The sequence below is a fragment of the Agaribacter flavus genome (assembly GCF_042646125.1).
GTDB classification, from domain to species: domain Bacteria; phylum Pseudomonadota; class Gammaproteobacteria; order Enterobacterales; family Alteromonadaceae; genus Glaciecola; species Glaciecola flavus.
This window is the reverse complement of sequence record NZ_JBHRSW010000018.1, coordinates 1-115,343: the sequence shown is the minus strand read 5'-3', so window position 1 is coordinate 115,343 and position 115,343 is coordinate 1. Positions and strand designations below refer to the sequence as shown.

Sequence of the window (115,343 nt, the reverse complement as noted above, 5' to 3'; positions counted from 1 at the left end):
GCAACACCGATACACAGAATTAATAGTGAAAGCATGGCGAAAGTTTGTTCTTTGATTATTAAAAGAACAAAAACGGCTGTAAATGCGAGAAAGCCCGGTACCTCTCTCAAACTTTGAAGTAAACCTATCTCCGCCCCTGTAAATTGTGCTTTTTCAACAACAAAATTATTTAAGAGCGCCACCCATACAGAAAATACCAAAGGCATGACAAATGCCATCGCGAGTAATAAAAGTTCTGGTTTTTCTCTGAATTTTGAAAAGTTTGCCATACCGTATTCATCCCATTCTTCCATGTCGCGCAAGCAATGATTATACTGCCTAACAAACTAAAAAGTAGAAATAAAAGAGTGATGTTCCTTTAATTTGGTGCGGTAATACAGTCTGCTCAATAGGAATGAGCAGAATTAAAAGTTTGTGTCTTATGCATGAGAAACGAAAGCGCACATGGACATACTTGCTGCGTTTTTGATTTTAGTTAAGCCTATTGAGCACAGAGTCATTCCGCCCTATCTTTAAGAAGGGAACACCACCTGAAAAAATTGGAAAAAAATTGACAAGCCATCCTGTTATCAAGCAACTATCGACTATCTTAGCGTTTAAAAATATCCTTACTGATGATAAGAAAACAGCGCATTACCGAAGCGGCTGGCGTTCGGGAGAGGGGAGTGCTTTAGCTGTAATTTTTCCGCAGACATTGCTTGAATACTGGCGTGTACTCGAAGTGTGTGTGGCTTCAAATTGCATAATTGTCATGCAAGCAGCTAATACCGGTTTGACAGAAGGTTCTGCGCCAAACGGTCACGACTATGATCGAGACGTAATCGTGATTAATACCTTGGCAATGGATGAGTTGTTTGTGCTAGGGCAGGGCGAGCAAGTTATTAGTTTTCCCGGTGCCAGCCTTCACAAATTAGAAAAAGTACTCAAGCCTCTCAATCGTGCCCCGCACTCCGTAATAGGCTCGTCTTGCCTAGGTGCTTCTATTGTTGGTGGGATTGCCAACAACTCTGGCGGCGCACTGGTAAAGCGTGGACCAGCGTATACAGAGCTGTCACTTTTTGCGCAAGTAAATGCTCAAGGTGAACTGGTGCTCGTCAACCATCTAGGGATTAACTTAGGCGAAGCGCCCGAGGAGATCCTAACAAATCTCATGTCAGGTAAATTTGAACGACAAATAGAGATTGAACAAGATCAGCAAAAAGGTAAACACGCCTCTGCTCGTGACTATGAATCACGGCTACGCGATGTCGATGCAGACAGCCCCAGTCGTTACAATGCTGATAGATCTCGTTTATATGAAGCCAGTGGTTGCGCCGGCAAAATTGCTATCTTTGCCGTGCGACTGGATACCTTTGAAATACCAAAAACAGAACAAACTTTTTATATCGGCACAAATGATCCAGATGTATTGACAAAAATTCGCCGAGACATACTCACGCAATTTGCTCACTTACCTGAAGTAGGTGAATACCTGCATCGTGATGCTTTCGACATTGCAAAAGAATATGGTAAGGATACATTTTTAAGTATCAAGCATTTAGGTACCGACTTTATGCCTTCTATGTTTGCAGCAAAAGGCAGAATAGATGCGGTATTAAACAGGCTGAGCATTATTCCAAACAACTTCAGTGACAAAGTGATGCAATTTGTCGCTAAATTATTTCCTTCTCATCTTAACCAAGGTTTGATGCGCTTTAGAGATAGATATACTCATCATTTGATTTTAAAAATGAGTGATGGTGGCATTGCAGAAGCGCAACAATATCTAGCACAGATGTTTTCCGAACAAGCTAATTCAGGTGAGTTTGTGAAGCTTAACCACGAAGAAGCTTCCCAAGCTTTCTTATTGCGTTTTGCGGCAGCGGGAGCCGCTATCCGTTATCAAGTGATGCATGAACAAAAAGTGGGCGAAATCCTTGCGTTGGATATTGCGTTGCGCCGGAACGACTGCCAATGGGTGGAAGTTTTACCCGATGAGATTGCTGAAGACATCGAAAGGCCTTTGTATTATGGACATTTTTTTTGCCATGTATTTCATCAAGACTATATTTTGAAAAAGGGCAGTGACCCTCAACAAGTCAAAGCAAAGATGTTGGCTTTATTAGATAAGCGAGGAGCAAAATATCCCGCAGAGCACAATGTGGGTCATATGTATGAGGCCGATAAAGCACTTAAGGACTTTTATCGAGATTTAGATCCCACCAACACCTTTAATCCAGGCATTGGGAAAATGGACAAACATCAGCGCAATTGTGCATGCTGTAGCTGAGGTGCACGTGAAAACAGCGTTACCAATAGAAGCTATTTTAGCTGATCTCAGTGCTAGCATTCGCGAATCTGATGTCATTTTAGTTGCCCCACCCGGCGCAGGTAAATCAAGCTGCCTACCTTTGTATTTACTGAAGTCTAGTCAATTTCAGTCAAAAAAAATCGTGATGTTGCAGCCTAGGCGAATAGCCGCTAGACATATCGCTCACTATTTGTCAGCTCAATTACGTGAACCCGTAGGGCAAACTGTTGGCTATCGTATTCGCGGCGAATCAAAAGTATCAGCCTCCACGCGATTAGAAATCGTAACAGAAGGCGTACTCGTCAGAATGTTGCAAGCACAGGCAGATTTAGACGGTGTCGGCCTGGTCATATTTGACGAGTTTCACGAGCGTAGCATTCACGCAGATTTTTCATTGGCTCTGTGTATTGAAGTGCAACAAGCTTTGCGTGACGACCTTCGCCTATTGGTCATGTCTGCAACCTTGGATCAAGGGAATGTTAAAACCCTGCTACCCAAAGCGAAAGAGCTGAGTTCAAAAGGGCGTCAATTTCCTATCGATGTCGTATATTGCGACGATAAGTATTTTTCAGGTAAAGCGAGGACGTCTTTCCTTGAACGAATGAGCTCAGTAATCATTGGTGCACTCAGCAAGCATTGTGGCGATGTGTTGGTGTTTTTACCGGGCATATCCGAAATAAATAAGCTGTATGGTTTATTAACTGAACAGATCCAAGATGATACTGCGGTAGTCTTGCATAAGTTGTATTCAGACCTTTCGGCCAATGCTCAACAACTGGCATTGACTCGCGACACTATGGGCAGGCGCAAAATTGTATTGGCAACCAATATTGCTGAAACAAGCTTAACGATTGAAGGGATTAATGTCGTCGTCGACAGTGGCATTGAAAAAGTCGCGATATATCACCTAAACCGAGGGATCACTCATTTACAGAGCCAAGCTACATCGCAGGCATCAGCCACACAACGAACTGGCAGAGCCGGGCGTTTACAAGCTGGCACTTGCTATCGGATGTGGAGTCAAGACAAGCAGGCACGTTTGCGAAAACACAGTGAACCCGAAATCAAACATACAGATATCAGTGGGTTGATGTTAGAAGCCGCAGTATGGGGAACGGATCTGGAAAGCTTGTGCTTACTCGATTATCCATCCAAAGCGCAAGTTGAGGAATCAAGGCTACGGTTAGAAAAGCTCGGTATTTTTGACTCCTGCACAAAACTGACTCCATTAGGTAAGCAAGTACATGAAATAAATGGACAGGTAAACCTTGCCATTATGTTGCTAAAAGCACGAACCATTGGGCAAGCTCACTTAAGTTTGGCTTGTGCAATTGCGGCTTTAGTGGAAAACAAAGACCCTCTGAGTCGAGATCGCGGGGCGGACATATATTTGCGCTTGTCTTATTGCTTGTCTCAAAAGCATAGCAAGGGTGCCTCTTTGATTTGGCATCATATAAAGCAATGGCATAAAAAAATGTCTTGCAGCCTATGTGATTGGCCGCTCGATGACCTTGGAGTACTTGTTGCTTTTGCTTTTCCACAATGGATTGCTAGGCAACACTCTGAACATCGGTATTTGCTTGCCAATGGCAGCGGTGCTGAGATCGATTTTACAGACAGTTTACTGAGCAATCGCTGGTTGGCTGTGGCCAGTATGCAGTCAAGTGACAAAAAACGAGACAATGCCAGAATTTTGTATGCAGCTTCTTTATCCGAACAACAGATCAAAACACATTTCGAGCATTTAGTGAGTCAAACAGAAATATGTAATTGGTCAGAAAGTAAACAGCGTATTGAGGTGCAATTGCACAAGAAGCTGGGGGAAATCACCTTTGCTACTCAAGCTCTGCAAAAACCGACAGAAGAAAAACTCATTGATGTTTGGCGTAAGCTGATGTTAAGCAAGGGTCTAGAAAGCCTGCCAATGTCTAATCGAGCTTGGCAACTGATTTATCGTATTCAACTAGCAAGAACGGTTGACGCTAAGCTTGCTTTGCCTGATTTTAGTGTAGCGTCACTGATAGCTTCGATTGATACTTGGTTACTGCCGTTTTTAGGCACAATAACACGTTGGTCTGAATTGCATAAAATTGACTTTTATCAATTGCTAAAAAATCAAATAACATGGCAGCAAGAGCAAACTTTAATGACAATTTGTCCAGAAGAATTGTTGCTACCCAGCTCTCGGCTGCACCAACTGGATTACAGGGCTGATGGAAGTGTATTTTTGTCAGTGCGTATGGGAGAGCTTTATGGCTTGGATACTCACCCAAGCGTTGCTTACAACACGAAACCCATCACTATCGAATTGCTGTCACCGGCACAAAGACCGATTCAAGTGACTCAAGATCTTAATGGGTTTTGGAAAGGTAGTTACCAATCCGTACAGAAGGACATGAAAAGCCAGTACCCCAAGCACTACTGGCCTGATAACCCCGCGCTAGCAAAGGCAACAATGACGACCAAAAAGAAAATGGGCATAGTGTGATAGTCACAAATCTTTGAGCATTTGCTCTGCTAGTTTTTTGTCCATTGTTGCTTTCAGCAATTTATACAACAAAATGGACGCGTCAATTTCTTCTTTTCGATTGGTTAAGCTTTCGATGTTCAACCCGAGCGGTATACCTAGAGGTAAGCAGGCTTCCAAAATTTGAATGAGGTTGTTGTAGCAGATCTTGATAGACTCTTTGAGCGGTTTTTCCGCATTGAGTATGCGAAGTGATGTTGCTTCTGGCACAGACACCCCCAACCAATCAATAAACTCTAGCGTTTTCGCACTGCCGCAAGGGGAAAAGGTTAAAATTATGCGTTGCGGTTTTCGACCGTGCTCCATACAAGCATGATAATAACGTGTTAGCATGTCAATCGTTGCTTGTGCGTTGTATACCGCTTGGGTGATAAAATACTCACAGCCTTGATCCGTTTTTTTGAGTAATCGGGCGTGCTCGTCGCCTTTTTTGGCATGGCGCTCTGCGATGGTTACGCCTCCAAGATAAAAAGGATGAGTCTGTTTTTTCATCGCGCTATAGGCATCAGCAAGGCTTAGCTGAATATCTTGCGTGATGGCAGGGCTGCCAACTAACACAAGGTCACGGATGGCAAACTGGTGCCATGCTTCTTTAATCCAAATAAGAAAGTCACTCTCGTCCCGTTGCGCGACACTTTTGTAAGTGATGACAGGGCGGTCACTCTTGTCCATCAGTAGCTTTGCGTACAGTCGAGGGTCGTGCGTGCGCATGTATGGGAACGGCCTAGGCTTATCGATGCGACTGCTCTCATCTTGAATGTCATATACAATAAAGCCGTCGTAGTCTATTTCGTCTAAACGAGCCAGCAATTTGTCAGCGATATTACTGACTTCATCAATATCTGTCTTTTGTTTAGGCGGGGTTGTGCCAATGAAATACACGCCATGATAGGCTCCGCTCGAAATTTCTTTTAGTGTTTTGCGCATCTGCTACAGTCAGGCTATTTGCTTATTCCAATTTAGTCATATTTTCGCATAAATTTACACGATAGGGTATGAGCTATGTTGAACAAACAATAATTCGAGACCCAAGGGGGTGTGAAAGTTGTTTTTGTACTCAGGTGAGCTAGTGTTGTCCTTGTTGGGTTTGACGACGGTGGCTTTCGCACATTTTAAAAATAATCGCTTGCAACACAGCGTTGAAAGGCCGGAAGAATAACGAGCAACACTTGCTCGTATAAGCGATTAGAGAGACTATATCTAAAATAAAGAAGTTCTTAGGCTTCATTGGTTTTTTTTGGAATAAGATGAGTTTAAATAAAATTGCATTTTTACAACGCTACTCGGGTCTATTGTTTACCTTTGCAATCATATTATCGTCGGCAGCCGCGTTATATGCGCCAGAGTACTTTATTAGTGTGGGCGACTTTCAGCTGAAAGAACTGATCGTTCCGCTTTTAATGCTGATTATGTTTGGTATGGGCACGTCAATGAGTGTCAAGGACTTTACCGCGATAGCTAAAATGCCGAAAGGAGTAATAGTTGGTCTTTGTTGCCAGTTTACTATTATGCCAATTGTGGGTTATACACTTGCCGCACTGTCGGGCTTACCTCCTGAAATCGCTGCAGGTATTATTCTTGTTGGTTGTTCGCCAAGTGGGTTGGCATCAAATGTCATGGCATATATTTCAGGCGCGAATTTAGCCTTGTCATTAACATTGACTAGTATTTCAACTGTGCTTGCTCCGTTTATTACCCCTTTTTACATGTCTTGGTTAGCAGGCGAATATATTCCGATAGACAGCACCGCGATGTTTATGAGTATCAGCAAAATTGTGCTGGTTCCTATCGCCGCTGGTTTACTTTTTAATCATTTTTTACATGGAAGATTTACCATTTTGGATAAGGCGCTGCCGAAACTATCAATGTTCGGTATTGCCTTTATTATTACCATTATAGTGGCACTTGGAAGAGACCAGCTTTTGAGTATTGGCTATATTCTTGTTTTACTTGTGTTTTTGCAGTCGACACTGGGCTTCGTTTTGGGTTACTGGGGGGCTAAAGTGTGCAAACTTGATGAATCGTCTTGCCGAACTGTTGCTTTTGAAGTGGGGATGCAAAATTCCGGTCTAGCTTCAGGTATTGCCGTGAGTATGGGTAAAGTTGCAACCATGGGGCTAGCACCTGCTGTATTTAGTCCTGTCATGAATATCTCTGGATCGGCCTTGGCCGCTTGGTGGAGAGATAAACACAAGAATACGCCAGTCTAAGTATAAAAAATGCACAAAAGTTTCTTGCATTAGCGAATTTTTAATGTACCATCTTGATCCATGGTACAACTGATATGCTAAGTGTAATGAATATCACCATAGATTTGGATATACCGACTCCTATATTTACTCAGCTCATTCAACAAATAAAAGAGGCTGTGGCGCAGGGGGGGCTGTCGCCAGGCGACCCGTTGCCGTCTATCCGCCAACTGGCGAATGACTTGGAAGTAAATAATAAAACCATTTCTAAAGCATACAAACTGCTTGAAAGGGACGGGGTTATCCAATCAAGAGGATACAGAGGCACTTTCGTTCATCAAAATGCAAGGGAAAGCTGTTTGGTCAATTTAAATGGATGGGTAGAAGAAAAGTTTACTCAGCTCATTGTTGAGTTAAAACAAGCGGGCATCACGGATGCTGAAATGAGAACCACTTTTAATCGGGTACTCGGCAATCTTTGATTTTGTCGCTAGCCCAAATATACGAAACTTAGGAGAATCAACATCATGTGGAATGAAATATTATTCTTCGCTGTATTTTTGTTACAGGTTTTTATGCTTTCACTGTATTACCCTAATAAGGTATTAGAGCGCATTAGCTATATATTTAAACACTACCCTATGGAAACTCACGAAAAACTTTATCCCGAAGGCTTTGAAAAGGCCAGCAAGGGTAAGACCATTTTTGAATTTTTAGCTCGCGTTATTTTAGTAATTTCTCTCATTGTTTATGCTGTGATGGCATTGGAGATATTTGTTCATGGGAAAGGTGTCGAACAGCTAGACCATGTGCCCTTACTTCTTGGTCTTGTGCAGGTTGTGCCGTTTTTCGTTTTAGAACTTTTTGGCTTTAAGCACTTAAAAAAAATGCGTGCAAAGAGTGACGCCAAAAAGCGTTCAGCATCGCTACAAGTGAGAAGTATTTTGAGGTACGTGGGATCAATAGAATTGAGTGTGGCCGCTTTCGTGCTCTTGCTGTGTATTTGCCTCATTGTCTCAATAAATGAATTTACACTAAATTTTGAAGTGAGTACGTTGTTGGCTACTCTCGCTTTGAGCAATGGCCTATTTCTCGCACTTGCTTATAAGCTTGTGTACGGTAAAAAAATCGATCCGTATCAAGCTGAAGAAGACCGAGAGCTGATGACATCATCGGCTTTGCGATCATTTCTGTTAGTCAGTATTTTGATTAGCGTCTATTTTATATTCGATCAACTGGCTAATATTTATCCATTATCAAGCTGGGCGGGCACAATAAACAGTCTATACTGGCTAACCATTGCTTTTTACAGTTTTGGACTGGGAATGAAAACAATAAACATAAAAGACGTAAATTACGACGTCTACAAGACATCCGCTTCAAGCTAGACGCTTGCTATAGTTACGGCGTTTTGGTCTTTTCGTCCCCAGCCCAAACTTTTCCAAGCAATTGCATTGCGGCGGCAACACGGTTTATCGGGCGAATTAAATCCCCAGTATCTGATTGTTGGATATCTTCCCTTATTGCGTCCAGTGCACTAGCCATGTGAGACAATTGTTTAACGGCTTGGAGCTGGGGATCGCCTTCAATATTTTGGCTTTGCTTGCTCTTGTAAGCACTACAAATATGTTGCCATCTAGCTTGCTGAGCGTCGGTGACCACGCCCCGCAGTATGGCTAATTTGAGCAGGTTTTCTTCCGCTCCTGAGGTAAGTGTTTGTGCTTCTCCAGTGTAGTGGTCTGCTATGAGTTGCATGAGTTCTTCATGATTCATTACTGCCGATACTTTTTCCGCCATTTTGTTCATGTTTCGATAACTGCCTTGCAGCTTAAATGGCGGCTCTTCTCTATAGTTTTCAGCGGTGGCGGCAGACTCGATATATTGCAAATTGACTTTGAGTATAACCTCTTGAATACGCAGGAGGTGTTTGAGTACGGACACGATTTCGTTTATTTCGGCACCACTGTATTGATGACTTAGCTCACTCGTGGCAACTTCTTCTCCATTTGCCATCGCTACAAACTTGTATACATCCTGCATGTCTCTTAGCGCCAAAGGGGCAAGAACAGGATTAGAGGTCAGCGCGTTCTCGATATAACTCAAGGCAAATTGTTCTTCTTTGCCCCCAAGTACATCACCCAGGTTGTATATGTCTGCTCGGTTGGCGAGCATATCTGGAACTTTAAATACATCACCCGATTCGGTATAAGGATTGCCGGCCATGACCACACAAAACTTCTTCCCTCTCATGTCATACGTTTTGCTTTGACCTTTCCATACACCTTCTATTCGCCGTGTACCATCACAAAGGGCAATGAATTTTTGTAAAAACTCGGGATGAGTGTGCTGAATATCATCAAGGTACAACATGACATTGTTGCCCATTTCTAAGCCGAGATTGAGTTTTTCTAATTCTTGCTTTGCTGTTGCGTTGGGGGCGTTCTCTGGGTCGATAGAACTTACGTCATGCCCTAGAGAAGGGCAATTTATTTTCATGAATACAAGCCCAAGTCTGGCAGCTACGTATTCCATTAGCGTTGTTTTTCCGTATCCGGGAGGGGAAATAAGTAACAACAAGCCCATGAGATCAGTGCGCTTATTGTCGCCAATGGTGCCCATTTGTTTTGCAAGGTTGTCACCAATAATTGGCAAATATACTTCGTTGATTAGCTTGTTTCTTACAAATGAGCTGAGCGGACGAGCGGTATAGGCGTCCAGTTGAAGGACTTGTTTACTGGCAAGCATGTGCTTGCTGCGTAGCTGGTGGTACTCGGTAAATTTTTTCGCGTGCACAGCGTGATAATGTGATAAACGCTGATTGAACTCGTCTAGCGTGAGGACAAGTTTACCCTCTTTTACCCTTGCGTGATCGCTCAACAAATCATTTATCTCAACGCTAAGCTCAAACTCAGTTTGTTTAAACGCCAGTACTTTGTCTGTAATTACTTGAGCCGCAACTTCATCAATGTAGTGCTCGTAATTGTTTGTTTCTTTCTGCTTACCAATAGTTGCCGCTACCCACGCGCGAGTGAGTTGCCATTGTTCATTCAAACCACATAAAGCTTGGTCTTCACCTATTGCGTGTTCGAGTAAGACATCAAATTGCTGCATAGCATCAACAAAATCTTGTTTGTGTTTGAGTTTATTGAGTGCTTGATCAAACGACAATTTTATCGTTTCGGCCGACTTACTTGACACAAAGGCTAGTTTGTCTTGCACGAGTTCTGCACTCAAATACTTTGCAGCACTATGTTGAATTTGGTCATCAAACTGCATTTGAGAGCGCTTAACGAAAATGGAAATAGATTGACTTATTTTTTTCTGTAACTCACTAAATCCCTGATTCGAATCGAAACTTGCTTGCAAGAGAGCAGCGCTTTGCGCTTGGCTATGCCAAATCCGTTTTTGCTGATCGGGTATTTGTCCCTTAGCCCAAAACAGCATTGCCAGTGCGCGCACAGATGGGGAATATCGCAACAGCCCTGCTTTTTCATGAATAGGTAGTAAGGCTTGTAAAATCTTTAAGGTATCGGCGTCGTGAATGCCTTTTTCATAGCCTTCTTGAAAACGCTCTGTCATATATTTGCGAATAATTTGCGATAGCTCTCGTTCCTCTTTTTGTATGCTATAGAGCTGTTGTAATGTCAGCTTATTTTTTTGTTGCTCAGCATCAAACAAAATTAACGAAGTGAGGTATTCGGCACGCGTAACGTCGGCGTTTTCAGAGATAAGGTTTTGTTGCCAATAAGGTTGTAAAGCATTGAGTTCGGGATCATCTATTGCTTCATAATAGTCAGTCCCCACTAAGTGCCGAACAAGTTTACCGTCTTTGGGTAACAAGCTGAGGTCTAAGGCTTGTTTATTAACTGAAAACTTGTGTTTTCCAAGTTTTATTATTGTACCGCCATCTTCAAAAATATCTTGTTTGTCTCGTAAGGCGCGAATGCCTTGCTCTTTTACACTTTTTAGCTGTGCTTCGAGGTCGTCGGCTTTTATCGGATCATTTAAGGCGCGCAGTTGGGCACTCAAGTCCTTGATTTTGAGGATCATCGGATCTGATGCAAAATAAGTATTTAGCTCAGTTGCATCGGTAAATGCGAGTGAGCGACGGTTAACGCCTTTTAAAATACGTTCTGCAGCACCAAAAATGTTTTGAGATCGCCTTTGTTGCTCTTCCATTAAATTTTGTTTGCGCGACTCAAATGCAGTGTGTAGTTCCTCGCGTTTTTCGACAATGTCTGAGAGGAACTGGTCATGTTCGCTAAACTTTGATTCAAGTTCTTCAAGCAAAATGAGTAGTCGCGAGAGCTGCTCTTCGGTTTTTTCAGGAGTATCCGCCATGGCCAGTGCGCTATTGATACTTTGTGAGAACAACCTAAATTGCGCGGCAAACTCAGCGCTGGCCTCATTCGAACCAAGTTGTTTCCTTCGATTTCTTCCTTGCGCTTTAACTTTGTTGAGCTTGCTGTAGATTTCTGAAATATCATCTAGGATTTTTGTGCGTTTTGTCGCATCTTCAATTTTCAAACCATTCAGAACTTCAGTTAGTAAGTCTAAACCCAACGACAAATCCTCGAGTTCTTCGTTGACTTCTTTTATCACGACAACTAAATCTGCATTTTGTATTCGTTGTTCAAGGGTTTGGATACTTTTTACGTAAGGTGTTAGAGCAGTGTCTGATGATAAAAATTCTACGGTGGCCTTACTGACTTCGTCGAAGGCTTCCATCGCCGCGTTGTCTAGCTCATTGAGTCTCTCTATATTAATGTAACGTTGATCTTTAAGCGTAGCGAGTCTGCCTCGTTGCTGCCTGAGTTCACTCAAACAAGAGACGAATTCTTGAGGGATTTTCCAACTTGTTACCCTAATACTTGATATGACTTCTTTTTGTTTTTCCTCAACGCCATTTAATGCGCTTGTTGCTTGCAGCTGTATTTGCTCAACTTTTTCAAATTCATCAATGACAAGCTCTGCTGTCAGCGAAATGTCTTTCACTACTTTTGCCAACTCACTCAGACTGTTGTCGCTTAGCCAGTAATAGGTATCGAATACTGTTGACGCATTTTTTATTAAGTCTTCATATGAAGTTCTGCTGGGGGTGCTGTGATTAATATTGCGATAAATAGAAACTAGCTCAGATATGCCTCTCACTAATTCTTTGTTGCCAATACGGTGATAAAAATTGTCTTTACTCGGCTGTTTTGCGGCAAATTCGCTGCTGAAATATGGTGTTTCCCAAACTTGCATTGGGTGCACTCTAGTGGGCTCGTCTTGGGTGCTAAAGATAACCATATTGCCATCGTCAAAAATGCTAAAACCATGTGCATAAATTGGGTTTTGCAATTCTTTGCGAATGAGATTGTAAGAATATAAGCCAGCTAAACCGGATTCGGGTTCATAGAATATAAATAGTACGTCTTCACCATTCGGGGACTGAATACTACGTTTAAAGGTTAGACCCTCTATTTGATCGGGGAAATGCTTGGTTTCACCGCTTTGAAGATAATATCCTCCTGGAAATATAATGCCATGATCTTCTGGCAATGAAATACACGCATGACCAATGGCATCGATCCGATTTACTTGTTTAGTACGTGTATTGAAAACAAAGTAGCGATACGTTTTTTCGCGGTAAGGTAAGACTTTTAAGAGAATAAGCGAACCGACTTGAGCATATTGAATATCAGCATCAGCTAGACTTTGGGTATTATCTTCTACTTCTTCTCGATAAATGCCCAAGCCATCTTCTGTGTTATTCTCGATTTTAATAGTTAAATCGCCACCGATCGTCTCGACAAAAACTTCGTCAAGAATGTTTATGTGCGGGTGGCTGCCTGATTCGTGAAGATCTCTGCCTGCACTGAGCCATTCAAAATCATGTGAAGGTGATTTTTTAATAGCTCGTTCACCGCGGTTATCAATGTAATGTGCATTTCCCTGCTTATCTATTTGCCATTGAAATACACGTATGTCTTCGAGTTTGCGCCCAATTTGAAAAACAGCAAACAAGACTTGATTTTGAATTTTGAGTTGGATTAAGCGTGCTTCTTTGTAATAGACATAGAGTTCATTAAACTCTTTGACAAATTTCGCGTCGTCTAAAAATGTGCCAGTTGTAGCGACTTCCGATAGCTCGTAGCCTTCACTACTTGTCTGTAATTTGTGTAAGCTAAAAACATCCTTAACACGTGTTTCTTTTTTGAGTCCGATAAACACATTGTAGCCAAACAAGATATGCTCACCTACAGGCACTATATCGCGTGCTACGCAGTTGTTTTCTGTACGCACACGCACTCGACCGACCACACCTAAATTGGCATTACCAAATTCTTCTATGCGTTGTTTGTTAAGTGTGTCTACACTCGTTTTTAATTTCGAGGCTTGTTCGACCAACCTAGCGCGTATAACCTCATACGCGCCACCATCAGCCACTGCTTTGTCGAGTTGTTCTTGTTCGCTTGACATAATGTCACTCCATGCCTGAATAGCTCAATAGTAAAAGATTAAAGGAAGACTCGCTTTACAAGCAGCACGCTTAGCTGAGCCCTCTTACTATCAGGATGAAGTATCTTTGTTTTGCATTGTGCTTTGACTCAATGCATTAACAATTGTTTCCATGACTTGAGGGTTGTCCCCATTGTTTTTTAAAAATTTAGTCACTAATGCTGTAATCGCTGTGTCTTTGGCATTGCCACTCGCATTGCCAAAACCTGCAATGAGTTCTTTTGCGTCTTCCACGAAACTGGCATCACCAGCCATGTGATCTTTAAATGCGGTACTTAGCGTGTTGGATTTGTTGATAGTACCGTCAATAGACTTACCGACGGATAAGGACTTCACAAAACTATCGAAATAGGCTGTGTCGCCTCCAACAATATCGATATTAGCTTGTTTAAGCGCTTCTGCCAGAACCTTTGCTTGGTGAGCGGCTATGTCTACATTTGTCTCAATTGATTTTATGATTTGATCGTGTTGTTTATTTAGGCGCATTCTAAATTCTTCATGCGCTTTTTGCTCTTCTGACATCGTTGCCATTGCAGCAAATTTTTTGGTCATGCCTTCAGCTTCAGCTTCGGCTTTTCTTGCCATTACCTCTGCTTCGGCTACACCGCCCTTTTCGATGGCCTCTGCCATAGCTTCTTTGACTCTTACTTCTGCCATACCTTCTGCTTCTTGCGCGCTTGCTTTTGCTTCCAGTACTTTTGCTTCTGCTAAGCCGTCTGCAGCACTGATCGCCTCTAGCCCTTCCGCCTCTTTGCGTTTGGCGAGTGATTGCTTTTCGGCTACTTCTAAATCAGCATCCGCAATAACAGATTTTTCTTTGGCAAGAAACTCAGCCGCTTTTTCAGCTGCTTCGGCCGCTTTTATGTCCTTCACTAAAGATTGTTCAGCCTCTGCTTCGGCTTGAATGACTTTAGCTTTCTTTTGCCGCTCGGCTTCAGATACAACCCTTAACTCATTGATTTCTTCTTCTCGCTCTGCAACGGTTTTATCTACTTCAACTCTTGTTCTGATGACTTCGGCTATTTCTCGTTTTTCATGTTCGATGAGCTTTTCATTGGCAATACGTTGAAGAGAGGCTTCTTTTTCGCGTTCAATTTGTTCTAATTCCCTGGCTTTGAGTACACGTTCTTCTTCAATTGCCACCGCGCGTAATCGATTGTTTTCTGCGACTTCTACTTCACGCTGTTTGTTTTGTTCCTGAACTTGTATTTCTTGTTCAGCTAACACGCGAGCTTGTTCCGCTTTCAGGTGTTCTTCATGTTGTACTCGCTCCATCTCGGCTTTTTCTCGCGAGCGCACGGTTTCCACTTCTCGTTGCTGTTTTGCTTCGGCGTCTGCTTCCTGTCTTTCAAGTTCTAAAATCGCTTCACGCGTTTCCACGTCTTTACGCTTGATTTTCATTTCTTCGTCACGTTGAAACACGTTGGTTTGAATATGTTGCTCGGCGGTTAATTCGGTGATTTTTCTGATACCCTGAGAATCGAGTATGTTATTTGGGTCGAGCTTTTCAATGGGCGTTTGTTCGAGGTAGTCAATTGCAACATCTTCAAGAACATATCCATTTAAATCTGTGCCAATATTATCAATGATTAGATCCCTGAAGTTATCGCGTTTGGCGTACAAATCTTCAAACTCAAGTGACTTCCCTACCGTTTTTAGTGCTTCAGAAAACTTTGCGCTAAATAGATCTTCGAGGGTGGCAATATTTGATGCACGCTCACAGCCAATAGCTTGCGCAACCTTTAATACATCGTCTCGATTTTTGTTTACTTTGACAAAAAAGCCTACTTTTATATCTGCTCTTATGTTGTCTTTACAAATCAGTCCATCCGATCCACTTCTGTCAACTTCTATGGTTTTTAGTGAGATATCCATGATTTCGAGTTTGTGGAATACGGGGATCACGACGCCACCGGTGAAGGTGACTTTCGGCTCCGAGCGCATGGTATTCACAATCATCGCGCGACCTTGTTCCACCTTTTTATACAATCGAGCTAACATAAAAATAATAGCTAAAAAAGATATAACAACTGCAATGGCCACAGAGGCCCAGAAAAATAGTGTTTCACTCATGAGTTTACTCCTTAAACCGCTAATTCTATGTGTGACAGGTTTTAATTTATTTGTTGGATGGAATGTGAGCCCATTAACTCGCTTTCAGTCGTGACAATATAAATGTCTTTTTCTTTGTGAAAATCGATTAATACAACGAGTTCACCGCCACTTATTTCTTCGCCAGGCGAGGTTCTCACACTATATATCATGCCGTCTTCAGTTCTCGCTTGACCAAAAGATTCTGTTACTTTTTGTGTGGTCACAGTACAGAGTGTGCCAATAAGGTCTGATTTTTTGACGGCTTCATGCGTGATAAAAAACTGCCTTAAAGGCTTACTTGAAATCGCAGCAAGCGGGATGGCAATGACAAAGGCAGCAACAACAATAATCAATCCACTGGCGGTGGCAGAAATAAGATTATCAAAAAGTGGTGAGATATATTTTTTTGCTAAGTAAGCAAAAACAAAACCGTAAAGCTCAATTAAGCTAATGGCGACAGTTAAAGGCACACCATCTAAGCCTAAAGACTCTAAGAAAGAAGAGCCTGTCGAGTCACTCGAGTCAACTTCCCCTGAACCATCGAGTATTTCTATGTCGACAGCACCCATGAGCGCAATGATCCAGAAAACGACCATTATCATTAGAGGGATGGTAAAGAATATTACTGGGAAACTGAAGATATAGCTAAGAAACAAATCCATTTTACGGCTCCTTGAAGTGACGAAGAAACTTCGCGGCAAGCGCTACTTCGTTCTATCAACGCCTAAAATTAACGTGTTAGTTGATAACTGTCAACAGATAAAAAGTACAGTTATTTTTCAGTGTTTTTGATTTCAGTCCCCGCTAGCCAGCACCCTATTACTCCGTCAAACTAAGCGAACACTATCTCACTTTTCAACTGAGAGCGGGCTTATAGCTTAAAGTAACTCACGTTGTCTCTGAGCTTTTTAGAAATTTGATCCAAGCGCTGTGTGGCGGTAATGTTTTCCACAAGGTTATTGATGGATTGCTGGGACATGTCATCTATTTGAGCCATTGAAGTAGTGATTTCTTCGATAGAGGCGACTTGTTTTGATGTTTCAGCCACGACTTGCTGAACGTTTTCCATCGATTTATTGGCTTGTGACTCTATTTCTTGTAATAGATTCGTCGTTTCTTGTGTCAAAGAGCGTCCGTTTTCTACCAGCGGCTGAGTACGTTCCATTGCTTGTACAGAGGCGGCGGTTTCACTTTGTACTTGTTTAATCATGTTTTCTATTTGATCGGTCGCTTCTCCCGTGCGCATCGCTAGTTGGCGGACTTCATCTGCGACAACGGCAAAGCCTCGGCCACTTTCGCCCGCACGTGCGGCCTCAATAGCTGCGTTTAAGGCCAATAAGTTTGTTTGTTCCGAAATGCTGGTGATTACGCCCACAATATTTCCAATTTCCTTTGTGGTGTCTTCTAGGCGTCTTACTTGATCAACCGTAGAGTTAACCGTTTGAGCGATAAGCTCCATTTCGTCCGCACCCTTTTGAATGGTGTCTTTACCCTGTTTGGAGAAGTCGGTAGTGTGTACCGAGTTTTCTTGAGTCATTTGTGCAATATTGGCTACTTCAAGCAATCTCTCTCTCATCACTGCTAGGCTCTGATTGGTTTGTTTCGTCAATTGAGCTTGGCTTTTAGCCGCTTCAGTTACAACTTCTGAACTGTGGGCAAGCGCTGAAGATTGTTCCGTTAGTGTACCTGACTCTTGTACAATATTGGCTACGATATCACGAAGCTTTTTGTTCATGTCAGATATGTGTGAAACCATACTGCCTTTCGTTTTTGACTGAATATTTTGTGTGAGATCGCCATCCGAGATAATCGATATTGTCTTTGCTGCATCAGCGGGTTCTGCACCGAGTGATTGACACAAAGCACGTACTATAACAACGCCGATTACCGCACTTGCGACAATAGCGATAAAGGTCGCTGTCAAAATAAGTGACTGAAAACTATTTGCTAATTTGCGCGCAACAGGTGTCGCCATTGCAATTTCTTTATCTTGGTAATCGATAAAGGCGTTAATCGCCGCTAACCAATCGCTAAAAGCGGGGCGAGCTTCTTCTAACAATAGATCTTTTGCTAGCTCAGCGTCGTCGGCTCTGCGCTGATCGATAATAAGCTCAGAGAGTGGCAATGTTGAAGCTTGTACTTCAGAAATTCTAGTAACCATTTGTCTTTCTTGCTCAGAAAAAACACCTCTATTGAGTAAGCTATTGATTTCTTTTTCGGCTTTAGCATAATCGCTAGCCAAAATATTGATTTCATTTAAAAATTTATTTAGATCATCGTCGTCTTCTGTGAGCACAATGTCTCTTAGTGTGATCGCGCGATCATGCACGCTGCCACGCAGTGCAATGGCGTATTTTTGTTTTACCGAGTCTTGTTCAGCAATTCTATTTAATACGTCTTCTATTTGGTTTACTTTGCTAATACCAAAAATAGACACCAACAACATCATGATAAGAATAAAGCCAAAACCAAGGCCTAAGCGAGCGCCGATACTCAAGGAATTAAATTTAGACAATGTATTTACCCTTTTTTTTGCTGCGTGAAGAAATAAAGATCTTGGCGATGTGGCCTTTTAGGGTGGTTACGCACAAAACAAAGCTTAAAAGGCAGGGATGCCTTTTTGGAGTCCCCATGGATGGGTTAACGACGACTTTGTTTTGTGCGTAACCACCCTAAAAGGCCACATCGCCAAGATCAAACATCTCAACAACCGTTGTGATACTGAGGTTATCGGCGATGTTTACTATTTATTGAGTGTATGATGTTTATTAACCTGAAGTCGGAATAAGCAACTCCGTCCAGCAGTGCCCTAAATCACGAACTCTGTGTTGCTCTAGGAATATTCGATATAGCACAGGTCTGCGGGTTTTAGGTTCAATGGCTTGCCTGAATCGCTGTTAACGCTATGGTAAAAACAATATCGTCCACCAATGCACCGCGACTAAGGTCATTTACTGGCTTATTCAGACCTTGTAGCATGGGACCTATGCTTAATAAGTCGGCGCTGCGTTGCACTGCTTTATAGGTAGTATTGCCTGTGTTTAGGTCGGGAAACACTAATACGGTTGCCTTGCCTGCGACAGGGCTGTTGGGCGCTTTTTTACTTGCGACACTTTCCATGACTGCCGCGTCGTATTGCAATGGGCCATCAATCATTAAATCAGGTCTTTTTGATTGTGCTAATTTGGTCGCAAGTTTAACTTTGTCAACGTCTTGCCCTGTACCTGAGTTTCCAGTGCTATAGCTTATCATCGCAACTTTGGGCTCGATACCAAATGCCGCCGCTGAATCTGCTGATTGGATAGCGATATCAGCGAGTTGTTCTGCATTAGGATCTGGATTGATTGCGCAATCGCCATAGACAAGCACTTGGTCGGGTAAGAGCATGAAAAAAACAGAGGATACAAGAGAGGCATTCGATGCTGTTTTTATCAGTTGAAGTGCTGGTCGGATGGTATTGGCCGTAGTGCTAACTGCGCCGGACACTAATCCGTCGACATCACCATTTTGCAACATCATGGTGCCGAGTACATTGTTATCCATCAGTTGCTGTTCGGCAATCATGGGACTAAGTCCTTTATGCTCGCGGAGCTTCACCATGGGGGATATATATGAGGAGCGCACTTCTTCAGGCGCGACAAGCTGAATTTTTTCATGCGCCAAATTTATACCTTGTAGAGTGGCTACGCGAGTGATTTTAGTCGGGTCGCCCAGCAATACACAATTTGCCAACCCCCTTTCTGCACAAATAGCTGCGGCGGCAATCGTTCTTGGTTCATTCCCCTCCGGTAGTACTATGGTTTTGTTTGCTTTTCGAGAAAGTTGCGTTAATTTGTAGCGAAAGGCGGGTGGTGACATGCGACGTCCATTCGCCGCTGTTTTTGATAAGGATTTTATCCAAGATTCATCGATACATGACGCGGTGTGATCCATGACCCAAGAAATACGCTGTGTATCATCTGTTGGTACTTCTTGATTGAAGTATTGTAGTTTGATTGCAGTATCCCAAGTACTCAAGTTAACTTTTAGTATTGGTAGCCCTGTGGCTAGCGCCTGCGCACAAAATGACATAATGCGAGGATCCGGTTCATATGTGCCGGTTAAGAGTATGGCACCCAAACGCGTCCCATTTAGTGTGGCTAAACAAGCCGCAACGATAACATCGCTGCGATCTGCAGACACCACCAGTAAGGCTCCAGGTTTTATAACCGGTAGCATATTGTGTATTTCTCTGGCACAAAAATGGATGCTTCGAATACGTCTAAACAGGCCTTCATCTTCCTGTCCAGAATTGACAATTTGTGCGTGTAAATGCTGTTGTAAGTCGTGCACACGCGGCGCATTTAAATCAGCATTCCAAGTCACGGCTCCCAATTGATTGAATTGCTTATTAAATATGGGAAGTGACTGCAAAGTTATTAATTTTTCACTAAGCGTATTTTCTGCCACATTTTGGCGTAAATCTAAGCAAATATGGCCATCCTCATCGAGGGGAGCGTTAATTTTATTAAAAATACAGCCCATCAATTTCCGACTTTTATGCCCACCATAATTGTCAGCAGCGATCTCTAACTGGTGATTTATTTGTGCTTTATTTTTTGCACCAGGATTCATTACCATTACTAATTTTGCATCTAAGGCATTTGATATGTCTCTATTCAGACGCACAGTAAAAGGATAGCGAGGATTTGCGACTAGGCCTTCAATCAATACAATGTCTTCGTCCTTGTAGTGCTTCTCGAATAACTCGATGATATCTTCTAGCAGCACATCTGTTTTGTCTTCACTTATCATTGTTTCGACATATTCGAGGGACAAGGGCGTGGCGGTATTCATTTGTCCATACGTAGTGACAATGGCCGTTGATTGTTCCTGCTGTTTGTTGTCAGTTTTTGGTTGCGCGACGGGTTTAAAAAAGTTTACTGCTAAGCCTTGTTGTTGCAAAGCTCTCAACATGCCCAAGCTAACTGTCGTTAAGCCAGCGTTTTCGCCAGCAGGAATAAGCATTATTCTTGAAGCCATGATTACTGCTCTCCTGATGCTAGTGTGAGCTTAGCCGCCTTGTTGGCAATGACCCATTCTTCATTAGTAGGAATAACAATGATCTTATGACTCGCTTCTTGTTGTACAAACCCAGCATGCCCGAAGCGCATTTTTTCATTCAGTTGTTCATTAATTGAAAAATTTAGGGTTGATAGCATTGCTATTGTTCTTTGACGGATGAAAGAGGAGTTTTCGCCGATACCACCGGTGAACACCAGAGCATCTAAAGGACCCGATGCGACCATATAGCTAGCTATATATTTTGCTAAACGATAACAGAAAATCTCTAACGCTAGTTGCGCCAGTTCATTCCCATTTTTTGACTGCTCCTCCAACAATCGGCAGTCATTGCTTAGCTCAGAGATCCCAAGTAATCCGGAAGATTTGTTGAGTAAGTCATTCACTTTACTTGCGGAGTAGCCTAAGGTCTCTTGCATGTAAGTTGGAATACTGGGATCCAAATCGCCGCATCTTGTTCCCATGACCAATCCCTCAAGTGGAGTTAAGCCTAAACTGGTATCTATCGCTTTGCCCTGATTTATAGCCGTAATACTGCAACCATTTCCCAGATGTGCGGTTATTAGGTTGCTTACTTCGAGTGGCTGATTTAATAGCTCAGCAGCTTTAGTACTTACGAACTCGTGACTAGAACCGTGAAAGCCGTAGCGACGGATCCCGTGAGTTTTATACAACTCATAGGGCAGGGCATAAAGATAAGCGTGCTTAGGCATGGTTTGAAAAAAAGCGGTGTCGAATACTGCAACATGCTGGAGTGCTGGAAAAGCAAGTTGTGCAGACTCGATACCTGATAAATTTGCGGGATTATGCAATGGTGCCATGTGCGAAGTGTTTTTAATGGCAGCTTTGACCTCGTCGTCAATAAGTGTTGCTTGGGTAAAAATTTCTCCCCCATGCACCACTCGATGCCCTATTGCTACGACTTTTTGTTTTAAATCTTGGTACTCGTTTAGGATATTATTAATAGATGAAAGAGCCGATTCATGCTTACAGTTCGCAGGGAGAGAATAGGAAGTGCTTGTTTTAGCGTGACTTATTTTTAATGTACTGTTGTCACTTCCCAAGTTTTCGGCCAATCCTGATAATATTGATTCGCCGTTATTAACGGCGACAATGGCAAATTTGATCGAAGAGCTACCACAATTCAAAACCAACACATATGAGGACATATTTTACACCTAAGCACTCTGATTAGACACTACACTTTACGGGATATGTACTTTATACAAAAGAGGTTCATTTTGTATTGTGCAAAATCAACATGACTGAGCATGCTTTATAAAATATGTTTGATTTTTTCTCGATAACTGCGGCTCATTTTTAGTTTGGCGCCATTATGTAGCACCAGATAATATTCGCCATTAATGTGCGAACATACTTTTTCGACTTTGTCGGTATTGACGATAGTGGAGCGGTGTACCCGTTGAAAAATTTTGGGATTAAGCTTCTCTTCCAGTTTCTTCATTGTTGATCTGAGAACATGCACTTGCTCGTTGGCATGAATACACATGTAGTCACCCGCCGCTTCAACCCATTCGATGTCCTTACTGTTTACGAGAGTGGTTTCTTCTCTATCTTTAATTGCTATTTTTTCGGGATATTGATTGTTGAGTGAACTACCCTCAGATAATAACTTAGTGAGTTCAGCGGGCGTCTGCCCAGTAATGTTACCGATAAGGTCAATTAAGCGCTGCTTTTGATTTTCGACACTGGATTGGGAGAGATGTTGTCGAGCTCTGTCAACGGCAATATGCAAGCGCTCTTGCTCTACGGGTTTTAGCACATAGTCTATTGCATGGACTTCAAACGCGTCGATAGCATATTGGTCAAACGCGGTGACAAATACTACCAGCGGCGTATTGTCTGCTTGCATTCTTTTGACAACATCAAATCCATCCAAACCAGGCATTTGAATATCTAAAAAAACGAGATCCGGACTATGTTCATTGATTGCCTGTAACGCTTCTCTGCCGTTGGCGCATTGACCAATAATCTCGACATCATCAAATGACTCAAGTCGGATCTGCAATCCTTGTCTGGCAAGTGATTCATCGTCCACAATAAGAGCTCTGATTTTCTTGTTGGCGATGTTCGCTGGCTGTGAATGGCTATCTGTTGCGATCATTGGGATACCTCATATGGAATTTGAATGGCTATGCGCAGTCCACTTGGCTGAGCGTTAGTAATGGAGAACGTATGCTCTTCCCCATATAGCTCTTTTAATCTACCTTGTGTGTTTTTGATACCCACACCTCTACCAGATGGAAGACTGCCTCCATTCAACTTTACACCTGGCCCGTTGTCTTCAATAAGTAGTAATAAGTATCGCCTTTCGATATTCGCGCATATTTTGATTGTACCGCCCGTTTCCGAATTGGCGATAGCATATTTGATTGAGTTTTCAACCAAAGGTTGCAAAATTAAACTTGGAATAAGTGCTTCCTCGGCGTTTTTTCCGATATCAAATTTTACTTCGAGTCGCTCGTCAAATCGGACTTTTTCAATACCTAAATACAGTTGTAAGGTATTAATTTCTTGCTTGAGTGTGACTTTTTGCATCGGATCATTGTCTAGTGAGTCACGAAGGAAATTAGATAGCCGCGCCACCATTTCATTGGCTCTGTCGTTTTGTTTGATCAAAATTAGTGTAGAAATGGCGTTTAAGGTATTGAATAAAAAATGGGGGTTTAGTTGGTAGCGAAGCATTTTTAGCTGAGCTTCGTGAGCTAAAGAGTTTGCTTTCAGCGCGCTTTGCGTTGCTTTTTGCATTTCTCGGTAAAATTTAATGCCAAAGTACAGGCAACTCCAGCAGAAATACAAATAAAACTTTCCGCCATTGTCACTTATATATCCATACCAACCGCCTGGGCGATAGCCTTGTTTAAATATATCCCAAAAGAGCAGATTCATTGGTACGACCCAGATAATACTCAACAAATAGCAGATGCCCAAAACTAGAATAATTTTTTTGGCAGTATTGGCTTCCCAAGCCCAAATTTTCAGATAAATAGGACGTAAAGAAAAACTCAACAAAAATGCGAAAATGCCACCAAAGGTGATAAACCAATAATAACTTGCGGTTTTGTCCCAATAAATGGTGCCAAGCAAACGACTTGATATGTATCCAGCCCAACCGGCTAGGTTGACGAGATAAAATTGGTACTTACTGCCCACCAACATCTGATATTTCATGGTTTACAATAATGTATGTATATTGAATTTATCGCAGTATAAGTCAAAGGTGTGACTAGATGATTTCGGTTTGTCGCAAGGATGTTTCTATTTGTCTCAAAATGTTTTCAGTTTACCTAAATATGTCGGCGAGATTAAATTCAGAAAAATTTCTGTAGACAGAAGTAAAACCTATTCGCGTATAATCTTGCCACTCCGCTAGTCATACCCAAAAAATCAGCTTAACAATCAAGGTGCATTAAATGAAGTATTCAGATCGAGCTCAGGCCATTTCTCCTTTTTATGCGATGGAGTTTGGTGATGCTGCCAGTGCGCTCGAGTTGCAAGGTAAATCAATTATTCGATTGAATTTGGGAGAACCAGATTTTGGTGCACCACCTCTGGTAAAAAAGGCAATGCTAAATGCCGTAAAAAACAATGAAATGCGCTATACGAGTGCGCTTGGCGATCCAATACTGCGTGAAAAAATTGCCGCATTTTACCAGTCGCAACATGGGATCACGATATCAGCGAGCCGCGTGGTGGTGACAGCCGGTGCCTCTGCTGCACTAATGCTTGCTTGCGCTGCTGTTGTAAACCCAGGCGACGCTGTGATAATGAACGACCCTTCATATCCTTGTAACCGTCAGTTTGTGAATACATTTAATGGGCGCGTAAAACTTGTGCCAACAGATGCCTCTACGCGCTTTCAACTCACTATGTCTCAGATTGAAGAACACTGGGACAGCAGCATAAAAGCCCTAATGCTAGCAACGCCGTCTAACCCAACAGGTACGAGTATTAAGTTAGACGATCTAAACGACATCTGCCATTTTGCCGCCGGCAAAGGTGCTTGGCGTATTGTCGACGAAATTTACTTAAACTTGTGTGATGGTGAGCGCGAAACTGCGCAAAGTGTGTTGGCTGTTGATGATGGCGCTTTAGTTGTAAATAGCTTCTCCAAATTCTTTGGTCTAACAGGTTGGCGATTGGGCTGGCTGATAGTGCCAGAAGATATGGTGCCAGTTATCGAAAAGCTTTCACAAAACTTATATATATGTCCTTCTACACCGGCGCAAATTGCCGCGCGAGCTTGTTTTGAAAAAGACTCTATTGACGAGTGTGAATCGCGAAATCGCACTTTGATTCAACGCAGGAAACTTGTGCTTTGTGAGTTAAGTGGTTGTGCGCTGCAAGTACCCGTGAAGCCAGATGGTGCGTTTTATGTGTATTTGGACATCAGTGCCACAAATTTGGACTCAATGGAATTTTGTCGCCGCCTGTTGAGTGAGAAAGGGGTTGCTATGACCCCTGGTATCGATTTCGGTTTAGCAGAAGGGCATAAATACATAAGGTTGTCCTACGCTACCAACGAAGACGCATTGCTTGAAGGTATGCGTAGGTTACGTGAGTTTGTTAATAATTTGGCTGATGTATAATCAGTCTCTAATTTGTGCCAAATTATTTTACTTGTTCTTTTTGTTTACTCCAATTAATCAGTTTTTGTACATGCGCACCAGAACTCATTATTAAATGGCAAATTTGCAGTATACCGTCTTTGTGAGCTTCTTCTAACTCTGACCCACTCAAAGCCGCTAGGGCATCTTTATTTATACTGTGCAAGCCATTTAAACTTGTTTTCTCACCTGAGATATCATCGAATTGCAGGGTAATGGCTTGAATAAGCCCCAATTCCGCCATTCGTTGTAAGCGTTTGTTAGTATAATCCATTGCTCCCATTAACTGGGTAAAGGTTTGTTTTATGCGCTCGAGATATGGTGTGGCTTGACCCGATTCGTCATACAAGGCTTCTCCCTTCTTGCTTGTAACCTGCGGGCTACTTAAATCTATTGCGATATTACCTTGAGAAAAGTCGTCTTGTTTTGCTAAGACTGCTTGGAAAGGTTTTCTCAGTATGTCAAGGGGTAAATAGCGTGCGTCCCATTGCCCATTTTGTAAATATAAGTTTTCGCCCGGATGTAAGCCGAGTAGTGCGTTTAAGCCGAAAGCCTCAGAATTTGGCTGTTTGGTAATAAATATTGGGTACTCGTGCACTAAGTTCGCTAATTCAGTCATTACAATATATACAGTGTTTACATGGTTGGCCGGAATATCAAACAGATTGTTGTCAACAGTGACATCTTTGTGCCTGATGTTATCAAGCAACTCTACAGATTCTTTTTGCATTAAATTTACTACGCTACTTTGTTATCGATGTTAACAATGGTAACAAATAAGTGAGCTGGTGTTCAAAGCTAGGATATTGTTTTGCGTCAAATCATATTGGGTTCTGCCTAGCCTGACTGTCATCTACTGAAAAGTTTGTCTTCATTTTAACTGGTTGTACCTTTGAAAAGTGATGAAATTGTGAAATTTCATAAAAATGACGGAAATTTTTGTAAATTAACTTCTATTTTTGCTACTTATTGTAAGTGTATGTAATTATTGGTTTTAATTTAATTATGTAAACATTTTCTGCAATTTTACCCAGTTTTGTTAACAATTTACCATTGACATTACCTACTTTCAGAGAGAAACTTCACAGGTGGATTTACAATATTTTACAAAAATGTAACACTTTCGTTTGAATTAAGTGGGATTGACCACTTTAGTTAAATCACTGGGAGAATTTAAAGATGTCCGTCAAGAATCAACGGTTTCATTTAAATGGCGTATGTTTAGCTGTACTTTCAGCACTAAGCTTTAGTGCTTTGGGTCAAGAGGAAGCTTCTACTAATGAAGCGGCGACGGCTGATGAAAGCGTCGAAGTAATTCAGGTCAAGGGACTAAAAGCAAGTCTCAAAAAGTCAATAAACGACAAACGTTTTGCATCAGGTGTCATCGATACGATCAACTCCGAAGATATCGGTAAGACAACGGACCAAAACATTGCAGATGCTTTGGGACGAGTAACTGGGGTTACCGTTGTAAGCCAAGATGGTGAAGGTACGCAGATTACTGTTCGTGGTGCTGATGCAAACCAAAACAACATTACGCTTAATGGTCAGTCATTAACGTCAACCGATTTTTCTCAGGCAGTAGATTTAAGTTCTTTCTCTGCTGATATTCTCTCAAAACTAGAAGTGGTAAAAACGCCAAGTGCTGATCATGACGAAGGTTCTCTGGGTGCATCGGTTAACCTAGTAACAGTTCGTCCCCTTGACCAAGTAGAAAATATTCGCTCTTTTACTTTGCAAGGTAGATATAATGACTTCTCTGAAAAAGAGAATCATAAGATTCAATTCTCTTTGTCAGAAAAGTTTCTTGATGAAACCCTAGGTGTGGCACTTACTGTATACGACGAGTCAAATGCCTACAGAAAAGACCAGTATAACGCCAGTAACTTTGTTGCTTCGCAAGTTTATGATCAGGCCGTTGATCAAAATGGTAATGTGCTCTCTGGCGTTAAGGTTATTGAACCTTCTGTAGCGAGCTATGAATTACACCAAAACGAAAGTAACCGATATGGTGGCTCACTCGGTATTCAGTTTTTACCAAATGATGTTAGTGAGTTAATGCTTGACGTAACTTATAGCAAGCAAGAGCTAGTAAGAACCTTTGATGCTGTTCAGGCGAAGAGTTTTGCTAATATCCCTAACTTTGTTGAAGGGGTTCAACCGACAAACTTTTCTCGTGCGCCAAATCCATTCAGTGACCCCATAGATTGGATTCAAGTTGATACCAGAACTTATGATATGACTAAGCGTATCAATCGTTATGGTAACGGTAACTTAGTGCGTAGTGACGGTGGTCAAGATAATGAAAACTTTAGTTCGACTTTAAACTTTAAAACAGAACTATCGTCGTCCCTAGTGGTTGAGGCTCAGGTTGGACACTCGTTCAGTAAATCAGAAAGTTTACCCAGTGCATTTACCGTAATGGAAAACTTTGTCCAAGTACCAGGCCGCTTGTTATATGATGCTGGCGCAAATATTGAGCCTGTAGGTGTCGACTGTACTGGCGGTGGGGACGTTTGCCGAGCTGTTTACGGCAACAGCCTTGTTGACTTAGGTGAAAACTTAAATGCGTTTACTGATGAAAATGGCTCTAGGGTATCAGGCGCAAGTGATAATGTCGCCTTTACTGGTTTTAACCCACAAGATATTTCATCTTTCCACCTTGGCTTTATTAGTGAAAGTCAGCGTGATGTAGAAGACTCTATCACTAACGCACAAGTTGACTTCGATTGGTTTGTTGATGATTTTTATGGTGTAACAAAAGTTGAATTCGGTGCGAAAGCAACATCACGTAACAAGCTTGTTGATAACCAGAATTTCAGCTTCCAATCCTTACAGGCTTCAGAAGTTATTACTGACCCTGTAACAGGTGAAACCATCGTTGAATTGGGGGGCTCACTTAGCAGTATCCGTGGCGACATCATCGCAGGCGACCCAATTCCTTATGATGATTTCATGGCATCACTCGGTTTCCCAAGAGAAGGTGCTACCGTTGGTTGGACGCCTATTGATGTCAAGCTAGCAAAAGAATTGGTGCTAGGTGACGGTGATGTCGTTCGCAATGTTGATAATACAGCATCTCGCGAAACCGATATCGATACTCAAGCGCTTTATTTCAAAGTTAACTTTGAATTTCTTGACGGTAAGCTAACCGGTGACTTGGGTGTTCGTTATGTTGAAACAGAAATCGAAGCACAAGGTTTCTCTGGTGCACGGTACTTTGAACAAGGTGGTTCAGATTTACAACGTGAATTTGATAGACATACGCTTGCTCAGCTAGCAGACCGCTCGCTTGCAGAGTGTCCAGCTATAAATCCTGGGGATGACGGCATTACTCGCTATGATCAAAAGTATCAGCGTGTTGATGGTTTAGGTTGGGATACCAGTGCGGGTCCCGATCCAGCAACATGGGTAAGAATTCCAGATGTTGGTCCATGTCATGATCCAGCAGTAGCAGATTATGCAGACGCCCTAGCCGCTTTTAGAGCGGGTGATATTCAAGATCAGCCCAATCTCAATGACTTCAACTTACTTTGGAGTTCGTTGTGGAGATATGCTGACGTAGCGACGAGCCGCACATATGGTTGGGATAACCTACCTGAGTGGAATGGTTCAACAGACGGGAATAATACAAACTATACTTGGGGTACATTTGAAAACAGAGAAGTCGCCTCGATTCCTGCATTTAAAACGCACTCCTATGAAAATGTACTGCCTAGTTTAAATTTAAACTATGCCTTCTCTGAAGAGTTCGTAGGCCGTTTTGCTATATCTAAAACTATGACACGCCCTGAGATTGATTTACTGCGTCCAGGTTACCTCGTCAACGAAGGTAGCTATTGGGGTAGTGGCAACTTAAATGTTGGTAATGTTTCTGTATTTAACACGCAGTTAGAGCCGTTAGAATCAAACAACTTAGATTTATCTTTAGAATGGTACTTTAGCGACACTGGTTTGCTGAGTTTAGCATTGTTCAAAAAAGACATGTCTAACTTTACTGACAGAGAAACTAACACTTCATTCATCAACAGTGTAAGAGATCCAGCCAACGCACCTGAAAATGGTGATGATCTCATCTTGCTTGATAGTGGTAATCTTGCAAACTGTCACCCAATTCGTGCAACGACCGAATTTGGTTATCAAGCTTCAGATCCGACAACATTCACTGGAGACCCAGCTGATAATTGTGCTGACTTTACCGTTACACGCGTGGTTAACTCGCTAAATGCTAAGATTCAAGGTTTAGAACTCGGTTACGTACATACCTATGATTTCTTACCCGAAATGTTTGATTGGCCAGCATGGACAGGTGGATTCGGGGTATCTGCGAACTATACCTTCCAAGACAGTGAATACGATTCTGGATTCTCGACGATAAACCCAGAACTGCGTTTGCCTTCTTACCCCGTAGCAGAAACACCGGAGCATAGCTATAACTTAACAACGTTTTGGGAACAAAATGGTCACCAAGTACGTTTGAGTTTACGAGGTACATCTGACTCATTGGTCGGTACAGATTGGACAAACGGACAAAGTGGACGTAACTGGAACCAAGGTTCTATCTGGAATGAAGGCAGAGATACTTTAGACTTGTCAGCTTCTTATCAAGTTAACGAGAATATTTCACTGACTTTCCAAGCAATTAATTTAACAGATGTCGCGCATCGTATTTACTTTACGAGCCGCACACTTGACGTAGTGCGTGTGCCTTCAGACAACGCAGCAGGGTTTGATTTTGTCAACCTTGAAGAAGGTAATCCGCTAGAGGGTGAAGCACCGACCCACCGTACTTACCAAAAATATAAAATTGGGACGACGTACCGTTTAGGTCTTCGCGTGAAATTTTAATTGTAGTTATTAGTCAATTGGTGATGCGGTATTTTTGACAACCCAAAAATACCGCATACGATGAAAACAGAATATTGGTAAAAAGTTATGAAAACATTTAAAAAATCCAGCGCTGTACTAGCGACTTCAACACTTCTCGCGTTAGCAGGTTGTGGTGGAGGAACAGCCGATGATTTCACTCCAGCACCGGTACAAAATGATAGCCCACCGGTTCACGGCGGTGATATCGCTATGGAATTCCAAGAAAAAGACACGATTACTTTTGTAGAGTTATTGGGTACACCAGAGGGACGTTTATCTGGTGAAGGCAACGCTACTGACGCTGATGGTAATTTCTTAACCGTGACTGATGTAACGATTACGACATCTGGTCCTCGTGCGGATGAGATTCAAACTGCTGGCATCGAGTTAAGAGGCAATAAATTAGGCGTTAGACCACTAGATATTGCGCCAAACCTCGACACTGATGAAACACATACCGTCGTGGTTAATTTTAATATCTCTGACGGAGCAAATTTGACGCCTCGTACTGCAACTATCACAATAGTTGGTGAGGATTTTGCGCCTGAAATAGCTAACGATTTAGTTGGTAACTTTACTAGAGACGCAGGAGCGTCTTCTATTGATGGTTTGCTTAACGTAAGTGACGCTGATGGTGAGCCATTAACAATAAGCAACTTAGTCGCTTCAACTGATAATCCATTTGAACTTCCTATTAGCATCAACGGTACTAACATTGACGTTGATATCGCAGCTGTTGAGAGCCAAATACCAGATGGTCAACGCGTCACTTTCAATTACACCTACACGGTCAGTGATCACAGGTTTGACATTGAACGCAACTTGACTGTCAACGTGCTTGGTGTTCAAGATGTGCCTGGTGCTCCTTTGGTTCTAAACTACTTCAAGTCTTTGGAAGTTGACGAAACAGACGCTGTAATGACAATCGATTTGTCAGACGAAATTCAAGAGCGCGAAGGCGATGACATCGTTATCCTTGATGTTATGGCTGATGGGGGCGACCTTCCATACGGTTTAAATTTGGACGGCAACATCCTTGAGTTTAATCCTCATGCATTTTTCAACGCAGTGCCTGCTGGTTCTTTCGTTGAGAAAGTGATTTCTTACAATGTTGAAGATTCAAACGGTAACCGCGCTGATGGTACAGCAGAATTAACCATTAGAATCAACGGTGTACAAACCAACTTGATGGCAACAGCATTAACGGATCCTACATTTGAAGACCCAAGTATTCGTGGACCATTGGTCACAGGTGGAAATTTAGCTGGCTTCAATGAGTTTGGATTCTTTTCTTCGGGTTGTAATTTGATCGAAGTGACAAATGAGGCTGCCATTTTCGGTGACTATGGTCTTAAAATTGAAGGCGCAAACTGTGAACTAAATGGTGGTCCAGTAATCGACGTACTTGAAGCCAACAAAAAATATGCGTTTTCTATGGCACTCAAGAACACGGCTGAAGTAAGTGGTAACCCATGGATTTCCTTCTGGAATACCCCTGGTGCTGACACCTTTTGGGCGGGTGCTCGTTATTTTGACAACACAACTATCAACACACCACTAGAACACGTATTCCTTTTGTCTACTTTCGAAGGTGGTTCACATGCGGTTAACGTTGGCTTGTCTTTGAGCTTCAACTTGGCTAAATTCTTCCAAGGTTTTGATATTCACTTTGTTGATGACTTCCACTTTGTAGAATACGGCTTTATTGATTTAGCTGCGCATGACATCCTGACCAACGATGTTGGCTTGTTTGATGGCGAAGATCCACTCAGCAGTGTAACAAATGTTGGCGGAACGGTCGCAGTGGTTGAATCTGGTGACTCGATGGTTTTGGAAGTTAACACTACCGGTTCTGAATCTGTGACCGTTAGCTTACCTATTGATGCTGGAGCAATTATAGAAGGCGGAAGATACTTATTGTCTGCAGATGTAAATCTTACTAACAAAGAAGAGGGCGCTGACAACGAGACGTTTTCTGCTAGCCTATCAAATGGTACCTCTGCTATAGGTTCTGGTACTTTCGGTACAGCTGTCGCGAGTGCTACCACGACATCTGAAATCTTCTTCTCAGAGAAGTTCGATACTTCAGATATTGATTGGTCTTCTGAAACGGTTACTGTAAACCTCACGTTCAACGGTGTTGATTCAATCTATCACATTGATAACGTGCGTTTAGTATTCATCCCAGAATAAACTATCATACAAAAAAAACCTGATACCGATGGTATCAGGGCTTTTTTTTGCCTCTAAAAACAATAATGATGTGTAAGTTTTTAACTAACCATCACATCCGGCCAACAGACCCTAGGCTCTGCAATATTTATCTAAAAATGCCTTGTGAGAAGGAAGTTTATCAATTTTTTGCTTGTTTTCGTTCTCTATTCTATCGAGTAGGTTTTGCAACTCATGCTCAGAGATTTCATCGACAATTGGGTGGTGTTTTTCTGGGATCAAACCTTGACCTATCATGACCTGTAGCCAAGAATCGGAAAAAACTTCGTCTTTTCCTTGTACAAAACGGCCTGTCTTTTTGAATAAATCAAGGCGAGTTTTTAGACTCTCAGGAATATCCATATTCTTACAAAACCTCCAAAACGGCGAGTCATCGCGTTCGGTTTGACAGTAATGAAGAATAATAAAGTCCTTTATTTCATTGTAATCCTTCACCATATAGTTGTTGTACTGATTGACCTCTAAGTCATTTATACCGTATGTGGGGAAGTACTTGATCAGCTGCATTATCCCTTGTTGGATTATATGAATAGCCGTGGATTCCAAGGGTTCGATAAATCCGCCGGCCAAGCCTATGGCGACACAGTTTTTATTCCACAGTTTTTCACGATGTCCGGTAACAAACTTTATCAAACGAGGCTCAGTCAGTTTTTCACCTTCGATAGTGTCGAGTAAAAGCTTGGATGCTTCGTCATCAGACATATACTGGCTACTGTATACGATGCCATTGCCCATTCTGTGTTGTAAAGGTATCCTCCACTGCCAGCCAGCGTGATTTGCGATAGAGCGGGTGTAGGGCGGCGGATCACCTTGTAGTCTTGTTTGTACTGGGATGGCTCGATCCATTGGAAGCCAATGAGACCAATCAACAAAAGTAGTATTGAGGGTTTCGTTTATCAATAATCCTTTAAACCCTGAGCAGTCAATAAAAAAGTCGCCAGCTATTACTTGACCATTTTGTAATGCGAGCGCGCTAATATTTCCGCTTTGAGGGTCTGTATTGACTTGGGCTACTCTCCCCTCAACACGTTTGACGCCGTTATTTTCTGCCACTTGTTTAAGAAACTTAGCGTAAAGGCTTGCGTCTATATGGTAGGCGAAATTTAAACCATTTTGTTCATGTGCAAATTTGTTCTGCTTGGCAGCCACGCCCTCTGCATTATACGCACCAAATGGTTTGCTGATGCCTAGCTCTACGCCTCGTTGCCAATATTCGTGAAAACCCGCTGCCCACATCCCCAAACCCGTGCTGCCAAAGCCGTGAAAATATTGCTCGCCTTGTGCCTTCCAGTTTTCGAACTGGATGCCAAGTTTGAAGGTGCCTGAGGTCGCTTTAGCAAACTCTGTGGAACGCATACCTAGCATGTCGTTAAAAAAATGAATGCTTGGGATCGTCGCCTCACCCACGCCTATCGTCCCAATTTGATCAGATTCTACTAAAGTGATATTGGTTTTAGAGAAGGCTTTTGATAGCAAGGCGGCTGCCATCCAACCGGCGGTACCGCCACCCAAAATTACGACTTGGTTTACTTTAGTATTCATTGCGATTTGCTAAACTGCTTTTAATTGGAAAATGATACCAATGCGCTGTGTTCCTTACAACGTGACTTGTGTTTTTGTTGCTAATTTGTGTAAGGGAAGCTTTTCACTTTTTACAAAATTGCTTTTAATCTCAGCCTGATATTCAACTAATGAAGTTCGAACTACGTGGAGGTAGTAAATAGTTTGTGATGCCGCCAATTAATGTAATGTGCCTTTGATTTGGATTACATAAACGTAGCGATTTCATCTAAGCTCTTTTTCTTCAAAGCGTGATAAGGAACCGTTGCGTCTTCCGAAGGATAACCAGCAACGAGCAACATGTATGGTCGTTCGTCATCAGGGCGTTGGCATATTTTTGATAAAAAACTCATTGGTTTTGGCGTATGTGTTAGCGTGGCCAGTCCTGCGTTGTGCAAAGCTGCAATTAAAAAGCCGGTGGCTATCCCAACGGATTCATGCACGTAATAGTTTTGCTTCTTTTTTCCACTGTCCTGCTGAGTATTTTTTTGACTGAAAATGGCAATCAACCAAGGCGCAGTTTCCAAATAAGGTTTTTCAGCGTCCGTACCTAGTGGTTTGAGCGCAGTTAACCATTCTTCGCTAGCAGAACCTTCATAAAAGCGCCGTTCATGCGCTTCAGCCTGTTCACGTACTTCGCGTTTAACATTTTGTGAACTGATTGCGACAAAATGCCATGGTTGATGATTGGCGCCATTGGGCGCGGTGCCTGCTGCTTTTATACACGTTTCGATAATGTGTTGTGGAACACTCCTGGAACTAAATTGGCGAATACTGTGCCGACGTTTTATTTGCTCGTACCAGTCATCTGCACGCTGGGCCATAGTGGCCTGTGGATATTCTATGTAATCATCTAGAGCTTTACTTTTATGCGCTTGCATAGAGTTTCCTGTCTTGTATTTTTTAGTTGTAAATTGTCGCTGAAAACGCGGATTTTAACCAGCGCTTAAAACTTGAATCAAAGCATTAAAAGCTTGTATCCCGCATTTTCTTAAGTATAATACGCGTCCCTCCCTTATGATACTGACGTTCCCCAAAATCGACAAACTCACAAGGGTGGTGTAACTATAAGATTTGTATCAGTATTTTAGGGGTGTAGTTCGAATTGGTAGAACAGCGGTCTCCAAAACCGATGGTTGGGGGTTCGAGTCCCTCCACCCCTGCCAACTGATATACTGTTGGTCAATATGGAATGTAGGCGTAGTGCATAAAGCCTTACGCTGCAAAGGTAACACGAATGAGTGATAAGGCAGAAAGTCAGTCCAATCCGTTGGACACAATAAAATGGTTAGTAGTTGTCGCGCTAGTCGGCGGACTTGTATATTTTAACAGTGCATATGGTGAAATTTCCCCGTTATACCGAGCACTTGCCGCTGTAGTAGTAATCGCTGCTTCCCTAGCTGTTGCTGCTACAACTACCAAGGGTTCAGCATTTTTTGCCTTTGCCAAAGACGCAAGAATTGAAGTGCGTAAAGTTGTGTGGCCTGAGCGCCAAGAAGTGGTGAGATTAACTCTTATCATTCTTGCAGCTACTGCGCTAGTAGGTGTGCTGCTTTACTTTATCGATATGCTTATCGTTTGGGCTGTCGGACTTATCACTGGTATCGGAGCCTAAGACTTATGTCAGATAAAAAATGGTACGTAGTGCAGGCGTTTTCTCAGTATGAATCTCGAGTAAAGAAAACGCTAGAAGAATACATAAAAATGCACGGCATGGAAGATTACTTTGGCGAGATACTTGTGCCAACGGAAGAAGTAGTTGAAATGCGCGCTGGCCAAAAACGTAAATCAGAGCGTAAATTTTTCCCCGGTTATGTTTTGGTTGAAATGGAAATGAACGAAGAATCTTGGCACTTGGTCAAGAGTATTCCTAGAGTTCTCGGCTTCATTGGCGGCACATCAGACCGCCCCATGCCAATTTCTAAACGTGAAGCCGATGCAATCTTAAATAGGCTTGAAGAATCTGTCGATAAGCCTAAACCTAAAACTCTGTTTGAACCAGGCGAAGTGGTGCGTGTAAATGACGGCCCATTTGCAGACTTTAACGGTGTTGTTGAAGAAGTGGACTACGAAAAAAGTCGCTTAAAAGTATCGGTGCTTATTTTTGGACGATCTACTCCTGTGGAGTTAGAGTTCAGCCAGGTAGAAAAAGGCTAAGTTCTGCACGGACAAGGCTACTTCTATCGGTGGTCACAAGATTTATCTATAAAGGCTTACAGATAACACTGTAAGCCTTTTTTACGTTTATCAGGTATTAAATATCTAGGGTCTGTTGACCTTTGGTGTGCAATTTTGCAGCGGTTTGTGCTTCATTTATACAATGCAGAGCGACTGTCGTGTAGTTGTTCTACATCAAGGAGCGATAAAGCAGTAGAAATGAAGCACAAACCGCTGCAAAATTGCACACCAAAGGTCAACAGACCCTAGTCTTATTGCATTTTTATAGATTGTAAGACTTAAGTAGTAGTAATTTGGGTGTCAGGTATATATAGTCTAAAATAACCAAAACGGTACTTGCTTAACAGTTGAGCGTAATATCAATATTTTATGCTAAATTTGCACAATAAAATTTATCTTCGCGTTGCTGTGATCATAGCGACAACAAGTATGCTGTTTGCTTTAGTCAGTGCTGCAGGTGTGTATTTTTATAAAGAGCATCAGCAAACCAATGTCAATCGCCAGCTAGTTGAACAATTGGGTGTTGGTGCACAACAGACCGCCGCTATTGCCGCATACTTAAACGACGATGTCCTAGCAACAGAAATTATCAACGGCCTAGCACTCAATGACCTTGTCGCAGGTGTTACCATTGAAAATCAGGATGGTCTGCTAGCCTCTGTCGGAAGCAATGGAAATAAGCGAGCGATATCTATTTTATTGGAAGATCCCTTTACGAAAGGTGAGGTCGTGGGGACTTTTCGAATTTACCCTGATTATGATTTCATTCAAAAAAGCGTAACGCGAAATGCTATAGAGAACGCTAGTGTATTGCTGCTAATAAGCTTGTTTACTAGTCTTATCGTAGGTTGGGTAGTGCAACAGCAGCTAACCACTCCAATCAGCAAATTAACGAACGCCTTTGAAAATCAAAAAGGTCGGTCTCCAGATACCTTTAAACCAATAGAAATTGGCTATAACAAAAAGGATGAGTTTGGCTTGCTTATTGACGGTATAAACTCGTTGACTCTAGCCTTGAAAGACCAATTTACCAGAGAGCAACAACTTCGTTTGCATCACGGTAAGTTACAAGAGCATTTTAAATTAATATTTGAGCAAGCCCGTGCTGGTATTGGCATTATCAATAGTGACAATCAACTGATCACTAAAAATCCCGCATTTAATCATTTGTGTCCTAAGCTTATCGAATCAACAGATTTTGTTGGGGCATTCGTACAAAGAGAACAACTCAAAACACACTTCCAACGTTTGCGACTAGTCAATTCAAGTGACCAAATCGCGGTTGATATAAGTTTTATCGATGGTTCGCAAGAGCGGGTGCTACATTGCTTATTTGCACGTATATGTGACGCTGACTCAAACTTTGAAGCTGGTGAAGAAGTATTAATAGAAGTTATTGCGTATGACATTACCGAACGTACATATCGCGAAAAAAGGACTAAATTTGAAGCTGATCACGATGTGTTAACCGGCCTACTAAATAGGCGTGCCGGTAAACGTGAAATTAAGAAAATGAACAACAAAGAACTTAACGGCACAGTATTAATGATGGTCGATTTGGATAAGTTCAAGCCAGTAAACGACTTATACGGGCACGATGCCGGTGACATCGTATTGCGTCAAGTGGGCCAAGTGATCAAGCGTACCTTCAACGACATGCCTTCAGTTGCGTGTCGGTGGGGGGGGGACGAGTTTTTGATTGCTATACCCGAAGACGAGCGCACAGAGTCTACTATTAAAGAGATGTGTGACAAACTCATTATGAATATCAGTCAGCCGATTACCGTCGAAGAGGGGGTTGATGTTCAAATCAGTGCCAGTATAGGTGTGTCGCGCTCAAGCCATTCAAATGAAGAACTGGAAGAGCTAATTGCGGCTGCAGATGCAACTATGTATGAAGTTAAAAAGTCGCGAAAGGGTGAGCTTACCCACAAAATGACATAGCAGTATTTAAGTTTGTCGCTTTTGAGGCACGGTTCGGGAGTATCAAAAACGCTGCCGAACCGTGCCTCAAAAGCGACAAACTTAAATACTGTCTGATAGTTGCGCTACTGAATAAATTAATTCTTGCTTATTTTTTGTTTAAAGCCTATACTTTGCGCCCTTTTTTATGCAAGGGAAGCCGTTAGAGTAAGTATTCTCTGTACTTACAAGGCGTTATACCCGATTAATAGAGAGATAGAATTATGGCGAAAAAAGTCACTGGCTTAATTAAGCTACAAGTAGGTGCGGGTGCAGCAAACCCAAGTCCTCCGGTTGGTCCGGCATTAGGTCAACACGGTGTTAATATTATGGAGTTCTGTAAGGCTTTTAATGCAAAAACAGAAGCTTTAGAAAAAGGTGCTCCAGTCCCAGTTGTCATTACTGTATACGAAGATCGTTCCTTTACGTTTGAAACTAAAACGCCTCCGGCTTCTTTCTTACTTAAGAAAGCAGCGGGCATAAAGAGTGGTTCTGGTCGTCCCAATACTGAAAAAGTAGGTACGGTTAATCGTGCGCAATTAGAAGAAATTGCGAAAACTAAAGAGCCTGATTTAACGGCTGCTGATCTTGATGCAGCAGTTAGAACGATTGCTGGCTCTGCGCGCAGCATGGGCTTGGTAGTAGAGGACTAATTAAAATGGCAAAATTATCAAAGCGTTTACGCGCAATCCGTGAAAAAGTAGATCCTGTAAAAGAATATCAATTCGACGAAGCAGTCGCTTTGTTGAAAGAGTTTGCTACCGCCAAGTTTCCTGAAAGTGTCGATGTAGCTATCAATCTAGGCATTGATGCACGTAAATCTGACCAAAACGTACGTGGTGCGACTGTCTTACCAAATGGTACAGGTAAAGATGTACGTGTAGCTGTATTTACTCAAGGAGCGAATGCAGAAGCAGCAAAAGAAGCTGGTGCAGATATTGTCGGTATGGAAGATTTAGCCGAGCAAGTCAAAAAAGGTGAAATGAATTTTGACGTTGTTGTAGCAAGTCCAGATGCGATGCGCGTTGTAGGTCAACTCGGTCAAATCCTTGGTCCACGTGGTTTGATGCCAAACCCTAAAACGGGTACGGTTACGCCAGATGTAGCAACGGCAGTCAAGAATGCAAAAGCAGGACAAGTCAGATACCGCAATGACAAGAACGGTATCATTCACGCTAGCATCGGTAAAATCGCGTTTGAGCCTACTCAAATCAAACAAAACCTTGAAGCTTTGGTTGAAGCGCTTAAAAAAGCTAAGCCTTCTTCTGCAAAAGGTACATATATTAAGAAAATTAGCTTAAGCACTACTATGGGTGCAGGTGTTGTGGTTGACCAAGGGTCAGTCGAAGGCCTATAAGCTAACTCTGAAAAGGTTGTGGGTTGGAGTCAAAGCATACAATGCTATGACTCCCGTCCAAGACCGCAGGTGTAAGCCAGTTAGAGCGGTCAGAGAACTCTAACGTTAATGGCAAACTTAATTTTCCTGCGCAGACGGTGGTTTCAACTCAGACTCTCTGGGAAATGAACACCGTAGAGCGGTATCGGAATTATCTGGTATCAATCTGTGAACACTGAAACTACAAGCATCTAGGTGTGAGTAAATTCAGAATTTAAGAGGTGAACTCAGTGGCATTAGGTTTAGCAGCAAAAAAAGAGATCGTAGCAGAAGTATCTGACGTTGCGTCTCGCGCTCTATCCGTTGCCGTCGCTGAATACCGTGGTATGGAAGTAGGTGAGCTAACCGAACTTCGTGTTAAAGCTCGCGAGCAAGGTGTGTACTTAAAAGTAGTACGTAACACCCTAGCAAAGCGCGCTTTAGCTGAAAGTAAGTTTGCTGACCTCGACAGTGCATTAACCGGTCCTCTAATTTATGGCTTTTCCATTGATGCTCCAGGTGGTGCTGCGCGTCTTTTCAAAGACTACGCGAAAAGCAATGATAAATTAAAGGTAACGGCCTTATCTATTGGTAGTGGTCTACTTGGTCCAGAAAAATTGGATGCAGTAGCTTCTTTGCCAACAAGAGACGAAGCACTTGCGAAACTACTTGCTACCTTCAAAGCACCAGTTGGCAAATTCGTTCAAACAATCAACGAAGTGCCTACCAAATTTGTGCGTGTATTGGCAGCGATCAAAGACGAAAAGTAATTTTTGTCTTGGCAATTTATTTAAATTTTTAACATTTTACCCAGGAGTTTAGAGAAATGGCTCTAACTAAAGAAGATATTTTGAATGCAATCGCAGAAATGCCTGTGATGGAACTTGTTGAACTAATCGAAGCAGCTGAAGAAAAATTCGGCGTAGAAGCTACTGCAGCTGTTGCTGTTGCAGCTGGTCCTGCTGCTGCAGCTGAAGCTGCTGAAGAGAAGACTGAATTCGACGTAGTTCTTACTTCATTCGGTGGAAACAAAGTTGCAGTAATCAAAGCTGTTCGCGGCGCAACAGGTCTTGGCTTGAAAGAAGCTAAGGAAGTTGTAGAATCTGCACCTAAAGCAATAAAAGAAGCTGTTTCTAAAGAAGAAGCAGAAGAACTGAAGAAGCAGCTTGAAGAAGCTGGTGCTGAAGTTGAAATCAAGTAATTAGTTGCGACTAGTTACTAGCCTTTATTAGGCTTAGGCTGATGGTTTTTGAACCATCAGCCTTTTTGCGCTATATCTATTACAAAACTTTCACCCTTTATTTGAATAGATAATTTAGCGCTGGGGATAGCGATAAGTTTTTGAATTCATTACAGCAATATCGGCTGGAATAGTTTATGCTTAAGTTAATGCCCAAAAAAAGGGTAAAGGAAGTTTGTTACGCATGGCAGTTGTGTAGCAGGTTGGGTCAAAAATCGGTCGGCTGAGGAACCCATGGTTTACTCTTATAGTGAAAAAAAACGTATCCGTAAGGATTTTGGCAAGCGCCCACAGGTACTGGAAATTCCATACCTCCTATCAATTCAACTAGATTCTTTTAAAAAATTTATTGATCAAGACCCAGATGGCCAATATGGTCTCGAGTCAGCGTTTAGATCAGTATTTCCAATAAAGAGTTATTCTGGTAATTCGGAACTTCAATATGTGTCTTATCGCTTAGGTGAGCCTGCGTTTGATGTGAAAGAATGTCAGATTCGCGGTGTGACCTATTCCGCGCCTCTTAGAGTGAAGTTACGCTTAGTACTTTTCGATAAGGAAGCTGCGCCAGGCACAGTAAAAGATATAAAAGAGCAAGAAGTCTACATGGGTGAAATCCCATTGATGACCGAAAACGGTACTTTTGTAATTAATGGTACTGAGCGTGTTATTGTTTCGCAACTGCATCGCTCTCCAGGTGTGTTCTTTGATCATGACAAAGGTAAAACGCACAGCTCAGGTAAAGTACTGTACAACGCCCGTGTTATTCCTTACCGTGGTTCATGGCTTGATTTTGAGTTTGACCCGAAAGACAACCTCTTTGTTCGTATTGACCGCCGCAGAAAGTTACCTGCAACCATAATCTTACGCGCTTTAGAAATTGGCACAGAAGAAATACTCGACCTATTCTTTGATAAAGTGTCAGTGCGTATTGATGACGACAAATTTATGATGGATGTCATTGCTGACCGTTTACGTGGTGAGACTGCACAATTTGACATTCTCGACAATGATGGAAAAGTTTTGGTTGAAGAGGGTCGTCGTATTTCAGCCAGACATACAAGAGCATTAGCTAAAGCAAATATTACAGAGTTACCGGTGCCTGCTGAGTACTTGATCGGTAAAGTTATTGCGAAAAGCTATGTTAACGAAGATACCGGTGAAATCATTGCCAACGCCAATGACGAGTTGACATTAGAGTTGCTTGAATCACTTAAGGAATCTGGTGTTAAGGCGTTTGACACGCTGTACATAAATGAACTAGACCACGGTTCGTATATTTCTGACACTATCAGAATCGACCCTAGTAGCAACCGACTAGAAGCCTTGGTAGAAATTTATCGTATGATGCGTCCTGGTGAACCACCAACGAAAGATGCTGCGGAGAACTTATTCGACAACCTTTTCTTCTCTGATGAGCGTTATGACTTGTCAGCAGTTGGCCGAATGAAGTTTAACCGACGTTTAGGACGTGAGGAATCAACTGGTGAAGGTACACTTGATAAGAGTGATATTATTGCTGTCATGCAACAGTTAATTACCATTCGTGATGGTAAAGACGAAGTTGATGATATTGACCACTTGGGTAACCGCCGTATCCGTAGTGTTGGTGAAATGGCTGAAAACCAATTCCGTGTCGGCTTGGTTCGTGTTGAACGTGCTGTTAAAGAACGTTTGAGTCTTGGTGATCTAGATAACGTGATGCCACAAGACTTAATTAACGCTAAGCCAATATCAGCGGCAGTTAAAGAGTTCTTTGGTTCCAGTCAGCTATCTCAATTCATGGATCAAAACAATCCATTGTCTGAAGTCACGCACAAGCGCCGTATTTCGGCTCTTGGGCCGGGCGGTCTAACCCGTGAGCGTGCGGGCTTTGAAGTTCGAGACGTGCATCCGACACACTACGGTCGTGTTTGCCCAATCGAAACGCCAGAAGGACCAAACATTGGTCTGATCAATTCCTTGGCGAGCTTTGCTAGAACTAATGACTTTGGTTTCTTAGAAACACCTTATCGTAAAATAGTAGACGGTGTCGTGACCGATGACATCGAATACTTATCTGCAATCGAAGAAGGTCAGTATGCAATCGCTCAGGCAAATGTCGCACTCGATGGCAATAACGCCTTGGTTGACGACCTTATTCCATGTCGTTTACGAGGTGAAACAACCCTAGTTCAGCGTGATGACATTACTTATATGGATGTGTCGTCTCAACAAATCGTGTCTATTGCAGCCAGTATTATTCCATTCCTTGAGCACGATGATGCAAACCGTGCATTGATGGGATCGAACATGCAACGTCAAGCCGTTCCGACACTCAAGGCTGATAAGCCACTCGTTGGTACTGGGATGGAAAAAACCGTTGCCGTTGATTCTGGTGTAACTGTGGTTGCTAAGAGAGGCGGTACAGTTGATTACGTAGACGCTAGCCGCATTGTAGTTAAGGTTAACGAAAATGAAATGGTTCCGGGCGAAGCCGGGATTGATATTTATAACCTGACTAAATACACGCGTTCTAACCAAAACACTTGTATTAACCAGCGTCCGACTTGTAATGTTGGTGAGCCTGTAGTAGCCGGTGACGTATTAGCTGATGGCCCTTCAACTGACTTAGGTGAATTGGCCTTAGGGCAAAATATGCGTATCGCATTTATGCCTTGGAATGGTTATAACTTTGAGGATTCAATCCTAATTTCTGAGCGTGTAGCTCAAGAAGATCGCTTTACTACCATTCATATTCAAGAATTAAGCTGTATTGCGCGTGATACCAAATTAGGGCCAGAAGAAATCAGTGCAGATATTCCTAATGTAGGTGAATCTGCCTTAGGTAAATTGGACGAATCAGGTGTTGTGTTTATTGGTGCCGAAGTCAAAGGTGGCGATATTCTAGTGGGTAAAGTTACGCCCAAAGGTGAAACTCAGCTAACGCCTGAAGAAAAGTTACTGAGAGCAATTTTTGGTGAAAAAGCTTCTGACGTAAAAGACACATCTTTACGTGTACCAAATAGTGTGACGGGAACTGTTATTGACGTGCAAGTGTTCACACGTGATGGCGTCGAAAAAGACCAACGTGCTCTAGAAATTGAAGACATGCAGTTACGACAAGTCAAAAAAGACTTAAGTGACGAATTCAATATACTCGCTGACGGCATTTTTGCGCGTGCTAAGCATTTACTTAATAACGCTGGTATAGCGGAAGATAAGTTGAACGATACACCTCGCGAGAAGTGGTTCGACATAATCCTTAAAGATGAAGATGCACAAGCCGAGCTTGACCAAGCTGCAGAGCAATTTGCTGAAACTAAGAATGATTTTGATAAGAAGTTTGAAATCAAACGTCGCAAGATAACCCAAGGTGATGATTTAGCACCTGGCGTTCTCAAAATTGTTAAAGTGTACCTTGCAGTTAAACGCAGTATCCAGCCCGGTGATAAAATGGCTGGTCGTCACGGGAACAAAGGTGTTATCTCCACTATTCAACCTGTTGAAGATATGCCACACGATGCAGATGGTACGCCGGTTGATATCGTGCTGAACCCACTAGGTGTTCCGTCGCGTATGAACATCGGTCAGATACTTGAGACGCACATGGGAATGGCGGCGCACGGTTTAGGTGTCAAGATTGATCGCATGATCAAAGAGGCACAAGAAGTCGCTAAAATGCGTGAGTTCTTGAAGAAAGTGTATGAACTTGGTGAGTCTCGTCAAGAAGTCGATATCGAGAGCTTCTCAGATGATGAAATCATGCGCTTGGCTGAAAACTTACGTGGCGGTGTGCCCATAGCTACGCCTGTATTTGATGGTGCACGAGAATCAGAAATCAAAGAGATGCTGAAGCTGGCAGACATTCCAGAGTCGGGTCAAATTACCTTGTTCGACGGCCGAACGGGTAGAGAATTTGAACGTCCAGTAACAGTTGGTTATATGTACATGCTCAAACTCAATCACTTGGTCGATGACAAGATGCATGCGCGGTCAACGGGTTCTTACAGCCTTGTTACTCAACAACCACTCGGTGGTAAAGCACAGTTTGGTGGTCAGCGCTTTGGAGAGATGGAAGTATGGGCACTTGAAGCATACGGTGCCGCATATACTCTACAAGAAATGCTTACTGTTAAGTCTGATGATGTCAATGGTCGTACTAAGATGTACAAAAACATCGTTGATGGCGACCACAGAATGGAGCCTGGCATGCCAGAGTCTTTCAACGTGTTGTTGAAAGAAATTCGTTCTTTGGGTATCAACATCGAACTTGAAGAGAACTAAGCTAGCGTTTGCGCTAAAACAAACAGGTTGGCTCGGTGTATTTCTAGTAAGACTTACACCGAGTCGGATTCAAGACTCCGCTGGGAGAAAAGTGTGAAAGACTTATTAAAGTTTATTAAACAGCAAAACAAGACTGAAGAATTCGATAATATAAAAATCGGTCTTGCATCGCCAGATATGATCCGATCGTGGTCATTTGGTGAGGTTAAAAAACCTGAAACTATCAACTACCGTACCTTTAAACCTGAGCGTGACGGCCTTTTCTGTGCACGTATTTTTGGTCCAGTAAAAGATTACGAATGTTTATGCGGTAAGTACAAGCGCCTTAAGCACCGTGGTGTAATTTGTGAAAAATGTGGCGTAGAAGTGACGCTAACTAAAGTCCGTCGTGAGCGTATGGGGCATATCGAATTGGCGAGCCCTGTCGCACATATATGGTTCTTAAAATCATTGCCGTCTCGTATCGGCTTAATGCTAGATATGACATTGCGCGACATCGAACGTGTACTTTATTTTGAAAGCTATGTGGTCACTGAGCCTGGCATGACGGATCTTGTTCAAGGACAATTGCTGAATGAAGAAGAGTACCTTGATTCGTTAGAAGAGCATGGCGATGATTTTGAAGCGAAAATGGGTGCAGAAGCTGTATTCGAATTGCTCAAGCAATTGGATGTTGACTCTGACGTAGCAGCAATGCGTGAAGAGTTACCGAGCGTCACCTCAGAGACAAAACGCAAAAAAATTACCAAGCGCCTAAAACTACTTGAATCTTTCCAGCAATCAGGTAACAAGCCCGAGTGGATGATTTTAACTGTATTACCAGTACTACCACCAGAGTTGCGTCCCTTGGTGCCACTAGACGGCGGGCGTTTTGCGACATCTGACCTAAACGATCTGTATCGCCGTGTGATTAACCGTAACAATCGTCTTAAGCGTCTTCTGGATTTAGCAGCGCCCGATATCATCGTACGTAACGAAAAGCGTATGCTACAAGAAGCTGTTGATGCCTTACTAGATAATGGTCGTCGTGGTCGTGCTATCACAGGCTCGAACAAGCGTCCTTTGAAATCGCTTGCTGATATGATTAAAGGTAAGCAAGGTCGTTTCCGTCAAAACCTACTGGGTAAGCGCGTTGATTATTCTGGTCGTTCAGTTATCACTGTTGGTCCAACGCTTAAATTACATCAGTGCGGTTTACCCAAAAAAATGGCATTGGAGCTGTTCAAGCCTTTCATTTACGGTAAATTAGAAGGCCGTGGATTGGCAACGACAATTAAAGCGGCTAAAAAGCTAGTGGAGCGTGAAGCGCCGGAAGTATGGGATGTACTAGACGAAGTTATTCGCGAACACCCTGTGTTGTTAAACCGTGCCCCTACACTTCACAGATTGGGTATTCAAGCATTTGAACCCACCTTAATTGAAGGTAAAGCGATTCAATTACATCCGTTGGTATGTGCTGCGTATAATGCTGACTTCGACGGTGACCAAATGGCCGTCCACGTACCATTAACCATCGAAGCACAGTTAGAAGCGCGTGCCTTGATGATGTCAACGAACAACATTCTCTCTCCCGCTAACGGTGAGCCGATTATCGTTCCTTCACAAGACGTTGTACTGGGGCTTTATTACTTAACTCGTGATCGTGTAAACGGTAAGGGTGAAGGTATGGTTTTCTCTAACCCAAATGAAGCAGAGAAAGCTTACCGCACCGAACGCGCTGAATTGCATGCACGTGTAAAAGTGCGTTTAACCCAGTATGAAATAAATGAAGAAGGTGAAAAAATTGCCAAGACCTCTATGGTAGATACTACCGTTGGTCGTGCAATATTTTCACTCGTACTGCCAAAGGGTTTGCCCTTTGATTTAATCAATCAACCCATGGGTAAGAAGCAAATTTCTAAGCTTTTGAATGCCTGTTATCGTACCCTGGGTTTGAAAGATACGGTTATTGCAGCTGACCAAATCATGTATACCGGTTTCCACTACGCTATGATTGCAGGTGCGTCAGTCGGTATTGACGACATGGTTATTCCTGCTGCGAAAAAAGACATTATCGAAGCAGCAGAAGCAGAAGTTGTAGAAATTCAAGAGCAGTTCCAGTCTGGTCTTGTCACCGCCGGTGAGCGTTACAACAAAGTTATCGATATTTGGTCTACCGCCAACGACAATGTCGCAAAAGCGATGATGGATAATCTTAAAACGGAGTCTGTTACTAACCGTGACGGTGAAGAAGAGCAGCAGCAAAGCTTTAACTCTGTTTACATGATGGCTGACTCCGGTGCTCGTGGTAGCCCTGCTCAGATTCGTCAGCTTGCGGGTATGCGTGGTTTGATGGCCAAGCCAGACGGCTCTATCATCGAGACACCAATTACCGCAAACTTCCGTGAAGGTCTAAACGTACTCCAGTACTTTATTTCTACTCACGGTGCGCGTAAAGGTCTAGCGGATACCGCTCTGAAAACCGCCAACTCGGGTTACTTAACTCGTCGTCTTGTCGACGTGGCGCAAGACCTAGTTATTATTAATGATGACTGTGGTACCTATGAAGGCGTGGAAATGACGCCTCTAATCGAAGGTGGAGACGTAGTTGAGCCGTTGAGAGAGCGTGTACTTGGTCGCGTTGTTTGTGAAGACGTCTTGAAGCCAGGTACTGACGAGGTGCTTGTTGAGCGTAATGTCATGCTTGATGAAAAGCTCGTTGACATGTTAGAAGAAAATAGTGTCGATAAAGTTAAAGTTCGCTCTGTTATTACTTGTGACAATGATCACGGTGTGTGTGCTAAGTGTTACGGTCGTGACCTAGCGCGTGGACACATGGTGGGATCAGGAGAAGCTGTGGGTGTTATTGCTGCTCAATCAATTGGTGAGCCTGGTACACAGTTAACCATGCGTACCTTCCACATCGGTGGGGCGGCCTCTAGAGCATCTGCAGAAAACAGTGTGCAAGTTAAGACATCAGGTACATTAAAACTTCACAATGAGAAGTTTGTACGTAATTCAGATAACAAGGTCGTGATTGTTTCGCGTTCTACTGAATTGACTGTTATTGACGACCAAGGCCGTGAAAAAGAGCGTTACAAAGTACCTTATGGTGCGATATTGACCGTCGACAACGGCGCAAGTATTAACGCTGGAGACGTTGTGGCGAATTGGGATCCGCATAGTCACCCAATTGTGACCGAACGCGCGTCTAAGATCACCTTCGCGGATGTCGATGACTCAAATACTGAAACACAACAAGATGAGTTAACAGGTTTAACGCGTATTGTTGTTAAGGATCTGAGTAAGTCTAACGTAAAAGAGCCCAAGCTCATTCTTGAAAGTGAAAACGGAACCTTACAGGAAATACGTTTACCTGCGTTTACCACCATTGAAGCTAAAGACGGTGTAGTCGCCAACGAAGGTGATGTACTGGCTCGTATTCCTCAAGAAAGCTCAAAAACACGAGACATTACCGGTGGTTTGCCTCGTGTTGCTGACTTGTTCGAAGCGCGTAAACCTAAAGAGCCTGCGATATTGGCAGAAATATCAGGTACGATCGGTTTCGGTAAAGAGACAAAAGGCAAACGTCGTTTAACGATTACACCTAAAGATGAAAGCGCAGCTAGACATGTGAGCTTGAATGCGAATGGTCAATACGAAGAGATGATCCCTAAATGGCGTCAACTCAATGTATTTGAAGGTGAAAACGTTGAAATTGGTGAAGTTATTTCAGATGGCCCAGAGTCTCCACATGATATTCTTCGCCTTCGTGGTGTGAGTGCCGTCGCCAATTATATTGTTAACGAAGTACAAGAAGTTTACCGTTTACAAGGTGTAAAAATTAACGATAAGCACATAGAAGTAGTGATCCGTCAAATGCTACGTAAATGTGTGATTCTTAACGCGGGCGATACTATGTTCCTTGAAGGGGAGCAGGTTGAAGTATCCAGTGTGAAAATTGCTAATCGTGAATTTGAAAAACAAGGTAAGATCCCAGCTACTTACGAAATTCAATTATTGGGTATTACAAAGGCCTCTTTGTCTACCGAATCGTTCATTTCAGCTGCGTCTTTCCAAGAGACTACGCGCGTACTTACCGAAGCTGCCGTGCAAGGCAAGGAAGACGATTTGCGTGGTCTGAAGGAAAATGTGATAGTGGGTCGCCTAATACCAGCAGGTACCGGTTTCTCTTATCATCAGAAGCGTTCAGAAAGAAAGCTAGCCGCTTTACAAGAGGAGTTGTCTGTTTCTGCTGAAGAAGCACAAGCTCAGCTTGCAGAAGCATTGAATGCCGGCGATAACGAAGAGTAGCTCCTCTTCAAAATCTATTTAAAAAAGCATGGTTTTACACCATGCTTTTTTTTTGATAACTACTTGGAATGGACTAGCACAACAAAAACATGATCAAAATCAAGTTTTACTAAAGGAAGGCCAAAGCTAAACGATAAACTTTGTAGGTGAGTACATTATCTTTATGGATGATGTTTGCTTTAGTATGGATTGCCATGTTCTCCCTTATTTATGGCGTTTGTCGTACTAGTAGCAAAATCCAAACGTGCTTGTCAGACTGTGTACTTAATGATTTGAAGTTTAATCGTTTGACCGAGCTACTAGAAGACAATAAAAATATAGCAAGGTTTAACCTTTAGTATGAACATCAAAACTCGTATTGCACTTGGTGGTGCATTTCTGGCTATTGTACCCGTATTACTCGGCAGTATCTTCATTGGGCAGTCTACAAGTGAGGTAGGGAAGAATGCACTCGAAGAGGATGCAAAGCAATCATTAATTGCGATTAGAGATGCAACAGCATCGCAGATTGCCCGATATATACAAGACATCAATCACAAGTCAGTCACGCTAGCAGAAAACTTGATGGTCGTTGATGCCGTGCAAGCCTTTAGTGAATCGTTTGCTAACTATAGCGCCAATAGGCAAGCACCCGAAGATCAGGCACAAAGTTTAGCAGCATTCTATACTAAACAGTTCAAAGCGAAATTTGATCTGCTTAATACAGTCACAGAGCTTGATATCAGTCCCCTATTGTCGGATTTGAGTGCCAATGCCAAGGCTCTTCAATACGATTTTATTGCAAATAACCCTCATCCTCTGGGAGAAAAACATCAATTAATTAGCCCGAAGAATAACGCCGACTATTCGTATTTACACGCTAAGTATCATCCAATTTTCAAGTCCTATTTAGAGAAATTTGGATTTTATGATCTGTTTTTGGTGGATCATAAAACCGGTGAAATAGTGTATTCAGTGTTTAAAGAACTTGATTATGCAACATCGTTAAAACACGGGCCTTATGCCAATACAGGAATAGCTCAATCCTTCAATATGGCTATACAGGATGGTGAAAAAGGCGTTACTCATATTACTGATTTGGCACCATATTTACCTAGCTACAATGCGCCTGCATCTTTTATTAGTACGCCAATTTTTAGTGGGAGTGAAATTGTCGGTGTGCTTATACTGCAAATGCCAGTTGACCAAATAAACGAAGTAATGACGCACTCTGGTAACTGGCAAGAGCGTGGACTAGGCTTATCTGGAGAAACATACTTGGTTGGCGACGATTACCTAATGCGTAGTAACGGGCGATTTTTGCTCGAAGACAAAAAAGCTTATCTTAGCCTCATGAAAAATGTCGGCTTGGGTGGTAATGTTATCGACACGATGGGCACCCAAGAGACATCAATAGGCCTTCAACCTGTTAAAACCAAGGGGACACAAGCAGCATTGTCAGGGCAGCTTGGTTTCGATATATTCGACGACTATAGAGGTGTTGAGGTGCTATCTGCGTATCGACCACTCGACATACCAGGGTTAAATTGGGTAGTAATGAGTGAAATTGATGCGAGTGAGGCCTTTGCTCCAGTCAAAGATTTGTCTGAAGCAACGGTGAATACAACAATCATTACCCTGCTCATAACTGGCTTTATCGGTCCTTTGGCCGCGTGGTTTTTAGCTAAATCCTTGGCGAAACCGATTGATAACCTGCGAACCGTTGTTGATTCTTTTTCAGAAGGTGACGGCGATCTTACGCAACGGATCAACGTTGAGGGTAAACATGAAATTTCAGAATTAGCAGCAGGCTTTAATGTATTTATCAGTAATTTAGACAACACTTTTTCAGATCTCATAAAGTCTGCCTTGCGTTTAGTCCCAATGTCTAAAGAGCTAGCAGACGGGAACGTAGCAATTGCTGAGTCAGCAAACGAACAGAATAGACAAATCAGTACTATGAGAACGCGTTTGTACGCGGCTGATGAATCCACTGCTTTAGTGAAATCAAGTGCTGAGCAAATTACTGAAAAAAGTGAAGATGCACGAATTAAAGTCAAAGATGGTGTTGTTGCTTTTGAGCACACCAGCAAGAAAGTGACGGAACTGGACACAATTATCGACGATACAGCAGTGTCGATTGATGCGCTCAAAAAAGAAAGCGATAACATTGTCACATTAATTGATGTTATCAGTAACATTGCTGATCAAACGAACCTACTTGCGCTCAATGCCGCCATTGAGGCGGCAAGAGCCGGGGAGGCAGGGCGTGGTTTCGCAGTCGTTGCAGATGAAGTAAGAGCCTTGGCTTCGCGCACTAGAAATTCGACCTTAGAGGTGTCTTCGATGGTGGAAGCGATTCAAAATGGTACGCGTGAAGTAGTGACAAAAATGGAGCAAGGCAGAGAAACTACCAAACAGTGCCAAGAAGAAATTATGATATCAAAGGAACAGCTATCACTCATCAACAGCACAATGGATGATATTAGCGGTAGTGTAGGAAGCATTACAGAAGCCATTGACGAACAAACTGAAAGCTTTAGTTTGGTATCACAAGACTTCGAAAGCCTTGACAGGTGCTTCCACGCATCTCAAGAGGCCAGTCAAATATCAGTTCAGGTCGGTATTGATATGGGCAAAATGAGTATGAAGTTACATGAAATGGTCAATCAATTTACCTTAAGCGACCAGTCATGGAATACGGACAAACGTTCGGGTACTCGCATCGATAAAGATATGATTAATCAAATCTTGCAAAGTTCAGAAAGCCAGACACAAGATGAAGACGATATCTTATTTTAAGGATAGAATTATACTGATTTAGCTCAGTACCATTCCGCCTGACCAAATTCATGCTTTTATTGGTCATTTCTTGACATACTACTTGATGATCTATAGTATTCCGCAACCCAAATTCGGCGTTCTTCTATTCATAGAAACCGCCACTTGGGATATCGAGCATAAAAAACATAAATTAATCAGTTGGTTATGTTTTTTAATAACCTCCCAATAAAAAACATTTATTGGGTATTTTAAGTTTACTCAGGAGCTAGTTAATGGCAACAGTTAACCAGTTAGTGCGTAAGCCTCGTAAAAAGCCGGTCGAGAAATCGAACGTTGCTGCTTTGCAAGCTTGCCCACAACGTCGTGGAGTATGTACTCGTGTATATACTACTACGCCTAAAAAGCCGAACTCTGCGCTACGTAAAGTATGCCGTGTTCGCTTAACAAACGGTTTTGAAGTGTCTTCATACATTGGTGGTGAAGGACACAACTTACAAGAGCACAGTGTAGTACTCATTCGCGGTGGTCGTGTAAAAGATTTACCAGGTGTTCGTTATCACACTGTTCGCGGTACATTGGACTGCGCTGGTGTTAGCGATCGTAAACAAGCCCGTTCTAAGTACGGCGCGAAAAGGCCCAAGTCTTAACGGTTCTCCGTTAGTAAGGCCAAACTATTTAATTTGAGTTTTGGGTTATCCCTGAATTCCACGGAGAATTAAGATGCCAAGAAGAAGAGTCGTAGGTCAACGTAAAATCCTACCCGATCCTAAGTTTGGATCAGAATTACTTGCAAAATTTATGAATGTCGTAATGCTCGACGGCAAGAAATCGACTGCCGAAAAGATCGTTTACGGTGCCCTTGATATTGTTGCTGAAAAATCTAGCAAATCGCACCTAGAAGTATTTGAAGATGCACTAGAGAACATCCGTCCAACCGTTGAGGTTAAATCTCGTCGCGTTGGTGGTTCTACTTACCAAGTTCCTGTAGAAGTTCGCCCTGTACGTCGTAATGCACTAGGCATGCGTTGGTTAGTAGAAGCGGCACGTAAGCGTGGTGAAAAGTCTATGGCACAGAGACTGGCAGCCGAAATGTTAGATGCGCAAGAAAACAAAGGTAGTGCGGTTAAGAAACGTGAAGACGTTCACCGTATGGCTGAAGCTAACAAAGCTTTTGCTCATTATCGTTGGTAATCTGACACTTAGTCATAAAGTTGTAACAGTCTGTCTTTATAAGACAGGCTGTTTTCTTAATTAAGGGATAAGGATTTTTTAGTCTTTAAGCCTTAATTAAGCGTAAGCTTCAATAACGAAAAACTGTATCTGAAAAATAACAATACAAATAAGGTAAACAAAGTTAATGCCGCGCAAAACACCCATTCAACGTTACCGTAACATCGGTATTGTCGCTCATGTCGATGCGGGTAAAACGACCACCACAGAACGTGTATTGTTTTACACGGGTATTTCACACAAAATTGGTGAAGTACATGATGGTGCAGCAACAATGGATTGGATGGAGCAGGAGCAAGAGCGGGGCATTACCATCACATCAGCCGCTACCACTTGCTTTTGGTCTGGCATGCAGCAGCAATTTGAACAGCATCGCATTAATATTATCGACACCCCTGGGCACGTAGACTTTACTATCGAGGTAGAGCGCTCGCTTCGAGTGCTAGATGGCGCAGTGGTCGTGTTTTGTGGCTCATCTGGTGTCGAGCCACAATCTGAAACGGTGTGGCGTCAAGCAGACAAATACGAAGTCCCCAGGATGGTATTCGTAAACAAGATGGATCGTGCCGGCGCAGATTTTGAACGTGTTGTCGAGCAAATACGCAAGCGCTTGGGCGCCACTTGTGTGCCTATTCAAATTAATGTTGGGGCAGAAGAAACCTTCACCGGTGTCATTGATCTTATTAAGATGAAATACATCAACTGGAATGAGGCAGATAAAGGTACATCGTTTACTTATGAAGATATTCCTGCTGAATATCTAGAAAAAGCTGAATTGTACCGAAACGAGATGGTTGAAGCCGCCGCTGAAGCGAATGACGAGCTAATGGACAAATACCTCGGCGGCGATGAGCTCAGTGAGGATGAGATTAAGCAAGGTCTACGTATCCGAACACTAAATAATGAAATTGTCTTGGCGACCTGTGGTTCTGCATTTAAAAACAAAGGTGTGCAAGCTGTGCTTGACGCCGTTGTTGAGTATTTGCCTTCACCGACTGAAGTAAAGGCAATTACAGGTGTGTTAGACGATGGTAAAGAGACTGAAGCGCAGCGTCATTCAGATGATGATGAACCGTTTTCAGCATTGGCGTTTAAGATTGCCACCGACCCCTTTGTAGGGTCGCTCACGTTTTTCCGCGTGTACTCAGGTGTTATCAAAACGGGTGATGCAGTGTTCAATCCTATCAAAGGAAAAAAAGAGCGGATTGGGCGACTTGTGCAAATGCATGCGAATGACCGTGAAGAGTTAAAAGAAGTAAGAGCTGGTGATATCGCTGCTGCGATTGGCCTAAAAGATGTCACCACGGGTGAAACACTTTGTGACCCTAATAGTGTGATTACGCTCGAAAAAATGGATTTTCCGGATCCGGTAATTTCTATTGCAGTTGAGCCAAAGTCTCAAGCCGATCAGGAAAAAATGGGTGTTGCCTTAGGTAAGCTTGCAGCCGAAGACCCCTCTTTCAAAGTGCACACAGATGACGAAACTGGCCAGACAATTATTTCTGGTATGGGCGAGTTGCATTTGGACATTATTGTTGATCGCATGAAACGCGAATTCAATGTTTCGTGTAATGTTGGTAACCCTCAAGTGGCATATCGTGAAACTATTCGCAAAGGCGTCGAAGTAGAAGGAAAATTTGTTCGTCAGTCCGGTGGTAGAGGTCAGTTTGGGCATGTTTGGTTGCGAATGGAGCCGCTTGACGAAGGAGAAGGTTTCCAATTTGAAAACGAAATTGTGGGTGGCGTAGTACCAAAAGAATTTATTCCTGCGGTTGAAAAAGGTTGTGAAGAACAGATGTTAAATGGTGTTCTCGCAGGCTACCCAATGCTGGATGTGAAAGTAACTTTATTTGATGGTTCTTTCCACGATGTTGACTCTTCGGAAATGGCGTTTAAAATTGCTGCTTCCATGGGGTTCAAAGATGGAGCGGCGAAAGCTGATCCGGTGTTACTTGAACCAATGATGAAGGTTGAAGTAACCACTCCTGAAGACTGGATGGGTGATGTAGTTGGTGACCTAAATCGACGTCGAGGGATGATAGAAGGTATGGAAGATGGTGTAGCAGGCATTAAGATTGTGCGTGCAAAAGTACCACTTTCAGAGATGTTTGGATATGCCACCGCTTTACGTTCTGCAACGCAAGGTCGGGCGTCATACTCAATGGAATTTTTTAATTACGCAGAAGCGCCCAATAATGTCGCTAGCGCCATTATTGATTCGCGTGTGTAACTATTTATTTTGATTCGGTCCGGTCTAATGTTGGAACGGGCGTTAAACTTAGGAAATTATAGCAATGGCAAAAGAAAAGTTTGAACGTACGAAACCGCACGTAAACGTAGGTACAATTGGCCACGTTGACCACGGTAAAACGACGTTAACAGCAGCAATCACTACAGTTCTAGCAAAGACTTATGGCGGTTCTGCACAAGCATTCGACCAAATCGATAACGCACCAGAAGAGCGTGAGCGTGGTATCACTATCGCGACGTCACACGTAGAATATGACACGCCTACGCGTCACTACGCACACGTAGACTGCCCAGGACACGCTGACTATGTTAAAAACATGATCACCGGTGCGGCACAAATGGACGGCGCTATCCTAGTAGTTGCGGCGACAGATGGTCCAATGCCACAAACACGTGAGCACATTCTATTGGGTCGTCAGGTAGGCGTACCTTATATCATCGTATTCATGAACAAATGTGACATGGTAGATGATGAAGAGTTGCTAGAATTAGTAGAAATGGAAGTACGTGAATTACTTTCAGAATATGAATTCCCAGGTGATGACTTGCCAGTTATCCAAGGCTCAGCACTTAAAGCACTAGAAGGTGATGAAGCGTGGGAAGCAAAAATCATCGAACTAGGTGAAGCTTTAGACTCTTACATTCCAGAGCCAGAGCGTGATATCGACAAGCCATTCATCTTACCGATTGAAGACGTATTCTCAATCTCAGGTCGTGGTACGGTTGTTACTGGTCGTGTAGAGCAGGGTATCATCAAGGTAGGTGAAGAAGTTGAAATTGTAGGTATTAAAGAAACGACTACAACGACTTGTACTGGTGTAGAGATGTTCCGTAAATTGCTAGACGAAGGTCGCGCAGGTGAGAACGTAGGTGTACTACTTCGTGGTACTAAGCGTGATGAAGTTGAGCGTGGACAAGTATTGTCTAAGCCTGGTTCAATCAACCCACACACTAAGTTTGAAGCAGAAGTCTATGTACTAAGCAAAGACGAAGGTGGTCGTCACACGCCATTCTTTAAAGGCTATCGTCCACAGTTCTACTTCCGTACAACAGACGTAACAGGTGCGGTAGAATTGCCAGAAGGCGTAGAAATGGTTATGCCTGGCGACAACTTGAAGTTTGTTGTTGAACTAATTGCTCCAATCGCGATGGATGAAGGTTTACGCTTCGCTATCCGTGAAGGTGGTCGCACAGTAGGTGCGGGTGTTGTAGCAAAAATCCTAGACTAATCGTTTAGGCGCACAATACATCGAATATGAGGCCAGCATTTGCTGGCCTTTTTCATATCTCGAATTTGAAATACCTCACTCATCTTTTATGTGAAAAGTACTGCTCTACGAGTTGTTCGTGAATATCAGCCAAATCTATCTGTAGTTCATCAATGTATAAGTGCGAAGCCGTCCCTTTCAAAGACTTGATATCTTGAGCGAGTAAATCATCAATACTATGTTGAATACGCGCATTCATTTCCTTGTTGTTGGGTAGATTTTCATTTAGTTTTTGTATGCTCGTTAAACAAAACAATACCGAGCGCGGAAAGCACTTATCATGAAGCATAAATTCCATTACTTGCGTGGGTTTGACTCGCACGGCCATATGCTGTCGATACATTTGATAAGCAGATAGAGATCTCAGCACACTGATCCATTGTATATTTTCATAAGCGATACTCTTTTCAGGATCTGCGTGTAAAGATGCCGAGCGCACGTCAATAATACGTGTTGTCATGTCGGCACGTTCTAGGTATGAACCAAAGCGCCAGAACAGGTACCCCATATCCTGATACATACTGGCTTCGAGAATACCTACAATTTTGACCGTTTGGTTTATGACGGATTTTAAGGCAGCAAATCTCCCTCTTTTACTTACAAATGTCGATTTATGCTCATTCAGCGATAAGTTAAGTTGATTGATGGCCTCCCACATTTCACGAGGGACGACGTCGCGTACGGTTCGGCAGTTATCTCTCGCCATTTTTATTGAATTGATAATCGAAGAGGGGTTATCTTCGCCAATTGTGAGAAACTCAATCACACTTTGTTCGTTAAAGTTGATGTGATCTTTTATGTAGGTTTCTCTGCTACCAATAATGTCTATAAGCGGTTCCCACCCTGGCGATATGCCTTTTGGAAGATCCATTAAGGTATGATTATTCACATTGACTAAGCGGGCAACATTTTCCGCTCGCTCAATGTAACGAGCTGTCCAATATAGTGTCTCTGCTACTCTAGATAACATTTTATACTCCTATTCCACTATCCATGTGTCTTTACTTCCGCCACCTTGAGAAGAGTTGACAACGAGTGAACCTTTTACCATTGCGACTCGGGTTAAGCCCCCTGTGGTTACGTATGTTGAATCCCCAGACGACAAGATAAATGGTCGCAAATCAACGTGACGACCTTCGAGACTATCGTTAACCAATGTTGGGACAGTAGACAGGCTCAATGTAGGTTGAGCAATCCAGTTTCGTGGATCGGCTTTTATTTGTGCTAGGCACTTCTCCCGCTCTTCCACGCTTGCTTTGGGGCCAATGAGCAAACCATAGCCACCTGATTCATTTGCCGGTTTAACTACCAACTTGTCAATGTTTGCTTCTACGTAGCTGAAGTCTTTTTTATCGTAACAGCGATATGTTTCTACATTGGGAAGTAAGATCTCTTCGCCAAGGTAATACTTAATAATATCAGGCACATAGGTGTATACAACTTTGTCATCAGCTACGCCTGCGCCGGGGGCATTGACTAATGCGACGTTGCCTTTTTTCCATGCTCGCACGAGTCCAGGTACACCCAACATTGAATCAGGGTGGAAGGCTTCGGGATCTAAGAAAAGGTCGTCTATTCTGCGGTAAATGACATCCACTCGACGGCGCCCTTCAACCGTTCTCATAAATACGACATCATCGTCATCGACAAATAGATCAGAGCCTTCAACCAATTCACAGCCCATTTCTTGTGCCAAATAACAGTGTTCAAAATATGCGGAGTTGTAGATACCCGGAGTAAGCACCACTACCTCGGGTGTGTCGCCCGGTCTTGGCGACATACTAGATAGCATGTCAAATAGCTGAGATGGATAATCAGATACCGGTTGGATATCCATTTTTTCAAACATCTCAGGGAATACACGTTTAATAACGGAACGATTTTCAAGCATGTAAGACACACCCGAGGGTACACGTAAATTATCTTCCAACACATACATTGTGCCGTCCTTATCTCTGACCAAATCCGAACCACAAATATGTGCCCAAATGTTGTGTGGAGGACTTACCCCGATGCATTGTTCTCGAAAGTTGACGGATTTCGCTATTAGCTCGGCGGGAAACACTTTATCTTTTACTATGGATTGCTTGTGATACAAATCATCAATAAACATATTGAGTGCTTGAACCCTTTGTACCAAACCTTTTTCTACGGCTTGCCATTCATTTTTGCTGATTAACCGTGGCACAATATCAATTGGCCATGACCGGTCAATAGAACTCCCATCGCCATACACGGTGAAAGTGATACCCATTTCTTTCACCGCGAGTTCAGCAGACTCCTGTGCGAGCTTGCGCTCGACACCATGCATCTTAGACAAATAATCGACTAAGGGCTCCGCATATTTTCTGGGAAGGCCTTCACTAGTGATGAGTTCGTCGAAAAAGCGGTCTTCCTTGTAAAAACTCATATTGCTTGCTCCAATCGTTTCATGTCGACGGCGACATCTAAAGTTTGTGTTCCACCACCGTACATCACGCCTTTGATTGGTGTGATGTCGGCAAAATCTCGGCCTGTAGCAAGAGTGACGTGCTGGTCACTCGGTTGTAGGTTATTTGTTGGGTCGTATTCTATCCAGCCTGCACTAGGAACAAATACAGAAATCCACGCATGAGTCGCGTCTGCACCTTCAAGCTTTTCTTGTCCCGGAGGTGGGATAGTTTCTATGTATCCACTTACATACTTTGCCGCTAAACCTAGGCTACGAATACATGCTAATGTGAAATGAGCAAAGTCTTGACATACTCCTCGCTTGTGGGCGAACACAGTCGAAATCGGCGTACTAATTGTGGAAAAGCTGGCATCAAAGGTAAATTCGTCGAAAATGCGATTTATGAGATGTTGGCACCCATCCAAAATAGGCATACCACTTGAAAAAGACTGCATAGCATACTCTCGCATCTCTGGGCTCGGCTGAGTAAGTGGTGTCGGAAGAGCAAACAGAGCTGCTTTGGTCGCATCTGGATCCCTAGGCTTAGCTAAAGAGTCTCTGACTTTTTCCCAAGGAATCTGAAAGCTTAAAGAGCCTTGCTGTGAACTGGGTAATATTTCTACTTCACTTGTTGCGACTACCTTCATTTCTTTGTGGGATGAGAACAATTCAAACACGGTCACTTTATTGTCGAAGTGATCATCGAAACTATCCTGAAAAGCTGGCTTGGGGAAAACTTCTATGCGACTGTTTAGGCAGTTTTGTTGACCAGTATGTTGTGGTGATAGACGCGCATGGTTTTGGGAGAGACTAACCGCTTCCGAGTACCTGTAAGTCGTGATGTGACGAATACTATACTTCACTTTTTTTCTCCTGCGCAGAGGGAAGATCTGACCAAGCGAGTTTACTAGCCGGTTGAGTATGAGAAAAATAGCGTGTTTGCAAGCGCTCTCTGTACTGCGTAAGCGTAGTAGATATCGAGAGCAATAGGCTGGATAAAGCTTCGCGTTTATTGTTTGTTACCTTTGCTAACTCAGCTGGCTCTGCAAGCGCGCAAAGCGTTTTTAACTGCAAGAGTAATTTAGTGGCAGTGGTTAAAAAACCGGGGCGTTTATGGCTGGGCAAATGTTCTGACAGGCATAGCAGTTGCTCCAATTGATAGGCAAGAGAACGCGGGTATTCCGCGTCGACAAGTAACAATTCAATGCCTGTTTCTATGCTGTGTTTTATGCGGTATCGCCTTCGGTGCGTAACAGCGCTGACTTGCGTCAACAGCACAGCATCCAGTGCACCAATTTGCTCTCTTTCTTCTGGCGCATCAGTTAACATGGTATGCATTGTCGCCGTTAGCTGCTTACTGCGCTCTAAACGGCGACCGATATCTAGCATAAAAGCACCACTATTAAGTGCTAAACTATCTATGATTGAGCCATTAAACGCCATTATTTGTGCAATAATGCCGTCCAGTAAGCTCTGAAGTTGATGTAAGGGCGCGTCTTTTTTTAGTTTCTTCATTGCTTGATGCAAGGTTTGTAACATGTCGATAATGCGCAGGGAATCATACGACAACAATTCCTGAATTTGTTTAGCGCTGGACAAAACTAAAGCAATGGTATTGTCCAACACGTTTTGACCATTTTCTCCCGCCATACATTGCCAAACAACGAGTTTATGAGATATTGGAGCGGCTACAGGTTGCTCGCTCGATTGGCGATTGTATGGATAAACCAGAGCTTGTGAGATAATGCCACGCTGGAATAGCGCTAATGAGCGAGAATTGCGCTCGTCTGGATAAAGGGCTTCTTCGGTAAATCTGTCCATATAAACGCGTAATAGACGAACAACACTTTCACAACGCTCTAAACCACAGCCAAGCCAAAAAAGGTTTTCTGCCGCGCGACTGGGTATTAGCCCTTCGATGAGTGCGATGTCCTCACCTGCGTCGGGAAGGTTTAATTTTGGCAATACCGCACTTTCATGAGGACCAACTGCGGGCACCCAAGTATCTTTTATTGCACATGTATCCCCTTGAACAGCATTGATGGTTTTGCAAAGGGCGGCTGGCATGACGGTGACTTGCTGACCATCCCAAAAAGCGAAACATCGAAAATAAAATTTTTGAGGGGCTAAACTGGCTTTATCCCAAAAGGGCGCAACGGAATAGTTGGGGCTGCGTTGCCAAAATAACGTGCTTTCAGGGTGCTCAGTTTGTGGTAGTTGCTCCATTTTCCAACGGGGATCGGTGTAGTGTTTTACCTCGTACTGTTCTTGTTGCGTGAGCGGTATTGAGTTGTATGGCAATATTTCGAGTTGCGGTAATATTAGTGACTCATTTAACCAGTGTTGAGCAATTGCTGGAATCGCTTCGTGCACAGACGGGATTTGCAGCATACTTGTGCCTGGGCCATTGATTAGCATTACCGAGCCCGCGCGCACAGCCATGAATAACCCAGGGACACCAATATCTGAATACTGAGGTTGCTCTAGGGAATCCAACAAATGATCGGGTATCCACCGAATAATGACATCTACTTTGCGTAAACCATCCAAGGCTTTAATCCAAACTGCGCCTTCTCGAACAGTCAAATCGGCACTTCTAGCCAAAATCATGTCCATAAATGTTGCTAAATAGGCCTGTTCGGGGTAGTCGTCACTGTCTGGCCCCTCAGTCAAAATGACGATACGAGGCGCGCGATTTTCGGTCACGACTTGACTGAGGCTTTGCTGAATATGTTTAAAGAAAATAGCAATGCGTTCAATGCCTAATTCAGCAAACTCTTCACTCATTACCCGCCTTGAGACAATTCTATTCTCTAGTTGCACGCCCAAGCCGCGCGGAAACTGGAAGTGGTCTTTTACAATTGTGAATTGACCATTGGCTTCCTTCGCTATGTCAAATGCAGCCAAAAGCATGGGAGACAAATTAAATTGAGAGGCTTCAGGCAAATAAGCTGGGTGCGCCATCAGATGTCTTGGTGCAATTAAGCCATCAGATATTAAACTTTGTTGACCATGCAAATCGGCTAAAATTCGCTGGAGTAACCGCATCCGTTGTCTTACACCAGAGGACAGTGTATGCCACTCTTCAAGACTGGCTAAGTAAGGGATGGGATCCAGCTGCCAACTCATGACATCAGTCGACGTGTTGTATCCACTGGTACGCAGTAAGCGTCTAATTTCTTGTGCGCGATTGGCAATGTCGTCTTTTGATAATTGGCTGAGACGAGAAAAAACGGTGTCCGACTGACCTTCTTGTCCGGAACGTTGGTAGTCCAATACCCATTGTGGAAAATTAGTGGTGTGGGTGTTTGGCATCGGTTTTCCTAGCTGATAGTTCTGCGCATATCCAGAGTATGCGGATAATCAGGATTAGCGGGTTCAGGAGCGGGTATATCAAAATTACTTCGATTATTCTGGTTCGTCATGTATTTTGATATATCCATACTTTCAGTCACTCTAGGCGGTGTATGTCCGTGAGACCAAAAACGCGCAATTCTGCGCCCTTCGGCTTCATAACTGTTGATCGGGAATTGCTCGAAACTGCGTCCTCCAGGGTGGCTAACATGATAGGTGAAGCCACCAATCGATCGTCCTGACCAAGTATCGTAAACATCAAATACAAGCGGTGCATGAACCCCAATTGTCGGGTGTAACGCTGAGGGCGGTTGCCAAGCTCGAAAGCGTATCCCTGCTACCCATTCCCCAGGAGTTTCGCATTCATGCAAAGGCACTCGGCGGCCATTGCAGCTTATGACGTATCTATCAGAACTCAAATTACTTACTTTTAGCTGCACGCGTTCTAAGGAAGAATCTACATAGCGAGAGGTGCCGGACTGAGTGGCTTCTTCGCCCAATACATGCCAAGGTTCGATTGCTGAGAAAAGCTGTAATTGCAAATCACCGACCTTGTGAGAACCGAGAATAGGAAAGCGGAAGGTAAAAAATGGTGCTAACCAATCAAATTTGAAATCAATACCGTGCAAACGCAAATCTTCACATACCTCTTGCATATCTTGTTTTACGAAATACGGTAGCAGGAATTTATCATGTAGCCGCGTCCCCCAACGAACCAGCTTACCACTGTATGGTTGCTTCCAAAAACGCACAACTAAGGCCCGTAACAGCAACATTTGAACCATGCTCATTTGGGCATGAGGAGGCATTTCAAAGCCTCTAAATTCCACCAACCCCAGTCTGCCTGACGCTGAGTCAGGGTTATAAAGCTTATCTATGCAAAATTCTGAACGATGGGTATTCCCTGTTAAATCGGTCAATAGATGACGCAGTAAACGATCGATTAGCCAAGGCTCGGGTACCTCTCCTTCTGGAAATTGAGAAAATGCAATTTCGAGTTCATACAAGCGTTCGTCTCTTGCTTCATCAACTCTGGGCGCTTGGCTCGTTGGGCCAATAAATGTACCCGCAAATAAATACGATAAGCCTGGGTGATGTTGCCAAAACGTTATAAAGCTTCTTAATAGATCAGGCCGACGTAAAAAGGGACTATCAGTAGTATTGGCTGCGCCCAGTGTGACGTGGTTGCCTCCCCCTGTGCCAGTTTGTCTGCCGTCAACCATAAATTTTTGTGTAGCAAGACGGCACTCTCTAGCTAGAGTGTACAAGGTCTGTGTTCTATTAAGTAAGGTAGACCAATCTGATGAGGGATGTATGTTCACTTCGATTACGCCAGGGTCAGGCGTTACAGCAAATTTATCTATTCTACTGTCTTGAGGAGGTGTATATCCTTCAATAATGACGGGTGTATTTAGGCTTTTCGCAGTTTTTTCAATCATACCCAGTAGCAAAGCATAGTGTTCAAAGTAGCTCAAAGGAGGCATGAATACATGCAAATTTCCATCGCGTACTTCGATTGCTAAGGCGGTGAGTATTGTGTTTTCGGATACATAAGCTTTTGTGTTTGGTACTTCGGAGAATGTCGTAGGGATATCACTCGGATCCCTTTCGTAAAGAGGAGCAGGGCTACCAATACTGTCTAAGGGTAATCGATAACCAATGGGTGATTCACCCGGTAGTAAAAAGCAGTATTTACGCTTAAATTGCCACTGGCAGCTTTGCCAGCCTCCAAATACCTGATCAAACGTAATCGGTAGTATATAACCTACCGGCTTCTCTATGCCACGCTCCATTTTTGCCAGAAATCCTTGCCTACTCATGGCATGCAGGAGTTCCGGTGAATCAGGGCTTGGCTCAATGGGGAGCTGTGCTTCTTGCCACATGTGATAAAGAATGTCTTCGTATGCGCAAGTGATAACTTCTTTGGGGAGGCCTAAATTATGTGTGAGTGTTTCAATAAATGTTTTTGCTTGCGACGTATCTGTAATGCCTTGAACAGTTGGCGAGGCAAGTAGATTGTGGGTTTGCCAAAGCGGTTCACCGTCTTTGCGCCAATATGCTGCATATTGCCATCTAGGTAGCGGTTCACCTGGATACCACTTGCCTTGTCCGTAGTGCTTAAACGCGCCTGTTGTAAATGTATCAATCAACTTGTCGAAGAGATTGTGAGCGAGTTTGCGCTTGTCTGCACCGTCGGCGGCGGTATTCCATTGCTCGCTTTCCATATCATCGATAGAGATAAACGTAGGTTCGCCGCCCATGGTTAATTTGATATCTTCTGCACTAAGCACACCATCAAGGTTTTGACCTAAATCATTGATATTTGTCCACTGTTCATCTGTATAGGGTTTGGTGCTGCGCGGTGGTTCATTAATACGAATCACTTGATTGCTAAAACTAAAAGTCGAGTCGCATTTATCTATTGCACCTGAAACAGGTGCGGCGGAGCCTGGTTCTGGCGTACAAGCCAGCGGAATGTGTCCTTCCCCAGCAAACAGGCCAGAAGTAGGATCAAGGCCAATCCATCCTGCACCTGGAATATAGACTTCGCACCATGCATGTAAGTCAGTAAAGTCTTGCTCCGGTCCACTGGGGCCATCAAGGGATTTTTCGTCAGCGGCAAGTTGCACTAAGTAACCTGAGACAAAGCGGGCGGCTAAACCTAGATTCCTGAACAACTGTACGAGTAGCCAAGATGAATCTCGGCAAGAACCCGATTTTTTGCTTAGGGTTTCTGCCACTGTTTGTACGCCTGGCTCCATGCGAATACCATATTCGATCAAATTTGCTACCACTTGATTGACTGAAACCAAGAAATCTACGGTGCCTATTTCCTTGTCAGTGTTGACTTGCTTGATTAATTCTATTAAGTCAGAACAGGCTGGTTCTTTTTCTAAATAAGGTATCAAGTCACTTTGTAGCGATTTGTCGTAAGTAAACGGGAAAGTCTCTGCATATTCTTCAAGAAAGAAGTCAAAAGGATTAATAACGGTAAGATCCGCCACGACATCCACGGTAAAAGAGAATTTATTGGTTGGTTCTGGAAACACCACTCGCGCAAGATAATTCCCAAAGGGATCTTGTTGCCAATTTATGAAGTGGTTTTCGGGATAAATTTTAAGGGAGTAACTGTTTACTGGCGTGCGAGTATGAGGAGCTGGGCGCAGGCGAAAAACGTGAGGCCCCATATTGATGTGTTTGTCGTAATTGTATTCTGTGTGGTGCGTAATACCGACCGTTATCGTCATCGCTGCCTCTCCTTGGGGCATAAGCATGCTGAAGTGTTAGTAGAATAGATTATCACTTTTCTTTAATTCTCATAGCCTTATGTACATAAAACGCAACAAATATTTGTTTTCTTGGGACTAAGTCTACTATTGAGTCGATCATCAGCAAATTTAATACCAGTGGCGCTTAGCGTTGGTTGAATCACTCTAACTACTGCCTTTAGAAAAGATTATCCTCACTTTCTCGGCCAGTGCTTCACCGAGCAATTTGTGAGATTCACGATGCCAATGTATTCCGTCTATTTCAGAAGGTTCAATAAGTGCAGAAGCATTGTAATACTCACATGACAGTTCTTTTGCGTTCTGCTTAAAAAATTTTGGAAGCTTGGCAGACTTATTCTCACCGCCTTCAAGCATGTTTGCATAGTAACCTGTCTCGATAATTCGCGGTGGGCATACCATCAGCACTTGCGTTTTTTTGCCCCCACTACCTCTAAAATTAAGCGCTTCTTCTGCGAGTACTCGCACGCCGTAAGCAATATCGTGGGCATTGAGTGAAAATCTTGCTTTGAGATCATTTGTGCCTAACAAGATTATTAGCAGATCTGGTTGATGTGATTCAAGGCAAGGGACAAGGTAGCGCAAACCGTTCTTGTGTTTCTCGAACGGGTCATCATGAATACTCGTTCGACCAGACTGCCCCTCTGCAATTATTTCATAGTTTTCACCTAGTTGTTTTTGCATGATACCTGTCCAGCGCTCGCCGTTGGGATATCGCTGATCTTTCCCAGGCACCGCCCCCCAAGTATTTGAATCACCAAAACATAAAATTGTCTTCAACTTTACTACTCCACACAACGCGATAATGACTGTTTTATGAACATATCATACTGAAAGCAATATTTATTTACATTACACTAACTAGAACAAACAGCCTCTAAACTCTGGAACAACTTCAGAGAGGTGCGCGGGTTTACATCTTGTACAAGGAAAAACAAGCATGAATAAAGAAATAGAAAAGTGTTTAAAAGGTGAGTTGTTCAATACATCAGATCCAGAAATATTAGATATCATTCACAACGCGCGAGCAATGACTCGTGAGTACAACAGTTTGAGCAGTCGAGATAGCTCAGCAAAGCAAGAAATATTGAAGGCGCTGTTGGGGCGAGTAGGTGAAAATGTCAATATAGATACGCCATTTTATTGTGACTATGGAAAGCATACTTTTGTCGGCAATAATGTCATTATTAACATTAACTGTACCTTTGTTGATTGCAATACGATTACTATTGGCAACGACGTATTAATTGCCTCAAATGTACAGATTTATACTGCAACTCACCCCGTTACTGCGCAGGAGCGACTGGTGGACAATTGGCAGCAAGGCGATAGCCATCCTTACTTTAGAACTTTTGCTCAAGCCGTCTTAATTGCTGACAAAGTTTGGATCGGGGGAGGGGTTATCATTTTGCCAGGTGTTCATATTGGCGAAGGTGCAGTGATTGGTGCGGGAAGTGTGGTTACCAAAGATATTCCTGCATATTCTGTTGCCTATGGCAATCCGGCAAGAGTTGTTCGGCAACTTACACCCTAAAGCTGGATTTTACTCACCAGTAAATTACACACTAGAATCTGCTTATGGAGGCACCTTTGCTGTTTAATTTTTGTCGCAATTCTTCGTTCTCCTACTTGCGCTACGCTTTGCTTTTAAGCTGTATTGCCCAAGCAATTTTTAATACAAAGATAGTGTATGCAGCTCAATTGCGAGTGGATGTTACAAGTGAGGTGAGACCAAAAGTATTGTTCGTTTATCCCGTTGAAAAAGGTTTTCCTTTTTGGGATTCTCAAGTTGATTACGCATCAGCAGTCAGTGAGGCATTGGGCTTTGAACTTGAAGTAGCATACGCACCAAAAGAATACCGCAATCGCTTTGCTGCGCTTTCATTTATAAAGGAGCGCGTAGCCTCGAGCAAAAAAAAGCCTAACTTACTGATTACTTCTTTTTGGCTTGGTTCAGAATTTGACATACTCACTTATTTGGAAGAACAAAAAATTTACGGAATATCGATTAATTCTGATATTTCACAAGAGCAGTATGCGCGCTTAGGTCGCCCAAGAGAACAATTTACGTATTGGTTGGCTAGCCTTTCCCCCAATGACACTTTGGCCGGGAAACAGCTTGCTGAGGCAATTTTGTCTCATGTTAAAACAAAAAACTGCCCGCTTGTAAGCTGCGAAATTAACGTGTTTGCGATTACCGGTCTACGCTACTCTGCTGTTAGTATTCAGCGCGCCACCGGTTTACACGAAGCGCTTGCGAATGAGCCTCAAAGTAAACTTCTCAATTTAGTCTACGGGAAATGGGATCGCCAAGTAGTGCGCGGTATGACTGAGGCTATCATACAAAGACACGATAAGATTGATGCCTTTTGGGTTGCGAGTGACGTTATGGCTTACGGCATTTTCGATCGACTAAATGAATTGGGGATCGAGCTTGACCCCGCCACAGTTGTGGGTGGAATAGATTGGTCGCCGTATAGCGTTGAGCTGATTGAAAACGGTACAATGACGATGAGTCTTGGCGGACACTTTTTAGAAGGCGGCTGGGCAATTACCTTGTTCTTTGATTATTTGAATGGACGAGACTTTGAGCAGGAAACGGGAAGCGTTATTAAAACAAGTATGAGCTTGTTAAATGCTAATAATGTAAAAGAGGTAGGTCAGTTTTTATCGAATCCGCAGTGGTCGCCAGAGCAATTGCGCGCTTATAGCAAATTTTTAAACCCAAAGCGTGTTAAATACAATATGGATCCGCAATTGATAATTAGCGACCAAATAAATGCGCTTAAAAATGCAAAACTGAATTGGGGCCATGAGCCCCAGTAAATAAAGCTACAACATATCACAACAGGTCATCTAGTACCCGCAGAGTGCGCCATGTTAACTTGCAAATCTGTGAGTTCGAGAGTTTCACCATTGCGCCATTCTATCAAAGCTGATTTGACACCAGTTTCTTTACCGAGTCCGAAATGTACTTTGTTTAGTAAGCTTTGAGAAAAAGACTCACCCGCCGAGCCAATGCGTTTTTGATACACCCTGCCTTTGTTTGTTGTTACTTTTACGCTTGCTGAGTAGGGGTCTACCTTGTCCTTGGGGCTATAGTTCACATCGACTAAAATATAGTTGTTGTCATTCTTCGTTGTGTTTTTATACAGGTGCCAACGACCTTCTTCCTCGCTACCATTTAACATATCGAGGCGTCCGTCTTGGTCAAAATCAAAGGCTTGTCCCATATCGCCATGACCTGGATCATCGGTGTGATAGGCACCATGCTGTGTCGTGATTTCAAAGCGGTTTTCGCCAGTATTGATCAGTACTAAATCAGCAATGCGCTGTTTTAAAAAACCATATCGGTACAAAAATATATCTTCGTATCCATCATTGTTTAAGTCACCGTGAGTGACCCCCCAATGATCCCCACCAGGTGGAATATTCCAGTCATCAGATGCATCGACAAAATAGCCCCCCTTATTTAGCAGCAATACGTCTTTTTCATTTCTGTAATTGGGTTGCCAATCATGCTCCACACTTTTTACACCAATTAAAGAAAAGGAAATCGTCCAAAAAACATTTTGCTTTCTCACCCATTCTGCTTTCCATTTGCCATTACCAAGATAACCGATGTACATACCATTTTGCTCGCGCTTATCTGGCCAGCCTTTTGCCATATCTGGTGAAATATTAAGGAAACGCTCAGCCGTTTTCATTTCTTCAGGGCGTTGACGTGGTTGAAAGCCCTTTGCATTGACGACTTTTCGATCTTTGTTTTCACCTAAGAATATTGCCCAACCACCGTCGTATAAGCGGTATACTAATTCCATGTCATTGAGCTCGATGCTGCCGTCAGCCTCAAATTCAATGAGTGTACTGCCCGTTTCTCCATCGTCTCTGATGTCGAGTTTTTGGTTGTTGGGATTAAAATCAATCGACTTTCTAGACAATTGGTAATGTGTTTTACCTCGCGCAAAGTACAAGTCCACTAAACCATCGTTATTTACATCCAAATTCGCCGCATTGATAATACTTTCCTGACCTTGAATATGTTCAGGCAACCAGATACTTGATGCATCCTCAAATTCCCAGTTACCTTTGTTAATCCACACTGCTGCGGGTGAAAAGATTAAAAAATCGTCTTTGCCATCTTGGTTGATATCTGTCACGAGCGTGCGTTCGGCGTATGCGTCTTCAAGACCCTTAATACTGCGGTTTTCGAATTTACCCCCACCGACATTTTCATAGAATACTTGAATAGGACCATCGTAATTTGGACGTTGTGCATTAAACAATGCGATGTCCAAATCGCCATCTAAATCAATATCTACCCATCTTGGACTTCTTCCTCTTGTCGGCACATTGATGCCGGCTTCATTTGAAACATTTACAAATTCGTTATCGTCATTTCGGAATAGCTCGTATGACGTCGGGTTGGTTCCACTGCCTCCACCTAACGCTACCAGTAAATCTAAATCACCATCGCGATCATAATCACCAAAACTAGAACCATGCAAATCACGCGGGCTTGAGAACATATACCTTATATCAAGACTATCAGTGTTATTAGTGACTATTTGTGTGGGAACGTGATTGTGGTTGTTGAGTGCAAAATCGTAGTCTCCATCTTGGTCATAGTCGGCAACAGCTGGACCGCCATATTTGTAGGTAATTTCTGTCTCAAAACCAAGCGATTGGGATATGTCCTCAAACGTGGGCAATGATAATCCACTTACATCTTCAAAGGTGACTTCGTTGATGGTGATGTTATTGCTTCGTCCTGCAAATCTTAGCTTTTGATTTCCGGTCTCGTCGAAAGGCACCAAAACATTCAGTTTTTGTCTACCGGAACGGGGAATGTCAATGTTGTTTACTAGGAGTTTGTCATTGGCGTATAAACTCAAACTGCCATAGTGTTTGTCGACACTAAGGTCGATGGTCATTCTCTTTAAGAGAGAGCCATCGACAGTATAGTCGATTGTATGACTCTGTTGACTGTTAATAAGTACTTGCTTACTTAAAATGGTATGCTCTTTCCTTTCATTGGTGTTCTGTGAAAGAGTAGGGGTATTGCAAGCACTTATGAAAAATAGAGCAGTAAACGCGGGGAGAATAACGGCGTGTCTTCTTGAACACTGTTTCATATAACAACTTCCTAGTTGGGTAATGTATTTAATCTGAAATGGGATATTTAGTTTATTCAGGCACAGAACTATCTTTACTAAAAGACCAAGCTTCAAGGCAAATCGCTTTGAACAGCCTCTATTTTATTGAAGCAAAAATTTAAAGCTATATTAACGTAAGTTAAATATGTTTAACAATGCGGCGAGTTAACTTTCAATAAACAGTGGCGATTTTATCTTGGGACTTTCGCTTGCCGATGAGGCTGTGATGCATATAATCTCTTGCGACTAGAAGCAGAACTATGGAGTGATAAATGGCCGAATGTGTCGGTAACCTCAGCAAAATGCAAGTAAATACCAATGCAGGTGGTGAGGTTGACTATTGTTTGCCAATTGGTGAAACCCTGTTAAACATGAATAAAATAATTGGCAAGACAATCAGCATTGCTTTTTTGAAAGAGATAAATTGTGTGTATTGCGGCCGTAAAACAAAAAAAAGTTTTAGCCAAGGTTATTGTTTTGTTTGTATGCGCTCATTAGCGCAATGTGACACCTGTATCATCAAACCAGAAAAGTGCCACTATGAGGAAGGAACATGTCGAGAGCCTCAATGGGGAGAGGTGAATTGCTTGCAAGACCATTTTGTATATTTAGCTAACACAGGCGCACTTAAGGTGGGTATTACCCGACACGTTTCAGATCAGATTTCATCGCGATGGATAGACCAAGGTGCGACCCAAGCAATGCCAATCTATCGTGTAAAAAACCGAAAAATGAGTGGCCTAGTTGAGACCAGCATTGCTAAACACATTGCTGATAAGACAAATTGGCGGACAATGCTAAAAGGGGCATACCCAAGTCTAGACTTAAAACAAGCGTGGTCAGATTTAAAACCTGTTGTTGAGCTAGAAATAGATGGGCTCAGGGAAACCTATGGTTCAACCAGCGTTGTTGAACTGGACTCACAGCCAGTTGACATTGCTTACCCTGTTATTCAATATCCAACAAAAATTAAATCGATGAACTTAGACAAATTTGATGTGGTTACCGGAACGTTACTCGGAATTAAAGGTCAATACTTGATGTTTGATGATGATCGAGTCTTCAATGTCAGAAACGCATCGGGCTACAAAGTGCAATTGACGCATGCTTAAGTATCCAGAGTTCAGGTTAAGTAATAATAATCTCTTCGAATTAAATGTTTAAATACAGCAAAATCAACAAGTCCTCGACCACTAAGGAAGGTTATATGTTTCCAACCCTACGCCACTCGCTAACAGTATTCACGCTTGGATTGCTTGTCATCTCTTGCACATCAAGTAACACTGATAAGGCTGAGTTAGCAAATGAATCCACTATCGCAGAAGAAGAAGGTAGTCAATTTAGTGGCAATATTCCTCTAGACCCAAAGTTAATAAAAGGGGAGTTAGAAAATGGTATCAAATATATCATTCGTAAAAACGCTAAACCTGAAAACCGAGCTGAAATACGCTTAGTAGTAAATGCGGGTTCGATACTCGAGGACGAAACACAGCTCGGTTTTGCCCATTTTGCTGAGCACATGGCCTTTAACGGCACAAAAGATTTTAAGAAGCAGGAAATAGTCGAATATGTCGAGTCAATCGGCATGCGCTTTGGCGCACATTTAAATGCTTATACTTCTTTTGATGAAACCGTGTATATGCTGCAGTTGCCGACGGATGACAGTGAGACCTTAGAAACAGGCATTCATATTCTTGAAAACTGGGCACATAAAATCAGTTTTGAACCTGAAGAAATCGATAAAGAACGGGGCGTTGTGATCGAAGAAATGCGTACCAGGCAGGGTGCGGATACACGCATAATGCACAAGCAATTGCCCGTTTTATATAAAGATTCTCAATATGCGAAACGATTACCCATTGGTAAGCAAGACATCCTAGCAAATGGTAAGCACGAAGACTTAATTCGTTTCTATAAAGACTGGTACCGCCCTGAGTTAATGTCTTTAATAGCGGTAGGTGATTTTGATACACAACAAGTCAAAGTATTGTTTGAAAAGTACTTTTCCGGAATTGAAGCTAGCAAAGACCCAGAGCCTAGACCGCAATTTACCATTCCGAGCAACGAAAAGCCTCTGATAAGTATCGAAACGGATCCTGAGTTACCTCGAACAGTGGTGAGTATTAGTACTAAACATCCCGCTTTTATACCGACAACTTACGAAGGGCACAGACAAGCGCTCATTCATCAACTATATATCGGAATGTTAAATAACCGATATGCTGAACTAGTGCTGGAACCAGAATCGCCGATGATAGGCGGTGGTGCGAATTTTAGAGCATCATTTGGTGATATCAGTATGTTTACTGCTGGTGCGATTGTAAAACCTAAACAGGTACAAGCTTCATTGGCTATGCTGTTGACTGAAATCAATCGCAGCATTCAATTCGGCTTTAGTGAAGCAGAATTCACACGTCAAAAAGCGGCCATTCAAAACAGATATGAGAAAGCGGCAAAAGAAGCGAATAAGATAGAGTCTAGCCGCTATGCAAACGAATATGTCAGACACTTCACAAGAGGGGAGTCTATTCCAGGCATTGAACTGGAAAACACACTTACCCAGCATTTTCTTCCTACGATCACACTTGAAGAAGTCAATGAGATGGGAAAAAATTGGTTAACCGAAGAAAATAGACTGATTTCAATATCTGCCCCTGATACTGAACTGCCTGGTTTACCCACTGAAGCCGAAGTTTACAGTTTGTGGAAAGCTCTAGATGAACAGAAATTGACCGCTTATCAGGAGACCGCTATCGCAGATAGCTTGTTACCTGAATTGCCCACGCCAGGATCGGTGGTCGCAAAAGACTATGAAGCGTCAATCGACACGCACTTTTGGACCTTGAGCAACGGTGCGAAAGTCGTGTTGAAGCAAACGGATTTTAAAGACGATGTCATTTTGTTTAGCGCACGAGCGCAGGGCGGCTTATCAATACTTGAAGATAAAGACGTAAAAGACACATTTATGGCGGCAACGATTGCAGCAACCATGGGGCTTGCCGATTTTAGCGTGATTGACCTTGGTAAGTTTATGCAGGGTAAATCCTTCAAATTAAATAGTAATATTTCTAATCGTCATCAAACGCTCAATGGAGAAAGCTCTGTTAAGGATTTGGAGCACTTTATGCAGGCACTTCATCTGAACTTTTTGACCCCAAGAAAAGATCAAAGTGCCTTCGATACCTTTGTCGCACGCGCTGCACCGTGGTATGACAATCAACTCGTCAGTCCGCAGAGTGTATTTTCTGAAGAGATGAGAAAATTGTCGTATGGCAATGAACCAAGATCTTTTCAGATGACCGGAGACGTAATTCGAGCTCTGGATTTTGAAAAATCTCTCGAGTTTTTTGAACAACGTTTTTCGAATGCCGCAAACTTCAATTTTATCTTTGTTGGAAATATAGAGTTAAATAAAATGGAGTCGCTTGTTGCGCAGTACATTGCTAGCTTACCGAGTAGCAGTGATACAGAAACTTGGATGAAAAGGCCTGACAGACGAACCAAAGGTGAGCTATCAGTAGTGGTTAACAAAGGCCTTGAAGCAAAAGCGAATGTGTTGATTAAGCTGTTTGGTAAAAAGCAATGGTCTCATCGCGAATCTGCTAAGTTTGAGGCATTAGAAGGTGTACTTTCCACTATTTTGCGAGAACGCATTCGCGAAGAAAAAAGTGGTGTTTACGGGGTGCGAGTCAGCGGCGGACTAGAAAGGCTAGATAATCAATATAGTATGACTATATCGTTTAGCTGCGATCCGAATCGTGTCGATGAACTAAACGGTGAAATAAAGGCAATTTTTGGCGAGCTACAGTCTGCGCCAACTGAAAGCAAGTATGTAGAAAACTATATTACTCAACGACTCAAATCTCGCGAAGTGAGCAAAAAACAGAACCGATTTTGGAGCCATTATTTATTATCCTTGGTTGAACCTGGTTATGAGCCTCTAAGCATAGAAGCGTATGAGACAATGCTACAAGAAATGACGCCACAGTTAGTCCAAGAAACCGCTATGTATGTGTTGAATTTTGATGATAGCGTCACAGCAGTCTTGTTGCCTGAAGAGGATCAGGAAGTCGCGGGTAGCGCAGAGTAAACTCGATGACTATTCGTGTTGTTGTAAAATGAAAATCGCTGCGCTAAACATATATTTTCGGCGCAGCTAAGAAAGCACTTCTGGTTTATGCCGCAAATAGCCCTGACCATAGTCAATCTTTAGTGTTTGTAAAACGGTGAGTTCACGTTCGTTTTCAACAAATTCAGCAACCGTACTTATGCCTAAATCTCTTGCTAAGGCTGCAATTGAACGCACAATAGCTTGGTTTCCAAGCTTTTCATCAATACCACGAATAAATGAGCCGTCAATTTTGATCGTGTCCACTTGGATCTTCGATATATAAGCATACGAAGACATCCCCGTGCCAAAGTCATCGAGTGAAATATGACAGCCATAGCTACGAAGTTTGTCTAATAACTGACTCGCGACTTCAAAGTTTTTGATAACGTCAGATTCAGTTATTTCAAATCCAAGCTGCGCGTGATTCAAATTTGGGTGTTTAAACACCTCGTCAATAAACTTGATAAAATTAAGGTTAGATAGTGTTGAGCCAGCTAAGTTTACTGAGTATCTGTATTGATCCTCTGGATGCTTAGCTAGATAATCTATTAAGGTTGAAATCATATATTTATCGATATCAACCATCAGATGAAAGCGCTCCGCTGCTTTTAGAAAAAGTGCAGGTGGTAAAATTTTTCCATCGCTGCTTTGAATTCTGAACAGTATTTCAAAGTAGTTACTTTGCTGCTCGTCGTTAATAGGCTTAATCAACTGTTTAAACAACAAAATTCGATTTTCTGCTAGTGCTCGTTTGATACTTGCGACATTGCGCATTTCTTCTTGGCGTTTGAGAATACGGTTGTTCTCAGGTGAATAGAAAGTGATGTTGTCAGGGCCAAGGGATTTCGATTCCTGCAGGCTGGCGTACAATTTATTGAGTAAATTGTCTACGTTGGGCTCACGCTCTGATTGCATACAATAAGCACCGGCGTTTGCTGTTAAGCTGAGCGTAATATCATTCTGTTTGTATTCAAACGTACCGATCAACCTTTTTAAATAGTGAACTCGCTTAATAAGATATTTTTTGCTGGAGCTAAATAAAATTAGACCAAATGTGTCACTGCCAATACGACATATTGTCTCAGAATTGTCGATGGATTCTTTGAGAAGCTGGCCGAGTAATTTTAAGTAGTTATCGCCGCCTTCATTACCAAATGCTTCATTTATCAGCTTAAAGTTATTTATATCCACAATGATAATACTTGCGCTAGCTTTTCGCTTGACAAGATCCTTTAGCGAGTTAATGAATAGTTCGCGGTTGCCTAGTTCAGTTGCTTTGTCGAGTAAGTTTGCTTTCAGTAATTTTCCAGTTAAGCGAACTAAAATCCAGCAAAAAAGGACTTGAATGAGAATAAAGGCAGAGCCAAAAGCGAACGAATAGGCATTGAGTTTTTCTTTGAGTAGTTCTTTTTCCGAAAGAATTTCCCTACCTAGAACCTGAGTGATTTTGTCCAGCATCATAGTCGGATTTCTATCAATGCCACGTACAGCACGATCACCCACACTCGGGTCGTAACTGTTGTCCTGGAACAATGCAAGTGCTTTGTAATACTCGCTTAATATTTCGCGGTGTGAAGTTAAAAATGTTTTTGCTAAACCTTTGACTTCACTATTTTCCGAAATACTATAGTAAAGCTTTTCTGCTGCATTCTGCGTATTTTCAAATTCTTGAGCGAAGAGTAGGGCATATTTTTCTAGATCTTTTTCATTGCCACCACGTAGCAAAATATTCTTCCACTCTTGAACTTGTCGTTTAAAAAAATATTGTGTGCTGAGCGCGTTTTGTTCAGTTTTGTTTAACTTTTGTAGGTCGGCAGCATAAGACAGGTGGGTTTTTTCGTACACACTCAAAAAAACCAAGGCAAGGGCTGTTGTGATTGCAATAACAAGGAAGATCAGACCAAAATAAGTGAGTTTACGTTTTTTTACAAAAGTCATGTGAGTACATCAATTAATTACCTCACAAAGATTATCGACTTTTTTGCTGTGATAATTAGTCAATCTGCGCCAATCGAGCGCTTTTTATACTTAAGTTATAGGGAATGGTCTTGTTAAATCTTGGGATGCTAATACTACAACCGCGCAGTATTAGAATTCAAAGATAGGAAGCCTTGTTGAATAAGTACAAGGATATGCCTGCGATACTTCCAGACATACAGTGCATAACGATTCCGAGCGTGTTTCTGGCACTTGCGAGTAAAGCTATATCCATCAACGATTGAAGTATGAGTAGTATTACATAGACAGCTACCGCACCAGATAAAGCCAAAAGCGGAAGCGGCGGCATGGCGAATTTTTTTATTAGTAGAGTAGTGGTAATGAATGCCAAAAGAAAACCTAAAAATAGCACGGTGCCATAGCGAGGTGCTAGTCCTACAAAATCCGAAATATGCGTTTTTACTTGGTCGCGGAGCGTTATTTCAATACCGAGTGAAGAAAGTTCGGACAAAATGATTTGAGTGTGGAAAATACACGAAACTAAATAACCCACAGCGCTCGCTGCAAAAAACTTAAGTGCTGTGTTTAGTAAGATGTTTGGACGCATACTCATTGCTACCCTAATAATTGAATTGAGCTTCACTTGACTAATAGGGGCTTTCGACCTTTACTGGACACTAGAGGCTGTTTGTCGAAGATTGCTTGCTTTTATACCGCGCGGTGAGCACATAAACAACCATAATTTATGGATAAAATACAGAGTATTAGTCAAATGATTACGCTGAACGATAAAATCAGGTAAAATGCTGACCATATTAATTAATGTTACTTCGCACCCACGAGAGGTTTGAATGAGTTTATATTCAGAATACATGGATGAAATCGCTACTAGAAAACAGGAACTAGGATTGCACCCTAAGCCAATTGATAGCGCAGAACTTTTAGCAGAGATCATTGAGCAAATCAAAGATAAGGATAACGCCCATCGTAAAGATTCCCTGCACTTTTTCATCTATAACACTTTACCCGGCACTACCAGCGCTGCAGGTGTAAAAGCGGCGTTTTTGAAAGAAATCATTCTCGGTGAAAGTGTCGTCGAAGAGATTTCTTCAGAATTTGCCTTTGAACTATTATCGCATATGAAAGGTGGTCCATCTGTAGAAGTACTATTGGATCTAGCCTTAGGTGATGATGCTGATATCGCTGCTTCTGCGGCGGAGGTGCTCAAAACACAGGTATTTTTGTATGAAGCGGATACAGATCGCTTAGCCACTGCGTATAAAGATGGAAATAAAATTGCAATTGAAATACTCGAAAGTTATGCGAATGCAGAGTTTTTCACTTCCTTACCTGATATTGAAGAAAAAATAGACGTTGTCACCTATATTGCCGCTGAAGGTGATATTTCAACTGATTTGCTATCTCCGGGTAATCAGGCGCATTCTCGCTCTGACCGTGAATTACACGGGAAGTGTATGATTTCGCCAGAAGCGCAGCAAGAAATCCAAGCCTTGCAACAACAACACCCTGATAAGAAAGTCATGCTCATTGCAGAAAAGGGCACGATGGGTGTGGGCTCGTCTAGAATGTCGGGTGTAAACAACGTGGCTTTGTGGGCAGGTAAGCAGGCCAGCCCTTATGTACCTTTTGTCAACATTGCTCCGGTAGTGGCGGGTACAAATGGCATTTCACCCATTTTCTTAACGACTGTCGGCGTTACCGGTGGTATTGGTCTAGATTTGAAAAACTGGGTCAAAAAAGTTGATGAAAACGGCAATACCGTATTGAATGAAAATGGTGACCCAGTACTAGAAGAAAAATACTCAGTGGCAACGGGTACTGTATTGACTATCAATACAAAAGAAAAAATGCTTTACCAAGGTGACAAAGCGCTCGTTGATGTGTCTTCTGCATTTACACCGCAAAAAGTTGAATTTATGAAAGCTGGCGGTTCTTATGCCATTGTTTTCGGTAAAAAATTACAGAACTTTGCGGCAGAAACATTAGGTATCGAACCGCCTCTTGTGTTTGCTCCGTCAAAAGAAATTTCTCATGAAGGCCAAGGTTTGACTGCTGTTGAAAAAATATTCAACAAAAATGCCGTTGGCGTTTTATCCGACAAAGATCTACATGCGGGCTCGGATGTTCGAGTAAAAGTGAATATTGTTGGCTCACAAGACACAACGGGCTTGATGACTGCTCAAGAGCTGGAGTCTATGGCGGCAACAGTTATCTCTCCTAGTGTTGATGGCGCTTATCAGTCTGGTTGTCACACCGCATCCGTTTGGGACAAAAAGGCTCAGGCGAATATTCCCAAGTTGATGTCATTCATGAATAAATTCGGTTTGATAACCGCCCGTGATCCTAAAGGCGTATATCATGCAATGACCGATGTTATCCATAAAGTACTTAACGATATTACGGTGGATGATTGGGCGATAATCATCGGCGGTGACTCTCATACCAGAATGTCTAAAGGTGTGGCTTTTGGTGCTGACTCAGGCACAGTGGCATTAGCGCTCGCGACTGGTGAAGCGTCAATGCCGATCCCCGAGTCTGTCAAAGTGACCTTTAAAGGTAATATGAAGTCGCACATGGACTTCAGGGATGTTGTTCACGCGACTCAAGCGCAAATGCTTAAAAAGTTTGGTGAAAACGTATTCCAAGGCCGTGTAATTGAAGTACACATTGGTACTTTGATGGCAGACCAAGCTTTTACTTTCACGGACTGGACTGCAGAGATGAAGGCAAAAGCCTCTATTTGTATTTCAGAAGATGAGACCTTAATTAAATCTTTAGAGCTTTCTAAGAGCCGCATCCAAATAATGATTGATAAAGGGATGGACAACGAGGCACAAACACTCCGTGGTTTGATTGAGTTGGCTGACAAGCGTATTCATGAAATTCAGAGCGGCGAAAACCCAGCTCTTGCACCCGACGATAACGCCGAGTACTTTGCTGAATTGGTCGTTGATTTAGACCAAATTGACGAGCCGATGATTGCTGACCCAGATGTCAATAACGAAGACGTATCTAAGCGTTACACGCATGACACAATTCGACCAGTATCATATTACAAAGGTGAGAAAACGGTTGATCTTGGGTTTGTTGGCTCTTGTATGGTGCATAAAGGTGACATGAAAATCATTTCACAAATGCTTAAAAATTTAGAAGAGCAAGACGGTAAAGTTGAATTTAAAGCGCCACTTGTGATCGCGCCACCAACATACAACATTGTGGATGAGCTGAAGGCCGAGGGTGATTGGGACGTCCTGAAAAAATACTCAGGCTTTGAGTTTGATGACGATAAGCCTAAAGGTACCGCCAGAACTAAATATGAAAATATTATGTACTTGGAGAGACCCGGATGTAATCTTTGTATGGGTAATCAGGAAAAAGCTGAAAAAGGAGACACCGTGTTGGCTACGTCAACTCGTTTGTTCCAAGGTCGTGTTGTTGAAGATGCCGAGGACAAAAAAGGTGAATCATTATTAGCTTCTACACCTGTCGTTGTTTTATCTACGATATTAGGTCGCACGCCTAGTATTGATGAGTACAAGAATGCAGTTAGAGGTATTAACTTGACTGATTTTGCTCCACCAACAGAAGAGCTCACTTCCCAGTCAAAATATGTGGCTAATGTACCGGTAAAATCACTTTAATTCGGTGTAAACTTCTACTAATGTTAAAAGCCCGCTTACAAATAGCGGGTTTTTTTATTGCTTCACACAAATAGCTGTGCTTCCATAATCGCATCCCTTTGCTCATTGCTGGCTTTGCAAATACTCAACAAGGAGAAAAGCATTAAACACCTTTTTTTCGTCCTTACAGCCTCAGTTTTGCTGATAAGCAGCAGAGTGAGTGCAGTCGAATACATACTTGAACCTGTGCTGTCTGAGATACCCTTGTCTAGCTCCCTGTCAGTGTTGCCCTCTGGCGATATTGTCATTGTTCATAAAAAGGGTGGCTTGACTCTGCTATCTTCGCAAGTCGTGGCAGAGACCAACAGTACACTTAAATTTTCTAAAAATAGTATGATTAACTTAGTGCCGGATGATTTATATGTATCGAGACAAGGTGGTTTAATTGCGTTTGTAGCACATCCAAATTACGAAAAGAATGGTTGGCTGTATTTGAGTTACGCGGCAGGCACTGCTAACAAGAACTTTTTAAAAATAGTACGGTTTAGGCTGAACAATAATACTGTCACAGATCAAGCGTCGATTTTTCGTGTGGCGCAAGACAAAGATACGCCAGTTCATTTTGGTGGAAAAATGGCTTTTAGTCTACAAGGCCATCTCTTAGTCACAAGCGGAGACGGTTTTGATTACCGCGAAAAAGCTCAGGTACTCAGCAATCAACTGGGCAAAGTATTAAGAATGAGTGATACAGGTGAGGCTCTAATCGAAAACCCCTATTATGTTGGAAGCACAGCGCATCCTGATACCCCCAAAAATTATGTGTTTACACTAGGACACAGAAACCCTCAAGCCTTACTTGTGCGTAGTGACGGCGTCATCGTTTCAAATGAACATGGGCCTAAAGGTGGAGACGAAATCAATGTGCTTGAAGCAGGGGTTAATTATGGCTGGCCTGTTGTTACAAATGGTACTGACTATATCGGCGCGAGCATTTCGCCCTTCAAAAACTACAAGGGCATGCGTTTGCCAAACTATGATTGGACACCTTCCATTGCTCCGTCGAGTATGGTGTTTTATGAGGGAGGCAAGTTTCCTGAGTTGCGCAATCACTACTTAATTACTTCACTAAAATTAAAAAACATTTACTTGGTCACTAAGGACTTTACATCCGGACATCAAGCCACCTTGTTTAGTGCGCCTCAAACACGCTTGAGAGATATTGCCGTTTTACCATCCGGTGACTTGATTGTCTTAAGCGATGGTGAAAATGCGACACTTTCAGTCTTAAAGAAGCGCTAAACCCCTGATATTAGATCACCCACGCCGTGTTATTGTACTTAAAAGCTCCCCCCCCTGTTTTGTCGCAAAACCTCTGCGAGCTTTTAAGTACAATAACAACGTGTAGATGATCTAGAGCAAAGCAATATTCGCCATTCATTTTTACTCGCTAGGGCGCTATAATTCGCGGTCATCGGATGGTTTAGGGCGGCATGATGAAGAATATTAATCTACTGACACTACTTGTTCAGCGAAGCGCGAATGTAGCGCTATTGACCATGTGTTGTTTATGCGCTTTCTCAGTTTCAGCTTTGGAAGAAGGTAAAAATACTCAGTCTGCTGAAGATTTAGTTAGTTTATCGATTAACAACATCAGTATTGAGGTGGAATATGCCGATGAGGCGCACGAACGCCAACTGGGGTTAATGTTCAGAAAAGAAATGTGTGCCGATTGCGGCATGTTGTTTAAATTTGATCAGATTCGGTATGCAAGTATGTGGATGAAAAACACATACATCCCTTTGGACGTTGCTTATATCAACGCTTTTGGAAAAATTACGGACATAAAAGCCATGGAGCCCGAAAATTTAAGCTCAATACAATCATCAGTCCCGATACTCTATGCACTAGAAATGAACCAAGGATGGTTTGAAAGCAAGGGAATAAGCGTTGGGGATATAGTTGTTTTGCCCTTGGACGTAAGACAAGACAGCCTCTAATTTGGGAGAACATTACCTATGCAACAAGCAATAAATGTTGCGAAGTTTGGTGGCACTAGTGTTGCCAATTACGATGCGATAAAAAACTGTGCATCCATTGTTATCAATAAGCAAAATACTCGCGTGGTAGTGGTGAGTGCCGCTGCTGGCGTAACCAATGAGCTAGTCTTACTCGCGAATACAGCGCTCAGAACAGAGCAAATTACCGAGGTAGTAGAGAAAATTCGGGTGATTGAATTTTCGATACTGAATAGTTTAAAAGATCCAAGCGAAGTCGAAGATAAACTCTTTAGCCTTTTGGAGGAGCTTGACACCATTGCTCGACACGAAGAGCTTAACTTTAGGGACGACTTAAAAGACGAGTTAATGTCTATGGGTGAAAGGATGTCGTCATTGCTGGTCGCGGCGATTTTAAGAGAAATGGATTGCCCAGCCATTAACTTCGACGTAAGAAAAATTTTACGCACAGATAGCAAGTTTACTCAAGCCGCTCCAGATATTCAGGCAATTCGTTTACTTGCGGGGCAGCTACTTAGGCCTGAAATTGATGGTGCAGTTGTTGTCACTCAAGGCTTTGTTGGTGCTGATGAGCAGGGGAGAACAACTACCTTAGGACGCGGAGGCTCTGACTTTACTGCAGCTTTACTTGCAGAAGCCCTAGGTGCGGATACATGTGAAATATGGACGGATGTCATCGGTGTATATACCACCGATCCACGCATCACAGACAAAGCTAGGCCTTTACCTGAATTGAGCTTTGAAGAAGCAGCAGAAATGGCGACTTTTGGTGCAAAGGTTTTACATCCTGCGACAATGGAACCTGCACTTCGTCAAAACATAAACGTGTTTGTCGGCTCCAGTAAGGAACCTGAAAAAGGTGGTACGTGGATCAAACAAAGCTGTGAGCATGAGCCCCCGTTCAGAGCATTAACACGTCGCAGAGAGCAGGTGTTGGTAACCGTTAAGACTCCGAAAATGATGTATGCACAAGGTTTTCTAGAGCGGGTGTTTAAGATTATCGCAAAAAATAAGTTGAGTGTCGATTTGGTGACTACTTCTGAAATTGCCGTTTCTTTTACACTCGACAATCCTGCAAATTCGATTTCAGAAAGAATAAACAAAGAAACACTTACTGAGTTGAGCACCATTTGTGAAGTCAATGTAGAAGAAGGCTTGGATGTTGTAACGGTTGTCGGCAATAATATGCACAGCTCAGCAGGGGTATCATCCAAGGTATTTGCGGCGATATCCGACTTTAACTTACGGATGATTTGCTTTGGTGCAAACGTCCACAACTTATCTTTTGTTGTTTCTGATAAAGACAGCGCAGATGTAGTAAGAGTGCTACATCAGGCATTGTTTGAATAAATGCGTACTCCCGCGGAAATTGCGGGAGTCACGGACATTAACATCAAACCCTAAATTGGCTTATAGACTCTTGCAGTTCTTCGGCCAGTTTAGCTACTTCTGCACTTGACTCGGCCGTTTGCTTAGCGCCTACTGTAGTATGCTCTGCTATACCGACAATGTTTTCTAACCGTTCACTGATTTGTGCAGATACGGAGTGCTGCTCTTTTGCTGCTTCTTCAATCCGCGCGCTGACTTCATAGGCCCTATGCACAGCTTCAGTAATTTGATCGAGAGCCTCTCCTGCTTTTTCAGTTTGCTCGACACATGCAATCGTCTGTTCCTTGCCTTGATTCATTGCAGTCACCGCTTTTTCAGCCCCAGCCTGTAGCACCTCAATCATGGCATTGATTTCTTGCGTAGATTCCTGAGTTCGGCTTGCGAGTGTTCTAACTTCATCTGCGACAACAGCAAAACCTCGCCCTTGCTCACCTGCACGCGCAGCCTCGATTGCAGCGTTTAGCGCAAGCAGATTGGTTTGATCAGCAACACCTCTTATCACGTCTAGAATACCGCCAATACTAGCGCTGTCTTGATGAAGTTTATTGATGACGTCTGCTGCCTGTTCAACCTCTGCGGCAAGTGCCTGAATGGTCGATTTATTATCAGCAGATATAAGCTTCACTTTTTCAGCTTCGGCGTCAGCAGCTTTTATCTCTATGAGCGTATCATCAGCATTTTTTGTTACCAGTTCTGAAGTGGTATGCATTTCAGTCGTTGCGGTGGCAATCTGAGATATTTGAGATTTTTGATCTTCAATTGAAGAAGTTGTTTCCAACGTAATGGTAGAAGTCTGACCCGAGGCTGCAGCTAGTTGATCTGCGCGTTGGTTGATAACGTGGATCAAGTCCTTGAGGTTACCGATCAGGTGATTACAATTACGCGAAAGCTCACCAAATTCGTCTTTTGAAGAGTCATCCAAGCGATGTGTAAGGTCACCAGATGAGGCTATTTTCAGCAGTTCGTTGACTTGCGCCAAAGGTCGAGTGATCGCTGTTACACTAAAGTACCCTATGCCGCCTGCAAGAATAAACGAAACAATAACAACCACAATTGTAGTCGTTGTGCTGCTGGAGATTTGTTGGCTCACGCTCTCTTTGATATCAGTGGCTTTTTTGTCCGCCATCGTGTTCAAAGCGTCAAGTTCAGCGATTGCTTCGGTAATCTTTACATCTGCATTTTCTAAAGCGCGTTCAGAAGCAATGACACTGTTTAGCTCGTTCATTTTTAGTGCTAACAAGCCGTCACTCGCTCTTATACTTTCGAGTAATTGAGACACTAGTTCGCCGACTTCCTCGATAGTACCTGAATCGTCTTCCCCATTTGCCGCCGTTTCCATTTCGGAAAAGCGTTGCTCGATTTGATCGACCACTATGGTCACGTCTTTACTTCGGATTTCGGCGCGCTGCAGCATATCTGCTTTTATATAATCTGATGCTGCAGTGATAATGGATAACATACTTGATTCAAGTGTGTTTCCAATTTCGGCAGCATTCGACAAAGCAGTAGAGCCAGATATTTCATCCGAATCACTAAAGTCTAGTAGGAGTGTTGAGGCATCGTCAGCGTAATCTTCTAAATTACTAATAATATCACTCAAACTTGCTCGCAAATCAATTGCACTTAGATGTGCAGAAAACATGTCGTTGTTAGTCGTGATATATTGCTCGTAAAGACCGTCTAGGCGGTTTACAGATGTGCGCAAGCTTTCATCGTTTTTAACCACTTCTCTCAAGTCGTTTAACGCTGCGTCAAAGTTTTCTTTGCTCTGATTCAGTGCTTTTTGGTTTTTTACGACGTCTTCACGATTGCTGCTAACAAAGCCTTCAAATGATAAGCGTCCCATGTTCAGAAATGCCGCTTTTAACGTCGAACTCCCTGAAACAGTTGGTAGCGCTAGTTGACTTACTTCTTCAGAAGCATTTCCTACTTTATTTAAACCACTGGTTGACACAAAGCCTAAAACAAGCAGAAGAACACTAATGACAGCAAAGCCACCGATAACTCTCATTGCCACCGTAATATTCATACATTCTCCCGTAACTTTCCATAATAGGTAAGGGTTTATTCCTAATTGCTTTATCGTCAGCGATCGTTGGAACTTAAGCGGGATATTGAATTAATTGATTATTTTCTAGGCATAATAGTGTCAGCGTGTTTCCCCAAACGTAACCTGTATCAAGAGCAAACAGTTGATGTTTATGATCTTTGCTCAATTTAACGTCGCCATTTAACGATGCCCAATGGCCAAATATTATGCGGTGTTTATTTGTCAATTTGGGATTAGTAAAGTAAAACCAAGGGAGAAGATCTTTTGAAGAATAACGAGGGTGGCACTTATGGTCAAATTCTAGACTAAGATCTCGGCGTAAATAGCGCATCCGCGTCATGGCATTCACAATGAAGCGCTTTCTGTCTGCATCTGTATTTTCTTTACACCATAAGTCAGGTTTGTTTCCATACATATTTTTTAGAAAATTTGGTGCGTCATCACTATTGAGATGTGAACACACATTTTCAGAGTGTTTTAGCGCTTCTTTGATTGACCAGCTTGGATACAAGCCAGCATGAGTAATCAGTGTTTTTTTTGCTGGTTTAAGTGCCAATGGACGGCATTTTAACCAATCAATCAGAGAATCAAAATGCTTGCTTTGCAGAAGAGATTGAAGTTTGTCCTGTGGTTTGGCCTCTCTTATACCGTGAGCGACAGCAATTAAATGTAAATCGTGATTGCCCAGTACAGAGTCAAACGCATCTCCTAGGTCTCGGCAATACTCGAGTGTAGAAAGAGAGTCTGGTCCACGTGCAACGAGGTCACCAACAGCCCACAATTTATCAGTACTCGGATTGAAATTAGCTTTTTTTAATAGCCCTTTGAGCCCTTTGTAGCAGCCTTGAATATCTCCAACAACAAAGTTTCTCATCATCTAGCTCAGTGCAAGCTATTGGGGGTAGCCAAGCTGAAAACGGGGATGGGTGCGCGATACATCGATTTGTCAGGTAACTCAAATTCATAGTAGCCTTCCATTGTGCCGACCTGAGTTTTTAGCATCGAAGCACTGGTGTATGAGTAGCTTGTATTGGGCATAATAGTTGGTTGCTCACCCACGACCCCTTCGCCTTGTACCTCAACTTTTTCACCGTCTCCATTGGTGATTAGCCAATATCTATTTCTTAGTGTGACTTGTTCTTCACCAATGTTAGTTATCGAAACAGTATAACTAAACACAAATACTTGCTCTTCGGCACCTTGTTGTTGTCTACCTATAAATTTACTTTTTACTTCTATGGCTATTTTGTCCATGCTACTCCACTTTCGATATTTTGTTAGCCAAAGAACAGAATTCTCCTAAACTTAGCTCTTGCGCGCGTGCATCGGGTTGCACACCGATTTCTAGCATCGAATTGTCGTCGATCAGCTCTTTTAAGCTATTGCGCAATGTTTTACGGCGCTGATTAAACGCAGCGCTCACGACCCGTTGTAAGGTATTGATGCAACTTACCTTTGCGGGTGGATTTTTATGGGGGATCAATCGAATAATGGCTGATTCTACTTTTGGTGGAGGCTTAAAGGCTGTTGGCGGTACCATTAACACGGGCACGGTTTCACAATAGTATTGCGCCATGACTGACAAACGGCCATAAAGCTTGTCTCCGGGCCCTGCACACAAACGCTTTACGACTTCATACTGCAACATAAAATGCATATCTGCTATGTGTTCACAATGTTCAAAGAGGTGAAACATCAGAGGCGTTGAAATATTGTAAGGCAAGTTACCAAATACGCGCATTAACTGATTCGGCTTAGCTAAAGCAGAAAAGTCCACGCTAAGTGCGTCCGCTTCAATGATTGTTAATTTGTCTTGAATAAAGGGGTGCTGTCGCAGTCGTTGAGCTAAATCTCGATCTAGCTCAATGACAGTGAGTTCCGAGATAGATTCAGCAACGGGCTCTGTCAAGGCGCCTAAACCTGGGCCAATTTCAATTAAAAACTCGCCTTCTCGCGGATTGATAGATGAAACAATTTGATCGATGATGTATTCATCATGCAGAAAATTTTGCCCAAATCGTTTTCTGGCTGTGTGCCCTAGATGTGATTTACTCAAGCTTTTTTCTTCGCTAATTTAATGGCCTTTTTAATTGCTCTTTCCATACTGCCGCTGTCGACATTTCCAGTCCCTGCAAGGTCAGTTGCAGTGCCGTGGTCGACAGAGGTTCTGATAAAGGGTAAGCCTAGTGTGATATTGACCGAATTCCCAAAACCTTTGAACTTTAGCACGGGCAAGCCTTGGTCGTGGTACATGGCAAGAACTGCGTCTGCCTTATCTAAATACTTGGTCTGAAAAATCGTGTCGGCCGGCAAAGGACCAACTAAGTTTAAACCTTGTTCACGAAGTCGATCTAATGTGGGTGTAATAACCATGATCTCTTCACTACCTAAATGTCCGTCTTCTCCAGCATGTGGATTCAAACCACATACATAAATAGTTGGTTCAGGAATACCAAATTTAAGTTTTAGATCTGTATTCATTATACGGATTACTTTTTCGATTCTTTCTGGGGTAATTGCCTTAGATACGTAAGCAAGAGGAATATGTGTCGTCGCGAGGCAGACACGCAAGCCATCTGTAGCCAACATCATCACTACGTCTGCCGTATTCGATTGTTGTGCAAAAAACTCTGTGTGGCCACTAAAAGAGACGCCTGCTTTATTAATCGTACCTTTGTGCACTGGGCCAGTCACAACTGCATCAAAATGCCCAAGCATATTTTGCTCACAGGCTTGGCGTAGGGTTTCGACTACGTATTGTCCATTTTCTGCATTGAGTTGGCCTACCTCGACTGGGCTAGCGGTAGGTATATGTTTAACCAGCATTTGCCCAGGAGCTTGCACGAGATCAGGATTGTCGTCAAAAGAAATAATCTCAAGAGGTACATTGAGGGCGCTAGCACGTTCCGCCATCATCTCCTTATCTGCAAAAATTACCAATTGCGCATCCCAAGAGCGCTGCGCCAGTTGGATTGACAAGTCAGGGCCGATTCCGGCAGGTTCACCTGGTGTAACGGCTAAACGAATTGGCGTGGTCATGCTAATCCTTATGAATCCAAAACTTCAATATAGGCTTGATTGCGCATTTCGCGTAGCCAAGTATCGGTTTCTTCTTGGAATTTTCGATTGTAGAGTAATTGATACGCACGATCTTCTTTGCGCTTTTCTGTAGCATCTTGTACACGTCTGTCGATAAGCTGAATTAAATGCCAGCCATGTTCACTTCTTACTGGCATACTGTATTCGTCTTTTTCTAAAGCCGCTAGAGCGTTTTTAAATTCGGGGACATACATTTCTGGGTCAGCCCACCCTAACTCGCCGCCTTTTAGGGCTGAACCTGGGTCTTCGGAATGCTCTTTTGCCAATTCAGCAAAATCTGCTTCGCCACTTATTAAGTCTTCTCTAAATTTTAATAGCAATTCTTCTGCTTTGGCATCACTTAAAATAATTGAGGGGGGCACGAGTATGTGGCGAGCGTTCACTTCTTCTACTTCTACCAGCTCTACCCCTCTAGTATCTAATACTTTTAGAATATGGAACCCTGCACCAGAGCGGATAGGTCCAACAAGCTCATCTTTTTTCTTTGATTGTACGGCCTCAGCAAAAAGCGTTGGCATAGAATTGATATTCTTCCATCCCATATCACCGCCGTCTAGCGCTTCAGCACCAGATGATGAGCCTATAGCCATTTTTGCAAAATCGGAGCCGGTGTTTAACAATTCGATGATTCTGTCTGCGCGTTGCCTAGCTGCACTGACTTCATCTTCAGTCGCCCCACCTGGAATACCCACCAAAATATGTCCAAGGCGGTATTCAGCTTGGGCATTACCTTGTTCTTCAATTAAACCAATTAAGTTAGTTACTTCTTGTGGTGAAATATACACGCGACGTCTGACGTTTGCGCGTCTCACTTCACCGGTAATCAGTTCTTTTCGTATTTGTTCGCGATAAACTTCATAAGCAATACCTTGTGCCGCAAGTTCTCTGCGCAATTGTGCTACGTTTGCCCCTTCGCCTTGGGCAATACGCTCGATAGTTTGATCAAGCTGGGGATCGCTAACTTGAATCCCCATTTTTTCCGCCATTTGGGATTGTAAGCTTTCTAAAATCAGGCGCTCCGTTGCTTGGGTGCGCAATGCTCTCTCCGATGGCAGGGTTTGCCCTTGCGCGAGCGCGTTTGCTTTTACGCTCTCTACCAAATCTGTTATTTCACTCTCTAAAATCACCCCTTGATCAACAATCACGGCGACTTTGTCTAGTAACTCTTTTGCAGAAACTAAATTTGCACTTGCTAATAAAGACAAGCTCAAACATACAGTGCGTATTATATTATTCATAACCACTCAAAAAATTATTAATTCAGCACAAAAGGTTGTCTATAGCCAAACAAGCCTTGTTGTAATGTATCTATTTTACTTCGACTATTGCCATTGCTTCCGATACCTTTGAAAACAAATTGCAGTGCAATACTGGAGTCGAATTCGTTTAAATCCCTGACGCCATCGTTATTGAAGCGAGTAGCGAGTCCTCTTTGCGCTACCAAACGCAGTGCCCAGCAGCAACTTTCATATTCGAGACCGAAGAAGCTCTCTGCTGTGCGCGAGCGATCCAAATCCTTGTACCAGCGCCCAACCCAGTGCCAGCGTTTACTGATAGGCCAACTGGCAGAAATACCAACTTGATTGATTTCTTCATTTGACAGTTCGCGAATATATCGATGGTTTACTTGCACCAGTTTTTCTGGTCCAAATCTATATTCTGTAGAAAAACTACTTCTTTCTACTTTGTCCGTCTCATTGCTGACCTGTATATCTGAGTGCAAAAACCAGTTTTGGTTCACTTCCCAATCAAGCTCGGCGGCAATGGCTGAACGGTCGTCACTTCGTAAACTATCTTGTAATTTTGCACTTTCAAGATAAATTATTTGCCCAATGCTAGCAACCAAAACCTCTCGATTGTTAGTATCTATGAGTCTTGTCGTCAGTCCGAGTGTGATTTGATTGTTATCGTTGATACGGTCTAAACCTGTAAACTCTTGGCCTCTAAAAATATTACTGAAAGAGGTGAGTAACTCGGTCGTATCATACAGCCCTATGTTGGATTGATCTTCAAAGCTCGTATAAAGATATTGCGCTTTGGGTTCCAGCGTAATTGTATGTTGACTTCCCGCCACAAAACTAGGGCGTTCAAAAATCAAAGAACCAAAAAGTCTCGCTTGACCAAGCGTCCGGTCAACGTCTTCTTCCAAAATTGTGTTATTGGCAGGTAAGTCTTGCTGATAACGGGTGTGTAAAACGCTGAATTGAGCGAATAATTCGCCCCATGGCTTTTGATATGGCACGGTTAGAGAGGGTTCAATATGGAAGCGAACCGCATTGGCAAAATCAGGGTTAGCGTTTTCAAAGTAGGCTAATTCCGATTTTACATCAAAAGATAGATAATCTGACAAAGCAGATGAATAATTTAATTTTGCTTCTGGCAGCGCACGGTAATTTGAACTAACTTGACCTAAGGTCGCAAAATCTCGAATGGTCATGGTGAAATCCAAGTTTTGCGAATAGTAGTTCACGCCTAACTGTCTGTACAAATGAGTATCAGCTTGATTGTAGAACTGTGAGCCGAGATCGACAATGTAGTTGTCGTCACTGAGGTCACTAATGTCTGCAACTATTGACCAACTGTCAGACAGTTTGCCCTTATGTGTGAATCGATAAAAGTATCGACTTTTATCAACTTGGCGGTCAATGTCATTCGGCAAATACTCTAGGTGTAGTTCTCCGGCATGTTTTGGAAACAAATATCGCCATTCGTTTTTTAACTGCACGCCTCGATTGGTCATGAAGCGAGTGCTGATAGTAGTGTCGATATTGGGCGCAATATTCCAATAAAAAGGCTGTTCGTATTCGACGCCTGTGCTACTAGAGCTACCTATTTCCGGAAACAAGAAGCCGGTTTGACGCTCTGTTGTTATGGGGAACGCAAAATATGGCATGTAGAACACTGGCACGCTACCGACATAAAAAGCGGTGTTTTTTGCCACGCCATACGGTCTGCCTTTTTTTATTGAGATTTCGCTGGCGTGAATTTTCCAGTCTTCACCACCCACTGGGCATGTAGTAAAGCTAACGTCTTCTAGTAATACGCCTTTTTCTTCTGATACAGACAGTAATTCTGCACCGCCTCGGCCATTGACTGTGCTCAATTTGTAATTGGTAGAAGCCATTTGTAGGAGTTTGAGCGGGGTGTTTACTTCTACGCCTACACTATTAACTTTTAGCAACTCGTCAGTGTATTCGACATCACCGTCTGCGCTGATGATTTTACCATTTTCTTGCACTGTTGCAGATTCTGTTTTGATTGTGCTCGTTGGCGTTTTTATAACGACATTACCCTCAAAGGTCGCTAAGGTATTTTGAATAATTTGTGCAGCTTCAGAATCGACGTGTATTTGCCCTTTTGGGACAAGAGTGGGCGTATATTGGTGTTTATCTATCTCGCATATTACTTGCGCCGCACTTGAAAATGCAGAGAAGCAAATAGCTGTGAATATTAAGCGAGTGCGGGCTTTCATTAATAATTGATTTTTAGCGAGATCTAGCAACAGTCAAAACAACCGCGAATTCTATATTCTACAGGAAGAATAACCAACCTTTATGTTAAAAAAAGCGTTTTTTTCTGAAATTAACAGCAAATCTCATTACAATTGAGTGAAATTCAAGGCAAAAATTGAACAAGATTTGTTTTATGGGATATTGGGGAAAGGTAATAGGCGTACTCCTCGGCATGGCTATTTTTAAATTGCCAGGTGCCATTTTAGGGCTGATTGTTGGCCATCTATTCGATATTAACTATGCACGTGATTTTTCTGCTAGAGGCGGGTTTGCCCGTTTTTTTTCAGGATCTGAAAACATGAAAAATGACGGTGTGTTTTTCCACGCTTTGTTTTCTGCCTTAGGGCATATTGCTAAAGCAGATGGGCGTGTTACCGAGCAAGAAATCCACGTCGCGTCTAGATTGATGGACGATATGCGACTAAATGGAGAGTTAAGAAAAGAAGCCCAACAAGCATTTCGAGAAGGAAAGTCAAAAACCTTTCCTCTGGCAGACATGCTTAAGGTGTTTAAGGAACACTGTCACTCGCGCCGAGATTTGATGCAGGTGTTTCTAGAACTATTGATTGCGGCCTCATGTGCTGATGGACACTTGAGTAAAGAAGAATTGGGGATTTTAAAATCTGTAGCGAAAACACTGGGTTTTAGTCAAGCTGATCTACAGTTTTTAATCAGTACCTACGAAGCGGGTCAACGATTCAGGCGCTCGCAAAGTCAATACAGACAAGCGCACTCTCAGCACTCTTCTCGCCAAGGTGCCTATGCGCGTCAGTCTGCGTCAAATAATCTACAGGATGCATATCGAATTTTAGGTGTAAATGAAAAAACCACAGGAAAGGATGTAAAGCGAGCATATAAAAAGCTCATGTCGCAACATCATCCAGATAAGTTATTGGCAAAAGGTGTCCCGCAGCAAGCTTTGGACTTAGCAAAAGAAAAAACGCAGGATATTCAATCGGCATATGCGCTGATTCGTGAGTCGAGGCCTGACATTTGAAGATTTCGACGCATAACCAATGGGTGATTGATGACTTCATCAGTATGCTGTGGGTAGAAAAAGGCCTGAGTGAAAATACAACTAAATCTTATACTACAGATTTAAAAGCATTTACGCGTTTTTTGCATCAATTTTGTGGTGATCTCGATTTGGAGAGTGTTACTAAAACACATATCGAGGCGTATTTATCATACCGCTTGAGTAAAAATATATCTCAACGTTCTACGTCTCGCTTTTTAAGTACCTTGAGAGCCTTGTATCAGTATCTCCTTGCTTCGCAAAGCATTAATAAGAATCCAGTCGAACAAATTAAAAATCCCAAATTACCGGTTTACTTGCCCAATACTTTGTCTGAAAAACAGGTTGTTGATCTTCTTGCTGCTCCAGACGAAAACGATCCCATTCAAATGCGCGACAAAGCAATGCTAGAGTTACTTTACGCTACGGGAATACGGGTGAGTGAGTTGGTCAACTTGCAAATGCATGAAATTGGCATGCTGCAGGGTGTCATCAGGGTAACGGGAAAGGGAGGAAAGGAGCGCTTAGTGCCGATGGGCGAGCACGCGCAAGATGTCCTCACTACTTACCTTAAAGGTGCGAGAGCAGAACTTTTAAGTACGCCTAGTAATACTGTTTTTCCTAGTAAGCGAGGAAAAACGATGACGCGTCAAACCTTTTGGCATCGGATAAAGTACTACGCGAAAGTGGCTGGCATTGAAGCTGAGCTTTCACCACATACTTTACGGCACGCTTTTGCCACGCATTTACTCAACTACGGCGCAGATTTACGCGTTGTACAAATGTTGCTCGGGCATGCTGATTTGTCCACCACGCAAATCTATACGCATGTTGCGACCCATAGACTACAAAAGCTTGTAGAAGAGCATCATCCTAGGGGATAATGATGGTACAAGACGTGAAACTAGATGCTTGTGAAATTAATCACAAGTCAGAGCGGTCTAGTTTCCACGAAACTAAATACCTTTTGGAAGTATTACATGCTTAAACACAAAATTTTTCAAAAATTGACTTCATTGCTCACATTTGGTGCCTTGGTGTTAAGTGCAAGCGCTTTAGCGCAAACTGCAATAGATGTGAAAAGTAAATCCTTTACAGACTCTCTCGGGCAAAAGCTGCAATTGAGGATAGATGCTGTAGCCGATTCGCCAGTACCTGGTCTGGTGCAGTTATACACGGATCGTGGCCTGTTTTATGCCAGTGATGACGGCAAGCACTTTTTACAAGCACGCGTTTACAATGTCGAAAATAGTATTGTCGATGTAACTGAAAACGCACTTAAAGATATGCGTGTATCAGGTATGGAAAAGTTTGCTGATAGTGCAATAGTATTCAAAGCTAAAAATGAAAAACATGTTATCAATGTTTTTACCGATGCAACTTGTGGCTACTGTCGTAAATTGCATAACGAAATGGATCAACTCAATGACTTAGGAATTACCGTCAGATATTTGGCCTTCCCGAGAGCTGGAGTCGGTAGTTCTGTATATAAAGACGCGGTTTCTATTTGGTGTGCTAAAGATCCACAAGATGCGATAACGCGTGCTAAGGCGGGTGAAACTGTGGCAAGTGCGCATTGTGAAAATCAAGTGGCTGAACAATACAACTTTGGTAAGCAGATTGGCGTGAATGGCACACCAAATATTGTGTTTCCTGACGGTTCAGTCATTCCAGGTTACCAACCCGCTAAAATGCTTGCTGATGCGTTGGCTCAGGCAGCTGGGTAAGGCTTTATTTAGCATGTGTTTCTCTCAAGTGTCAGCTGTAAAATTCGAGAGAAGCATAGTGAGCTCATAGCACGATAAGTTCTCTTTGCGTTTCACCAGTTCAGGAGAATTTTTCGTGCGTAAGTGTGAAGCTTTTCGTTCAATGTTGAAAAGGATTTTGTTTCATGGTTCATCAGACGTTTATTAAGACCATTTTTACAGGCTTAATAGCTACACTTTTTTGGGGTGGTGTAGCCGTCCTGACCATTGGAATGCTTGTTGAATACTATTCTGTATCTTTCTCCGCCTTTGGTAGTTTTTTGGTTAAAGTATCGAGTGCAGTTTTGGGTGCAGGTGTTTTTGCTGCAATAATGAAGTCCGCGCAATTTACCGAAATTTTTCAACGGCAAATTTTTGAAGTATTCAATAACCCAAAAAAGTTAGGTGAAATTGTTGATGTACCAGGCCGATGGAAAGTGCTCACTTCTTCTCGTCTAAAGGATGTGTTACCGGATATATACTCTGTCGCAACAGATCAGATAGAGACCGCATTTTTTGATGATGAGCTGGAATATCATTTTGAAAACTACGATCATACCTTTGATTTTAAAGTTGTAGATGGCCAGATAAAAGTCAGTAACACTTTTGATGCCGTAGTTGTCAGGAATCCAAAGTCTGCAAAGAGTATATTTTTACAAAAATTTTCCGTTGAGGAAGAGGTTTTTGATTATCAATTGGAGGATTTTTTTGTCGGAAATGAACCGATAAAAAATCTTGATGACTACTTTAAACTTAACGAAGATGAAGATGGCAGGAAGCATTATGCGTTGCGATATGAGATTGATAAATCGCTCGAAAAGTTACGTATAAGACGAACGGTTACTTATATTCAGAGTCTAAGCACTGAACCATACGTTAATATTGTGGTGGGGCGGTATATTAAAGGTGGTATTGTATCTGCACGTGCAAGTGAAGGGTATTCGTTGAAATTTATTAAAAGCGGCCTGGATACATTCGCCTCTAAACCGCTCGAAGGGAATAAGGCCGAGGGCTTTAAAACTTGGACTTTGGCAAAACAAGATGACTTGCTACTTCCTGGTACTGGTTATATACTGATGATTGTCAAAGATAAGTCGATAACAAGTAACCAGTGATATCGAATGATTACGAGGTATTTCATTATATGAAGCGTTCTACCGAACAAGTATAATCGTCAGAATAGATTTTAAATATGCTAAAAGAGGCAGCTTTTTACAGCTGCCTCTTTTTGTTTTTTCACCTCACTCATGATCCGAGCTGCTGTGGTGTGGTATGCAAATCGTTATTGTAAGCTACACTTTAATGGCATGGGCACGAACAATATAGCGCAGCTCTGCTTCACTACTCAGTTCATCAAAGGGATAGCAGGTAATTAAAGTAATCACATCGTCCTGAGTGGGAAAAGTGACTTCAACCGCATCAGCATCGACAATAGCAATTTCACTGACTTCATATATTTTTGTGATGTGTTGTGTAAACCTTATTTGCTCACCGAGGGTGAGAGTTTGCAGTTTTGCAAAGTGCGTGTCTCGGTGACCAAATATAACTATATTGCCCAGTTCATTTGTCGTGGCACTTGTGCTCAGTCGCGTAGGGCCAAAGGCCAGGTTTCTCAAATTAGTACCTTCTAATACCATCAATGATAGGTTCGCAAAGTCTAACTTTCCTGAAACATGGGTATCTGCCCATGGCCATGGTTTTGTTGGTTTGCTGTATTTTATTTGCATGTGCCATGCACGTTCAATGAAGTATTGAGCCAACCAAGCTTTGGCGCTTATGTAATTTCCGTTGGCGAGCAGAACGCTTCCCGCTAGCAACACACCAATAAATATGAAACGGTATTGTTTGGTGCCCATCTTGCTATACCTTTTGTTCTGCCGAAAGCTGTTTTTCCCCTTTGATAATTAACGCAATATAGGCGATCCCTAAGGCACCAATAAAAGATAAAAAGGCTCCCCAGAGATTCAGTTGACGGCTTGAAGTTGCCGTTTTTGCTAGCATTTTCAGCTTGTTGCCCTGCGGCAGAGATTCTCTGGTGATCTCTTCGTTATTTATGGCATATTGATTGTCTATAGCAACGAGACTGGTATAGTCAGTTACTAGATCATGCTTCAATGCCAATGCAGTTATACTTTTTTGTGTATGCATTTTCAGGGATTGGAAATCTTCGCCTGTCTTAATTGAGGTATGTAGACGCCGCTTTAACGCTCTTATTTTTTCATACGCCCATTGCTTGGCGATGCCTTTGGTATCGAGAACAGTGTTGTGGGGATTTAGGTTTAGTTGCCTACTCCAAGGAATAAATTCAAGGTTGCCTAAACGAGAGATATTTGCTTGCCTACCTTCGACTAAAACCGAAGCTCTTGCTTGTTTTTCGCCCTCAGACAAGTGGTAGTATATATGTAGAGGATCACCGGAATACAAATCTGGGATGACTTGCGGAAATATTTCAAGCTTTTCGCTCCCAGCCGTATTGCCGTCCATGACTTGTGCCAATAGCTCGGTAATTACAGGCTGTTTTATCTTTTTTAATATTTTTCGCATTTCTTGTTCTACTAAGGCAGTACTGCCAATGACAGTATGTGTACCCTTGCCGACGAGTGCTGCTTCTTGCATAAAATAAGTGTTAGGCGCTGGGCCAATACCGATTGTAAACAGTCGCACGTTACCCAATGACTGGTGAATTTTTTCGAGTAGCTCAGCTTCATTGCCAATACTGCCGTCTGTAACAAAAATGAATTGTGTTAGTCTGGTGTCATCGACTGGGGAATAGGAGTGGAGCTCAAAAGCAAGCTCTAATGCGGATAGCATTTCGGTTCCACCATCAGCGTCTAAGCGCTGAATATACTTTAGTGCTTGTTGTTTGTTGGCCTTAGATGCTAGGTAAGACGTACCCCACAGAGCATTGGCAGCACTACTAAACTCAATGATGTTAAAGCGGTCACTCTCATTGAGATCCTTGATTGCATATTTCAAGGCTTCTTTTGCCTGCGTCATGGCTTCACCCACCATTGAGCCGGATGTATCGAGAATGAAGGTAATATCTCTTTTTAGCTCAATGGGTGCTTGTTCGGGCGCAAGTAAACTAATCAATCCATATGTGCCATCTACTGTATTTTGAGCAAAATGACTCACTTGTGTGTGTGTCTGCGTTTCGGCTTGCCAACGCAAAACAAAGCTGTCACTCACTTCATCGCTTTGTGTTGAATTTGTATTATTTCGTATGTAATAACGCGTGTTGCTGGGTCTATCAATCTGAATCTCATGATGCAGGGATTCAATGTTCCTTAGTGGCAGCCCCATGTCCAAATGAATGTTGACCTCGGTTTTATTATCTTGATTGTGATGAGGCAATGCAGTGTCGGACATTTCGTCCGGTAACAAGCGTTTTGGTAAATAGCGGGGAGTTAAACCTATGGGCAAGCGTAACTCGTAAGCTTGTTGGGAGGGCAGTAACAGCTGCTGGTATTCTAATTCAACAATGATTTCAGCCTCTGCTGGAATATGGCTCACTTCATTTTTAAACACATTTGGACGAAGTTGGCTGACTAAGCTTGCACGTTTTCCTGTCGATTTGGCTTGTTCAAATAAACGTTTGGCCTCTTCTTTTAGCGCTATTTTGCCTTCAATTATTCGATCACCAATTTTGAGGGTTAAGGCATCAACAGCGGCGTTTTCTGGCAGGGGGAAAACATATACACCGTTTACACTTTGGGCGCTTGGGTTTTGGAATACCTGGGTAACTTTAGTGCGTACGATGGGGCCTGTCACTTCAACATCAAATTGTGTTTGGTGTTTCAGCGCTTGATAGTATATGGGCTCAAGCAAAGCTCCATTCGGCATAGTTGATGCTTTATTTTCTTGTTCCGAATGTTGGGCTTGGAAATAAAAATTGCCCTCTTGGGCTTGATAGATATTTGTGACATATTGCGATGCTGCGTGGCTTGAATCATTGTAAGATAAGTTTGCCTGAGATGGGAATTGAACATTGACTTGTTGATTGGCAGAAGCAATGTTTTCAAGCTTTGTATTATTGATCAGTCCGCTGCTCATTAGTGTGGCGTTTGTATGAGGACGTACATTATTGTCAGTGTCAAACGGATAGTGATAAATAGTCTTAATTAGGCTTAACACAGCAATAGATGCTGCGATAATGGCAAGTTTTGAAAAGGTGTTCATGTGGAATCCTTGATCGGCTCAAGCTTCCAACGAAGCTTGAGCGAATTGATGGAATAATGAGTCTCAATCTATGGCTATTTAGCTGCCGTCATATTTTGCTGTGAGGGGTTTATTTTTAGGGTAGCGCGCCGGTCGAAAAAGTACTCTTCGGCACTTGGCGTCATCTGTGCATTCAATTGAGGCTGTGTTTCGCCAAAACCGGTATAGTCTATTTGAGAGGCTTGCACATTTTTAGCTGTCAAGTATTCGGCTATAGCCTTTGCTCGTTGCTCTGAGAGTACTTTATTATAGTGCGAGTCACCACGTTGGTCGGCAAAGCCGTTCACAGACACAGTCAGTTCTGGATAAGCATTGAGTAAACTCGCCAGTTTATCCAATTGGCTGGTGTACTCTTCTTCCACGATAAAAGAAGCGGTTTTAAACTGTATATTGGTTTCTAGTTTTGGCAGCACTTCGAGTATTTGCTTGGTTTGTGCTTCTTTAAAGTTTGCAAGCTGAATGCTTTTGGCTTGGTGCAACTTTTCTAGATCGCTCTGCAAGGCGATTATTTTGTTTTCTTGCTTCGATAAAGCATATTCGGCTTGATTCAATGCTTGACGTTGCGCGTTTTTCTTGTCTTCGTCGTTGACATCATCGGCGATAAATATACCAAATATGCCGCCTACGATTGCGCCTACGGGGCCGCCCACGGCAGCACCAGCAACGAGTCCCGAACTAAAACCGATGAGTTCATTTTTTGATTCTTTTGCTGTTTTGACTTCGTCGCTGGCTTTCGCGTTACCGGCAGAAACTACGTTTAATGCAAGAAAAAGTGAAGTCGCTAAGATTGTTTTTTTCATTTGGTTTTCCTCAGAATGTTTGGGTTTACGGGTTCTATTAAAAACAAACAAACTGACAATCTAGGGGAAACAAAATGGCAATGTGATGCTCAAATGTGGCAGAAATATGGAAATTGAGCTGATTTCCTTTTATTAACGAGCGTTTCGCTATAGTGTTAAGCTTACAAATTTTGAGTTGATTAATGTACATGCAAAAGCACATTGCCCTTGTTGAAGATGATATTGCTTTAAGGGAAAACTACATTGCTGCTCTGACTCAGCAAGGATATAAAGTAAGCACTTACTCAAGTCGTCCAGAAGCTGAGCGAGCTTTCACAGAAAAACTACCTGATTTAGCCATTATTGACATTGGTTTAGGCGATGATATCGACGGTGGTTTTGCCGTTTGCCAATTGGCGCGAAGTTTGTCTAAAAGTCTGCCAATCATTTTTTTTACTGCGAGAGACAATGATTTCGATACCATTTGTGGCTTGCGGATGGGAGCAGATGATTATTTGACCAAAGACATCAGTTTGCCTCATTTACTTGCTAGGATATCCGCGCTATTTAGACGGACGGAATTATTGAAGCAAACACCACAACAAAGTGATTTGATTGTGTCGGATAAGCTGACTATGGACTTAAATCGGATGCAAGTAACCTATAGTGGTCAAGTTATAGAGTTAACTGTCACCGAATTTTGGATGTTACACGGTATTGCCAAGCATCCTGGACATGTCAAAAGTCGCCAGCAACTTATGGATGATTCCAAGATGGTGGTAGATGACACCACCATTACCTCTCACATCAAACGTATCAGAAAAAAGTTTCTGCAGGTGGATGGCAGCTTTGATTCAATAGAAACGGTTTACGGTATGGGTTACCGGTGGAAAGCAAAAGTATGAAACGTTTTGCTTTGGGTTTGCGCACAAAGATTTTATTTTTTGCTTCATTTTTACTAGCAATCCCTTACCTAGGTTATCAATATGTGTGGGAGTTAGAGTCGTATTTAAGGATTGGTCAGGAACAAACACTGGTTGGGACCGCCAGCGCTGTTGCTACTGCACTTCACGAACGCCCAGCACTGTTTGATAGCCGTGCTGGTTTCTCAGCAGAGGTAACACCCGGCAAAGACTTGATAGCCCACGAAATACAGTATCCGATCCAACTGGATGGGCGTTTAGACGATTGGCAAGAGTACCAAACACATATGAAAGATTATGGTGCTAGCTCTTTAATTGAGCAGAGCCAAGTATACCATCCAGCATCCTTGCAGTTTAAACACATGTTAGGCAGGTACGAACAGTTTTTGTATGCGATCTTTGACGTGACAGACGACAATCTTATTTTTAGACCGCAAAACAGCTTGAGAGTTGACCGTAACGACTTTTTGCAGGTTGCTATGATTAGCAATGATGGCTTATTTAAACGCTATTTGATTGCGCCTTATGAGCCGGGTTGGGTCAACGCTTATTTGCTTGATCAAAGTACCGATTCACTTACCCCAGTTTCTCTTGAGACAAAAATACAGGGGCAGTGGAGGATTACGGACAAAGGATATAATGTGGAACTTCGGTTTCCATTAAGCATGTTATCGAGCAATATCGCGTTTGCAATTGGAGATGTCGATGATGAAATGTCGCGTCGCTATAAATATCTCATAGGCACCGCTAATCCTACTCAAGCCGATGACTTGGGCAACGTACTCACACCTTCGCCTGAAATAGAGCGGATTATCAAGGGCTTAAAGCATGCAAATGCGCGTGTTTGGGTGGTCGATAGCCAGCGGCGAGTATTAGCAAAATCGGGTGATATCTTAAAAGCTAGGGGACTAAGCGTAAATCAAACGACGCCGTCAAACCCCAATGTTTGGCAACGTTTTGAATACAATTATTTAAAACCCTTGTATAGCCGTATTCTGACAAATCCGGCTTCGGATTTCATCGACGACTTAGCGAATGCCTATGCGCTTGAAGGAAAAGACATCCAACAAGCCTTAAATGGGCAAGCAGATACCTTGTGGCGCTTAAGTTCAGACAACAAAGCCGTGATCTTGTCGGCGGCGCACCCCATTTATCACAATGGAGAAGTAATGGGGGCGGTGGTAGTAGAGCAAACGACACATGGAATACGCACTTTGCGAAACCAAGCACTCGAGAAGCAATTTAATTTCATACTTGCCGTTACCGCGATCGGGGTTTTGTCTTTACTTTTGTTGGCATCTAGAATTTCAAATCGTATCCGCGATCTGCGCAATGCTACCGAGTCGGCGATTGACCCAAGTGGTAAAATAGTGCGAAGTATTGAACCTTCCAATAGCACGGATGAAATTGGTGATTTGAGCCGTACCTTTCATCAAGTATTAGAAAAACTGTCGCAGTACAATGCCTACCTCGAAAATATGGCTTCGCGCTTGTCACATGAATTGCGTACCCCCGTAGCCGTTGTCAATTCTTCGCTAGATAACATTGTACTTGATCCGGAAAACCAGAAAACTTACATACAACGCGCAAAAGAGGGTATCTCTCGCTTAAGTAAAATATTGAACAATATGAGCGAAGCCACACGTCTGGAGGAAGCAATAAAACGAAGTGAGAAGGAAGATTTTGATTTGATAAGCTTGTTGAAAGGCTGTGTTGAAGGCTACCGAATGACGCATACGAATTATGCGTTTCAATTAGATCTTGATATGGAGGCTCACACTCTGTCAGGCGATCCAGACTTATTTGCGCAAATGCTCGATAAAGTGGTGAGTAATGCAATTGAGTTTTCTGCGCCTGATCACCCTATAAAAATAAGAGCTTTTAAAAAACGTCAAAACATTGCGATTTCAGTGACCAATACCGGTGTGTTGTTGCCAGAAAACATGAAAAGTCAGCTGACCAATTCGATGGTCTCGGTTCGTGCAAACACTACTAGTGAATCTTCGCATTTAGGCTTAGGTTTGTTTATTGCAAAGATCATTGCAGAGTTTCACAAAGGCAGGATCGACATAGATAACCAACCAGACCACAGTGGTGTGATTGTTTTGTTGCAGTTTTGAATCCAAAGCACTTTGAGAACTGAGCTCTTACAAGAATTTCCGTTTTTCGTATTTTTTCACACTTACTGTGTCAACTAACTTTTTGACGTCTTCAGTGCATTGCTTCTATTGATAAAATTTTGTATGGAGATCATTTTAAACCTACATGTTAAGTTTGTGTCTCCAATTGGAGACGTCATTACGATTTTCCTTATGATTATGTAAGACTCTGAGTGTTTTATGTACATTTTTTAGTTTTAATGAAGCTAAAATATTTTTTTAATCACAATTTACGGCAATTTTTTTTTAAGTTCACTATTAAAAAGCACTAATAAACATATATTTAGAAATATACTCTCCATATATTTGTACTATCCCCCAAAACTTACATGATTTGGTTTACAAGCAATGGTTTTAATTGTAACAATAAAATGAAATAGTAAATAAGAACTGTCGCCATATTGCAACAAGCAATGGCGTTGTCCTTTCTGTATATCCTGTTTCAATTTATATACCTAAGAACCTTTAAATATCTAAGATGTATACCTTAGATTAATAAATTATTGTGGTTATAAACTAGAGGAAACTACCATGTTACTTTCTACAACAGACTCATTAAATCTTGATAACTCTAATAATAGCCAATATGGTAAAGATTTATGTTCAGAAATAAACACATCTAAAACAGCTATTGAAATAGCTGCATATAAACGCAAGGAAAGAATTTTGGAACGACGTAAAAAGCGTGAAGATGCTTTCAGGGCAGAGGCGCAATGGGTTTTTGAGCACTTTGCGACTCATTTTTCAGCGACCTGTGCAAGGTCTGAAAATCAACTTAACGCAGCATTTAAGATTCGGCATGATGTATTTTGCGATGAAACAAAGATCTTTGAAGGAAATGCTACAGGCTTAGAGCGAGATAAGTATGATGATTACGCAGAACAAGTGCTAATTCAACATCAGAGAACCTCTGATTATGCAGGATGTGTGCGTTTAATAATGCCAGAGAATAATGCCGAGATTCTTCCAATAGAAAAGCAGGGACTAAAATATATTGAAGATACCTCAGTCTTACCTGATAAGTTTGAAAGGTCGGAAATAGCTGAAGTGTCAAGAATTTTAATCCCAAGAGTTTTCAGAAAAAGACGTCAAGACAAAGCAGACTGTGCTGAACAAACAGGTATAGATATAAGCAAATATAATGAAAATGATAAGCGTTGTTTTCCCTTTATTGCAGTCGGTTTGTATATGGCTTGTACAGCGATGTTTAAAAACAGAAACAAAAAGCATATATATTTTATGGCAGATCCCAGGCTAGGTAAATCCATGCAAGTAGTAGGGTTAACGATGCGTCAGATTGGCCCAGAATTTGAGTATGTGGGCAGAAGAGTTCCATACTATATTGATTTCGAGAACTTTTTGGAAAACCTCAAACCTTCGTTTGAAACCATGCTAGAAGAATTTTTGAAAACCATAAAATAATCTCTTTTTATGTGGCATGGAAGCCATTTCCTTCCTATAGTTATTATCGCCTTTTTCAAAAAACAAATATCTATATTAACTAAAAAAAATAACAAGATTTCCGATACCAAAGTACAAGTGATTGGCAGGAATTTTTATGTTCGAATATAGTACCGCATTTTCTAGAAACATTGGCTGGATAACAGAAGCCGAATTAGCCGTTATTAAAAAATCAAAAATAGGTGTTGCAGGGCTTGGGGGATCTGGTGGTGAACATTGCCTAACGCTCGCAAGAATGGGATTTGAAAATTTTCATATTTCAGATTTTGATGAATTCGAAATCCATAATTTTAATAGGCAAGCGGGCGCGTATGTTTCTACCCTTAATAGGCCAAAATGTGAAGTTTTGGCTGAAATGATTAAAGATATCAATCCTTTAGCAACAGTTAAACAGTTTCCCAAAGGAGTGAATGCGGATAACGTCCATGAGTTCTTTGATGAGCTTGACATATATGTGGATGGGATTGATTTTTTCGCCCTAGATGCGAGGAAACTTGTATATAGCGAAGCGGAAAAAAGGGGAATTCCCAATTTATTGGCAGCACCTTTGGGTATGAGTGCTGCCTTGGTTTGTTTTGACAAGGATTCTATGGGCTATGAAGAGTATTATCGGTTTAGCACTTGCAAGGACAAAAAGGAAGCATGTATTAAATTGTTAATGGGCTTAGCGCCTTCAGCCACCCACAGAAATTATTTGGTTGATGAAAGCACTGCCGACTTTGATAAGGAAAAAGGTCCATCGACTCCAATGGCAATAAAACTTTGTTCTGGGCTATTAGTTACTCAAGTAATAAAGCTAGTTTTGGGGCGAGGTAAAGTATATAAAGCCCCTTATTCAATGCAAGTTGATGCATACAACCATAAGTACAAAATAAGCAAAATCCCCTTTGGAAATAACGGTCCAATCCAGCGTATCAAATACGCAATGGTGAAAAAGTTAGTAAGTAACTAAACAGCATTTAAATTGCCCACGACATATGAACGGTAGAAGGTATTCTACCGTCAACTAATCTGCCAATTGAGCGTTAATATCCGACAATGTTTTGCTAATTATTGCATTATCGGGAGCCAAGGCACTCGCTTTTTCAGCATATGGCAATGCTTCATCGTAACGTTTTAATTTGAACAATTCGTCAGCAATATTATTGAGGGCTACTATGTTATTTGGAGATAGTTTGAGTGTTTTGCTATAGGCTTCTATTGCGGCTTCACCTGCCATTAGGGTACCTTCTAACAATAGTGTATTTGCGTCGGCAAGTTCTGTATTATTAAAATTCATAATAAGTTTTTGAGCGCGTCTAGAATCGCCTGCATTCACTAAAAATTGCCCTAAATCAATGACTGTTTGAGGACTTGGATAAGCCTTGTAATTATCACTATATATCTTTCCTGCTTCTGCAACCTCGCCACTATGCATTTTCGCCTTTGCTTTGATTCGATTGTACTCCAGTGATTCGCTTGAAGTTGTTAGTACACTTAGTGCATCTTTCGACTTGTTTTGCTGAATAAGTATTTCAGCTAAACGTAGTTTTAATTTTTCGTTTCCTGGAAATCTAGGTATATAAGTTCTTAAAATATTTTCTAGAGATTGGTTGTCTTGTAGCATTTCGTATGTGCTTAACACGTATTTTAGTTCACTAAATGAGACTATGGATATGTTTTTAGTTTTGTCAATCGCTGCTTTTGCAAGTTCACTCTCACCATTTTGAATATACGATTGCGCCAATGTGTACCAATAAATGGTACTGTTTTCGGTGCTTCCACTGTAGGAAAGGAGTGTTTGGATGGCGTCGTAAAGGTTGCCATGACTTGCGTAATAAATATTTAGTAGGATAGCTTCCTGTATTCTATCTTCACTATTACTGTACAAGTTCTTGATGAAACCTGCTTTGTTAACTCCTAGTTCTTGTTCATAGGCACTGTACAAACGAAGCAAAGGAAGGCTATAAGGAAACTTCTCAAGGCCTTCAGTAACAGTATTTAACGCAACAATTGTATTGTTCAATTGGGTATGTGCCCTTGATTTCACTATATAGGCATGCGCACTGGTCTCGTAACCAGTCAAGGCTTCAATAGATTTATTGTATTCCCCAGCAGCGAGATACACCTCAGATAGAAACAATGTATTTGTATCATCACTAGGCATTACACTTTGCCAAGAGCGAATCGTGTTAATCGCCTTTTCAAATTGTTCTTTCGAAACTAAGTGTCCAATGATTGCACTTTTAGCGACAATCATTTGTTCTCGATTAAAGTTAATATTTCCTGATAAATACTCGTTCATCAGGCGTGTACTAGAGTCAAGTAAATCTTTTGCATTGCCACTTTCACCAGCACTTAACTTAATAACTTCGTATTCAAGTTCAATTGCTGGGTGGACTTTATCTTCTAAGCTGATGGCACTAACAATGCCCTCAATGCCTTTAGTATTGCCTGATGATTGTAATCCCGCTAAAAGAGCGGCAATGTTGTTTATTTGTGAATTGCTACTGATTTTATCTCTTGCGAGGTCGTTAACTACTGCCTGTTCTGCGTTGGTTACCGCGCGTGCATAAATCAACATATTGTGGTAGTTTGAGTTGCCCTTAACACCTTGTAGACCACGTTCTAAAAATTCAATAGTCTGCTCATAATTCCCTAGGTTGAAGTTAATTTCTGCTGCAATAAGATAGTTTTGTGTTGAGGTATACCCTCCCTGTAAAGCTCTTTCAATGTGAATTTTAGCCTTAGACAAGTCTCTTTTTTGTAATGCGGATAGCGTTTTTAAATGATTGACAATCGGTTGATCAGGGTATTGTGCGAGCAATTCATCTAGTGCCTTGTCTGCCTCTTCCCAGTTTTCCGATAGCACATATGCATTTGCAATCGACAATTTGGTTTTTGAATGTTCAGGCCGTAATGTGAGTAGAGTCGAAAATAAATCAATTGCTGCATCAAAATTTCCCGCCGCTACGTTTAAATTTGCATTAGTTTCTAAGAACAGCCAATTTGCTCTACTACTCCCGTAAGTATCAGCTATTTTCCGAAGGTCTTCTAAATACTTTTGCGGATCATCATGTTTAGCAAATGTTGTGGTAGCAAGAGCAAAATCGTTGCTTAAAGAACTCTCATCTGTAATCTGTTTCGATAAATCTTTTATAGCACTTTTGGTTTTATCTTTTCGGCTTAGTGTCAACGCATATGCAATGTCAGAAATTCTGACACCTTCAGATAAGTCGTTCCTATTTGACTTATAAAAAGAAATTAATGAATCTGGAGAACTAGTGTTATAAAGGCTTTCAATTCTGTTCTCGAATGCTTCATCATTAAATTTACCCGATACTCTAACATACTGATATTCAGCTTCTTGATACAGACCTTGGTAGTTAAGCACATTACCCAATACTAGTCTTAAGTCGTCTGCGTCTGGGTTTTCTACTAAAAACTCTTTAAGTAAAATTTCGGCTGTTTTAAACTTTTTCGACTGTATTAGCAATGTTGTTTCTTCTAGAAGCTCTTCCCGACTTTTTTGTGGTGTACAGCCAAAAATAAACAATAGTGCAACAATTAAAAAAAGCTCAGATGCAAGGCGCATATAATTTACTCCGTGTATTGCTAAGAAACACCGCTACAAGCAAGTGCAAATCCTAATACTCAAACTTTAAAGCAAAACTAAGTAAAAAGCGATATTCGTTGAATAGTGATTTGAATTTATGGCGAGTTACTGCAACGCATTTATGCAAAAGATGTGTGATGTGTAAAGAAGAAACGTCAATGAACTGAACATAAAAAACCGCAACACAAGATGCTGCGATTTTTTTTACAATGCTTATGACTCAAACTGACTACTTCCATTTGACTGCTTTGTGAGTCAAATTTGTAGTATTTTTACTTAGTGCGACGGGCACCAAAAGCAAGACCTGCGATACCTAAACCAAGTAAAGCGATAACGCTTGGCTCTGGAACTTCAGCAGCAGAAAATTCTACGCTCGCTTCACCAGTAAAACGTTGAATTACGTTTTCAGCTGTGAAGTCGATTTGAATAAAGAAATCTTCCAAATCTCCATCAGAAATAAGCATATTGTAGAAAGGGTCTGGATCGATGAAGAAGTTTTCACCGGCAGCACTTAATGTAACATTGTCACCTGTTAATCCAAAACCACCACTACCTTGACCTACAGCAGTTCCTACTGAGCCGCCTGACGCGATGTTACCCGTGAATAACTCGATGTCATCATCAAGTTCTGCCGCACTGAAGTTAACGCCACCGTTGGTAACAGCTGCTTGAATGAAGGTGTTTGTATCAGTCTCAACATCCAAAACCATGTTGAAACTTCCAGACCAGTTTCCAGTTGAAATACTAGTTGGTAGGTTGTTATTTGTTACGTTACCGCTAACATTGATTACTGAATATAAGCCGTAATCTGTTGTTAAACCACTTACATTAGGGAATATCTGGAACGATGTGTAACTTAACAAAATTGTTGCGTCGAATGCTCCCGTCGCTGCATTAGTCACTACGATTACTTCTTGGTAGTTACCACTTAGTATGTCTGCAGTAAAAGTTGTTCCAACACCAACATCAGTGTAGCCTAAAGAGTTGTCTACGACAAAAGGTAGACCAGCAGAGAATGCAGAAGTTGACATACCTGCCAACAATGCCGCTGCTGTTAAATTTTTAATTGCCTTAACCATGATTGTAGAATCCTTCGAGTTTTAAACAGTCAATCACTCTTTTGCATTTGTTGTGCCATAAATTTAAGTTGTTGAAAAATAAAAATAAAAACAATATTTAAGAACGAGGTTTTTTGGTTTTGTAAAAACTTTCGACACTAATATACTCAAGATAATCTAGTATTTTGGCTGTAACTATGGCATCCGGTTAGTCCTCTAATATCTTCGCCATTTTGTTCAACTAAGGCTGGCCTGCCGTCAATTATTGCTTCCCACTTTCCGTCCCTTACAAGAACAGACACGTCAATGGTGCTTTTAGGGCTATCTTTTTTGAAAAGCCAAATTCCGAATGGAGTTTCTGGCTCGTTGGTACTCTGTGAGGAGTAGGCAAATAGTTTGCCAGAGACAATGGCTTGATAAATGATAAATATCAAGAAAACAAAGTATCTCACAAACGCTGTACTCGCCATATATAGCTTAATTGTTCATCATACTAGCATGCCCAAAAGATAAGCTAAAAGAGTACTCATAATTGCCAGGCTTTACTTGATACTTTTCTAAGGGGGCACCTAGCGATGTCCATGAATCCGTGCCTCCTACACCAGATTGTTTATAGTCAATGTTCAGAGTATTGAAGCTTTGTCTTTCTAACTCATAGGGGTGCTTGGCTGTATCGATGTTTTCTTGCGAATATGGCCAAACAGACATGCTGAGTGGTGTTGGGCTATCAATGAGAAGATTGGTGCCTCCGTTTTTACTCGACATTTCCCACCAATCTACATCGGTTCTATTAGCGTTTTCTTGCGGCACCATGTAGTGGAAGAACATTTCATGTGCGTTGTCTTTGTAGATATTGATCTCTGCACTACTGTTTCTGTCTACGTAGTTTTCGTATGGACCTCGGCCATAATAACGCACACTACTTAGTGTGTTGGAGACGCCAGTTTGCATGCCGATGCGTTTGAGTGGAGGCAGCGAGGATGCACTAGAAAACTGTATAGTGACTACGACATTTCCCGAATTTGAGATCTGATATTTGTGCATAAATGAGACTTGCTTGTCGATGCTATGGTGTGCTGTTAGTACATAGCCATGCCCTTGTTTTTCATATTGTAAGTCTTTCAATTTAAGGTTATTGGCTGCGCTTTTCCAAAAAGCTAAGGTTTTGTGGGATTTCCATGCTCGTGCATCATTGTCAGTTTGTGGACGCCAAAAATTAGCTTTTAGTGGTGCGACTAACACAGGTGTATTTTGGAAAGTAAGTGACGATAACCAGCCTGCCTGTTTATCAAAAATCACTTGTAAAGCGCCATTCTTGAAAGTAACTGTTGTTGCAGTTTCAGTCACTTGCAATCGGTCTTTGAACTCATCTATAGAGGCTTTTTTTTCGGTAAACCAAGGCAACTCAAATTTCTCTTTTGCCATTTCCATTGGCATATCTGTCCATGCCGTTGGTGTCCGTAATTTTGCTGCAACCCTCAACCAATAGCGTTTTCCTGCAACGGGTGAAACCTTGGGAATATCCAAGGTCATGTATGTTGTTTTTTGTGGCGCAAGTGCATCAAGGTCAAACTCTTTGCTATGTATAACTTTGTCATCTTCCATTAGCGCCCATGTAAACACATAAGCTGATGAGTCTGTGTGGAACTGACGGTTTTTAATGGAAAGTTTATTTGTATCGACGTCGAATGAGTCAAACCAGAATGGTTGAAACACGTATTTTGCATGGTGTAGTTCGGGTGTAGGATTACCGTAAGAATCAACAATACCATTTTGATTAAAGGCATTGGTATTGGGAATATCTCCGAAGTCGCCGCCATAAGCTAAGAATTTGTGCCCATTTTCGTTAATATGCTCAAGCCCTTGATCCATCCAATCCCAAATAAACCCGCCAATCAGATTGTCTCGTGCCCAAATTAAGTCCCAAAATTCTTCTAAATTTCCAAATGAGTTGCCCATTGCATGAGAGTATTCACACATGACAATTGGCCTATTGATATATGCGCTATCTGATAAACCTTTAAGATATTCAAGACTTGGATACATTCTGCTGATTACATCTACATAGGGAGGATCACTAGGGTTTGCGAGTGGGGTATGACGGCCGAGATTTTCAAGTTTCTCTGGTACCCAATACCAAGTCTTGGGCGGTTCAATAAACTCAGGGTGTTCGGGTAAGCTTTGCGCACCTTCGTAATGGACAAATCGACTTGGATCATAGTCTTTGATCCAAGCAGCTGCGGCCGCATGTGCCGGTCCCATGCCTGACTCATTCCCCAAGGACCATGAAATAATCGACGGATGATTTTGATCTCTTCGCACCATACGAGTGATTCTATCCATTATCGCAGGCACCCACATCGGATCATTTGAAAACTGCCCTCCAAACATATGGCTTTCAACGTTGGCTTCATCCATTACGTACAAGCCATATTGATCGGCCAGCTCCAGTAAATACGGATCATTCGGGTAATGTGCGGTACGCACCGCATTAAAATTGTTTTGTTTCATCATTTTTAGATCGCGTTCTAGGTCGGCTCGGTTTAATGCTTTTCCCCTGACCGCGTGATGATCGTGTCGGTTGACGCCAATGAGCTTGATACTTTTGCCATTGATAAGTAATTGACCTTTTTCATTGTCGAGGCGCACTTCACGAAAGCCAACTTGTGTACTCTTGGCTTCGACTAGTTGGTTGTTGTCGTTGTATAAAGAGATAACCAAGGTGTACAGGTTGGGCTCTTCGGCACTCCACAGTAATGGCTTGTCAACGCGTAAATTGAATATATCAAATTGGATATTTTCACGCTGAGGATACTGTTGCATGATTGCATCCGCTGACACTGCTTGAGGAATATCAAACACTGCTTCATTGTTAAGATACAGTTGGCTTTCAAGTCGCCAATTTTTCAATTTTTTATTGTCGGAGATAGTTAAAAATGGACGAATACGCAAATGCCCAACTGTGTAGTCTTCTGATAGTTTTGGTCGTGCAAAGAAGTCTTTAATCGCAACTTTAGGTCTGGACAGTAAAAGGACTTCTCTGTGGATACCACTGAGTTTCCACATGTCTTGACCTTCTAAATAACTACCGTCGCTCCAGCGCATAACTTGCAATGCAATTTTGTTTTTGCCAGTTGAAACGTAGGGCGTGATATCAAATTCTGCGGGCAACATGCTTCCTTGACTGTATCCGACTTTATGCCCATTAACCCAAACATAAAAAGCAGACGCAATGCCACCAAAGTGCAGTATGATTTGCTCTTTTTCCCATCCTTTGAGCAGTTCAAAATTCCTAATATATTTACTTACGGGGTTAGCTCGAGAGATCAAGGGGCTAGTATCAGGTAAGGGGTTGCCCGTTTTACTAGAGTAAAACGGCAGTTCAGTATTTGTGTAAAAAGGTATGTCGAAGCCAAACAATTCGACACTTGAAGGCACAGGCAAGGTCTGCCAACGAGAATGGTCATAAGTTGTTGTTACAAATGCTTGGTCGATATTCTCGTCGTCATATTGAAACTTAAAAAACCAATCGCCGTTTAAATTCAGATAGCGACTGCGTTCTCTATTAGTGCTTAAGGCTTCGTCAATACTCTTATAAGAATACGGAACACTTCTAGTAGGCATTCTATTGCGAGAGATGACTTCTGGTGATTCCCAGTCTTTTGAACCAAGGTACTGGGTATGTTCCGCCAATTTAAAATGTGGCGTTTGGGGAGGGGGGGACGCACAACTCAGAAGCAAATATATAGTGGTAAAGCCAATAATACTTTTTATCATTTTGTCACTCGTTACAAAGATCAATAGACCTTAGAGTATTAATACAAATCTGATGGAAGTATAAGGCTTACCAATACATTTAAATATAAAAAATGTTATTTTTATGTAAATTTATTAAGCGTTAGTTTACTGCTTTCTCGTACAGGACAATAGCCGGATTCTATAAAACATCAATGTGTATCGTGCCTCTGTTGCCGTTTGCTGTGTAAAGAATGCGACAATCGTTTTTCTTTTTTTCGTTTTGATTGGCTAACATTTCTGTAAGTGTCGTGATGCTTGTTGGCGTCCTTCGTATCGTCATAGTCATCCAACAATTCGTCTCTAGAAAACCGTAAGTCTTTTCCCATTGTTTATTACTCGCTTTACCTTCAACTACCAAGGAAGGGTGCCATAGCCAATCCGACCCTGATCCAACTTATTTATAAGCTTATTTCGGCAAAATTCAAAGAAGTGTTTAGTATAAAAAAGCAACAGTAAGTATTGCTTTGGCATAAGCGATGCGGAAAGCTCGTTGTATCACACATGTTTTCAGCTGCTGGTGGTCAATTGTGTGGTTAATGGCAACTTTGTGTAGACCTTCGGGGCTAGGCAACGCGCCTTTACCATCTCTGAGGTAAATACTGCGTGAAATACAAAGGCATCACGATATTGGTTTGTTCTAATGCTGAAGAGCCTTGTGTACCCGTTAACTTAAAGGTTTTACTTGGAGTACATTTTTCAACGTAGGATGCCAACGACTTTGCTCTTGTACGTTTACCACTTTTGACTTCAACAGGGATGATATCGCCTTCATCGGTCGCCAAAATAAATTCGATTTTGGCGCGGGCGTCATTCCATGAATAGCTTGGGTCAACGCCAATAGCTGTGAGCTCTTGTTGCACAAAGTTTTCAGCCACATAGCCTTTGTATTCATAGTTTTGTTGCTTAATCTCTTTATAACTGCAGCCCTGCATATGATTGAGCAGGCCCACATCAAACAGAAATAGTTTAACCATGTTGTCTTTTTTATAGGCCGCCAACGGAGATTTCGGTAATCCTTCAATAGGGTAGTTTGGCAAAGCTAAGCGGCAGCAGTTAAGCCAATGGATCGCGCTTTCAAAATCGCTATAACGAGATTTCCGCTCATGCACATGCTTAAATTTAAAGCGTTTAACCGACTCATCGCTGACAAGTGATAGCTGGGCTGGAATGCTATTAAACACCGATTCAATCAGTGCGGCATCGACCTTGCCCGCGTACTTACCGAAATCGCGGCGATAACCTTCAACTAAATCGGCATGAATTTTTGTGACTTTTTCAACACGCTCTAGAATGCTTGAATCCTTATACTGATACCAAGCAGAAACGGCTTCCGGCATACCGCCGGTAAAAAAATAGTCGGTTAGTTTATCCATCAATTTAGTGTGCACCGCCGGTCTGCTTGCTTGACTATCAAATGCTTTGATCAGTGCTTGTTCGTTTGATGCGTAAATAAATTCTTGGAAGGTTAGTGGTCGTAAATCGTATTGTTCTACTTTGCCAACAGGGAAGGTGTTGAGCAAACCAATGTTCGAACCGCTGGCCGCGACGAAATAGGATGGTGTTTTTTCGGCAAATTGCACCATTGTCTTTAAATTATGAATCGTATCCGGCTCCTTCAGACAAACAACGGACATTAACGGTAAAGCTAAATTACGCCGTTTTATGGCACAATTTATGAACCGTTTTTTAAAGTTTTGATTTGACTGGTACGCTTGCGCCTAATAGCAATGTACGCGCAAAGGTCACGGCTTCTCAGCGTGGGAAGAATAGTCCTCGCTTAGCAGAACGTCCGAAAAATCCAGATAAGCCGTACCATGCCCGCAGCATGAGTTG

Annotated in this window: 75 protein-coding genes, 1 tRNA gene and 1 pseudogene (1 of these 77 running past the window's edge); 39 read left to right on the top strand and 38 right to left on the bottom strand. The window is 42.3% G+C overall.

Going from position 1 to position 115,343, the window contains the following annotated elements:
- A protein-coding gene (locus tag ACFOHL_RS11545) for an MFS transporter (RefSeq protein ID WP_376920460.1) crosses the window boundary here: on the bottom strand, positions 1-269 show its 5' end (the start). The gene continues 922 nt to the left of window position 1, outside the view; 269 of the gene's 1,191 nt are visible here — the first part of the coding sequence; its start codon is at positions 267-269; its stop codon lies off the left edge, out of view.
- A 281-nt stretch (positions 270-550) separates the two neighbouring features.
- Between ACFOHL_RS11545 and dld the strand changes: the two genes are divergently transcribed.
- Complete coding sequence (gene dld / locus ACFOHL_RS11540) at positions 551-2,269, top strand: D-lactate dehydrogenase (protein WP_376920459.1); 1,719 nt, start codon at positions 551-553, stop codon at positions 2,267-2,269.
- A gap of 7 nt (positions 2,270-2,276) precedes the next feature.
- Positions 2,277-4,778, top strand: a complete 2,502-nt coding sequence (hrpB, locus tag ACFOHL_RS11535) for an ATP-dependent helicase HrpB (protein WP_376920385.1) — start codon at positions 2,277-2,279, stop codon at positions 4,776-4,778.
- Between the two features lie 3 nt (positions 4,779-4,781).
- Here the strand turns inward: hrpB and ACFOHL_RS11530 are convergent, their stop codons facing one another.
- On the bottom strand, positions 4,782-5,744 hold the full coding sequence (locus ACFOHL_RS11530) for a methylenetetrahydrofolate reductase (RefSeq protein WP_376920384.1): 963 nt from the start codon (positions 5,742-5,744) through the stop codon (positions 4,782-4,784).
- Between the two features lie 320 nt (positions 5,745-6,064).
- On the opposite strand from ACFOHL_RS11530, the gene ACFOHL_RS11525 reads away from it, so the two are divergent.
- The 3 genes from ACFOHL_RS11525 (at position 6,065) to ACFOHL_RS11515 (ending at position 8,394) form a co-directional block, all read left to right on the top strand.
- Positions 6,065-7,027, top strand: coding sequence for a bile acid:sodium symporter family protein (locus tag ACFOHL_RS11525; protein WP_376920383.1), 963 nt, complete (start codon positions 6,065-6,067; stop codon positions 7,025-7,027).
- Positions 7,028-7,113: 86 nt separating this feature from the next.
- Positions 7,114-7,488: a GntR family transcriptional regulator gene (locus ACFOHL_RS11520; protein WP_376920382.1), complete on the top strand. Its 375-nt coding sequence runs from the start codon at positions 7,114-7,116 to the stop codon at positions 7,486-7,488.
- A gap of 45 nt (positions 7,489-7,533) precedes the next feature.
- On the top strand, positions 7,534-8,394 hold the full coding sequence (locus ACFOHL_RS11515; protein ID WP_376920381.1) for a hypothetical protein: 861 nt from the start codon (positions 7,534-7,536) through the stop codon (positions 8,392-8,394).
- A 13-nt stretch (positions 8,395-8,407) separates the two neighbouring features.
- Here the strand turns inward: ACFOHL_RS11515 and ACFOHL_RS11510 are convergent, their stop codons facing one another.
- The 8 genes from ACFOHL_RS11510 to ACFOHL_RS11475 form a co-directional block, all read right to left on the bottom strand.
- A complete protein-coding gene (locus tag ACFOHL_RS11510) occupies positions 8,408-13,471 on the bottom strand; it encodes a DNA repair ATPase (RefSeq protein WP_376920380.1) in 5,064 nt (1,687 codons plus the stop codon).
- Between the two features lie 90 nt (positions 13,472-13,561).
- Positions 13,562-15,583, bottom strand: coding sequence for a hypothetical protein (locus ACFOHL_RS11505; protein WP_376920379.1), 2,022 nt, complete (start codon positions 15,581-15,583; stop codon positions 13,562-13,564).
- A 41-nt stretch (positions 15,584-15,624) separates the two neighbouring features.
- The gene (locus ACFOHL_RS11500; RefSeq protein ID WP_376920378.1) at positions 15,625-16,266 is read right to left on the bottom strand and encodes a hypothetical protein; all 642 of its coding nucleotides are present in this window, start codon (positions 16,264-16,266) and stop codon (positions 15,625-15,627) included.
- A 209-nt stretch (positions 16,267-16,475) separates the two neighbouring features.
- Positions 16,476-18,119, bottom strand: coding sequence for a methyl-accepting chemotaxis protein (locus tag ACFOHL_RS11495; protein ID WP_376920377.1), 1,644 nt, complete (start codon positions 18,117-18,119; stop codon positions 16,476-16,478).
- A gap of 359 nt (positions 18,120-18,478) precedes the next feature.
- Positions 18,479-20,626 (bottom strand): phosphate acetyltransferase, encoded by a 2,148-nt coding sequence (gene pta, locus ACFOHL_RS11490; protein ID WP_376920376.1) that lies wholly within the window; start codon positions 20,624-20,626, stop codon positions 18,479-18,481.
- A gap of 2 nt (positions 20,627-20,628) precedes the next feature.
- Complete coding sequence (locus ACFOHL_RS11485; protein ID WP_376920375.1) at positions 20,629-21,834, bottom strand: acetate kinase; 1,206 nt, start codon at positions 21,832-21,834, stop codon at positions 20,629-20,631.
- Positions 21,835-21,941: 107 nt separating this feature from the next.
- The gene (locus ACFOHL_RS11480) at positions 21,942-22,790 is read right to left on the bottom strand and encodes a LytR/AlgR family response regulator transcription factor (protein ID WP_376920374.1); all 849 of its coding nucleotides are present in this window, start codon (positions 22,788-22,790) and stop codon (positions 21,942-21,944) included.
- Positions 22,787-23,857, bottom strand: coding sequence for a sensor histidine kinase (locus ACFOHL_RS11475; RefSeq protein WP_376920373.1), 1,071 nt, complete (start codon positions 23,855-23,857; stop codon positions 22,787-22,789). Before ACFOHL_RS11475 ends, ACFOHL_RS11480 begins: the two co-directional genes overlap by 4 nt.
- A gap of 242 nt (positions 23,858-24,099) precedes the next feature.
- On the opposite strand from ACFOHL_RS11475, the gene ACFOHL_RS11470 reads away from it, so the two are divergent.
- A complete protein-coding gene (locus ACFOHL_RS11470) occupies positions 24,100-25,275 on the top strand; it encodes an aminotransferase class I/II-fold pyridoxal phosphate-dependent enzyme (RefSeq protein ID WP_376920372.1) in 1,176 nt (391 codons plus the stop codon).
- Between the two features lie 22 nt (positions 25,276-25,297).
- Here the strand turns inward: ACFOHL_RS11470 and ACFOHL_RS11465 are convergent, their stop codons facing one another.
- A complete protein-coding gene (locus ACFOHL_RS11465; RefSeq protein ID WP_376920371.1) occupies positions 25,298-26,023 on the bottom strand; it encodes a SapC family protein in 726 nt (241 codons plus the stop codon).
- Between the two features lie 449 nt (positions 26,024-26,472).
- Between ACFOHL_RS11465 and ACFOHL_RS11460 the strand changes: the two genes are divergently transcribed.
- Both ACFOHL_RS11460 and ACFOHL_RS11455 read left to right on the top strand, forming a co-directional pair.
- The gene (locus ACFOHL_RS11460; RefSeq protein ID WP_376920370.1) at positions 26,473-30,141 is read left to right on the top strand and encodes a TonB-dependent receptor; all 3,669 of its coding nucleotides are present in this window, start codon (positions 26,473-26,475) and stop codon (positions 30,139-30,141) included.
- 87 nt (positions 30,142-30,228) lie between these two features.
- Positions 30,229-32,355: a hypothetical protein gene (locus ACFOHL_RS11455; RefSeq protein ID WP_376920369.1), complete on the top strand. Its 2,127-nt coding sequence runs from the start codon at positions 30,229-30,231 to the stop codon at positions 32,353-32,355.
- Between the two features lie 111 nt (positions 32,356-32,466).
- Here ACFOHL_RS11455 and ACFOHL_RS11450 read toward each other — a convergent pair whose 3' ends face one another.
- Positions 32,467-33,936, bottom strand: a complete 1,470-nt coding sequence (locus tag ACFOHL_RS11450; protein ID WP_376920368.1) for a tryptophan halogenase family protein — start codon at positions 33,934-33,936, stop codon at positions 32,467-32,469.
- Positions 33,937-34,160: 224 nt separating this feature from the next.
- Positions 34,161-34,835: a nitroreductase family protein gene (locus ACFOHL_RS11445; protein WP_376920367.1), complete on the bottom strand. Its 675-nt coding sequence runs from the start codon at positions 34,833-34,835 to the stop codon at positions 34,161-34,163.
- Positions 34,836-35,043: 208 nt separating this feature from the next.
- On the opposite strand from ACFOHL_RS11445, the gene ACFOHL_RS11440 reads away from it, so the two are divergent.
- The 15 genes from ACFOHL_RS11440 (at position 35,044) to tuf (ending at position 56,737) form a co-directional block, all read left to right on the top strand.
- Positions 35,044-35,120, top strand: a tRNA-Trp gene (locus tag ACFOHL_RS11440).
- A 71-nt stretch (positions 35,121-35,191) separates the two neighbouring features.
- Positions 35,192-35,569, top strand: a complete 378-nt coding sequence (gene secE / locus ACFOHL_RS11435) for a preprotein translocase subunit SecE (RefSeq protein WP_376920366.1) — start codon at positions 35,192-35,194, stop codon at positions 35,567-35,569.
- Between the two features lie 5 nt (positions 35,570-35,574).
- On the top strand, positions 35,575-36,111 hold the full coding sequence (gene nusG, locus ACFOHL_RS11430) for a transcription termination/antitermination protein NusG (RefSeq protein WP_376920365.1): 537 nt from the start codon (positions 35,575-35,577) through the stop codon (positions 36,109-36,111).
- A gap of 450 nt (positions 36,112-36,561) precedes the next feature.
- The gene (locus tag ACFOHL_RS11425; protein WP_376920364.1) at positions 36,562-38,076 is read left to right on the top strand and encodes a sensor domain-containing diguanylate cyclase; all 1,515 of its coding nucleotides are present in this window, start codon (positions 36,562-36,564) and stop codon (positions 38,074-38,076) included.
- A 242-nt stretch (positions 38,077-38,318) separates the two neighbouring features.
- Positions 38,319-38,747 (top strand): 50S ribosomal protein L11, encoded by a 429-nt coding sequence (rplK, locus tag ACFOHL_RS11420; RefSeq protein WP_376920363.1) that lies wholly within the window; start codon positions 38,319-38,321, stop codon positions 38,745-38,747.
- A gap of 5 nt (positions 38,748-38,752) precedes the next feature.
- Positions 38,753-39,451, top strand: coding sequence for a 50S ribosomal protein L1 (gene rplA / locus ACFOHL_RS11415; protein WP_376920362.1), 699 nt, complete (start codon positions 38,753-38,755; stop codon positions 39,449-39,451).
- A 269-nt stretch (positions 39,452-39,720) separates the two neighbouring features.
- Positions 39,721-40,239: a 50S ribosomal protein L10 gene (rplJ, locus tag ACFOHL_RS11410; RefSeq protein WP_376920361.1), complete on the top strand. Its 519-nt coding sequence runs from the start codon at positions 39,721-39,723 to the stop codon at positions 40,237-40,239.
- 56 nt (positions 40,240-40,295) lie between these two features.
- Positions 40,296-40,670, top strand: a complete 375-nt coding sequence (rplL, locus tag ACFOHL_RS11405; RefSeq protein WP_376920360.1) for a 50S ribosomal protein L7/L12 — start codon at positions 40,296-40,298, stop codon at positions 40,668-40,670.
- Between the two features lie 273 nt (positions 40,671-40,943).
- Positions 40,944-44,972: a DNA-directed RNA polymerase subunit beta gene (gene rpoB / locus ACFOHL_RS11400; RefSeq protein WP_376920359.1), complete on the top strand. Its 4,029-nt coding sequence runs from the start codon at positions 40,944-40,946 to the stop codon at positions 44,970-44,972.
- A gap of 93 nt (positions 44,973-45,065) precedes the next feature.
- Positions 45,066-49,265 (top strand): DNA-directed RNA polymerase subunit beta', encoded by a 4,200-nt coding sequence (gene rpoC / locus ACFOHL_RS11395; RefSeq protein ID WP_376920358.1) that lies wholly within the window; start codon positions 45,066-45,068, stop codon positions 49,263-49,265.
- A 339-nt stretch (positions 49,266-49,604) separates the two neighbouring features.
- A complete protein-coding gene (locus ACFOHL_RS11390; RefSeq protein ID WP_376920357.1) occupies positions 49,605-52,046 on the top strand; it encodes a methyl-accepting chemotaxis protein in 2,442 nt (813 codons plus the stop codon).
- 254 nt (positions 52,047-52,300) lie between these two features.
- Complete coding sequence (gene rpsL / locus ACFOHL_RS11385) at positions 52,301-52,675, top strand: 30S ribosomal protein S12 (RefSeq protein WP_376920356.1); 375 nt, start codon at positions 52,301-52,303, stop codon at positions 52,673-52,675.
- Between the two features lie 73 nt (positions 52,676-52,748).
- Positions 52,749-53,219: a 30S ribosomal protein S7 gene (rpsG, locus tag ACFOHL_RS11380; protein WP_376920355.1), complete on the top strand. Its 471-nt coding sequence runs from the start codon at positions 52,749-52,751 to the stop codon at positions 53,217-53,219.
- A 166-nt stretch (positions 53,220-53,385) separates the two neighbouring features.
- The gene (gene fusA / locus ACFOHL_RS11375; RefSeq protein WP_376920354.1) at positions 53,386-55,488 is read left to right on the top strand and encodes an elongation factor G; all 2,103 of its coding nucleotides are present in this window, start codon (positions 53,386-53,388) and stop codon (positions 55,486-55,488) included.
- Positions 55,489-55,552: 64 nt separating this feature from the next.
- Entirely contained in the window at positions 55,553-56,737 is a 1,185-nt protein-coding gene (gene tuf, locus ACFOHL_RS11370) for an elongation factor Tu (protein WP_376920353.1), read from the top strand.
- Between the two features lie 79 nt (positions 56,738-56,816).
- Here the strand turns inward: tuf and ACFOHL_RS11365 are convergent, their stop codons facing one another.
- From ACFOHL_RS11365 to ACFOHL_RS11340, 6 genes are all read right to left on the bottom strand, one after another.
- Positions 56,817-57,746, bottom strand: a complete 930-nt coding sequence (locus tag ACFOHL_RS11365; protein ID WP_376920352.1) for an alpha-E domain-containing protein — start codon at positions 57,744-57,746, stop codon at positions 56,817-56,819.
- A gap of 9 nt (positions 57,747-57,755) precedes the next feature.
- Positions 57,756-59,186, bottom strand: coding sequence for a circularly permuted type 2 ATP-grasp protein (locus ACFOHL_RS11360; RefSeq protein WP_376920351.1), 1,431 nt, complete (start codon positions 59,184-59,186; stop codon positions 57,756-57,758).
- A complete protein-coding gene (locus tag ACFOHL_RS11355) occupies positions 59,183-60,070 on the bottom strand; it encodes a transglutaminase family protein (protein WP_376920350.1) in 888 nt (295 codons plus the stop codon). The genes ACFOHL_RS11360 and ACFOHL_RS11355 overlap by 4 nt, the downstream gene beginning before the upstream one ends.
- Positions 60,060-62,522 (bottom strand): circularly permuted type 2 ATP-grasp protein, encoded by a 2,463-nt coding sequence (locus tag ACFOHL_RS11350; RefSeq protein WP_376920349.1) that lies wholly within the window; start codon positions 62,520-62,522, stop codon positions 60,060-60,062. The genes ACFOHL_RS11355 and ACFOHL_RS11350 overlap by 11 nt, the downstream gene beginning before the upstream one ends.
- An 8-nt stretch (positions 62,523-62,530) precedes the next feature.
- Complete coding sequence (locus tag ACFOHL_RS11345; RefSeq protein WP_376920348.1) at positions 62,531-65,809, bottom strand: transglutaminase family protein; 3,279 nt, start codon at positions 65,807-65,809, stop codon at positions 62,531-62,533.
- A 186-nt stretch (positions 65,810-65,995) separates the two neighbouring features.
- Positions 65,996-66,628, bottom strand: a complete 633-nt coding sequence (locus ACFOHL_RS11340; protein WP_376920347.1) for an SGNH/GDSL hydrolase family protein — start codon at positions 66,626-66,628, stop codon at positions 65,996-65,998.
- A 160-nt stretch (positions 66,629-66,788) separates the two neighbouring features.
- Between ACFOHL_RS11340 and ACFOHL_RS11335 the strand changes: the two genes are divergently transcribed.
- Complete coding sequence (locus ACFOHL_RS11335) at positions 66,789-67,382, top strand: sugar O-acetyltransferase (protein ID WP_376920346.1); 594 nt, start codon at positions 66,789-66,791, stop codon at positions 67,380-67,382.
- Between the two features lie 173 nt (positions 67,383-67,555).
- Positions 67,556-68,674, top strand: a complete 1,119-nt coding sequence (locus ACFOHL_RS11330; RefSeq protein ID WP_376920345.1) for an ABC transporter substrate-binding protein — start codon at positions 67,556-67,558, stop codon at positions 68,672-68,674.
- Positions 68,675-68,700: 26 nt separating this feature from the next.
- Here ACFOHL_RS11330 and ACFOHL_RS11325 read toward each other — a convergent pair whose 3' ends face one another.
- Positions 68,701-70,983, bottom strand: a complete 2,283-nt coding sequence (locus ACFOHL_RS11325; protein ID WP_376920344.1) for a CRTAC1 family protein — start codon at positions 70,981-70,983, stop codon at positions 68,701-68,703.
- A 293-nt stretch (positions 70,984-71,276) separates the two neighbouring features.
- On the opposite strand from ACFOHL_RS11325, the gene ACFOHL_RS11320 reads away from it, so the two are divergent.
- On the top strand, positions 71,277-72,116 hold the full coding sequence (locus ACFOHL_RS11320; protein ID WP_376920343.1) for a DUF2797 domain-containing protein: 840 nt from the start codon (positions 71,277-71,279) through the stop codon (positions 72,114-72,116).
- A 95-nt stretch (positions 72,117-72,211) separates the two neighbouring features.
- Complete coding sequence (locus tag ACFOHL_RS11315; protein ID WP_376920342.1) at positions 72,212-75,094, top strand: M16 family metallopeptidase; 2,883 nt, start codon at positions 72,212-72,214, stop codon at positions 75,092-75,094.
- A 66-nt stretch (positions 75,095-75,160) separates the two neighbouring features.
- Here ACFOHL_RS11315 and ACFOHL_RS11310 read toward each other — a convergent pair whose 3' ends face one another.
- Together ACFOHL_RS11310 and ACFOHL_RS11305 are read right to left on the bottom strand one after the other, a co-directional pair.
- Positions 75,161-77,053, bottom strand: coding sequence for an EAL domain-containing protein (locus tag ACFOHL_RS11310; protein WP_376920341.1), 1,893 nt, complete (start codon positions 77,051-77,053; stop codon positions 75,161-75,163).
- Positions 77,054-77,210: 157 nt separating this feature from the next.
- Entirely contained in the window at positions 77,211-77,660 is a 450-nt protein-coding gene (locus tag ACFOHL_RS11305) for a hypothetical protein (RefSeq protein ID WP_376920340.1), read from the bottom strand.
- A gap of 244 nt (positions 77,661-77,904) precedes the next feature.
- Between ACFOHL_RS11305 and ACFOHL_RS11300 the strand changes: the two genes are divergently transcribed.
- From ACFOHL_RS11300 to lysC, 4 genes are all read left to right on the top strand, one after another.
- On the top strand, positions 77,905-80,715 hold the full coding sequence (locus ACFOHL_RS11300; protein WP_376920339.1) for a bifunctional aconitate hydratase 2/2-methylisocitrate dehydratase: 2,811 nt from the start codon (positions 77,905-77,907) through the stop codon (positions 80,713-80,715).
- A gap of 195 nt (positions 80,716-80,910) precedes the next feature.
- Entirely contained in the window at positions 80,911-81,993 is a 1,083-nt protein-coding gene (locus ACFOHL_RS11295) for a PQQ-dependent sugar dehydrogenase (protein WP_376920338.1), read from the top strand.
- A gap of 191 nt (positions 81,994-82,184) precedes the next feature.
- Positions 82,185-82,691, top strand: a complete 507-nt coding sequence (locus ACFOHL_RS11290) for a DUF192 domain-containing protein (protein WP_376920337.1) — start codon at positions 82,185-82,187, stop codon at positions 82,689-82,691.
- Between the two features lie 18 nt (positions 82,692-82,709).
- On the top strand, positions 82,710-84,059 hold the full coding sequence (gene lysC, locus ACFOHL_RS11285; RefSeq protein WP_376920336.1) for a lysine-sensitive aspartokinase 3: 1,350 nt from the start codon (positions 82,710-82,712) through the stop codon (positions 84,057-84,059).
- Positions 84,060-84,102: 43 nt separating this feature from the next.
- Here the strand turns inward: lysC and ACFOHL_RS11280 are convergent, their stop codons facing one another.
- The 7 genes from ACFOHL_RS11280 to ACFOHL_RS11250 form a co-directional block, all read right to left on the bottom strand.
- Entirely contained in the window at positions 84,103-86,127 is a 2,025-nt protein-coding gene (locus ACFOHL_RS11280) for a HAMP domain-containing methyl-accepting chemotaxis protein (RefSeq protein ID WP_376920335.1), read from the bottom strand.
- A gap of 73 nt (positions 86,128-86,200) precedes the next feature.
- Entirely contained in the window at positions 86,201-87,025 is an 825-nt protein-coding gene (locus tag ACFOHL_RS11275) for a symmetrical bis(5'-nucleosyl)-tetraphosphatase (protein WP_376920334.1), read from the bottom strand.
- A gap of 5 nt (positions 87,026-87,030) precedes the next feature.
- Positions 87,031-87,402 (bottom strand): Co2+/Mg2+ efflux protein ApaG, encoded by a 372-nt coding sequence (gene apaG / locus ACFOHL_RS11270; RefSeq protein WP_376920333.1) that lies wholly within the window; start codon positions 87,400-87,402, stop codon positions 87,031-87,033.
- A 1-nt stretch (position 87,403) separates the two neighbouring features.
- On the bottom strand, positions 87,404-88,204 hold the full coding sequence (gene rsmA / locus ACFOHL_RS11265) for a 16S rRNA (adenine(1518)-N(6)/adenine(1519)-N(6))-dimethyltransferase RsmA (protein ID WP_376920332.1): 801 nt from the start codon (positions 88,202-88,204) through the stop codon (positions 87,404-87,406).
- Positions 88,201-89,187, bottom strand: a complete 987-nt coding sequence (pdxA, locus tag ACFOHL_RS11260; protein WP_376920331.1) for a 4-hydroxythreonine-4-phosphate dehydrogenase PdxA — start codon at positions 89,185-89,187, stop codon at positions 88,201-88,203. Before pdxA ends, rsmA begins: the two co-directional genes overlap by 4 nt.
- An 8-nt stretch (positions 89,188-89,195) precedes the next feature.
- Positions 89,196-90,485 carry a peptidylprolyl isomerase SurA gene (surA, locus tag ACFOHL_RS11255; protein ID WP_376920330.1) on the bottom strand — a complete coding sequence of 430 codons (1,290 nt, stop codon included), beginning with the start codon at positions 90,483-90,485 and terminating at the stop codon, positions 89,196-89,198.
- A 17-nt stretch (positions 90,486-90,502) separates the two neighbouring features.
- Positions 90,503-92,719, bottom strand: coding sequence for an LPS-assembly protein LptD (locus ACFOHL_RS11250; protein ID WP_376920329.1), 2,217 nt, complete (start codon positions 92,717-92,719; stop codon positions 90,503-90,505).
- A gap of 173 nt (positions 92,720-92,892) precedes the next feature.
- Between ACFOHL_RS11250 and djlA the strand changes: the two genes are divergently transcribed.
- From djlA to ACFOHL_RS11230, 4 genes are all read left to right on the top strand, one after another.
- Positions 92,893-93,756 carry a co-chaperone DjlA gene (djlA, locus tag ACFOHL_RS11245; protein WP_376920458.1) on the top strand — a complete coding sequence of 288 codons (864 nt, stop codon included), beginning with the start codon at positions 92,893-92,895 and terminating at the stop codon, positions 93,754-93,756.
- Complete coding sequence (xerD, locus tag ACFOHL_RS11240; RefSeq protein WP_376920328.1) at positions 93,753-94,658, top strand: site-specific tyrosine recombinase XerD; 906 nt, start codon at positions 93,753-93,755, stop codon at positions 94,656-94,658. Before djlA ends, xerD begins: the two co-directional genes overlap by 4 nt.
- Before the next feature lie 96 nt (positions 94,659-94,754).
- Positions 94,755-95,501 (top strand): bifunctional protein-disulfide isomerase/oxidoreductase DsbC, encoded by a 747-nt coding sequence (dsbC, locus tag ACFOHL_RS11235; protein ID WP_376920327.1) that lies wholly within the window; start codon positions 94,755-94,757, stop codon positions 95,499-95,501.
- 164 nt (positions 95,502-95,665) lie between these two features.
- Entirely contained in the window at positions 95,666-96,634 is a 969-nt protein-coding gene (locus ACFOHL_RS11230) for a hypothetical protein (protein WP_376920326.1), read from the top strand.
- A gap of 177 nt (positions 96,635-96,811) precedes the next feature.
- On the opposite strand, the gene ACFOHL_RS11225 is transcribed toward ACFOHL_RS11230, so the two are convergent.
- From ACFOHL_RS11225 to pdsO, 3 genes are all read right to left on the bottom strand, one after another.
- A complete protein-coding gene (locus ACFOHL_RS11225; RefSeq protein ID WP_376920325.1) occupies positions 96,812-97,375 on the bottom strand; it encodes a class GN sortase in 564 nt (187 codons plus the stop codon).
- A 4-nt stretch (positions 97,376-97,379) separates the two neighbouring features.
- A complete protein-coding gene (locus ACFOHL_RS11220) occupies positions 97,380-99,698 on the bottom strand; it encodes a marine proteobacterial sortase target protein (protein WP_376920324.1) in 2,319 nt (772 codons plus the stop codon).
- A 74-nt stretch (positions 99,699-99,772) separates the two neighbouring features.
- The gene (gene pdsO / locus ACFOHL_RS11215) at positions 99,773-100,537 is read right to left on the bottom strand and encodes a sortase-associated OmpA-like protein PdsO (RefSeq protein WP_376920323.1); all 765 of its coding nucleotides are present in this window, start codon (positions 100,535-100,537) and stop codon (positions 99,773-99,775) included.
- Between the two features lie 188 nt (positions 100,538-100,725).
- Between pdsO and pdsR the strand changes: the two genes are divergently transcribed.
- From pdsR to ACFOHL_RS11195, 4 genes are all read left to right on the top strand, one after another.
- Positions 100,726-101,421: a proteobacterial dedicated sortase system response regulator gene (gene pdsR / locus ACFOHL_RS11210; RefSeq protein WP_376920322.1), complete on the top strand. Its 696-nt coding sequence runs from the start codon at positions 100,726-100,728 to the stop codon at positions 101,419-101,421.
- Complete coding sequence (gene pdsS / locus ACFOHL_RS11205) at positions 101,418-103,559, top strand: proteobacterial dedicated sortase system histidine kinase (protein WP_376920321.1); 2,142 nt, start codon at positions 101,418-101,420, stop codon at positions 103,557-103,559. The genes pdsR and pdsS overlap by 4 nt, the downstream gene beginning before the upstream one ends.
- A gap of 570 nt (positions 103,560-104,129) precedes the next feature.
- Positions 104,130-105,020, top strand: a complete 891-nt coding sequence (locus ACFOHL_RS11200; RefSeq protein ID WP_376920320.1) for a PEP-CTERM/exosortase system-associated acyltransferase — start codon at positions 104,130-104,132, stop codon at positions 105,018-105,020.
- A 136-nt stretch (positions 105,021-105,156) separates the two neighbouring features.
- Positions 105,157-106,011 carry a ThiF family adenylyltransferase gene (locus ACFOHL_RS11195; RefSeq protein WP_376920319.1) on the top strand — a complete coding sequence of 285 codons (855 nt, stop codon included), beginning with the start codon at positions 105,157-105,159 and terminating at the stop codon, positions 106,009-106,011.
- A gap of 54 nt (positions 106,012-106,065) precedes the next feature.
- On the opposite strand, the gene ACFOHL_RS11190 is transcribed toward ACFOHL_RS11195, so the two are convergent.
- From ACFOHL_RS11190 to ACFOHL_RS11165, 6 genes and pseudogenes are all read right to left on the bottom strand, one after another.
- Positions 106,066-108,633 carry a tetratricopeptide repeat protein gene (locus ACFOHL_RS11190; RefSeq protein ID WP_376920318.1) on the bottom strand — a complete coding sequence of 856 codons (2,568 nt, stop codon included), beginning with the start codon at positions 108,631-108,633 and terminating at the stop codon, positions 106,066-106,068.
- Between the two features lie 293 nt (positions 108,634-108,926).
- Positions 108,927-109,733, bottom strand: a complete 807-nt coding sequence (gene pepA / locus ACFOHL_RS11185; protein WP_376920317.1) for a flocculation-associated PEP-CTERM protein PepA — start codon at positions 109,731-109,733, stop codon at positions 108,927-108,929.
- A gap of 146 nt (positions 109,734-109,879) precedes the next feature.
- The gene (locus ACFOHL_RS11180) at positions 109,880-110,182 is read right to left on the bottom strand and encodes a hypothetical protein (RefSeq protein WP_376920316.1); all 303 of its coding nucleotides are present in this window, start codon (positions 110,180-110,182) and stop codon (positions 109,880-109,882) included.
- Between the two features lie 7 nt (positions 110,183-110,189).
- Complete coding sequence (locus ACFOHL_RS11175; RefSeq protein ID WP_376920315.1) at positions 110,190-113,489, bottom strand: glycoside hydrolase family 2 TIM barrel-domain containing protein; 3,300 nt, start codon at positions 113,487-113,489, stop codon at positions 110,190-110,192.
- A gap of 170 nt (positions 113,490-113,659) precedes the next feature.
- Positions 113,660-113,836, bottom strand: coding sequence for a hypothetical protein (locus tag ACFOHL_RS11170; RefSeq protein WP_376920314.1), 177 nt, complete (start codon positions 113,834-113,836; stop codon positions 113,660-113,662).
- A gap of 252 nt (positions 113,837-114,088) precedes the next feature.
- Positions 114,089-115,087, bottom strand: a pseudogene (locus ACFOHL_RS11165) (ATP-binding protein); the annotation flags it as partial.
- Positions 115,088-115,343 lie beyond the last annotated feature (256 nt).

What these genes read in the sequence shown, in the direction of transcription:
- ACFOHL_RS11530 (WP_376920384.1), bottom strand. Translation starts at nt 5,744, where the DNA reads ATGCGCAAAACACTAAAAGAAATTTCGAGCGGAGCCTATCATGGCGTG.
- ACFOHL_RS11525 (WP_376920383.1), top strand. Translation starts at nt 6,065, where the DNA reads ATGAGTTTAAATAAAATTGCATTTTTACAACGCTACTCGGGTCTATTG.
- ACFOHL_RS11520 (WP_376920382.1), top strand. Translation starts at nt 7,114, where the DNA reads ATGAATATCACCATAGATTTGGATATACCGACTCCTATATTTACTCAG.
- ACFOHL_RS11515 (WP_376920381.1), top strand. Translation starts at nt 7,534, where the DNA reads ATGTGGAATGAAATATTATTCTTCGCTGTATTTTTGTTACAGGTTTTT.
- ACFOHL_RS11510 (WP_376920380.1), bottom strand. Translation starts at nt 13,471, where the DNA reads ATGTCAAGCGAACAAGAACAACTCGACAAAGCAGTGGCTGATGGTGGC.
- ACFOHL_RS11505 (WP_376920379.1), bottom strand. Translation starts at nt 15,583, where the DNA reads ATGAGTGAAACACTATTTTTCTGGGCCTCTGTGGCCATTGCAGTTGTT.
- ACFOHL_RS11500 (WP_376920378.1), bottom strand. Translation starts at nt 16,266, where the DNA reads ATGGATTTGTTTCTTAGCTATATCTTCAGTTTCCCAGTAATATTCTTT.
- pta (WP_376920376.1), bottom strand. Translation starts at nt 20,626, where the DNA reads ATGGCTTCAAGAATAATGCTTATTCCTGCTGGCGAAAACGCTGGCTTA.
- ACFOHL_RS11485 (WP_376920375.1), bottom strand. Translation starts at nt 21,834, where the DNA reads ATGTCCTCATATGTGTTGGTTTTGAATTGTGGTAGCTCTTCGATCAAA.
- ACFOHL_RS11480 (WP_376920374.1), bottom strand. Translation starts at nt 22,790, where the DNA reads ATGATCGCAACAGATAGCCATTCACAGCCAGCGAACATCGCCAACAAG.
- ACFOHL_RS11475 (WP_376920373.1), bottom strand. Translation starts at nt 23,857, where the DNA reads ATGAAATATCAGATGTTGGTGGGCAGTAAGTACCAATTTTATCTCGTC.
- ACFOHL_RS11470 (WP_376920372.1), top strand. Translation starts at nt 24,100, where the DNA reads ATGAAGTATTCAGATCGAGCTCAGGCCATTTCTCCTTTTTATGCGATG.
- ACFOHL_RS11465 (WP_376920371.1), bottom strand. Translation starts at nt 26,023, where the DNA reads ATGCAAAAAGAATCTGTAGAGTTGCTTGATAACATCAGGCACAAAGAT.
- ACFOHL_RS11460 (WP_376920370.1), top strand. Translation starts at nt 26,473, where the DNA reads ATGTCCGTCAAGAATCAACGGTTTCATTTAAATGGCGTATGTTTAGCT.
- ACFOHL_RS11455 (WP_376920369.1), top strand. Translation starts at nt 30,229, where the DNA reads ATGAAAACATTTAAAAAATCCAGCGCTGTACTAGCGACTTCAACACTT.
- ACFOHL_RS11450 (WP_376920368.1), bottom strand. Translation starts at nt 33,936, where the DNA reads ATGAATACTAAAGTAAACCAAGTCGTAATTTTGGGTGGCGGTACCGCC.
- ACFOHL_RS11445 (WP_376920367.1), bottom strand. Translation starts at nt 34,835, where the DNA reads ATGCAAGCGCATAAAAGTAAAGCTCTAGATGATTACATAGAATATCCA.
- secE (WP_376920366.1), top strand. Translation starts at nt 35,192, where the DNA reads ATGAGTGATAAGGCAGAAAGTCAGTCCAATCCGTTGGACACAATAAAA.
- nusG (WP_376920365.1), top strand. Translation starts at nt 35,575, where the DNA reads ATGTCAGATAAAAAATGGTACGTAGTGCAGGCGTTTTCTCAGTATGAA.
- ACFOHL_RS11425 (WP_376920364.1), top strand. Translation starts at nt 36,562, where the DNA reads ATGCTGTTTGCTTTAGTCAGTGCTGCAGGTGTGTATTTTTATAAAGAG.
- rplK (WP_376920363.1), top strand. Translation starts at nt 38,319, where the DNA reads ATGGCGAAAAAAGTCACTGGCTTAATTAAGCTACAAGTAGGTGCGGGT.
- rplA (WP_376920362.1), top strand. Translation starts at nt 38,753, where the DNA reads ATGGCAAAATTATCAAAGCGTTTACGCGCAATCCGTGAAAAAGTAGAT.
- rplL (WP_376920360.1), top strand. Translation starts at nt 40,296, where the DNA reads ATGGCTCTAACTAAAGAAGATATTTTGAATGCAATCGCAGAAATGCCT.
- rpoB (WP_376920359.1), top strand. Translation starts at nt 40,944, where the DNA reads ATGGTTTACTCTTATAGTGAAAAAAAACGTATCCGTAAGGATTTTGGC.
- ACFOHL_RS11390 (WP_376920357.1), top strand. Translation starts at nt 49,605, where the DNA reads ATGAACATCAAAACTCGTATTGCACTTGGTGGTGCATTTCTGGCTATT.
- rpsL (WP_376920356.1), top strand. Translation starts at nt 52,301, where the DNA reads ATGGCAACAGTTAACCAGTTAGTGCGTAAGCCTCGTAAAAAGCCGGTC.
- rpsG (WP_376920355.1), top strand. Translation starts at nt 52,749, where the DNA reads ATGCCAAGAAGAAGAGTCGTAGGTCAACGTAAAATCCTACCCGATCCT.
- fusA (WP_376920354.1), top strand. Translation starts at nt 53,386, where the DNA reads ATGCCGCGCAAAACACCCATTCAACGTTACCGTAACATCGGTATTGTC.
- tuf (WP_376920353.1), top strand. Translation starts at nt 55,553, where the DNA reads ATGGCAAAAGAAAAGTTTGAACGTACGAAACCGCACGTAAACGTAGGT.
- ACFOHL_RS11365 (WP_376920352.1), bottom strand. Translation starts at nt 57,746, where the DNA reads ATGTTATCTAGAGTAGCAGAGACACTATATTGGACAGCTCGTTACATT.
- ACFOHL_RS11360 (WP_376920351.1), bottom strand. Translation starts at nt 59,186, where the DNA reads ATGAGTTTTTACAAGGAAGACCGCTTTTTCGACGAACTCATCACTAGT.
- ACFOHL_RS11350 (WP_376920349.1), bottom strand. Translation starts at nt 62,522, where the DNA reads ATGCCAAACACCCACACCACTAATTTTCCACAATGGGTATTGGACTAC.
- ACFOHL_RS11345 (WP_376920348.1), bottom strand. Translation starts at nt 65,809, where the DNA reads ATGACGATAACGGTCGGTATTACGCACCACACAGAATACAATTACGAC.
- ACFOHL_RS11335 (WP_376920346.1), top strand. Translation starts at nt 66,789, where the DNA reads ATGAATAAAGAAATAGAAAAGTGTTTAAAAGGTGAGTTGTTCAATACA.
- ACFOHL_RS11325 (WP_376920344.1), bottom strand. Translation starts at nt 70,983, where the DNA reads ATGAAACAGTGTTCAAGAAGACACGCCGTTATTCTCCCCGCGTTTACT.
- ACFOHL_RS11320 (WP_376920343.1), top strand. Translation starts at nt 71,277, where the DNA reads ATGGCCGAATGTGTCGGTAACCTCAGCAAAATGCAAGTAAATACCAAT.
- ACFOHL_RS11315 (WP_376920342.1), top strand. Translation starts at nt 72,212, where the DNA reads ATGTTTCCAACCCTACGCCACTCGCTAACAGTATTCACGCTTGGATTG.
- ACFOHL_RS11310 (WP_376920341.1), bottom strand. Translation starts at nt 77,053, where the DNA reads ATGACTTTTGTAAAAAAACGTAAACTCACTTATTTTGGTCTGATCTTC.
- ACFOHL_RS11305 (WP_376920340.1), bottom strand. Translation starts at nt 77,660, where the DNA reads ATGCGTCCAAACATCTTACTAAACACAGCACTTAAGTTTTTTGCAGCG.
- ACFOHL_RS11300 (WP_376920339.1), top strand. Translation starts at nt 77,905, where the DNA reads ATGAGTTTATATTCAGAATACATGGATGAAATCGCTACTAGAAAACAG.
- ACFOHL_RS11290 (WP_376920337.1), top strand. Translation starts at nt 82,185, where the DNA reads ATGATGAAGAATATTAATCTACTGACACTACTTGTTCAGCGAAGCGCG.
- lysC (WP_376920336.1), top strand. Translation starts at nt 82,710, where the DNA reads ATGCAACAAGCAATAAATGTTGCGAAGTTTGGTGGCACTAGTGTTGCC.
- ACFOHL_RS11280 (WP_376920335.1), bottom strand. Translation starts at nt 86,127, where the DNA reads ATGAATATTACGGTGGCAATGAGAGTTATCGGTGGCTTTGCTGTCATT.
- ACFOHL_RS11275 (WP_376920334.1), bottom strand. Translation starts at nt 87,025, where the DNA reads ATGATGAGAAACTTTGTTGTTGGAGATATTCAAGGCTGCTACAAAGGG.
- apaG (WP_376920333.1), bottom strand. Translation starts at nt 87,402, where the DNA reads ATGGACAAAATAGCCATAGAAGTAAAAAGTAAATTTATAGGTAGACAA.
- pdxA (WP_376920331.1), bottom strand. Translation starts at nt 89,187, where the DNA reads ATGACCACGCCAATTCGTTTAGCCGTTACACCAGGTGAACCTGCCGGA.
- surA (WP_376920330.1), bottom strand. Translation starts at nt 90,485, where the DNA reads ATGAATAATATAATACGCACTGTATGTTTGAGCTTGTCTTTATTAGCA.
- ACFOHL_RS11250 (WP_376920329.1), bottom strand. Translation starts at nt 92,719, where the DNA reads ATGAAAGCCCGCACTCGCTTAATATTCACAGCTATTTGCTTCTCTGCA.
- djlA (WP_376920458.1), top strand. Translation starts at nt 92,893, where the DNA reads ATGGGATATTGGGGAAAGGTAATAGGCGTACTCCTCGGCATGGCTATT.
- dsbC (WP_376920327.1), top strand. Translation starts at nt 94,755, where the DNA reads ATGCTTAAACACAAAATTTTTCAAAAATTGACTTCATTGCTCACATTT.
- ACFOHL_RS11230 (WP_376920326.1), top strand. Translation starts at nt 95,666, where the DNA reads ATGGTTCATCAGACGTTTATTAAGACCATTTTTACAGGCTTAATAGCT.
- ACFOHL_RS11225 (WP_376920325.1), bottom strand. Translation starts at nt 97,375, where the DNA reads ATGGGCACCAAACAATACCGTTTCATATTTATTGGTGTGTTGCTAGCG.
- ACFOHL_RS11220 (WP_376920324.1), bottom strand. Translation starts at nt 99,698, where the DNA reads ATGAACACCTTTTCAAAACTTGCCATTATCGCAGCATCTATTGCTGTG.
- pdsO (WP_376920323.1), bottom strand. Translation starts at nt 100,537, where the DNA reads ATGAAAAAAACAATCTTAGCGACTTCACTTTTTCTTGCATTAAACGTA.
- pdsR (WP_376920322.1), top strand. Translation starts at nt 100,726, where the DNA reads ATGCAAAAGCACATTGCCCTTGTTGAAGATGATATTGCTTTAAGGGAA.
- pdsS (WP_376920321.1), top strand. Translation starts at nt 101,418, where the DNA reads ATGAAACGTTTTGCTTTGGGTTTGCGCACAAAGATTTTATTTTTTGCT.
- ACFOHL_RS11200 (WP_376920320.1), top strand. Translation starts at nt 104,130, where the DNA reads ATGTTACTTTCTACAACAGACTCATTAAATCTTGATAACTCTAATAAT.
- ACFOHL_RS11195 (WP_376920319.1), top strand. Translation starts at nt 105,157, where the DNA reads ATGTTCGAATATAGTACCGCATTTTCTAGAAACATTGGCTGGATAACA.
- ACFOHL_RS11190 (WP_376920318.1), bottom strand. Translation starts at nt 108,633, where the DNA reads ATGCGCCTTGCATCTGAGCTTTTTTTAATTGTTGCACTATTGTTTATT.
- pepA (WP_376920317.1), bottom strand. Translation starts at nt 109,733, where the DNA reads ATGGTTAAGGCAATTAAAAATTTAACAGCAGCGGCATTGTTGGCAGGT.
- ACFOHL_RS11180 (WP_376920316.1), bottom strand. Translation starts at nt 110,182, where the DNA reads ATGGCGAGTACAGCGTTTGTGAGATACTTTGTTTTCTTGATATTTATC.
- ACFOHL_RS11175 (WP_376920315.1), bottom strand. Translation starts at nt 113,489, where the DNA reads ATGATAAAAAGTATTATTGGCTTTACCACTATATATTTGCTTCTGAGT.
- ACFOHL_RS11170 (WP_376920314.1), bottom strand. Translation starts at nt 113,836, where the DNA reads ATGGGAAAAGACTTACGGTTTTCTAGAGACGAATTGTTGGATGACTAT.